This is a genomic window from Leeuwenhoekiella nanhaiensis (assembly GCF_002744755.1).
Lineage (GTDB): Bacteria > Bacteroidota > Bacteroidia > Flavobacteriales > Flavobacteriaceae > Leeuwenhoekiella > Leeuwenhoekiella nanhaiensis.
The window spans coordinates 1-115,343 of the sequence record NZ_KZ319293.1 but is presented as its reverse complement, the minus strand read 5'-3'; the positions used below and the strand labels follow the sequence as shown (position 1 = coordinate 115,343).

The 115,343-nt window shown below is 41.5% G+C and carries 97 protein-coding genes (1 of these 97 running past the window's edge); 61 read left to right on the top strand and 36 right to left on the bottom strand.

Annotation, left to right across the window (positions count from 1 at the left end; genetic code table 11):
• The 7 genes from CJ305_RS13295 to nhaC all read right to left on the bottom strand — a co-directional run.
• Nucleotides 1-638 carry the 5' portion of a DNA translocase FtsK gene (locus CJ305_RS13295; RefSeq protein WP_099646776.1) on the bottom strand. It extends 1,753 nt beyond the left edge of the window, so 638 of the gene's 2,391 nt are visible here — the first part of the coding sequence; the start codon lies at nt 636-638; its stop codon lies off the left edge, out of view.
• A 118-nt stretch (nt 639-756) separates the two neighbouring features.
• Entirely contained in the window at nt 757-1,128 is a 372-nt protein-coding gene (locus tag CJ305_RS13290) for a diacylglycerol kinase (RefSeq protein ID WP_099646775.1), read from the bottom strand.
• Nucleotides 1,128-1,628: a thiol peroxidase gene (tpx, locus tag CJ305_RS13285; protein ID WP_099646774.1), complete on the bottom strand. Its 501-nt coding sequence runs from the start codon at nt 1,626-1,628 to the stop codon at nt 1,128-1,130. Before tpx ends, CJ305_RS13290 begins: the two co-directional genes overlap by 1 nt.
• A gap of 166 nt (nt 1,629-1,794) precedes the next feature.
• Nucleotides 1,795-2,043 carry a DUF6952 family protein gene (locus tag CJ305_RS13280; RefSeq protein ID WP_099646773.1) on the bottom strand — a complete coding sequence of 83 codons (249 nt, stop codon included), beginning with the start codon at nt 2,041-2,043 and terminating at the stop codon, nt 1,795-1,797.
• Nucleotides 2,024-2,338 (bottom strand): thioredoxin family protein, encoded by a 315-nt coding sequence (locus CJ305_RS13275; RefSeq protein WP_099646772.1) that lies wholly within the window; start codon nt 2,336-2,338, stop codon nt 2,024-2,026. The genes CJ305_RS13280 and CJ305_RS13275 overlap by 20 nt, the downstream gene beginning before the upstream one ends.
• A gap of 26 nt (nt 2,339-2,364) precedes the next feature.
• Nucleotides 2,365-3,003 carry a peroxiredoxin gene (locus CJ305_RS13270; RefSeq protein ID WP_099646771.1) on the bottom strand — a complete coding sequence of 213 codons (639 nt, stop codon included), beginning with the start codon at nt 3,001-3,003 and terminating at the stop codon, nt 2,365-2,367.
• A 322-nt stretch (nt 3,004-3,325) separates the two neighbouring features.
• On the bottom strand, nt 3,326-4,807 hold the full coding sequence (gene nhaC / locus CJ305_RS13265) for a Na+/H+ antiporter NhaC (protein WP_099646770.1): 1,482 nt from the start codon (nt 4,805-4,807) through the stop codon (nt 3,326-3,328).
• A gap of 279 nt (nt 4,808-5,086) precedes the next feature.
• Between nhaC and CJ305_RS13260 the strand changes: the two genes are divergently transcribed.
• Nucleotides 5,087-6,373 carry a hypothetical protein gene (locus CJ305_RS13260; RefSeq protein WP_099646769.1) on the top strand — a complete coding sequence of 429 codons (1,287 nt, stop codon included), beginning with the start codon at nt 5,087-5,089 and terminating at the stop codon, nt 6,371-6,373.
• 495 nt (nt 6,374-6,868) lie between these two features.
• Here the strand turns inward: CJ305_RS13260 and CJ305_RS13255 are convergent, their stop codons facing one another.
• Together CJ305_RS13255 and CJ305_RS13250 are read right to left on the bottom strand one after the other, a co-directional pair.
• A complete protein-coding gene (locus tag CJ305_RS13255) occupies nt 6,869-7,456 on the bottom strand; it encodes a hypothetical protein (protein ID WP_099646768.1) in 588 nt (195 codons plus the stop codon).
• A 1,176-nt stretch (nt 7,457-8,632) separates the two neighbouring features.
• Nucleotides 8,633-9,370, bottom strand: a complete 738-nt coding sequence (locus CJ305_RS13250) for a hypothetical protein (RefSeq protein ID WP_099646767.1) — start codon at nt 9,368-9,370, stop codon at nt 8,633-8,635.
• A 708-nt stretch (nt 9,371-10,078) separates the two neighbouring features.
• On the opposite strand from CJ305_RS13250, the gene CJ305_RS13245 reads away from it, so the two are divergent.
• The 12 genes from CJ305_RS13245 (at nt 10,079) to CJ305_RS13190 (ending at nt 27,856) form a co-directional block, all read left to right on the top strand.
• Nucleotides 10,079-11,989 carry a hypothetical protein gene (locus CJ305_RS13245; protein ID WP_099646766.1) on the top strand — a complete coding sequence of 637 codons (1,911 nt, stop codon included), beginning with the start codon at nt 10,079-10,081 and terminating at the stop codon, nt 11,987-11,989.
• Nucleotides 11,990-12,392: 403 nt separating this feature from the next.
• A complete protein-coding gene (locus CJ305_RS13240) occupies nt 12,393-13,925 on the top strand; it encodes a hypothetical protein (protein WP_099646765.1) in 1,533 nt (510 codons plus the stop codon).
• 114 nt (nt 13,926-14,039) lie between these two features.
• Nucleotides 14,040-15,446, top strand: coding sequence for a dihydrolipoyl dehydrogenase (lpdA, locus tag CJ305_RS13235; protein WP_099646764.1), 1,407 nt, complete (start codon nt 14,040-14,042; stop codon nt 15,444-15,446).
• A 129-nt stretch (nt 15,447-15,575) separates the two neighbouring features.
• Nucleotides 15,576-16,547, top strand: coding sequence for an NAD(P)H-quinone oxidoreductase (locus CJ305_RS13230; RefSeq protein ID WP_099646763.1), 972 nt, complete (start codon nt 15,576-15,578; stop codon nt 16,545-16,547).
• Nucleotides 16,548-16,552: 5 nt separating this feature from the next.
• Entirely contained in the window at nt 16,553-17,791 is a 1,239-nt protein-coding gene (locus tag CJ305_RS13225; RefSeq protein ID WP_099646762.1) for an ATP-binding cassette domain-containing protein, read from the top strand.
• A gap of 113 nt (nt 17,792-17,904) precedes the next feature.
• Entirely contained in the window at nt 17,905-21,543 is a 3,639-nt protein-coding gene (locus CJ305_RS13220) for a PAS domain-containing hybrid sensor histidine kinase/response regulator (RefSeq protein WP_099646761.1), read from the top strand.
• Between the two features lie 49 nt (nt 21,544-21,592).
• On the top strand, nt 21,593-22,312 hold the full coding sequence (locus tag CJ305_RS13215; protein ID WP_189319447.1) for an Hpt domain-containing protein: 720 nt from the start codon (nt 21,593-21,595) through the stop codon (nt 22,310-22,312).
• On the top strand, nt 22,309-22,674 hold the full coding sequence (locus CJ305_RS13210; protein ID WP_099646759.1) for a response regulator transcription factor: 366 nt from the start codon (nt 22,309-22,311) through the stop codon (nt 22,672-22,674). The genes CJ305_RS13215 and CJ305_RS13210 overlap by 4 nt, the downstream gene beginning before the upstream one ends.
• An 80-nt stretch (nt 22,675-22,754) precedes the next feature.
• Nucleotides 22,755-23,852 carry a HEAT repeat domain-containing protein gene (locus CJ305_RS13205; protein WP_099646758.1) on the top strand — a complete coding sequence of 366 codons (1,098 nt, stop codon included), beginning with the start codon at nt 22,755-22,757 and terminating at the stop codon, nt 23,850-23,852.
• 146 nt (nt 23,853-23,998) lie between these two features.
• The gene (locus tag CJ305_RS13200) at nt 23,999-25,423 is read left to right on the top strand and encodes a glycosyltransferase family 2 protein (protein ID WP_099646849.1); all 1,425 of its coding nucleotides are present in this window, start codon (nt 23,999-24,001) and stop codon (nt 25,421-25,423) included.
• Between the two features lie 7 nt (nt 25,424-25,430).
• Complete coding sequence (locus CJ305_RS13195; protein WP_099646757.1) at nt 25,431-26,693, top strand: YaiO family outer membrane beta-barrel protein; 1,263 nt, start codon at nt 25,431-25,433, stop codon at nt 26,691-26,693.
• A 2-nt stretch (nt 26,694-26,695) separates the two neighbouring features.
• Complete coding sequence (locus CJ305_RS13190) at nt 26,696-27,856, top strand: hypothetical protein (RefSeq protein ID WP_099646756.1); 1,161 nt, start codon at nt 26,696-26,698, stop codon at nt 27,854-27,856.
• A 10-nt stretch (nt 27,857-27,866) separates the two neighbouring features.
• On the opposite strand, the gene CJ305_RS13185 is transcribed toward CJ305_RS13190, so the two are convergent.
• Nucleotides 27,867-29,909, bottom strand: coding sequence for an LTA synthase family protein (locus tag CJ305_RS13185; RefSeq protein ID WP_099646755.1), 2,043 nt, complete (start codon nt 29,907-29,909; stop codon nt 27,867-27,869).
• 424 nt (nt 29,910-30,333) lie between these two features.
• Here CJ305_RS13185 and CJ305_RS13180 point away from each other — a divergent pair, with 424 nt between their 5' ends.
• From CJ305_RS13180 to CJ305_RS13095, 17 genes are all read left to right on the top strand, one after another.
• Entirely contained in the window at nt 30,334-30,699 is a 366-nt protein-coding gene (locus tag CJ305_RS13180; RefSeq protein WP_099646754.1) for a response regulator, read from the top strand.
• 78 nt (nt 30,700-30,777) lie between these two features.
• Nucleotides 30,778-31,773: an NADP-dependent oxidoreductase gene (locus CJ305_RS13175; RefSeq protein ID WP_099646753.1), complete on the top strand. Its 996-nt coding sequence runs from the start codon at nt 30,778-30,780 to the stop codon at nt 31,771-31,773.
• Between the two features lie 89 nt (nt 31,774-31,862).
• A complete protein-coding gene (locus tag CJ305_RS13170; RefSeq protein WP_099646752.1) occupies nt 31,863-32,282 on the top strand; it encodes an HYC_CC_PP family protein in 420 nt (139 codons plus the stop codon).
• Nucleotides 32,283-32,398: 116 nt separating this feature from the next.
• The gene (locus CJ305_RS13165; RefSeq protein WP_099646751.1) at nt 32,399-36,169 is read left to right on the top strand and encodes an efflux RND transporter permease subunit; all 3,771 of its coding nucleotides are present in this window, start codon (nt 32,399-32,401) and stop codon (nt 36,167-36,169) included.
• Nucleotides 36,170-36,428: 259 nt separating this feature from the next.
• The gene (locus CJ305_RS13160; protein WP_099646750.1) at nt 36,429-37,673 is read left to right on the top strand and encodes a TolC family protein; all 1,245 of its coding nucleotides are present in this window, start codon (nt 36,429-36,431) and stop codon (nt 37,671-37,673) included.
• Nucleotides 37,674-37,684: 11 nt separating this feature from the next.
• Nucleotides 37,685-38,299, top strand: coding sequence for a DUF3347 domain-containing protein (locus CJ305_RS13155; protein ID WP_099646749.1), 615 nt, complete (start codon nt 37,685-37,687; stop codon nt 38,297-38,299).
• 87 nt (nt 38,300-38,386) lie between these two features.
• The gene (locus CJ305_RS13150; protein ID WP_099646748.1) at nt 38,387-39,607 is read left to right on the top strand and encodes a permease; all 1,221 of its coding nucleotides are present in this window, start codon (nt 38,387-38,389) and stop codon (nt 39,605-39,607) included.
• Between the two features lie 472 nt (nt 39,608-40,079).
• A complete protein-coding gene (locus tag CJ305_RS13140) occupies nt 40,080-42,593 on the top strand; it encodes a heavy metal translocating P-type ATPase (protein ID WP_099646747.1) in 2,514 nt (837 codons plus the stop codon).
• A 3-nt stretch (nt 42,594-42,596) separates the two neighbouring features.
• Complete coding sequence (locus CJ305_RS13135) at nt 42,597-43,298, top strand: PepSY domain-containing protein (RefSeq protein WP_099646746.1); 702 nt, start codon at nt 42,597-42,599, stop codon at nt 43,296-43,298.
• A 15-nt stretch (nt 43,299-43,313) separates the two neighbouring features.
• Entirely contained in the window at nt 43,314-43,796 is a 483-nt protein-coding gene (locus CJ305_RS13130; protein ID WP_099646745.1) for a DUF305 domain-containing protein, read from the top strand.
• 10 nt (nt 43,797-43,806) lie between these two features.
• Nucleotides 43,807-45,528, top strand: coding sequence for an efflux RND transporter periplasmic adaptor subunit (locus CJ305_RS13125; protein ID WP_099646744.1), 1,722 nt, complete (start codon nt 43,807-43,809; stop codon nt 45,526-45,528).
• A gap of 230 nt (nt 45,529-45,758) precedes the next feature.
• Nucleotides 45,759-46,841, top strand: a complete 1,083-nt coding sequence (locus CJ305_RS13120) for a 3-oxoacyl-ACP synthase III family protein (protein ID WP_099646743.1) — start codon at nt 45,759-45,761, stop codon at nt 46,839-46,841.
• A gap of 206 nt (nt 46,842-47,047) precedes the next feature.
• A complete protein-coding gene (locus tag CJ305_RS13115; protein ID WP_099646847.1) occupies nt 47,048-50,674 on the top strand; it encodes a chemotaxis protein CheB in 3,627 nt (1,208 codons plus the stop codon).
• Between the two features lie 7 nt (nt 50,675-50,681).
• Nucleotides 50,682-52,895, top strand: coding sequence for an ATP-binding protein (locus tag CJ305_RS13110; protein WP_099646742.1), 2,214 nt, complete (start codon nt 50,682-50,684; stop codon nt 52,893-52,895).
• A gap of 10 nt (nt 52,896-52,905) precedes the next feature.
• The gene (locus CJ305_RS13105; RefSeq protein ID WP_099646741.1) at nt 52,906-53,316 is read left to right on the top strand and encodes a response regulator; all 411 of its coding nucleotides are present in this window, start codon (nt 52,906-52,908) and stop codon (nt 53,314-53,316) included.
• Between the two features lies 1 nt (nt 53,317).
• Nucleotides 53,318-53,905: a response regulator gene (locus CJ305_RS13100; RefSeq protein ID WP_143469383.1), complete on the top strand. Its 588-nt coding sequence runs from the start codon at nt 53,318-53,320 to the stop codon at nt 53,903-53,905.
• Nucleotides 53,862-54,428, top strand: a complete 567-nt coding sequence (locus CJ305_RS13095) for a biliverdin-producing heme oxygenase (RefSeq protein ID WP_099646739.1) — start codon at nt 53,862-53,864, stop codon at nt 54,426-54,428. The genes CJ305_RS13100 and CJ305_RS13095 overlap by 44 nt, the downstream gene beginning before the upstream one ends.
• Here the strand turns inward: CJ305_RS13095 and CJ305_RS13090 are convergent.
• The 5 genes from CJ305_RS13090 to lysA all read right to left on the bottom strand — a co-directional run bounded on the left by CJ305_RS13090 (nt 54,425) and on the right by lysA (nt 59,293).
• Entirely contained in the window at nt 54,425-55,609 is a 1,185-nt protein-coding gene (locus tag CJ305_RS13090) for a class I SAM-dependent methyltransferase (protein WP_099646738.1), read from the bottom strand. The genes CJ305_RS13095 and CJ305_RS13090 overlap by 4 nt on opposite strands.
• Before the next feature lie 2 nt (nt 55,610-55,611).
• On the bottom strand, nt 55,612-56,709 hold the full coding sequence (locus CJ305_RS13085; protein WP_099646737.1) for an AI-2E family transporter: 1,098 nt from the start codon (nt 56,707-56,709) through the stop codon (nt 55,612-55,614).
• Complete coding sequence (locus CJ305_RS13080; RefSeq protein WP_099646736.1) at nt 56,702-57,223, bottom strand: TrmH family RNA methyltransferase; 522 nt, start codon at nt 57,221-57,223, stop codon at nt 56,702-56,704. Before CJ305_RS13080 ends, CJ305_RS13085 begins: the two co-directional genes overlap by 8 nt.
• Nucleotides 57,207-57,854: a DUF4159 domain-containing protein gene (locus tag CJ305_RS13075; protein WP_099646846.1), complete on the bottom strand. Its 648-nt coding sequence runs from the start codon at nt 57,852-57,854 to the stop codon at nt 57,207-57,209. Before CJ305_RS13075 ends, CJ305_RS13080 begins: the two co-directional genes overlap by 17 nt.
• Nucleotides 57,855-58,075: 221 nt before the next feature.
• Entirely contained in the window at nt 58,076-59,293 is a 1,218-nt protein-coding gene (gene lysA, locus CJ305_RS13070; protein WP_099646735.1) for a diaminopimelate decarboxylase, read from the bottom strand.
• Nucleotides 59,294-59,441: 148 nt separating this feature from the next.
• Between lysA and CJ305_RS13065 the strand changes: the two genes are divergently transcribed.
• From CJ305_RS13065 to CJ305_RS13050, 4 genes are all read left to right on the top strand, one after another.
• A complete protein-coding gene (locus CJ305_RS13065; RefSeq protein ID WP_099646734.1) occupies nt 59,442-60,101 on the top strand; it encodes an LON peptidase substrate-binding domain-containing protein in 660 nt (219 codons plus the stop codon).
• A 93-nt stretch (nt 60,102-60,194) separates the two neighbouring features.
• Nucleotides 60,195-61,385, top strand: a complete 1,191-nt coding sequence (gene sucC / locus CJ305_RS13060; RefSeq protein WP_099646733.1) for an ADP-forming succinate--CoA ligase subunit beta — start codon at nt 60,195-60,197, stop codon at nt 61,383-61,385.
• A 310-nt stretch (nt 61,386-61,695) separates the two neighbouring features.
• The gene (locus tag CJ305_RS13055; protein WP_099646732.1) at nt 61,696-62,049 is read left to right on the top strand and encodes a hypothetical protein; all 354 of its coding nucleotides are present in this window, start codon (nt 61,696-61,698) and stop codon (nt 62,047-62,049) included.
• Nucleotides 62,050-62,244: 195 nt separating this feature from the next.
• Nucleotides 62,245-62,688, top strand: a complete 444-nt coding sequence (locus CJ305_RS13050; protein WP_099646731.1) for an Hsp20/alpha crystallin family protein — start codon at nt 62,245-62,247, stop codon at nt 62,686-62,688.
• A gap of 89 nt (nt 62,689-62,777) precedes the next feature.
• Here the strand turns inward: CJ305_RS13050 and xerD are convergent, their stop codons facing one another.
• A complete protein-coding gene (gene xerD, locus CJ305_RS13045; RefSeq protein WP_099646730.1) occupies nt 62,778-63,674 on the bottom strand; it encodes a site-specific tyrosine recombinase XerD in 897 nt (298 codons plus the stop codon).
• Nucleotides 63,675-63,782: 108 nt separating this feature from the next.
• On the opposite strand from xerD, the gene CJ305_RS13040 reads away from it, so the two are divergent.
• The 6 genes from CJ305_RS13040 (at nt 63,783) to CJ305_RS13015 (ending at nt 67,882) form a co-directional block, all read left to right on the top strand.
• Nucleotides 63,783-64,382: a porin family protein gene (locus CJ305_RS13040; protein WP_099646729.1), complete on the top strand. Its 600-nt coding sequence runs from the start codon at nt 63,783-63,785 to the stop codon at nt 64,380-64,382.
• A gap of 329 nt (nt 64,383-64,711) precedes the next feature.
• The gene (locus CJ305_RS13035) at nt 64,712-65,314 is read left to right on the top strand and encodes a porin family protein (protein WP_099646728.1); all 603 of its coding nucleotides are present in this window, start codon (nt 64,712-64,714) and stop codon (nt 65,312-65,314) included.
• Between the two features lie 202 nt (nt 65,315-65,516).
• The gene (locus CJ305_RS13030; RefSeq protein ID WP_099646727.1) at nt 65,517-66,044 is read left to right on the top strand and encodes an outer membrane beta-barrel protein; all 528 of its coding nucleotides are present in this window, start codon (nt 65,517-65,519) and stop codon (nt 66,042-66,044) included.
• 62 nt (nt 66,045-66,106) lie between these two features.
• Nucleotides 66,107-66,676, top strand: coding sequence for an outer membrane beta-barrel protein (locus CJ305_RS13025; protein WP_189319446.1), 570 nt, complete (start codon nt 66,107-66,109; stop codon nt 66,674-66,676).
• A 42-nt stretch (nt 66,677-66,718) separates the two neighbouring features.
• On the top strand, nt 66,719-67,144 hold the full coding sequence (aroQ, locus tag CJ305_RS13020) for a type II 3-dehydroquinate dehydratase (protein ID WP_099646725.1): 426 nt from the start codon (nt 66,719-66,721) through the stop codon (nt 67,142-67,144).
• Between the two features lie 9 nt (nt 67,145-67,153).
• A complete protein-coding gene (locus tag CJ305_RS13015; protein ID WP_099646724.1) occupies nt 67,154-67,882 on the top strand; it encodes a Dph6-related ATP pyrophosphatase in 729 nt (242 codons plus the stop codon).
• A 166-nt stretch (nt 67,883-68,048) separates the two neighbouring features.
• Here CJ305_RS13015 and lpdA (CJ305_RS13010) read toward each other — a convergent pair whose 3' ends face one another.
• The 5 genes from lpdA (CJ305_RS13010) to msrB (CJ305_RS12985) all read right to left on the bottom strand — a co-directional run bounded on the left by lpdA (CJ305_RS13010) (nt 68,049) and on the right by msrB (CJ305_RS12985) (nt 71,849).
• The gene (gene lpdA, locus CJ305_RS13010) at nt 68,049-69,425 is read right to left on the bottom strand and encodes a dihydrolipoyl dehydrogenase (protein ID WP_099646723.1); all 1,377 of its coding nucleotides are present in this window, start codon (nt 69,423-69,425) and stop codon (nt 68,049-68,051) included.
• An 88-nt stretch (nt 69,426-69,513) separates the two neighbouring features.
• A complete protein-coding gene (locus tag CJ305_RS13005; protein ID WP_099646722.1) occupies nt 69,514-70,080 on the bottom strand; it encodes a uracil-DNA glycosylase family protein in 567 nt (188 codons plus the stop codon).
• Between the two features lie 24 nt (nt 70,081-70,104).
• Nucleotides 70,105-70,644, bottom strand: coding sequence for a dihydrolipoamide dehydrogenase (locus CJ305_RS13000; RefSeq protein WP_099646721.1), 540 nt, complete (start codon nt 70,642-70,644; stop codon nt 70,105-70,107).
• Between the two features lie 62 nt (nt 70,645-70,706).
• A complete protein-coding gene (gene msrB / locus CJ305_RS12995) occupies nt 70,707-71,105 on the bottom strand; it encodes a peptide-methionine (R)-S-oxide reductase MsrB (protein ID WP_099646720.1) in 399 nt (132 codons plus the stop codon).
• Between the two features lie 273 nt (nt 71,106-71,378).
• A complete protein-coding gene (gene msrB, locus CJ305_RS12985) occupies nt 71,379-71,849 on the bottom strand; it encodes a peptide-methionine (R)-S-oxide reductase MsrB (RefSeq protein ID WP_099646718.1) in 471 nt (156 codons plus the stop codon).
• 190 nt (nt 71,850-72,039) lie between these two features.
• Between msrB (CJ305_RS12985) and CJ305_RS12980 the strand changes: the two genes are divergently transcribed.
• The 6 genes from CJ305_RS12980 (at nt 72,040) to CJ305_RS12955 (ending at nt 82,572) form a co-directional block, all read left to right on the top strand.
• Nucleotides 72,040-73,974, top strand: a complete 1,935-nt coding sequence (locus CJ305_RS12980; RefSeq protein ID WP_099646717.1) for an alpha-1,4-glucan--maltose-1-phosphate maltosyltransferase — start codon at nt 72,040-72,042, stop codon at nt 73,972-73,974.
• A 42-nt stretch (nt 73,975-74,016) separates the two neighbouring features.
• Nucleotides 74,017-75,654, top strand: coding sequence for a maltokinase N-terminal cap-like domain-containing protein (locus tag CJ305_RS12975; RefSeq protein WP_099646716.1), 1,638 nt, complete (start codon nt 74,017-74,019; stop codon nt 75,652-75,654).
• The gene (gene glgB / locus CJ305_RS12970; RefSeq protein ID WP_099646715.1) at nt 75,647-77,566 is read left to right on the top strand and encodes a 1,4-alpha-glucan branching protein GlgB; all 1,920 of its coding nucleotides are present in this window, start codon (nt 75,647-75,649) and stop codon (nt 77,564-77,566) included. Before CJ305_RS12975 ends, glgB begins: the two co-directional genes overlap by 8 nt.
• 286 nt (nt 77,567-77,852) lie before the next feature.
• Nucleotides 77,853-80,246: a glycoside hydrolase family 31 protein gene (locus CJ305_RS12965; protein ID WP_099646714.1), complete on the top strand. Its 2,394-nt coding sequence runs from the start codon at nt 77,853-77,855 to the stop codon at nt 80,244-80,246.
• Nucleotides 80,247-80,337: 91 nt separating this feature from the next.
• Nucleotides 80,338-81,159, top strand: a complete 822-nt coding sequence (locus CJ305_RS12960; RefSeq protein WP_099646713.1) for a M48 family metallopeptidase — start codon at nt 80,338-80,340, stop codon at nt 81,157-81,159.
• A gap of 84 nt (nt 81,160-81,243) precedes the next feature.
• On the top strand, nt 81,244-82,572 hold the full coding sequence (locus CJ305_RS12955; RefSeq protein WP_099646712.1) for an MFS transporter: 1,329 nt from the start codon (nt 81,244-81,246) through the stop codon (nt 82,570-82,572).
• 69 nt (nt 82,573-82,641) lie between these two features.
• On the opposite strand, the gene CJ305_RS12950 is transcribed toward CJ305_RS12955, so the two are convergent.
• Genes CJ305_RS12950 through CJ305_RS12935 form a run of 4 tightly spaced genes read right to left on the bottom strand, consistent with a single transcriptional unit; the run spans nt 82,642 to nt 85,582 of the window.
• Nucleotides 82,642-83,370 (bottom strand): head GIN domain-containing protein, encoded by a 729-nt coding sequence (locus CJ305_RS12950; protein WP_099646711.1) that lies wholly within the window; start codon nt 83,368-83,370, stop codon nt 82,642-82,644.
• A gap of 19 nt (nt 83,371-83,389) precedes the next feature.
• Nucleotides 83,390-84,484 (bottom strand): hypothetical protein, encoded by a 1,095-nt coding sequence (locus CJ305_RS12945; protein ID WP_317044003.1) that lies wholly within the window; start codon nt 84,482-84,484, stop codon nt 83,390-83,392.
• Nucleotides 84,471-85,016: a hypothetical protein gene (locus CJ305_RS12940; protein ID WP_099646709.1), complete on the bottom strand. Its 546-nt coding sequence runs from the start codon at nt 85,014-85,016 to the stop codon at nt 84,471-84,473. Before CJ305_RS12940 ends, CJ305_RS12945 begins: the two co-directional genes overlap by 14 nt.
• 11 nt (nt 85,017-85,027) lie before the next feature.
• Nucleotides 85,028-85,582 carry an RNA polymerase sigma factor gene (locus CJ305_RS12935; RefSeq protein ID WP_099646708.1) on the bottom strand — a complete coding sequence of 185 codons (555 nt, stop codon included), beginning with the start codon at nt 85,580-85,582 and terminating at the stop codon, nt 85,028-85,030.
• A 215-nt stretch (nt 85,583-85,797) separates the two neighbouring features.
• Between CJ305_RS12935 and lon the strand changes: the two genes are divergently transcribed.
• The 5 genes from lon to CJ305_RS12910 all read left to right on the top strand — a co-directional run bounded on the left by lon (nt 85,798) and on the right by CJ305_RS12910 (nt 93,112).
• A complete protein-coding gene (gene lon, locus CJ305_RS12930; protein WP_099646707.1) occupies nt 85,798-88,248 on the top strand; it encodes an endopeptidase La in 2,451 nt (816 codons plus the stop codon).
• Nucleotides 88,249-88,356: 108 nt separating this feature from the next.
• The gene (gene porQ, locus CJ305_RS12925) at nt 88,357-89,379 is read left to right on the top strand and encodes a type IX secretion system protein PorQ (protein ID WP_099646706.1); all 1,023 of its coding nucleotides are present in this window, start codon (nt 88,357-88,359) and stop codon (nt 89,377-89,379) included.
• A gap of 25 nt (nt 89,380-89,404) precedes the next feature.
• Entirely contained in the window at nt 89,405-90,100 is a 696-nt protein-coding gene (cmk, locus tag CJ305_RS12920; protein ID WP_099646705.1) for a (d)CMP kinase, read from the top strand.
• Nucleotides 90,101-90,131: 31 nt separating this feature from the next.
• The gene (locus CJ305_RS12915) at nt 90,132-91,304 is read left to right on the top strand and encodes an MFS transporter (RefSeq protein WP_099646704.1); all 1,173 of its coding nucleotides are present in this window, start codon (nt 90,132-90,134) and stop codon (nt 91,302-91,304) included.
• A 377-nt stretch (nt 91,305-91,681) separates the two neighbouring features.
• A complete protein-coding gene (locus CJ305_RS12910; RefSeq protein WP_099646703.1) occupies nt 91,682-93,112 on the top strand; it encodes an NAD-dependent succinate-semialdehyde dehydrogenase in 1,431 nt (476 codons plus the stop codon).
• A 58-nt stretch (nt 93,113-93,170) separates the two neighbouring features.
• Here the strand turns inward: CJ305_RS12910 and CJ305_RS12905 are convergent, their stop codons facing one another.
• Nucleotides 93,171-94,595, bottom strand: a complete 1,425-nt coding sequence (locus CJ305_RS12905; RefSeq protein ID WP_099646702.1) for an amidohydrolase — start codon at nt 94,593-94,595, stop codon at nt 93,171-93,173.
• Between the two features lie 239 nt (nt 94,596-94,834).
• Between CJ305_RS12905 and CJ305_RS19490 the strand changes: the two genes are divergently transcribed.
• Entirely contained in the window at nt 94,835-94,981 is a 147-nt protein-coding gene (locus CJ305_RS19490; RefSeq protein ID WP_189319445.1) for a hypothetical protein, read from the top strand.
• Here the strand turns inward: CJ305_RS19490 and CJ305_RS12900 are convergent.
• Complete coding sequence (locus CJ305_RS12900; protein WP_099646701.1) at nt 94,964-95,803, bottom strand: alpha/beta hydrolase; 840 nt, start codon at nt 95,801-95,803, stop codon at nt 94,964-94,966. The two genes, CJ305_RS19490 and CJ305_RS12900, sit on opposite strands and share 18 nt — an antisense overlap.
• Before the next feature lie 196 nt (nt 95,804-95,999).
• Between CJ305_RS12900 and rpsA the strand changes: the two genes are divergently transcribed.
• Complete coding sequence (gene rpsA, locus CJ305_RS12895; protein WP_099646700.1) at nt 96,000-97,883, top strand: 30S ribosomal protein S1; 1,884 nt, start codon at nt 96,000-96,002, stop codon at nt 97,881-97,883.
• A gap of 363 nt (nt 97,884-98,246) precedes the next feature.
• Entirely contained in the window at nt 98,247-99,425 is a 1,179-nt protein-coding gene (locus tag CJ305_RS12890; RefSeq protein WP_099646699.1) for a GlmU family protein, read from the top strand.
• On the opposite strand, the gene CJ305_RS12885 is transcribed toward CJ305_RS12890, so the two are convergent.
• Both CJ305_RS12885 and CJ305_RS12880 read right to left on the bottom strand, forming a co-directional pair.
• Nucleotides 99,422-99,712, bottom strand: coding sequence for a hypothetical protein (locus tag CJ305_RS12885; RefSeq protein ID WP_099646698.1), 291 nt, complete (start codon nt 99,710-99,712; stop codon nt 99,422-99,424). The genes CJ305_RS12890 and CJ305_RS12885 overlap by 4 nt on opposite strands.
• 72 nt (nt 99,713-99,784) lie before the next feature.
• A complete protein-coding gene (locus tag CJ305_RS12880; RefSeq protein ID WP_394340051.1) occupies nt 99,785-101,416 on the bottom strand; it encodes an ABC transporter substrate-binding protein in 1,632 nt (543 codons plus the stop codon).
• A gap of 135 nt (nt 101,417-101,551) precedes the next feature.
• On the opposite strand from CJ305_RS12880, the gene mtaB reads away from it, so the two are divergent.
• Entirely contained in the window at nt 101,552-102,895 is a 1,344-nt protein-coding gene (gene mtaB, locus CJ305_RS12875) for a tRNA (N(6)-L-threonylcarbamoyladenosine(37)-C(2))-methylthiotransferase MtaB (protein ID WP_099646697.1), read from the top strand.
• Nucleotides 102,896-102,943: 48 nt separating this feature from the next.
• On the opposite strand, the gene CJ305_RS12870 is transcribed toward mtaB, so the two are convergent.
• Nucleotides 102,944-103,243: a GNAT family N-acetyltransferase gene (locus CJ305_RS12870; RefSeq protein ID WP_099646696.1), complete on the bottom strand. Its 300-nt coding sequence runs from the start codon at nt 103,241-103,243 to the stop codon at nt 102,944-102,946.
• 154 nt (nt 103,244-103,397) lie between these two features.
• Between CJ305_RS12870 and CJ305_RS12865 the strand changes: the two genes are divergently transcribed.
• Both CJ305_RS12865 and CJ305_RS12860 read left to right on the top strand, forming a co-directional pair.
• Nucleotides 103,398-104,048 (top strand): alpha/beta fold hydrolase, encoded by a 651-nt coding sequence (locus tag CJ305_RS12865; protein WP_099646844.1) that lies wholly within the window; start codon nt 103,398-103,400, stop codon nt 104,046-104,048.
• Between the two features lie 105 nt (nt 104,049-104,153).
• On the top strand, nt 104,154-105,089 hold the full coding sequence (locus CJ305_RS12860) for a lytic transglycosylase domain-containing protein (protein WP_099646695.1): 936 nt from the start codon (nt 104,154-104,156) through the stop codon (nt 105,087-105,089).
• A gap of 74 nt (nt 105,090-105,163) precedes the next feature.
• Here CJ305_RS12860 and CJ305_RS12855 read toward each other — a convergent pair whose 3' ends face one another.
• A complete protein-coding gene (locus CJ305_RS12855) occupies nt 105,164-105,871 on the bottom strand; it encodes a TlpA family protein disulfide reductase (protein WP_099646694.1) in 708 nt (235 codons plus the stop codon).
• A gap of 170 nt (nt 105,872-106,041) precedes the next feature.
• On the bottom strand, nt 106,042-106,599 hold the full coding sequence (locus CJ305_RS12850) for a hypothetical protein (RefSeq protein ID WP_099646693.1): 558 nt from the start codon (nt 106,597-106,599) through the stop codon (nt 106,042-106,044).
• A gap of 213 nt (nt 106,600-106,812) precedes the next feature.
• Between CJ305_RS12850 and rpmH the strand changes: the two genes are divergently transcribed.
• The 3 genes from rpmH (at nt 106,813) to CJ305_RS12835 (ending at nt 110,653) form a co-directional block, all read left to right on the top strand.
• A complete protein-coding gene (gene rpmH, locus CJ305_RS12845) occupies nt 106,813-106,974 on the top strand; it encodes a 50S ribosomal protein L34 (RefSeq protein WP_099646692.1) in 162 nt (53 codons plus the stop codon).
• Between the two features lie 106 nt (nt 106,975-107,080).
• Nucleotides 107,081-109,933, top strand: a complete 2,853-nt coding sequence (carB, locus tag CJ305_RS12840) for a carbamoyl-phosphate synthase large subunit (RefSeq protein WP_099646691.1) — start codon at nt 107,081-107,083, stop codon at nt 109,931-109,933.
• Nucleotides 109,934-110,059: 126 nt separating this feature from the next.
• On the top strand, nt 110,060-110,653 hold the full coding sequence (locus CJ305_RS12835) for a T9SS type A sorting domain-containing protein (RefSeq protein ID WP_099646690.1): 594 nt from the start codon (nt 110,060-110,062) through the stop codon (nt 110,651-110,653).
• A 76-nt stretch (nt 110,654-110,729) separates the two neighbouring features.
• Here CJ305_RS12835 and CJ305_RS12830 read toward each other — a convergent pair whose 3' ends face one another.
• The 3 genes from CJ305_RS12830 to CJ305_RS12820 form a co-directional block, all read right to left on the bottom strand.
• Nucleotides 110,730-111,437 (bottom strand): hypothetical protein, encoded by a 708-nt coding sequence (locus tag CJ305_RS12830; protein ID WP_099646689.1) that lies wholly within the window; start codon nt 111,435-111,437, stop codon nt 110,730-110,732.
• Between the two features lie 95 nt (nt 111,438-111,532).
• Nucleotides 111,533-112,795, bottom strand: coding sequence for a DUF819 family protein (locus CJ305_RS12825; RefSeq protein WP_099646688.1), 1,263 nt, complete (start codon nt 112,793-112,795; stop codon nt 111,533-111,535).
• 116 nt (nt 112,796-112,911) lie between these two features.
• Nucleotides 112,912-113,820, bottom strand: a complete 909-nt coding sequence (locus tag CJ305_RS12820) for a LysR family transcriptional regulator (protein WP_099646687.1) — start codon at nt 113,818-113,820, stop codon at nt 112,912-112,914.
• Between the two features lie 90 nt (nt 113,821-113,910).
• Between CJ305_RS12820 and CJ305_RS12815 the strand changes: the two genes are divergently transcribed.
• Nucleotides 113,911-114,528, top strand: a complete 618-nt coding sequence (locus CJ305_RS12815; protein ID WP_099646686.1) for an NAD(P)H-dependent oxidoreductase — start codon at nt 113,911-113,913, stop codon at nt 114,526-114,528.
• Here the strand turns inward: CJ305_RS12815 and CJ305_RS12810 are convergent.
• Complete coding sequence (locus CJ305_RS12810) at nt 114,525-115,241, bottom strand: hypothetical protein (RefSeq protein ID WP_099646685.1); 717 nt, start codon at nt 115,239-115,241, stop codon at nt 114,525-114,527. The two genes, CJ305_RS12815 and CJ305_RS12810, sit on opposite strands and share 4 nt — an antisense overlap.
• Between the last annotated feature and the right edge of the window lie 102 nt (nt 115,242-115,343).

Here is a 115,343-nt window from a genome sequence, read left to right as displayed (position 1 = left end):
GAAACCTCTTCGTCGTTATCGTTGAATTCCGTTTTAATAGCATTGCGCTTTCGCGAAAGATATTGCCCCACAAGTTCGGGAGTAAGTTTTAGCCTTACGGCGAAATAGACAATAGCCACAAAGGCGAGCACGAGAATGGTTCCGATGAGACCCAGATAATCCTGAAGGAAGTCGTTGAGTTCAAAACCTACCATTCCGCCCAGCAGCGCGTTGCGTTCTGAGAAGAAACCAAAGAATACCGAAAACCAAAGCATTACAATAATTCCCCAAAACCAATAGGCCTGTAGGCTCTTTTTAGGTCGGTCAAAGAAGTAGTAAAATCCGGTTAGGGTAACCAGAACAGCGAGTGCAAAGGCTGCGATACCAAAACCTTCATAAATAAAAAAGTTTCCAAGCGCGGCACCAAATTTATTAAGCCAGTTTTGAGCTTCTATGCTGCGATCATCAAGACTGTTTAAGGTGCTTTGATCTGCCTGCCAGCTAAAAAAGTAGGAGATAAACGAAAACATCAGCGCGATCCCTAAGAGGAATAGAAAACTCCCCAATACAATCTTTTGCTGTTTACTCAGTTTAAAACTGATTTTTACAGACTTTTTTTGAGAGGTAGTCGTTTTGGTTTTCGCTTTTTTTCGGGCCATTAGTAGTACTAAGCTTAGTAGGTCTGCTTATAAAAGCTCCTAAAGGAGCTGTAATTATATCTGTTTTTTATTCGGGCGTAAAAATACAAATATCAAACGGTACTCTGCCGATAAAATTTTAGAAGAGGTAAGGTATATAAATTATGAAGCCGATTATTCCTGCAATCACGGCGGCAAAGGTCACTGCACCTGCCGATACATCTTTGATAATACCTATTTTTTTATGGTAATCGGGGTGTACAAAATCGGCTATTTTTTCAATGGCGCTGTTGAGTCCCTCTACGGAAAGCACTAAGGCAATGGCCAACAATTGAATGCACCACTCGGTTGTGGTGATTTCAAAATAAAAACCCAGAACTGTTACCACCAAAGCACAGAACACCTGCACTTTAATACTGGCTTCTGTGCGTATGAGGTAAAATGCACCTACAAAAGCATATTTAAATGCTTTAAGGCGATTGATGATAAACGGTTCTTTGGGTTGTTGCATCAGGCGATAGCGCTAAGAGCTGCTTCATAGTCTGGTTCCTGACCTATTTCAGGTACCTGCTCGGTATAAATTACCTTGTGATCCTCGTCAAGTACAATAACCACGCGGCTGTGTAAGCCGGCAAAAGCACCGTCGTTAATTAAAAGGCCGTAGTCTTTACCAAAGCTTCCGTCTTTAAAGTCTGAAAGTACCTGAACCTGATCTAAACCTTCTGCTCCGCAAAAACGAGCCTGTGCAAACGGGAGATCGCGGGAGATACACAATACCACAGTATTGTCAAGATCTGAAGCCTGCTCATTAAACTTGCGTACCGAAGCTGCACAAACACCGGTATCTACACTCGGGAAAATATTCATCACGACTTTCTTGCCCTTAAAATCCTCAAGTGTGCTTTCCTGAAGATCGGTTCTTGAAAGTTTAAAATCTGGAGCTTGCGTTCCATTTTCAGGAAGCTCGCCACTGGTATGCGTAGGGTTTCCACCCAGAGTTATTTCTGCCATGATTTTTGGTTTTGTAAACGGTAAAAGTAGGTATATAAACAACTAACGCCAATTAAAGGAATGCCAATTTCTACATAAGCCCATACCCGCAATAAAAAAAGCTTCCGCAATTTGCGGAAGCTTTAGGATATCAACGTTTATACAAGTGTGTGTCTCGCAATCCTGCTTAACGGTCAATAGAACCCAAAACCTTTTGGGCAAAACCATTAGCCGCATCGCGCTCAGACATTCCGCTTGCGATCATCTCGTGCATTTCAACAGCGCCACAAAGATTGGTAATCAATTCGCCTACAACATCCATCTCCTCATCTTTTACAGAACGGTGTTCGGTAAACGATTCAAGTACATCAATGGTGTGCTGTAAAGCTTCTGCACTATTGTTCTTCTGTAAATGTTTAATTACTGGTAATTTCATCAACGAGTTCTTTTAGGTTATCAAACTTGTTAGTCTGTACCTGGTTTACAAAGTTTCCGTTTTTAAAAGTCGCAAAGGTTGGCAGATTGTCTACCGTTGCCAGTTTGCGGCTTTCCGGGAATTTTTCGGCATCTACCAGCAGGAATGCAGTATCCTCGTGTTCTGTAGCCAGTTTTTTAAACTTAGGCTTCATCAAGCGGCAGTTTCCACACCAGCTGGCCATATATTGAACCACCACGGTGTCGTTAGACGATACCCATTCTGCCAGATTATCCTGATCGAGTTGCTTTAACATAGCTATAGATTTTTAAGGATTATAATTTAGTTTGTAGCGAGGTAAGAAGCTACGCCATCACGGTTTGCATTCATGGCCTGTTTACCTTCTTCCCAGTTTGCCGGGCATACCTCACCGTTTTTCTGTACGTGAGCGTAGGCATCAATAAGGCGTAAAAATTCATTTACATTACGACCTACAGGCATATGGTTTACTCCTTCGTGAAATACGGTACCTTCTTCATCAATAAGATACGTTGCACGATAGGTTACATTATCGCCGTCTACAGTTAGAATTCCGGTTTCCTCATCATAACGTTCATTGGTAATGTCAAGAATGCCCAAACGATTAGCCAGATTGCGATTCGTATCGGCGAGAATAGGATAGGTTACACCTTCAATACCACCATCATCTTTTGGAGTGTTTAGCCACGCGAAGTGTACTTCGGGCGTGTCACAAGAAGCACCTATAACCATAGTATTACGCTTTTCAAATTCAGCCATTGCTGCCTGAAATGCGTGCAATTCGGTTGGGCAGACAAAGGTGAAATCTTTCGGATACCAGAATAGAACTACTTTCTTGTTATTCTTTTTGGCTTCTTCTAAAACGTTAAGTTTAAAAGTATCGCCCATTTCATTCATAGCATCTACTGCAAGATTTGGAAATTGTTTTCCTACTAATGTCATTGTTGTTTGTTTTTAAATTTGATGCAAAACTAACCAGCAATGAACGCTTAGGAAATGTTCAGAAATGTGAAGATGTTATAAAGGTATAAGCATCGTCTATAAAGAGATTATATCGAAAAATGCTTGTCATATTATTGATTGATGTCCCTAAAACATTAGAAATCGCTAGTAAATGAATGGCGATTTTAAGAGTTTCGCAAGGCGAAAGAATGAGCCTGAAAAGCCTTAAGTTATTTTTAACACTTGTAAGGACTCGCTGGTGCTGAACTATAGCGATTTCGTAGTGCACCACCGAAAACTCCAATAAAGGAATTAAAGCAAATTACTGCTTTCCGGCGTCTGCCAGCGAACGGATTTTAATACTGAACGCTGCAAAAATAAGCGTCATAAACGGACTCAGCCAGTTGAAAATCGCGAATACAAAATAGTCTGCGACGGGAACGCCCAGTACGCCGCTTTGATAGGCCCCGCAGGTATTATAAGGCACTAATACAGACGTAACGGTACCGCTGTCTTCTAGAGTTCGACTCAAATTTTCAGGGGCAAGGCCCTTATCGCGATAAGCTTTGGCATACATTTTACCGGGAACTACAATTGCCAGATATTGATCACTGGCAGTAGCATTAAGACCTATACAGGTTGCCACGGTACTGGCAAAAAGCCCGAAAACACTATCGAAAAGCCCCAGCATAAAGCGGCTGATGCGGGCTAAAGCGCCAATAGCATCCATAACGCCTCCAAAGGTCATGGCGCAAATGATAAGCCAGATCGTGCCGAGCATTCCGGCCATTCCGCTTGAAGCAAAAAGATCGTTTAGGTTTTCATTAGTAGTTTCAATCGCGGTATCAACCGTAATGGCATTCATAATCCCTTTGTAGCCGCTTTCCAGATTTAAATCAGCGCTTCCGCCTAAGCCTGCAACGATTTCCGGCTGTACGATCAACGCAGCGACACCCCCCAGGAGGGTTCCGGCCAATAAAGCGATGAGTGGTGGTGTTTTCTTAATGATTAAGAAAATAACCAGCGCCGGAACGATAAATAACCAGGGTGTGATTGTAAAGGCTTCGTCGATAGAAGCTAAAATAGCACTGCTATCTGCCGGACCCGATGTGTCGATATTCAATCCGATGATAATAAAGACAATAAGCGTGATACTGATGGAGGGCACGGTAGTATACAGCATATATTGAATGTGCGTAAACAAATCGGTACCGGCCATCGCAGGCGCAAGGTTTGTGGTATCACTTAAAGGCGAAAGTTTGTCTCCAAAATACGCACCAGATAATATGGCGCCTGCGGTCATTCCTAACGAAATGCCTAATGCATTGGCAATGCCTATCAAAGCTATTCCTACGGTTGCAGAGGTCGTCCAGCTGCTTCCGGTAGCAACCGAAATAACCGCGCAGATCACCACACAGGCAGCTAGAAATATTGACGGACTCAACAATTGCATGCCGTAATAAATCATAGTCGGAATGATTCCGCTCACAAGCCAGGTCCCTGCGAGAGCTCCTACAAGCAACAAAATGAGTATCGCACCTGCTGTTGATTTGATATTCTGCGCAACTTCCTCCATCATAAGCTCAAAAGAAGTCTTATTGAAAAAACCTACGATGGCGGCAACTGCTGCTCCAAGTAACAGGATAAACTGGTTAGAGCCGCTGAGCGCATCGTCTCCAAAGACAAAAACGTTATAGGCCAGCATACCTATCAATGCGATTATGGGGATTAAAGCTTCAAAAATGTTGAGTTCTCTGTTCTCTACAATCTGCTCGTTACGCTCTTCCGCATCCTGATTTGTCATGATCTTTTATATAGTTTGTACAAGTTTAAGGATTATGAATGAATTCCTGTAGACCTATTTATGCTTAAATCTCGTGGAAAGCAATAGTTGTAACTAATACAAGAATTTCATTAATTATGTAATTAATTTCTAAACTCTTTTTGAAGTATTTTTTGGCTAAATACTTATTATTACAATTAATTATGGAGTATTTCCCTTACATTTGTACTTGTACATTTTAATGAAAACCAGTTTAATAACTTTAAAGTCGGTCAAAATAATTAACAAAATTACTTCTAAATGAAACCCCATTTCATAATTCTTGCATTGCTGGCCTTTCTAACAGCTAATGCTCAAATAGGCATAGGTACAACAAACCCTCAAACCACGTTAGATATCAGAGGCTCTAATCATCTTGGAGCGGTTGGCGAAACTGATGGTATTCTGGTTCCTCGTGTAAACGCATTAAATACAAATGGTAACGTTGACGGTCAATTAGTTTACTTAATCGCAGATACCGGTTCTTTTTCTAAAGGATTTCATTATTGGGATTCCGACGCGACCAGTTGGTTACCAGTAAACAGTACAATCGAACCCTGGAATGAGGCAGGGACAGCAAACCCCGCAACCCTTAATACAGATAATCTCTATACTCTGGGAAAAGTGGGTATAGGAAGAACCAATCCTACGGGTATATTACATCTTCAGCATTCTTCAAATGATAATAATCTGGATGATGTGATGATAGATAGCTACTCTAATGCTACCACAAGTTTTTTTGGTTTAAGAAAAGCGCGGGGAACAATTGACACCCCACTTAATCTTCAAAATGGAGATAATATTGGCTGGATAACATTTGTGCCCAGATACAATGGTAATCTGGGTTATTTAGGATCGTCTATTGCCAGTTTTTACAGGGGCACTGGGACAGATAATGTTTCAGATTTAGTTTTTCAGACCAATGGCAATCAAGATAGAATGAGATTGACCCCGGAGGGTAATTTAGGGATCAATGTTTATAATCCTACTGCTACCCTTCAGGTTAATGGTACATTTAGATATGTAGATGCCTCGCCAGGGAATGATGCCGGTAAAGTCTTGACTTCAGATGCAGACGGCAATGCAAGCTGGCAAACCCCTAATACCATTCAGGAGGTTTATGGGGAAATGTACGCTGATATTGATGGGGGCAGCACTGCTGCCGGTGCATATACTAGAAGCTTAAATACTACCTCTGTTTTAAAAAATGTTATCCACAATAATGTGGAGTATTATCTTCAGGTTGCAGTTGCGGGTTCTTACGAAGTTTCTTTTTCTGTTACGATTCAATTGAATAATAATACCTTTAGAACAATAGAATTTTTTGTAGAGCGCGCACCAAATAATAATACGTATACAAAAATTGCTCAGAGTTCTACATTTTTAACCCCGCCAGTGGTTGGAGGAAGGTCGGATCTTAAAAAATCATTTCTGGTAACATTAAATGCGAATGATCGCATTCGTTTAAGATATAATACCGCGGTTAATGGCGATTTTACATTTCCTTCTAATACAAATGGTTTAGTGATTAAACGTATAGGTTCTTAGATAGAATAGAGTAGATGTGATTGGTTTTATAATTAGTCAATGATTCTGACGTTTTAGATCACCATATCAGCTTTGAGTATTTCGTACATTGTTGGCGCGCGATTGTATCGCGTGCAAATAGTAATTCCCATTCTACCTTAAGCACCCACTCCCGCAAGTCTTTGATTATTTACGTTTGAGTTTACGAGCTCCATAGCCAATAAGCGATATTGAACTCAATTGATTTAAGCTTTTTAAATTCAACTGATAGGAGGTTAGATTCTAATTAAATGAAAATCCTAACTCCTGATTGTATTTCTATTTTTTTGTCTGCCTTGAGTATGCTGCTTAAGGGTGGGCAATGCAAATTGACTTTAGGATATTTAAATGATCTCATAGAATAGTATAGTTGAGCTAAAAAAGAACACTGGATTACATAGAAATAAAACTCCCAAGATAGACTTTGGAGTTTCAAGAACTCCAACGAATGGATGTAGAAGCTTAGTCTTATGTGATTTAATCAGGGTTACAGCCAATGTTCATACCTCCATTTGCAATAATTCCACCTGTATATATTTCTCCTCCGAGGCCTTTTCCTTTTCGTGATATTGCTTTCAGGGTACCACTCATATCTAGACTCAGGTTTCTTAATACACAGTCTTCATTGCTAGTATATATTTTAAAATTGATCCCTATGGGGTCTCCATTGGCATCAAATGGGGGTAAATATTCATAGGTAAAACGATTTTCTTCACGATAGGAGCCGAAAAGCACCTGATAGTGCAAACCATTTTCAATTATATACTCTGTATAGTCTTCAGCTGGTTCTACGTTTTCATTTAGAAAGCGTACTGAACCAAGATAAGTTGTATTATATTCTCCAACTCCTGATAGTGTACAGTCACTAACAAACCGGCCATCAAAACCATCACTATCATAACAACTTGAACTCAAAATAGTGCCTTCTCCTTCCGGGGTAAGGGTGTACGTAACAGTAGTTATGAACAACTCTTTCGCACTTTCAGTTGGATTTTGCTCATTATTTTTTTCGCAAGAAAAAAATAATAAAACCATACCCAGTGAAATATTCCTTAGTGTGTACATGCATTTTACTTTTATAGAAATCAGGATTTTGAGATCGTTTTAAACGTGTAAGTAAACTACTTTGGGGTAAGCCTGCGAGGTATTTGACTGAACACTATAAACGAGACAAGCCTTGGAGTATTTAAATTTGGACTATCGAGTAAATAGAATATATACTATATTTTAACGTAAATATCAGTTAATATCGTATAAAAATTATGGAATGTGCAAATTTAAGACTAATTTTTTTGATAGAATTATCTTAAATGGTTTTAACTTATCCATTTTGGATACTGGAATTAAAAAAATGGGTATATAGAAAAGATCTTGTAAAATTTAGGGCTGAGCGTTTAAAAATAGTCGTGGACTATTCTACCGAAAAGCCCAGACTGCTGTGCTGGTTATTTTCTGCTGTTTGACCCGCAGGATAGTTTAGAAAATTTCGTTGCTAAATTTAGAGATGGTCTTTTAAGCTTGGCGTTTTTTTTTTTTCTTTTACCTGAACGGAGTACTTTGTCGAAGGTTGGGCAATGCAAATCGACATTAGGAGCTTCACGAGTTCAAATAAATAATCCCGCTCCAGCAAGTTTTTAACTAAGAGTACTTCTCGATACAACATTAGACTCCCAAGAGCTTCTCGACTTCACTTCGACTTCACTTCGACTGCGCTCAGTGTGACACGCTCCAAATGACATTCCCAATAAACCAGACTGCTCGACAGGCTTATATTATAAATTGAAGAGCGTTTCAGGTAACATCCATCCCCAGCCCTTCCTTCAATGGAAGGGAGTGTTTTCGCTGAACTTAAAGCCTCCCTTTGAAGGGAGGTTTGGAGGGATGTTTTTCTGCTTTCTTTTTAAGTTATGTTTAATATTTGAAGGAGGAATGCTAGAACGGCATACTTTTTACATCTGTAGTAAAACAAGCAAAAGACGCGGCGTTGGGAGTGGAGGATGGCCCAGCGCAGCGGTTTGTCATCCGCACGATAAGGGTTTTGCGTAGTTTTCAAGGATGTAAAAATAAGCCTAGACTTTTTTGGTTCTCTTTAGGGCGATGTAAAAAAGAACAGAACATTCTATAGAAGCGAATAGCTAACAACCATCTGGAGTTTATGGCCTCAAATAAAAACGATTGCTAAAGCGTGGTAATCTCAAATTACCCTGCCAGGTGAGGCAATTAAATTTAAACTTAAAAAGATTACGTCCTAAACACCTTCAGCACCTGCGTGGGATTAAAAGCTTTTGAATTCATACATACCTTCCCCATCCGAAAGTCTGCGGTATAGTACAACACTCCCGCCGTAACCAAAAGCAGGGCCTCTGCAGGCAATGCGGTTGCGGTATAATGGGTTGCAGGAATCCTTTGCGTTTTATGAGGAATGGGAATACGAAAGAATTCGTGTCGCAGCACCTGGTAGGTTTGGGATTCGTAAACGCTGATCCAGTACCCCAGTTCGGCTTCACTAGCCTTTACCGGCCAGGAGAGGTGGTTATCGGCTTTAAATTCGGGTACGCTAATTTCCAAAGTACCCGCTTTGAGGTTGAGCTGCAATCCGCGCATTTGCACGTATTGCGAATACTGATTTTTCAGGTCGGCTTCCAAACCTTCCAATACGGTGGGTTCGCCCTGCCACAGATCAAAACTGCCCTGAGGCAAGGTGTTATTCATTTTCATCCCCTGGTACACCGCTTTGCGAAAGCGGTTAAAAAACTGGGAATCGTACATATTGCCTATAAAAGGGCGAAGCCCTCCCATAAGCCTACTGGTGGTTTGAGAAGCGCGCCCAAAATCGGTAGCGGTTTCTTTGGAACGCCCGGAAGGAGGCCTTCCCGTTTTTTCGGGCTTTCCCTGTACTACGGTTTCACCGTTTACCCTTCGAAATACCAGCTGGCCTATACTGCCTACCAGCCCATTTTTAGGATCTAATTTTGCCATTGCAGGATACTGTTAAGTTAAAATTGGTTCCAGACTGCTTCCACCTTAGCTCCACACAAAGTGTGGCAAAGTGTGGGTTCAGTGTGGACTCACTGTGGGGTGAATGTGGGCCGGGTAGGGCGGGGCCGTGAATAGATCTAAAGTACATAATTTCTAAACAGGGTTATGCAAAGCGGTCTGTTTTTTAGAAAAAAAGTAGGTTGTCCCAAACAAACGTTTTTTTCAATTCGTAGCGATTTAGACAAGATCAGTCCAGATCAATGTGCATATATTCTGTTTTCAGAGTCTGGCAGAGCGCATCAGAAACGTATAGAGCTGAAATAGTGGCGGCCTAAGCCCAATCTTAGATTTATGATTTTAGGTTTATAATCTGATTTTTGGAAAAATAGTACACTATTAAAGGTGCTGAATTGGGAGGAATCCGGTATTTAACTTAAAAAAATGGGAATACTGTAATTTTTACGAAAAAATCATTTTTGGCAGGCTAAACCTGAGTTTTGTTTATTTAAATGCTGAGAATGTTAAACAAAACCTATAAACTATGCTGATTACTAGTGTTTTTTTAATTTATAACATACAATTTATGAGGGGGTTAGCTGTGTACTTTATCGATTTAGTGCTAGCATTTAACGTTTTTAATAGTATTATTGCACTTGTAAAAACATAACCTAACGTAGGAAATCTACTTAGTTCCCCAAACCAACCCCTATGAAAACGAATTTATTCGTCCTATTTTTTCTTTGCTTTTTTTTAACGAATTACGCCCAGGTGGGTATAGGTACTACTGATCCGAATCCAGCGGCTATTTTAGATATTCAGTCTGATCATGCCGGATTACTAATACCTCGAATGGCGCTCACCGGTGCCGATGATGCGGCTACGATTGCCAGTCCTGTAAAGGGTCTTATTGTTTACAATACGGCTGCTACCAGCACGATCTCTGAAGGCTTTGTATTTTACGATGGTTCAGCCTGGGTAGATTTGGGCTGGCAATTACAGGGTAATTATGCAGGAGCAAACAGCTTTATAGGAACCCTGAACGATGTACCTCTGGTATTTAAAGCCGAGAATAAAACCATTGGATTTTTAAGACCAAATGGAGCAGTAGGATTTGGTCTAAATTCAAGTGCAACTGCCATGAGTAGTTTTGCAATTGGAAATGGAGCAGCAACAAATGGTTCCAGAAGTTATGCCTTAGGTTCTGGTGCAACTACCAGCGCTGCTGATGCCTTCGCAATAGGGACAAATGCTGTTGCAGACCGCCAAAATACAGTAATTTTAAGTGGTGTAAATCAAAATGTGGGCATAGGTACCAGTAATCCTCAGGCCAAATTCCATCTTTCCGGTAGTTTTCGGTTTGAAGATGGGAATCAGGCAAGCGGTAAGGTTTTGACCTCAGATGCCAATGGTACTGTTAGCTGGCAAACACCGGCCGCAACCTCCGGTTCGGGATCGGGCTGGTTGCTAACAGGTAATAATCTAAATGGGGTCACTAATGACGGCTCTACGTTTCTGGGCTCAACTACATACAATGATTTATTTCTGAAAGTTAATAACCGACAAATTGGACGCTTTAGTCCTGAAGGAGGAATCGCTTTAGGCAGTGATTCTGATGTAATCTCAAACAATTCAGTAGCCATTGGCTATTCGAGTGAGGCTAATCAGGATGCGGTAGCCCTGGGTTATAATGCCGATGCAAATGGCAATGAATCTATTGCCATAGGTAAAAATTCCGTTTCAAACTTTCAAAATATTGCCATTGGCCTTAATGCCCAAAGCTCAGCCAATAATGCCATTGCTTTTGGTAATGGTACGACAGCAACCAGTCAAAACTCCATAGCGATCGGAAATAATGCGGGTACGCAGCAGAATGAATCGATAGCTGTTGGGGCCGATTCCGATGCCACGGGTTATCGAAGCTTAGCTATTGGGTATAATGCACAGGCTTCCGGCCAAAATTCTGCAGCTATTGGCTTTAATGCCTCTGCACCCAATGCTAATACCCTTATTTTAGGAAGTAATGCTAATGTAGGTATAGGCACCAATAACCCGCAGGCACGATTCCATTTGGAAAACAGTTTTAGATATGTTGATGGGAATCAGGATACGGGTAAAGTCTTAACTTCAGACGCCAATGGTAATGCCACCTGGCAAACTCTTGCTGGTGGTACTGGCGGTACAGATGTGTATGGGGAGATTTATGTGGGTGCGGGTTACAGATTGTCTGATATTGATACTCGAAGGCGTGTCGTTTCTTTTGGAGAGACAGGACCTAATAAGGGATTGAATAGTCTTTCAAATACTAGAATACAGACACGTGAAGTGACCGGTGTATATAAATTTACATATACAATCAATCTTTACCGACGCCGGGATAATGGATTTTTAAAATTCTATGTAGCTGAATATGGTACTGAATTAGGAAACAGTTCTTCTTTCGTTGATTTTAACAATGATTCTGAGTATGTTACAATTACAAAATCATTTCTAGTTAATATTAATAATACATATAGGGGCTTTGATTTATATATGGAAACCATTGATACAGATGATAATGATGAGTGGGATGATCTCGAAGTCTTACAGGGAACATCGTTAAGTATAGAATTAATCGATTAAGTTCTATAATTTCTGGGGTAAAACTAATAGCGTTTTAATGTGCTATATGCTCAAACTCTTTACAGTTTGAATTTGAGATCGCACCATAATTTGGCTTCAGCCGTGAAGTTTGTGTGCCAGTATTAATTAAAGGCAATTACTGAAATTGTAACTTGATATAATTCTAATGTAAATAAATTTCATTTATCTACCATAGCTCTGTATCCAACAAATTTGAGTTTGATTCAGATGATTTTTGAATATTGTAAATTATATTAAATTTTAAATAATTATTAATAATGGATTGCGCTGTTAAATAAACCTTAAATTATTTTTTTTCTAAACCAGCTCTGGGTTTACTACGTAAGTGTGTGCGAAGTGTTGAAATAACATTACTAACACAATCAATCTTAGAACCCCAGACATGATTAAAAAATTACAAAACCTAAGTTTTCTCTTAGTATTCCTGATTCCCATTTATGCATTCTCACAGGTAGGTATTGGTACCACCTCGCCCGATAATTCCAGCATTTTAGATTTATCTTCTTCAAACCGTGGATTATTAATTCCGCGCTTAAATCTGGTCGCGACAAGCAATACAGCGCCGGTAACCAGTCCAGCAGAGGGATTGCTGGTTTATAATCTCGCAACGGTAAATGATGTGACCCCGGGTTTATATTATTGGAATGGCAGCCTTTGGATTAGTGCAAAGGCAGGTTCAGGTGCCGGTAGTGCTTCAGGCTGGGCGCTCAATGGAAACAATTTAAATGACCGCGCAAATGATGGTTCTACTTTTTTGGGAACTACCAGCTATCATGATCTGTATCTCAAGCTTAATAATCAACAAATAGGGAGATTGCAACCTAATGGTGGAGTAGCTCTAGGTTTAGGTGCTTCTTCCAGTGCCAATCAGGCTTTTGCTATCGGCGAAAGCGCTTCAGCAGGTAACACCAGTAATTATGCCTTTGGAAAAGGAGCAAATGCCTCTGGAAGTAATGCATACGCCCTGGGTGAGGGTTCCGCTTCATCACAAAATAAAAGTTACGCTCTGGGACAAAGTTCTAACGCTTCAGGTACCAGCGCATATGCAATTGGTGAATCGTCAAGAGCCCAGGGAACGAATTCGTATGCTATAGGTGCTGCTGCCAGATCTGGAGCTACCGGTTCATTCGCCTTTGGAAACGGAGCTCTATCTACCTCAAATAATACCTTGGCACTAGGAAATGAAAGTCAGGCAACTAATAATAATTCAACAGCGCTGGGATATAGGGCTGTTTCCAGTCATCAAAACGCCGTTGCAATAGGTCCCGCACAAACGGCTGTTGACAATACCATTATTCTGGGTAACACGACCAATACTACGGTTGATGCGTATGCCGCTACTAAAGTAGGTATTGGTACCTCAAACCCAACCGCAAAACTTCAGGTTGACGGTACGTTAAGATATGTTGACGGAAATCAGCTTAACGGCAGGGTGCTTACTACGGATGACGATGGTAATGCAACCTGGCAGGAGGTAAAACCTGTAACGCGATATGGAGATCGGTATTTGAATTATGATTTTACGGTAGGGAATAGTAATTTGGTAAAAATTCCATTTAACGTAAATACGATTACTCCAGAAGGAATAGTATTTAATAACGCGGATGCCTTTCCGGCAGGCAATGGGATATACCGTATAACCTATTCAGTAAGCTTAATTAAATCAGGAACTTCAGGAGGAACTACTACGCCCGTGGAGATTCGCCTGTACAATGGTAACAATCTTATTCCCGCTGGCAGTATTACTCTTATTCCCACTTTTTCAGGTCAACCGGCAACTGCAACAAAATCGGTTTTGATAACCTATTCCGGTAACGCAGGGGTTGGTATATATGTAAGTAAAGACAATGGCAATCGTAATTTGATTGTGCTTGAAAATTCAAATTTTAATATCGAACTGGTACGTTCGTTATGACTTTTATTTACTCCAATTTATTAGTTTACTTGTGCAATTGAATTGGGCTTTACATTAATTGCTCAAAGCATTTCAACATCGTACCTTTGATACTCAAATTTTGAACGTAACATTATGAGTACATACGACGTTGCAGTCATTGGTTCCGGTCCCGGAGGTTATGTGGCTGCCATTCGCTGCGCGCAACTGGGTCTTAAGACCGCAATTATCGAAAAATATGCCACCATGGGAGGTACCTGTCTTAATGTAGGCTGTATTCCTTCTAAAGCCCTTTTAGATTCTTCCCATCATTACGAAGATGCCGTTAAGCATTTTGAAGAACACGGTATCGAGATTCCGGGTGAGGTAAAAATCAATCTGGAGAAAATGATGTCCCGTAAAGCTTCGGTAGTAGAGCAAACTACTAAAGGGATTGAGTTTTTGATGAATAAAAATGAAATTGACACCTATCAGGGTGTGGGTAGCTTTAAAGATAAAACGCATATTCATATCGCTGTTGCGGAAGGGGATGATGTGGAGATCGAAGCTAAGCATATCATCATAGCAACCGGGAGTAAACCTTCAAGCCTTCCCTTTATTGAGATCGATAAAGAGCGTATCATTACTTCAACCGAAGCCTTAAAACTTACCGAAATTCCAAAACACATGATCGTCATAGGCGGTGGTGTTATCGGGCTCGAGCTTGGGCAGGTATATAAGCGTCTGGGTGCGGAAGTAAGCGTGGTAGAATATATGGATCGTATTATCCCGACAATGGATAGCGCCCAGAGTAAAGAGCTTACTAAAGTGATGAAAAAACAGGGTGTTAAATTTTACCTGTCTCACAAAGTAAACGGCGTAAGCCGCAATGGGGATGAGGTAGTGGTTACCGCTACCGATAAGAAAGATCAGGAGGTTGAATTCAAAGGAGATTATGTGCTGGTTTCTGTAGGTCGAAAAGCCTACACCTACGGATTAAACCTGGAAGCCGCCGGTCTCAAAACCGACGATCGTGGCCGTGTAGCTGTGAATGATCACTTGCAAACCGAAGTTTCTAATATTTACGCTATCGGCGATGTGGTGCGCGGTGCGATGCTGGCACATAAGGCTGAAGAGGAAGGTGTTTTTGTAGCCGAAACCATTGCCGGTCAAAAGCCACATATCGATTACAATTTAATTCCCGGGGTGGTTTATACCTGGCCTGAAGTTGCATCTGTTGGTAAAACGGAAGAGCAGTTGAAGGAGGAAGGAGTAGCATACAAGTCAGGGCAGTTCCCGATGCGTGCACTGGGACGTTCCAGAGCTTCCGGTGATATTGATGGATTTGTAAAAATCCTGGCCGATAAGAAAACCGATGAGGTCTTAGGAGTTCATATGGTGGGTGCACGTGTGGCAGATTTAATTGCTGAAGCGGTAACCGCGATGGAATTCCGTGCCAGTGCCGAAGACATTTCCCGTATGTCGCATTCGCATCCTACTTATGCCGAAGCGGTAAAAGAGGCTGCTCTGGCAGCAACCGCTGATCGCGCATTACACGTTTAAGCTGTAACGAAATCTTTAAAAGCCCTTCTTCATTCCTGATTAAGGGCTTTATTTTTTAAATAGCAATAGCAATAGCAATAGCAATAGCAATAGCAATAGCAATAGCAATAGCAATAAAAATAAAACAATTTGAAAGCCGTAATTATAACAGAAGCCGGAGGGCCCGAAGTATTGCACCTAAAAGAAACCGAAACTCCGCAGCTTAAAGCGGGGCAGGTACGCATTGCCATTAATGCGGCAGGGCTAAACCGAAGCGATATTTTAACGCGTAAGAATCCCGATGCTTATGGGGGTCAGACCAAAAAGGCTACCATTCCCGGCCTTGAGGTTGCCGGTGTAATTCTCGAGACCGCTTCAGATGTATCCGGTTTCCGGAAGGGGGATGCGGTTTGTGCTCTGGTAGCCGGTGGGGGCTACGCAACAGAGATCTGTGTAGATGCGCGTTTGTGTCTTCCGGTGCCTGACGGATTTAGTTTTGTGGAAGCCGCGGCTTTGCCGGAGGTCCTTTTTACCGTGTGGTTTAATGTGTTTATACAGGCAGAAGCCAAACGCGGCGAAGGTTTGCTCATTCACGGCGGCACCAGCGGTATCGGAATTATGGGTTTGCAAATGGCCAAAGCTTTAGGATTGAACACGTTTACTACTGTGGGGTCAGACGAAAAGCTGCGTTTTATTAAGGAACACCAGTTAGCCCGGGTAATCAATTACAAGAAAGAAGATTTTCAGGAAGTTTATAAAGAGGAAAAGATCCATGTAATTCTCGATATGGTTGGGGGCGATTATACCCTTAAAAACATGAGCTTGCTTGCTCAAAAAGGGCGTTTGGTACACATAAACGGTATGAATGGATTAAAGCCTCAAATTGATTTATGGATGCTGATGAGTAAACAGTTGATCCTTACCGGAAGCCTTCTTAAACCACAGCCTGTTGCAGTTAAAGAGAAAATAGCCAAGGATTTGAAGAGTCATATTTGGCCGCTGCTTGAATCGGGCGCTATTCGGGTTTTTATAGATAAAACCTTCCCTCTGGCTGAAGCCGCCAAAGCACATGAGCTGATGGAAAGCAGTACACACATAGGTAAACTGGTTTTAGAAGTTTAGGTTAGATGGTTTCAAGAACACATTACGCATTTAACAGCACTAAAGGGAACCTCAGGAAGCCAGACCTGGTTGGGCTTCTGGAGGAGGAATGGCTGCAAGATGAAGCAGGTGAAAAGGGTTATTTGTTTTCAGAATATACCTTACAAAAATATCTGGATCTGGAATACCGTCTGGGCGAAAAAGTACTGACATCCGGTGAAGAGAGCCTGCTCACCAAGTCTACCGGGGAGCGTAAAAAGCTGCTTTTAAATTACCAACTTGCCCAGAATCCTGATTTTATAATACTCGATCATCCTTTTGATGGTTTAGATGCTGAAACCGTAGCTCACATAAAAGAGCAATTTAAAGTTCTGGCTGAAACAACCACAATCATACAGTTCTATACCCGAAGCGAAGATATTTTGGCTTTTTGCAACATGGCGCTTCATTGGAAAGACGGACGCTTCGTAAAAGGGCGAACTTTAGAAAAAGCAAAGTTCTTTCAACATAAAATATCCCAAAAACCCATCCCAAAAGCTTTGGTCACCTATTACAATCTTTCCGAGGTACTTATTGATTTTCGGGATATTTCGGTCGCTTTTGGAGAAAAACCGGTTTTGCAACATATTAACTGGCAGGTAAAAAGGGGGGAATCCTGGCAGCTTACCGGAGTAAATGGTTCGGGTAAAACGACTTTACTTTCTATGATTACCGGCGATAGTGTAAAGGGCTATGGCAAAGAGCTGTATATCTTTGGTTCCAAAAAAGGAAGTGGAGAAAGCGTCTGGGAAATTAAAAAGAAAATAGGCTATGTCACCCCAGTTCTTACCGAGCGTTTTGATGGGATGCATAGCGTTTCTGATATGATAATCGGCGGCATATACGATAGCGTGGGCTTATATAAACGTCCTACCACTCTGGAACGTAAAATAGCTGAAGAATGGATAGAGCTTATAGGGCTGCAGGATAAAGCAACAAAACGGTTTAGAGACCTTAGTGAAGTAGCTAAGCGTCTGGTGCTTATTGCCCGGGCGATGATTAAAAATCCGCCACTTCTTATTTTAGATGAACCAACCTTTGCATTAGGTGACGCTGATGCAGCTCTGGTTGTAAGTCTTATTAATACACTAAGCAGCGGTTCTGATGTGGCGATACTATTTGTGTCGCACCGCACGGAGCCTGGTCTTGAGGTGTCTAAGAAGTTTCACCTAACAAAAGGTGAAAAAGGCTCTACAGGACAGGAGAGGATATCTTTAACAGGTTAAAACGCGGTATATTTCGATTAAAAGTGTTAAAATATCGATTATATCGATGAAATACATTTTTTAATAGATTAAATGTTTTATATTCGTAAGACCCAACTTAAACGAGTTTAGCGATGTCTAAAACTACCCTTAGGAAATCATTTCAAAACCTTGTAGGTTCTAACGAAACAGTATTTCAATGGCTTAGCGATACTCCCTATCACGGCATTTACTACTGCCGTTTAGATAGCCCCCAAGATTTTTATATAACCAAAAGCCTTTTTTCCATTCTTAAATATGATGCTATTCCTGATGACGAAATAGATGAAAAATGGAATAGTGTTCTTGGTGTACCGGGTAGATATACCCTGGCTGAGATCTTAAAAACGGTAAATGAGGGCGATAATTTAAAAAAGAAGTATTTATTTTCTTTCTTACGGGCAGATGGTACACCTCTAGTGGTAAAGGCTAACGCCCTGGTTATTGAAGAGGAACATGAATCGTCTCATCTGATACTGAAATTTACACGAAAATTCAGTAAAAATGCGCAGATTGAGCTCTACGAAAGTAAAATAAAGCGTCTGCGTTCGTTTTCTGAAATTTATGAAGAAAGCAATGAGCTGGCTCGTGTAGGAGGCTGGGAAGTAGACCTTGTCAAACAAAAAATTACCTGGACGCCCTACATCAATAAAATTCACGAAGTACCCGCCGATTACCGGCCACAGCTTGATGAGGCCATTAATTTTTTTAAAGAAGGCTGGAGCCGGGAAAAGATAACGCAATGTTTTCAGAATGCTGTTGAGAAAGGAGAGCCTTATGATGATGAATTTATCCTTGTTTGTGCCGACGGTTCCGAGAAATGGGTACGCAGTGTCGCAAAGGCTGAAATGAAGGACGGTAAGTGTTTGCGGGTTTATGGTGCTTTTCAGGATATAACAGAGGCTAAGAATCAGGAATTTGCAAGACAGGACGCAGAGCTGCGTTTTAAAGAGATTTTTGATAATTCGGCCGTAGGTATTGTTTTGGTTAAAAATACCACAGAACTTTTCATGGTTAATAAAGCAGCGGTTAACATTTTTGGGTTACAGTCGCTTACCGAAGAAGAAGTGCTCAATTATACTTTTGCAGATGTTATAAAACCGGAATATTTGGAAGAGGCCAGAGAAAAGCGCAGAGCTCTTATTGCCGGAGAAATTGACAGCTATAAGATGGATGTGGAATGTTATCATTCCTCAGGTCGCGTGATATGGTGCAGCATGTCAAGCTCTATCGTAAAAGATGCGCATTTAGCAAATAATCTGGTCATCACTCAGGTTGAAGACATTACCCAGCAAAAGAAATTAGAAATTTTGGCTCAAAAAAGTGCTGCCCGATTTAAGCGTGTTTTTGAAAATTCACCTAACGGGATGGCAGTTGTAGACCTCCACGGAGATTGGGTTTTGGTTAATAATAATCTGGCCCAAATGGTTGGTTATACGCAAGAAGAGTTGTGGGAGCTGAGTTTGGCCCAAATCACCCACGAGGAAGACCGAGATAACGACATTAAATTCTTCTCAGAGATTCTCAATAAAAAGATAGATTCCTATCAGATTGAGAAGCGGTATGTACATAAAAACGGGCAACTCGTACACTGTTTTCTCACAGTCTCAGCTTTGTATGATGAAAATGGGCACATATCTTCCTTAATAGGTCAGGTGGTAGATATGACCGAAAATATCAAGGCCAAGAAAGAATTGCAGCGCAGTTTAAACGATATGCAGGTTTTGCTTGATGCCACTTCCGAAGTGATTATTATAGAGACAGACCTCAATCACGTCATTAGAAAATTCAATAAGGGGGCGGAAAATCTATTGGGATATCCCGCAGAGGATGTTGTGGGTAAACAGACTCCCAAGATTTTCCATGTTGAGGACGAAATTATAGATTATAAGAAGCGTTTGGAGCTCAAATATGATACGAAACTAAATACAGATCAGATATTTACCTACGCTTATCGTATGGGAGATCGTAACCCTACTGAATGGACCTATGTACGTAAAGACGGCAGAAAGTTTGCTGGGCAACTTATCACCTCAGGTGTTCATGATGAAAAAGGACGCTTAAAGGGATATCTGGGTATAGCTACAGACATCAGCAGTCTTAAAGAGATGGAAGAGTCGCTAAGGCGTTCAAAACTAAAAGCCGAAGCCGCAAGTAAATCAAAATCAGAGTTTTTGGCTAATATGAGCCACGAAATACGTACTCCACTCAATGGAGTAATTGGTTTTACTGATTTGCTACTTAAAACACCATTAAATGAAAATCAGGCGCAATATGCGGAGACAGCGTATTCTTCAGCGGTTTCTTTACTTGATCTAATTAATGATATCCTGGATTTTTCAAAAATTGAAGCGGGTAAGCTCGAATTGAGTCACGAGCGTATTGACATCGTAGATGTATGCGGACGCACGGTAGAAATGGTTAAGCAGGCTGCCCATAAAAAGGGACTGGAGATTCTGCTCAACCTACCCAACGAGTTTGATAATTTTGTGATGGCAGATGGGCTGCGCCTTCGTCAAATACTCATTAACCTGATTAGTAATGCGGTGAAATTTACCCATAAGGGGGAAATCGAACTTAAGGTGGAGCAGCTGGGTAAAGTAGATAAATCCGGTAAAACAAGGTATTTATTTTCGCTTCGTGATACCGGTATTGGTATAGCTCCACAAAATCTTAAGAAAATATTCAGGGCTTTTGATCAGGAAGATTCTTCCACTACACGCAAGTATGGCGGTACCGGTTTAGGACTTACGATAAGCAATAAACTGCTTGGTTTGATGAAAAGTAATCTCAAGGTAAGCAGCGAACTGGGCGTGGGAACAACCTTTTCTTTTGAAGTAGATTTTAATTCTGTTGAAAATGTAGAGGTTAAACCTGCATTTAAACGTTCGCTTAAGCGGGTTCTGGTTGTTGATGATAATAAAAATAACCGCATCATTTTAGATGAAATGCTTAAGGACCGGAATATTGAGACTACTTTGGTTTCTAACGGAATCGATGCCATCGAAATATTAGAGCGGGACACCCAATTTGACCTTGCGATTATTGATTTTCATATGCCGTATTTGAATGGTCTAGATTTGATAAGTCATTTGCGTAATGAACTTAAGATTAGTAAGTCTCAACTTGCAATGCTATTGATGCACAGCTCGGGTCACGATCAGGAAATAGCACAGAAAAGTAAGGACCTGGACATTGATCACAAAATTGTTAAGCCCGTATTACGCGATCAATTGATGGAGTATCTGGGGTCTTTAGAGCAGCCTCAGAAAACCCCATTATCTGATAAAAAAGAACAAAAAGAAGAAGTTGATCTGACCAATTTAGAGATAACCGTGCTTTTTGCTGAAGATAATCCGGTTAATAAGTTTCTAACCCGTACCATACTGGCTAAAGTTATTCCTGCTGCAAAAATAATTGAGGCAGATAATGGTCAGGAAGCTGTAGATGCATTTAAAGAAAATGCCATAGATTTTATTCTTATGGATGTTCAGATGCCGGTTATGAGCGGTTTTGAAGCGACCGAGGAAATACGCAAATTGGAGCGTGATTCCGCAAAGCGCACGCCCATAATCGCACTTACGGCACGGGCCATTAAGGGAGAACGCGAGCGCTGTCTGGAACAGGATATGGACGATTACATCGCAAAACCTATTGTGCTTGAGGATCTCAAAAAATGTCTGGTAAAAGCTGTATCAACCAAAAATGCTGAGGAACAAAAGGTTGTCTCCTAATTTTAAAATCAACGAACTTTCAAGAAAACCTAAAACAAACCCTACAAACTTGAATTCAACTTTAAAACATATTCTCTTTATTGATGCTGATCGCGATGCACAGAGCCTGTTTAATGAACATTTTGACAGGGATAATTTTCTGGTCATAAACTTTAATTCAGCGATGGGGGCCATACAGCATATTAAAGAAAGTAAACCCGTTGATGTTTTGGTAATTGATGAGTTCGCAAAACCCATGGGAGCTGCTCAAACGCTTAATTATTTAATTGACGAGTTGCATTTTAAAGGCAAGGTATTTGTATGTTCTGTTGATAAAGAGCAATTTGAAACCGACCTCGGTGTTTATGGGGTACTAAAAAAACCTTTTGATAGGGACGAATTTGAAAAAGTTGAAGCTCTTTTAACAGAAAAAAACACAGCCGTAGAATCACTGTATTCGCTAGACTATTTAAAAGAGCTTTCAGACGGAGATCTGGTTTTTATAGAACAAAGTATTCAGATTTTCATGGATACCGTTGCTCCCAGAATCGAAGAGATGAAAAAAGTATTGGCATCGAAGGATTATCAGGCAGTTGCGGAACTTGCACATAATATCAAGCCCTCTTTTGAAATGATTTTAAATACGCGGGGAGCAGAGCTTTGTAACTTTTTAGCGCATCACGCAAAACCAGCCGATTTTAAGAGTTATGTAGAAGATTTAGAAGAAGAATACGTTCAGGTTGAGAAGCAACTTAAAAACGATTTTTCACAGGAACAGAATTTATCATGAATAGAAAAATACTGGTAATTGAAGATAATCCCATGGTCGTCAAGTCACTTGAGTTTAAGCTTAAGAAAGACGGTTATGACGTAGTGGTGGCCGAAGATGGAAGAACGGCCATGAAGTTGCTGAGCGAAGGTCATTTTGATTTAATTCTTACTGATTTAATGCTTCCGTTTATCTCGGGAAATGAAATCATTGAGTTTATTAAAACAGAATACCCCAATATTCCGGTAATTGTTTTGTCAACTTCCACTCAGGAAGATATCATAACCGAGGCATTTACGCTGGGAGTAGATGATTTCATCACAAAACCATTTAGTCCTAATGAATTGTCGCTACGAGTAAAGCGTACTCTGGCTAAAGTTTAATTTTAAAATTAAAACAAATTAGATATAGAAGAATTTCATAAATAAAAACCGACTTCCCCAAGTCTCAATTTATTACAATCATGCAACTTAACTCATTAAAAGAGTTAGAGAACTGGCCCTATATTTTAAAGGTCAATCTCACGCTCAGTATTTCCTTTCTGATCCTAACGCTATTATTTATAGCGCTTGTGCTTGTTTTACGCATCGTAAAAAACCGCAGAGAGGCCTATCGTATAAAGTTTGATGTAAAACTCATTGATTTTTATAATCACTTTCTTTTTGACGAAGATTTTGAAAAGGCTTCACAACTCGGTGATTTTAAGTTTAGACACCTAAAGACCTCCTTTGATCATAAGCTGGCTATCAAACAAACTCTAATTTTTGATGAAAATCTAAAAGGTGAGTCTTCAGAAGCTATTAAAGAATTGTTTTACGGTTTGGGTTTGTATGCATTTTTACTTAAGGATCTCAAGAAAAAAGCCTGGTTTAAACAAGTTCGTGCGCTTTATGCTTTTTCCAAGTTAGGAATTAGCGTGCCTCAGGAATTGGTGGCACCACTTATAAAATCTAAAAAAGTAGAGCTGAGACAACAGGCAATGCTCTATTTTTTAAATACCTCAAAAGAAAATCCACTTGGTTTCCTGGACGATCTGGATCAGGAGTTAACCCTATGGCAGCAGGTATTTATTGAAAATAGCCTCAAAAACTTTGACCTGGAAGTACCTGATTTTGCCAGATGGTTCAATCACGAAAAAAGCAGTGTAGTTGTTTTTTGCATCAAAATGGTAGTGAGCTTTAATCAGTTCCAAAACATTCCGTTATTAATTGAAGCCTTAGATCACACAGAAGCAGCGGTGCGGGCACAAGCCATAAATTCGTTAAAGATTATGGAAGTTCCTGATGCCTTACAGCTCATGTCTGCGAATTTTCCCTTTGAAACTCCGGCAAATAAAAGAGCCATACTTTATGCTATTGAACGAATAGGCACCGCCAAAGATTTACGTACTTTAGTGGGTTGTATTAGTAAGGAAGAGGAAAATCTTCAGATTGACTATTATAAAATCGCATCTTCTTTTGAAGACGAAATACCGGTACAGAAACTTATTGATCTGGATACCATTACGGAAGATTGGGAGGAGTATAAAGACTATTCACTCAGATTGCTTCAGGGCGCCTAGTCGTAATTGAGAACCCAAAGCAAGTAACAGACCGGCCAAATAAGTCTGCTACTGTTAAATCTTATTGAGATCACAAAGCTTATTCAAAAACCCGCTTCCGTTTTAACGGAAGTTCTTTATCTTTCTTTGAAAAACACGTCTTGAGCATCGGCATTCAGGAAATAATACAGCTTTTTAGTATTCTGTTTTTAGTCTATGGACTGATCATAATCTCAGGCTATATTTTTTCGGCCTTTTTTTCAATCATAGAGATCAGAGATTACAAGCGTAAAAATAACTTTCAGGACGAAGTGGCGCTTTTACAGTCGGCCAATCTGCCTTCCATCTCAGTTCTTGCACCGGCCTACAATGAGGAGGCTAATGTGGTTGAAAACATTCGGTCTTTACTTACACTTAACTACCCTTCTTTTGAAATTGTAATTATTAATGACGGAAGTAAGGATGGATCGCTGCAGAAAATGATCGATACCTTTCAGCTCGAGCCCGAAGAATTGGTGCATTACCATCATATTCCTACTAAAAAAGTGAGGGGGATCTACAAATCAAAAATCAAGGCGTACCGAAATCTTCGGGTTATTGATAAGGAAAATGGCGGCAAGGCCGATGCGCTGAACACCGGGATCAATTGCTGCAATCATGATCTCATTTGTTGTATTGATGTAGACTGTATTCTGGAACGTAACGCGCTATTGAAATTAATCAGACCCTTTTTAAACGACACCAGACGAGTTATCGCCAGTGGTGGAATTATTCGTGTTGCTAATAACTGCGTGATTGAAGACGGGCGCATTCTTGAAGTGCGACTTCCGGGAACGTTCATTGCACGTGCTCAGATTCTGGAATATTTCAGAGCCTTTTTGATGGGCAGAATGGCCTGGTCCCGGGTTGATGGCTTGTTGCTGATTTCGGGGGCTTTTGGGATGTTTGATAAAAAAACCGTAATCGAAGCCGGGGGTTATGATCATACTACGGTAGGAGAAGACATGGAACTTCTGGTGCGCATGCGCCGCATTATGCGCGAGCAGAATATTCCCTATACCGTGGGCTTTGTGCCAGATCCCCTGTGCTGGACTGAGGTTCCTGAAAACAAACAAATTTTAATGAGACAGCGTAACCGTTGGGCACGCGGGACTATAGAAACCCTGATGAAGCATAAAAAAATGCTTTTTAATCCTAAGTATGGCGTGTTGGGATTGCTCAGTACACCGTATTGGATGTTTTTTGAGTGGTTAGCGCCTATTTTTGAATTTATAGGAATTCTGTTCTTTATCATTTTGATTTTGTTTGGGAAAGTCAATCTGACGGTGTTCTCCATTTTCTTTCTGGTGATCTATTCCTTTTCTGTTCTGTTTTCAATAACTGCGATTTACTTTGAAGAATATTCCTTTCAGCAATATAAAAAGCCGAAGTACATGTTTCAGCTTATGCGAACAGCATTGTTAGAGCCTTTGCTTTATCATCCTATTGTGATGTGGGCAGCTGTGAAAGGAAATATTGATTTATTACGCGGTAAAAAATCCTGGGGGCAGATGACCCGTACAGGACTGGGTAATTCTGCAACCAAAAAATAAGCCTCCTATGATAAAATTATTTAGACTTCTTAAAATTATTTTTTTCCTAATTTTTGTTTTGACCGGGATTGAATCTAAGGCACAGACAGACAGCCTTTCTTCAGATGAGTTATATACCCTTGCCCGTAATGCCGCTTTTGAAGAAGACAATTACCCAAAAGCAGTGAGCTTATTAAAAAGAGCCATAGATCAAAGTCCGGACTATCTGGAAATTCAGGTTTTTTTGGGTAGAATTTATACCTATTCAGACAGCTTAAGTCTTGCCAGAAATACCTTTAGGCAGGTTTTGGAGAAAGATGCTACTCGAGAAGATGCGAGTTTTGCTTACGGAAATTTGGAGTACTGGAACGACCAACCTCAGGAAGCTTTGGTGATCGTTGACAGCGGGATTGAATACAATCCAGGTTCTGAAGACCTAATTTTACTAAAGGCTAAAATCTTAAAAGATCTCAAGGAGTATGAAGCTGCTGCTCTCACGTTACAGAATCTTTTAGCTCAAAACCCTAAACTTACCCAGGCGAGAAGTCTGTTACGGGCACTCAATACCGCAGCCGCAAAAAATAGCGTTGGAGTCACCTATGAGTATGTTTACTTTGATAAACGATTTGATGCTCCCTGGCATTTGGCAGGCATAGACTATACGCGTCAAACTGCTCTTGGGTCTGTGAGCGGGAGATTGAATTATGCCAATCGTTTTAGAAACGATGCAATTCAGGCTGAAATAGAAGCCTATCCCAGAATTTCAGACTTGTTTTATACTTACGTCAATTTTGGAGTATCTAATGACAGCGGTATTTTTCCAAAATTACGCGGAGGCTTTTCGCTTTTTGCTAATCTTCCGGCAGCATTTGAGGCAGATGCTGGCTTTCGTTACCTAAGTTTTGATGATGACACGTTTATTTATACCGTAGGAGTGGGTAAATACTATAAAAATTACTGGTTTAATCTGCGTACCTATCTGACACCAACAAGCGGTGAACTTTCAAAATCACTTTCATTAACTGTGCGTTACTATTTAGGTGGTGCAGATGATTTTTTGGGCATACGCACCGGTGTGGGGATTTCTCCTGATAATAGCGCAAACAGTGTTTTATTTGACGGTACGGGACAAAACAGACTTCGGTCGAATAATATATTTCTAACCTATAGGAAGTTGTTTTCTGGTACTAATGTGTTGATTTTTGAAACCGGAATCGAAGATCAGGAATATGCAGTAGATACCCGTGGGATTCAATTTTCAGCGAGTTTAGGCTATATTAAGCGCTTTTAATCATGGGGAGAAAAATTATTTATCTGATTTTTTTAGGGGTTGTTCTGGCTCCGCTAATTTCTTTCGCGACCTGGTATTTTTGGCCCAAGAAACAGTATACTGCTGCCATTATAGATAAAACGGTAATGAGCGCTGAGGGGCAGGAGCACAGTTCCTTTCACTGGGTATTGAATCACAATCGATTTGTAAAAACAGGAAGTATAAGGTATCAGATTGACCGGGACTATTTTGGTTTTTTTCCTCAAGAAGATACACTTTATGACCTTAAAGGTTTGGAGCGATTCTCAAAAGAAGCGCTAAATGTCTTGAGTGATGATGCTGATTTGCTTTATCTCACCGATGCCTATGGAATTTATAAACAAGATTGGTTCGCACGATATACGGATGCTAAAAAAGGGTTGCTGTATGGGGGGTTAAGTGAACAGGATATGGAGTTTATAAGGCTTATGAAAAGAAAGCACAAACCCGTGATTACCGAATTTAATTGTCTTGCGAGCCCCACGCCACAGACTATTCGGGAAGAATTTGAATCTCTGTATAAAGTTTCATTTACAGGCTGGACCGGCAGGTATTTTGATTCGCTTGATGAAACCAAGAATCAGGAATTACCACAATGGATGCTTACGAATTATAAAAGTCAAAATAACGGCACGTGGAATTTTACGAGGGATGGCCTGGTACTGGTGCACGAAACGGGAACTGTAGTGATTCTTGAAAATGAAGTCGATTTAAGGGAGGTGTTGCCATTTATTACTGCATCTCAAAAGGGTCAGCAACACCTGAGCTTGCCTGAAAGGGAAACTTATCCCTTTTGGTTTGAAATTATTCAAAATGATGCTGAGGCTAACACGAATTACGCTGATTTTAATCTGGCTGTTACGGCCTCCGGTAAGCGCAAACTTGCGGCTCACAATATTCCGGAGGTGTTCCCTGCTGTGGTTGGTCATTCCGGAGCAGACTATACCTTTTTTTACATGGCCGGTGATTTTAGCGATAACCCAATAGGCTATACGACTTCATATTTTAAGGGAATAGATTTGATTAAAAGCTTTTTCTATAATACGCAGGAACCTTCAGACCGGGGTGGATTCTTCTTCAATTTTTACAAACCCATGTTGACTGAAATCTTGGAAGAAGCTTATTCAGGCGTGAGTGCTCATTAGGCTTTTAAAACTATTGAGCATATTTATTTGTTATACTATCCGGAAGCAGCTTTCGGCCCTCGGCGATTTCACGATTGCGACGTTTAAAATCGGAAAAAGCGGCCTTTAATTCCTCTTTCTTTGCATCGTTCACAATTTCTTCTTCATCAAGATTGGGATAAATCTGATATAAACGGTCGCCGTTTAAATGGTAGGTTTCCATTACAAAATCAAGCAGGTCTGTTTTGGTTTGCATTATGGGGATCTGATGCTTGTTTCTGAAGGTTTCAACCGTATCGAGACCTTTACCCAAAAAGGCATTCTGATCGGGAAGTTGGATGGCATAAGCATTATGCAAATAATTCAAAATACTGGGCGCTACATCAAGATGAGAAGAAATGGCTTCAATCTCTTTGGTGCGTTTGAGTAGGGGAGAGTACACAACAAAAGGTACATGGTAACGATCAATTTTTGTGCTTAATGGTATTTCGGGGATTCGATGGTCGCCGGTTATAAAAAAGATGGTATTCTTATAATCTGCTCTTTTTTTGTAGTTATTAAATAAATCTTTCAGGGCATCATCAGCATATAAAACGGTCCCGAGCTGCTTCGCAAATTTTTTACGTTGATCGTTTTGCCCGGGATCGAGCCCCAAAGTATTAAGGTAAGCCTCAAAGCGATTGAGATAGTGCTGCTGCTCGACCAGCATAAAGGGATTGTGGGTGGTTACAGTTAATAATACATCAAGTCTGGGGGCGTTTAAGGTGTCTGTTTGAGCATTTTGCAAAAAATGCCTGTAGAGTTCCCTATCCCCATATCCCCAGCTGTAGCCGGCAAATTCAGGAAGTTTTTTAAAACTGGAAGGGAAGGAATTTTCACCGTGAATACGTTTGACTTTATTAAGCCGAAGGTATCCATCCATATTGTCAAAAGATACATTACCGCCATAATAGAAGGAAGTCTCATATCCGTTTTTGCCCAGTATGTTAAGAAGAGACAGTTGCGTTGGCATATTTTCTTCTAATGCCAAAAAACCATTTTGCGCAAAAGGCTCAGAGCCTAAGAGCGAAGGTAACACGGCAAAAGTACGCCCTCCGTTACTGAGGAAATTTTTAAAATAAAGACTTTGCTTGCTCAGGCTATCTAAAAAGGGTGTGAAGTTCCCTAAATAGGCGCCGTCATTGGTAAAAGCTCTACCCAATCCCTCTACAATGATAAACACCAGATTGGGAGGACTGTCACGCTTTTCTAAAAAATTACCCAGTACATCAGAAGTGTCTGCATCATGTAGAAATGGATATTCCGGATATCGGTAATCAAAACTATTTTGAAGAGCGAGCCGGGTATTTAGAAGTTCTAAATAATTGGATGCGTAAATATCGGGCTTAAAGGTATCCCCAGCGTAATAATTTCTAGCTTCTTTATAAAAATGTTGAGACTTATTTGTGATCAGATTATTGGCGAAGTCTTCCGTATACCTTGGCTTAAGCCGACTTGGAAAGCTAAAAAGTACCATTACCACAGCAATTAAAAGCAGTACAAGTGAAGCACTCCAATTAAGAAGTAATTTGGGAACTAGATATACAATACCACCAATGATCAACCCTAAAACTAATAAAAAGAGGAACAGACTTTGAAAAGACAATACTCCGGAAGCACCTACCGTTTGAGCGACATCATCGAAGGTGTAGCCAAAAAAATCTGAGCCCAAAAGTAGCAGCGATTCTTTATGATAGTAAATAAAGAAGAGGTTGAAACAGAAGAACAAGACCGTGATAAAGCAAAAAAGTAGTCTTGTAAAGCGTTGATTGAGAAGGCTAAGGCTTAAAAAAAGTAAGCCCGTAAAGGGAAGAATACCGACCCAAAATAAAAGATCAATCACAAAGCTTTTAAAAAGTAAGTCAAAAAAATTCAATGGCAATCCGTGAGAAATCTGAATAAGCAGCAACTCCACAATACGGAATAGAAACAGGCCAATCAGGAAGAATAGTGCAAAACCTGAAAATTGGGATAGGGCGGTTTTAGAGATGTCTATAAAACGGGTGTTATTGTGCAGAGGCGCTGTCCTGGTCATAATTAAAGCAGTTAATATCAAATAGATCTGGAATACGATTCTAAAAATACGATAATGCAGGCTACTACCTTATCATACAGCCGTAAAACTAGCTATTAGGGCATAAACAGATTTTAACTCTAGATTGAAGGTGACACGGGTATGTTGAAATAATATTATTCAAGTGTTGATCTTTGCTGATTTACCCTAAGTGATTGTCTAAAATTCACAAGAGTGAAATCTAGAACAGAATAGTGTTTAAAAACTTTAGAAGTTCAATTTCAGATATTCAAACTCTGTTACTTTTAACTTGTATATCAACGATAAAATCAACCCTTCAAAGATATTATGTGTTGATTTCCAGAATTTAAGCCTAGCTTTATAACGTCATTCACCCCTAATGACAGGTTGATTTTTCGCCCCCGAAATTTTATGTCATTAGCGTATGAAAGAGCGTATTTTGGTTATTGAAGATAATCCTCAGGTTGCAGATTCTTTGTGCTACATTCTGGGAAAGGAGGGCTATCAGGTAACTGCCTGTTTTGACGGATTATCAGCGGTCAATCGTATGGAGCATGAAGACTACGATCTTATAATTACCGATTTGCTGGTTCCTTTTTTGTCCGGTATAAAACTCATCAGACAAATCCGTTTAAAAAAACCGGTGTTGCCCATTTTTGTGATTTCTTCAGTTATAGAAGATAAAGTGATTGAGCACATCAGATTACTCGGGGTTTATGATTTTTTACAAAAACCTTTTAATGCACAGGCCTTGTGTTCAGATATTAAGAAGCGCCTTCTCGCAGCCTGATTATTCTTTAAGAAAACCTTACCATCAAGTCCTATCCCGGTACCGGTTCTAACTCTTAATTTTGAAAAAAAAGGAGTTATGAATACTGCAATACACTTACAAAACAGACCAACCGGACGACCAGATCTTTCCGATTTTAAATTTGTGGAAGAAGAAAAACCTACTCCCGGCGAGGGAGAAATTTTACTGGAGACCAAATACATTTCGGTCGATCCCTATCTGCGCGGTCGTATGGTTGATGCAAAATCGTATATACCTCCTTTTGAACTCAACAAACCCATCACTTCCGGAATAATCGCTGAAGTCAAAGAATCAAAACATCCCGATTTTAAGGCAGGTGATTTCGTAAACGGAATGCTCGCCTGGAAGGAATTTCAGGTTTCTGATGGCAAGGGACTAACTAAGGTAGACCCTGACCAAGCTCCGCTTTCTGCTTATCTCGGAATTTTAGGAATGACCGGGCTAACCGCTTATTTCGGCCTCACCGACATAGGAAAACCCAAAGCTGGAGAAACCATTTTGGTAACGGGTGCCGCCGGCGCTGTAGGAAGCGTAGTGGGCCAATTGGGCAAAATCTTCGAATGTAAGGTTGTGGGTATCGCGGGAAGCGACGATAAGATTGACCTGATTACATCAGACTTTGGCTTTGATGCGGGGATTAATTACAAAACCACCGATGATATGAAAGCTGCCGTTGAAGAGGCCTGCCCTGATGGGATAGATGTGTTTTTTGATAATGTAGGCGGAAGTATTTTTGATGCGGTCATGGCGAACACCAACAGGGGAGCCCGGGTGGTTTTATGCGGCGCGATCGCAGACTATAACAAAACCGAAACTCCAACAGGACCGCGGGTAAATACGACCCTCATCAAAAACAGCATTCTGATGCAGGGCTTTACGGTGGGCAATTACCAAAGTGAATTCCAGAAAGGCATTCAAAAACTGGCCGGCTGGTTAAAAGACGATAAACTCAATTATGAGGAGACCATCGTCGAAGGTTTTAAGAACACGCCTCAGGCGTTTTTAGATCTGTTTGACGGTAAAAATACCGGGAAAATGGTGGTTAAAATCTAAGTGTCAGTACTCTAAAATTTTGTGAAATCTACTGTTCAGGAGTTTTACTCTTGTCAACTAAAGAGCATTTACTGTATCTTTGTCGACGTATGAACCAAATTGCGAATAAAATAGGGGCTGTTTTAATGGCGTGTGTGGTGCTGTTTACCACGATGTCCTTTACGGTCAATATGCACTATTGTGGCGATTTGCTGGTAGATTTTTCACTTACCAACCACACAAAATCCTGTGGAATGGAGCAGTCTCCGGACAATGTGGGAGATTGCGAAACTCAACTTCAGAAAAAATCCTGCTGTTCCGATAAGGAACTTTCGGCAAAAGCACAGGAAGATTTAAAACCTGCTTTTCATGATTTAGATATAAATCAGCAGCTTTTTATAACTTCTTTTTTATGTTCATACGCACTGCTTTTTGAGCCTCAGGAAGCAGACTTCAATGCATTTGAGGCCTACTCACCACCACCGCTGATACGGGACGTACAGACGCTCGATCAGGTTTTTCGTATTTGATTCTTTTTTTGAACTGAAACCAATTTTGGTTTTGGGATGTTTTTGCGTACGCGAAAGCATTAACGCACCAGTTTATGCCGTGCATTTTTCAATCTAAGTAATCAATACCGTAATTTATGCTCAATAAAAGCATCAAATTTTTTATCGAAAACAAGTTGGTCGCTTTCCTGCTTCTGGCGCTTTTTGTAGGCTGGGGAGTTGCCAATGCACCCTTTGACTGGGACACGGGCCTCATCCCACGCGATCCTGTTGCCGTAGATGCAATCCCGGATATCGGGGAAAACCAGCAAATTGTTTTCACCAAATGGCCCGGTCGCTCTCCGCAGGATATCGAAGATCAGATCAGCTATCCGCTTACTACCGCGCTTCTGGGAATTCCCGGAGTAAAAACCATACGCTCTTCATCGATGTTTGGCCTTAGCAGCATCTACATCATTTTTGAGGAGGATATTGAATTTTACTGGAGCCGTAGCCGCATTCTCGAAAAACTCAATTCTTTACCCTCGGGCCTATTGCCAGATGGCGTTAATCCTTCGCTGGGACCGGATGCTACAGGTCTGGGGCAGATTTTTTGGTACACGCTTGAAGGGCGTGATCCTCAGGGCAAGGTTACCGGTGGCTGGGATTTACAGGAATTACGCAGCATTCAGGATTATTACGTAAAATACGGTCTGGCTTCGGCAGGCGGTGTTTCTGAGGTGGCGTCTATTGGCGGCTATGTGCAGGAATATCAGATTGACGTAAATCCTGAATTGTTGCGTCAATACAACATTGGTCTGGACGCGCTGGTCATGGCGGTGAAAGAAAGCAACAAGGAAATTGGTGCTCAAACCCTTGAGATCAATAAAGCCGAATATCTGGTACGCGGACTGGGATATATCAAATCGGTTGCCGATCTGGAAAATGCTGTAGTCACCTCTTCAGACTTTACTTCGATCCGTATAAAGGATATAGCCACGGTTTCTCTGGGACCCGCACCACGCCGGGGCATTCTCGACAAGGAAGGTGCTGAGGTTGTAGGTGGAGTTGTGGTGGCGCGTTACGGCGCAAACCCGATGGAGGTGATTACTAATGTGAAGGAGAAAATCGCCGAGATTAGTGGTGGTATGCCCTCAAAAACCCTTACTGACGGCACCAAATCCCAACTGACTATTGTTCCGTTTTACGATCGTACGCAACTGATTCAGGAAACTTTGGGCACGCTCGATGAAGCCCTCACGATGGAAATTCTCATCACCATTCTGGTTATTATCGTTATGGTGTTCAACCTCAGGGCTTCGGCACTAATCTCAGGCCTGTTGCCGGTCGCTGTACTTATGGTATTTATTGCCATGAAATTATTTGAGGTAGATGCCAATATCGTAGCCTTATCGGGTATTGCGATCGCGATAGGCACCATGGTCGATGTCGGTGTTATTCTCACCGAAAATATGATAAGGCATCTGGATGAGCAGGAAAATCAGACCGAAAAACTTCCGTTAAACACCCTGATTTACAATGCTACTGCTGAGGTTTCGGGTGCTATTGTAACCGCGGTACTGACTACCATCATCAGTTTTATTCCGGTATTTACGATGATTGGTGCCGAAGGTAAACTCTTCCGGCCTCTGGCTTTTACTAAAACTGTGGCACTTGCAGCATCATTGGTTATCGCTTTGTTTCTCATCCCGCCTTTCGCGGCTTTGATTTTCCGCAGAAAACAACTGCGAACTCCCCTTGCAAATGCGTTTCAGGTACTTTTAATAGCATTGGGAGTACTGGCTATTGTATTGGGATACTGGTTAGGCTTGGTATTGATTGCTTTTGGTGTGCTCTATTTTTTACGCAAAGCGGAAAAGTTACCTTTTAAGGGTTTGCCGCAGGCGGAAGGCATTGTAGTGATTACGGCAATTGTGTTTTTGCTGGCGACCTATTGGCGTCCTCTGGGCTTCGACCGAAGCATTCTGATCAATCTTATCTTTGTCGCTTTTATCTGTGGGGTATTTTTTGGAGCCTTCTGGGTCCTGCAGCATTTTTACGAACGCATCCTCCGCTGGGCATTGTCAAATCGACTGTTATTCCTGAGCGTTCCGCTCACGGTGTTGATTTGCGGGGGTTTTATCCTAAGCAACACCGGAAAAGAATTTATGCCGGCACTCAATGAAGGCACTTTTCTGCTGATGCCAACTTCTTTACCGCACACCGGAGTTGAAGAAAACAAGCGGGTATTGCAGCAGCTCGATATGGCAGTAGCCAGTATTCCCGAAATTGAAACGGTGGTGGGTAAAGCCGGACGTACCGAGTCTGCGCTGGACCCTGCGCCCTTATCTATGTATGAAAACATCATCCAGTACAAACCTGAGTTTATGTTTAATGCAAACGGTAAGCGGCAGCGTTATCAGGTAGACGAAGACGGTTTTTTTGTACTTAAGAACGGCGGAAGGACGGCTAATCCCAATTTAGATTTATCTGACGAAAATGATGTCAGTTCGAGCGGTTCTGCTGAGCAGGGTCGAAGTACAGTCGAGAACCCTTTCCCGGTCAGTGCAGATCAGCTGGTGGAAGATGAAGACGGCGAATACTACCGCAACTGGCGTCCTGAAATTGAATCGGCCGATGATATCTGGAATGAGATCGCGCGGGTAACCAAACTTCCCGGTGTAACTTCAGCGCCCAAATTACAGCCTATTGAAACCCGTTTGATGATGCTGCAAACCGGGATGCGTGCGCCTATGGGGATTAAAGTTAAAGGTCAGGACCTGCGCCAGATTGAAGCTTTTGGTCTGAAACTGGAAACGATTCTAAAACAGGCCGAAGGCGTTAAGGAAGAGGCGGTTTTTGCAGACCGCATCGTAGGCAAACCCTATTTGCTTATCGATATCGACCGGGATCGTCTGGTACGTTACGGCATCAGCATTGAGCAGGTGCAACAGGTGCTTGAAATAGCGGTTGGGGGTATGCCTATCACCCAAACCGTAGAAGGTCGCGAGCGTTATGCTGTGCGGGTGCGTTATCCCCGCGAACTGCGTGACACGCCCGATGATTTAAAATCCATCTACGTTCCGGTGGAGAAGGGGAGTCCGGTGCCGCTTAGCGAACTCGTCACGATTAAATACGAGCAGGGGCCGCAGGTGATCAAGAGCGAAGATACTTTTCTGGTAGGCTATGTGCTTTTTGACAAACAGGACGGTTATGCCGAGGTCAATGTGGTCGAAAATGCGCAGCGCCTCATTCAGTCTAAAATTGATTCCGGCGAACTCGTCGTGCCTCAGGGAATCAGTTATCAGTTTACGGGGACTTATGAAAACCAGCTGCGGGCGGAAAAAACACTGAGTGTGGTTGTACCGCTGTGTTTGCTCATCATTTTCCTGATTTTGTATTTTCAGTTTCGTTCTGTTTCTACATCGCTAATGGTCTTTACGGGCATCGCCGTGGCTTTTGCGGGTGGCTTTATTATGATGTGGCTGTACGGGCAGGATTGGTTTTTAAACTTCAGTTTTTTTGGCGAAAATGTCCGCGATCTGTTCAATATGAAAACCATAAACCTCAGTGTGGCGGTTTGGGTCGGCTTTATCGCCCTGTTTGGAATTGCTACTGATGACGGTGTGGTAATGGCGACCTATCTGACGCAAACTTTTAAAAAGGAAAGCCCTGAAGATCGTAAAGAAATACGAGAGGCGACGCTTATCGCAGCAGGCAAGCGTATACGTCCGTGTCTGATGACCACGGTAACCACGATTTTAGCACTGTTACCGGTACTCACGTCAACCGGAAGGGGAAGTGATATTATGATCCCAATGGCCATCCCCGTTTTCGGTGGAATGATCATTGACGTAACTTCTTATTTCATCGTTCCGGTTTTATACAGCTGGTACAAGGAACGGAAGCTTGTTAGAAGTAATAAGTAAGAGGTAAGAAGTGAAAAGTTGAAAGTATAAGATAGAAAGTAAAAATTAAAAATAGATGTCAGTTCGAGCGCAGTCGAGAACCAACCGGCGGCTGAGTGCATTTGAAATAGCGTGGGCAATTTCAAATTTGTATCGAAGTCAGGGATGTTTTAAAGTAGAAAATACGAAATACGAAGTACGAAGTTGAAAGTAAAAGGTAAGAGGTAAGAAGTGAAAAATGAAAACTGCAAACCGCGAACCGAATAATAAATAATAAATAATGAACAGCATAAAACCATACAAGGGTATGCTAACCTTGATTTTGGCCCTCCTAATCGTAGGCATCAAGGACTTGAGCTCTCAGCAACTCAGTGATTATCTGGAGCAGGCGGTTGTGGCAAATCCCGAGATCAGGGCCTATGAACTGCGCTACAACGTGGCTCAGGAAAAGGCCACTGAAGTCAATACACTTCCCGATACCGAGTTTGCAGTGGGTTATTTTGTGAGTACCCCCGAGACACGCACGGGGGCGCAGCGTGCCCGTTTTTCGGTGAAGCAAATGCTGCCCTGGTTTGGTACGATTAACGCCCGTATTGCCGCTCAGGATGCCACGGCAGAGGCTGAGTATCTGGAATATGTGATCGCAAAGCGAAAGCTTCAGCTCGAGGTGACCCAAAGCTATTATGCGATGTACGGCATCAAGGCCCGGATGCTCGTTTTACAGCAAAACAAAGAACTTTTAAAAACCTATGAAGAGTTGGCCTTAACTGCGGTTGAGGTGGGAAAAGCTTCGGCGGTAGATTTTTTAAAAATTCAGATCAGGCAAAATGAACTCGAGGCACAACGCCAGGTGCTTGCCGAAGAACTTACGGCTGCACAGATTCAGTTTAATGCGTTGTTGAATGCAGAGGGATCAGCGCCGGTGCGTATTGTTGACAGTCTGGCGATTCCGGTTTCAGATCCGGAAGCTTCGCTGGAAGTTTTGGAGCAAAATCCCGAGCTGCTCAAATATGACCGAATCTACGAAAGTATCGCCAGTGCCGAAGCGCTTAACCAGCGGGAGGCTGCTCCCAAATTTGGTGTAGGTCTTGATTATATTCCGGTTTCGGAACGCACCGATATGATGATGCCAGACAATGGGAAAGATATTGTGATGCCTATGGTTTCGGTTTCGGTGCCTATTTTCAATAGCAAATACAAATCGGTTACCCGGCAAAACGAATTGAGGCAGCAGGAAGTTGAAGCTCAGCGTTCGCAACGCCTCAACAAGTTGCGAAGCCTTTTCGCGGAAGCGCAAAAGAATAGAAACACCGCCCGCATACAGTACAGTACACAGGAGCAAAACTTAAAACAGGCACGGGATGCCGAGTCTATTTTGCTGAAAAATTACGAGACCGGAACTATAGATTTTAGTGAAGTGCTCGATATACAGGAACTGCAATTAACTATTCAAACCAAACAAATCGAAGCGGTACAGCGCTATTACGAGCAGGCCGCAATACTCAATTATCTAATTCAATTTTAAAATTAAACACCATGAAAAACACAGTAAAATTTGTAATGATCGCGGCTACCGCGCTAAGCATCACCTCTTGCGGAAACGACAAAAAGAATAACAACGAGAGCGAAGACGCATTGGTAGAAGAGCGTATGGTTGATGAGCAGGAAATGGAGGGAATGGACCATATGGATGGCGCAGATATGGATCATTCGATGCACACAGATGCAGAAATGAAGACAGACGATGTCGCGCTAAGCTTTGAGGATGAGAACGTGGCCGCAGTGTGGAAAGCTTACAACAGCGTTCGTCTGGCACTTATAGCTTCAGACCCGGCTAAAGCCAAGCAGGAGGCTGCAAATCTGGCCATGATTTTTGACGAAAGCAATGCGAAATTAAAATCTGCAGCCAGTGCTATCGCTGCAAGTGAAGATTTAAAAGTGCAGCGTACCTCATTTTCACAGTTCTCTAACGCTGCCGAAGCCTATTTTAAAGGAACTTTAAACAGCGGAACCCTGTACAAGCAGCATTGTCCAATGGCTTTTGACGGTAAAGGTGGAGACTGGCTTTCTAATGAAGCCGCTATCAAAAATCCGTATTATGGAGACCAGATGCTTACCTGTGGCTCTGTGACTGCCACGATTACCAGGTAGGATTACTTCCTGCTCCTGAACTTTAAGGGCCTGGAATTTCCCTGATTCCAACCTAAGAAACAACCAAACCATAAATAGTACGTGACTATGAATGATTTTTTAAAACAATGGGGTGAGGCAGCCTATACAACAACCGGATTTTTTTGGATGGCACTCTGGGCGTTTGCCCTGGGCTATGTGATAAGCAGTATGATCCAGATTTTTGTAACCGAAAAGAAGATGCAAGAAACCATGGGAGGAGCCGAAGGCAAAGGCGTTTTGCTCGGCACCTTCTTCGGGTTTATCAGCAGTTCGTGCAGTTTTGCAGCTTTGGCATCTACCAAATCCCTGTTTAAAAAAGGAGCCAGTTTTGTATCGAGTATCGCCTTTTTGCTGGCTTCTACAAATTTGGTGATTGAATTAGGAATCATCATTTCGATATTTCTGGGATGGCAGTTTGTGGTAGGCGAGTACGTTGGCGGAATTTTGTTAATACTCATCAGCTGGCTGCTCATACGCCTCATCAATCCTAAAAAGCTCATTGAGAAAGCCCGGAAAAATTTAGAGGACAACGACAAAGACGACGACGAAAATTCCAAATCCTGGAAAGATAAAATGAAGTCTGAAGAAAGTTGGGCTAAGGTTTCCAAACAATATGGGATGGAGTGGAAGATGGTTTGGAAAGATGTCACCGTAGGCTTTACCATAGCAGGTATTGTCGCGGCCTTTGTGCCCGATGCGTGGTTTCAAACACTCTTTACCGGAACCGGTAACGGCAATACTGATTTCTCGTTTCTTGAAATTCTGGAACATATCTTAGTGGGTCCTGTGGCCGCTTTTATCACGTTTATCGGTTCTATGGGTAATATTCCGTTAGCGGCTTTGCTCTTTGGTAAAGGGGTCAGTTTTGCAGGGGTAATGGCCTTTATCTTTAGTGATCTGGTGGTGTTTCCCATTTTGCGCATCAATGCCAAATACTACGGGTGGAAGATGTCTTTGTTTATTCTCTTTCTGCTTTTTAGCGCATTGGTAGGAGCTTCGTTAATCCTGCATTATTCGTTTGACGTGTTCAGTATTCTACCGGATTCTTCACAGGTTACGATTCAGGATTCCGAGTATTTCAAAATCGATTATACCTTTTACCTCAATCTGGTCTTTTTGGCTATTTCGGGATACTTGCTCTACCTGGGCTTTTTTAAGCGAAACGATATTATGCATATGAAGGAAATGGCGCCTAAGAGTAAAACCCTGGAGAACACACTGAAGTATACAGCTTTTATTTGCTATGTATGGCTTGCCGGGGGCTTGATTGTTAAGTTTTTTGTTTGATAGCTGCTAGATCTAAGATATTAGATGTGAGACTAAAGATTTTAGAAGTAAGAGGTGAAAATTGACTAAGCAGTTTGCAGTCTCAGTTGGCAGAATTAAACGGCGGTTGAGTGAGTTTGTAGTAGCAAAAGCTATTTCAAAATTGTATAGAAGCCAATGGTGTTGAAAATAGTGAGAAGTAGAAAGTAAGTGGTGAGAAGTAGGAGGTAAGAAACGAAAATGGATGTCAGTTCGAGCGTAGCCGAGAACCAATTTTTAAAAGACTTATTCTAAAAGGAGAAGTGAAAAACAGGATCACGAAGTGCTCAAAAACGATTCAACGATTCCACTTTTTTTCAGCTTTAGAAAACCGAAAACCGAAAACCGAAAACCGAAAACCGAAAACCAAAAACCGAAAACCGAAAACTGAAAACCGAAAACAAGAAACAAGGAATAAGAAACAAATATTGTCCCAATCCTGAATATGAAAACAATGAAACATACCTATAGCATAAGCGGAATGACCTGTAACGGTTGTCGCAATCATGTAGAGCAAACGCTGGCCGGGGTTGAAGGTGTGAAAAATGTGGAGGTCAATTTAGAAAAAGCGGAAGCGGTTATAGAGATGGATCATCACATAAAACTCGATACGTTTAAGCAGGCCCTTGAAGCGGATGGCGGCAACTACAGTATTCATATGCCCGGCGATCACCGGCATCACGATAAGAATCATAAACCGAAAAAAGCAGCTTCTAAAGGTAAAGGAACAGGTGTCTTTTACTGCCCGATGCATTGTGAGGGTGATAAGACCTATGACCAACCGGGAGACTGCCCGGTTTGTGGAATGGACCTGGTAGAAGAGGTATCTGCCGTTCCAGGAAGTGCAAATGCAGGTAGTTATACCTGTCCCATGCACCCCGAAATTGTAGAGGATGAGCCCGGAAGCTGCCCCATTTGCGGGATGGATTTGGTTCCTAAAGAACCCGATCTTTCTGCCGAAGAAAAGACTTACAAAAAGCTGCTGCGCAAATTGTGGATTTCAGGGGCTTTTACCCTGCCTATTTTCATCATTGCGATGAGCGAGATGATCAGCAACAATCCGCTGTACGATCTGATGCCGCTTAAATACTGGAACTGGGTGCAGTTTGCACTTTCGCTTCCGGTGGTGTTTTACGCGACCTGGATGTTTTTTGAGCGCGCCTGGAGATCGGTTAAGACCTGGAATCTCAATATGTTTACGCTTATCGGCATCGGTGCCGGGGTAGCCTGGTTGTTCAGTTTGTTTGGGATGCTGGTGCCCGATTTCTTTCCGCCTCAATTCAAGACCGAAGCGGGTACCGTGCACGTCTACTTTGAGGCAGCGACCGTTATCCTTACGCTTGTGCTTATGGGGCAGGTCCTTGAAGCCCGTGCCCACAGCAAGACCAATTCAGCCGTTAAAGAACTGCTGAAACTGGCGCCCAACAAAGCGGTAAAAGTGATTGACGGGGAAGAAGAGGAGGTGTCTATAGATGCTATTGAAAAAGGCGATATTTTACGTGTAAAACCCGGCGACAAAATCCCGGTAGACGGTATCATTACTGAGGGAGAGACCTCCATTGACGAGTCTATGATTACCGGGGAGCCTATGCCGGTTTCTAAAGCTGAAGGCGATTCGGTGAGCAGCGGTACCATCAACGGCAGTCAGTCTTTTTTAATGAAAGCCGAAAAAATAGGCGGAGAAACCCTGCTGGCCCAAATCATTGAGATGGTTAATAAGGCCAGTCGCAGTCAGGCGCCTATTCAGAAACTGGCCGATAAGATTTCGTCCTATTTTGTGCCGGTAGTGGTGGTTATTGCGGTGCTCACCTTTGTGATCTGGGCTGTTTTTGGCCCCGAACCGGTGTACGTTTACGCACTGGTAAACGCCATTGCCGTGCTCATCATAGCCTGTCCCTGTGCTTTAGGGCTTGCCACACCGATGTCGGTTATGGTTGGCGTGGGTAAAGGTGCGCAAAACGGAGTGCTGATTAAGAATGCCGAAGCCCTCGAAAAAATGGATAAGATAGATACGCTTATCATTGATAAAACGGGTACCATAACCGAAGGGAAACCTTCGGTAGAAGCCATAGGCAGTGCTGCAGGTTTTGACGAAAGTCAAGTTCTCACCTACATCGCCGCGCTCAATAATCAGAGTGAGCATCCGCTGGCTGAGGCAACCATCCGCTATGCGAAAGAACAGGGAGTGAAACCCGGCAAAGCCGAAAACTTTAAAGCGGTAACCGGCAAGGGCGTGACAGGAAGTTTTGAAGGTAAAAACCTGGCACTGGGTAATGAGAAGATGATGCAACAGGCAGAGGCTGCCATTCCTGAAGCCTTGCAGCAGGAAGCGCTTGCCCAACAGAAGAAAGGCAAAACCGTTTCGTTTCTGGCGGTAGATCAAAAGGCGGTAGGCTATGTGGTGATTTCAGACAAAATCAAGGCAACCAGTGAACAGGCGATTAACGCCTTACGGGAGAAAGGCATTGACGTCATTATGCTTACCGGCGATAATGAAGATACGGCCCGTGCGGTAGCGCAGGAGTTGAATCTCACCAGTTTTAAGGCCGAAATGCTTCCGCAGGACAAATTAAACGAGGTAGAACGCCTGCAAAAAGAAGGACATCGCGTGGCTATGGCCGGTGACGGGATCAATGACGCTCCCGCTTTGGCACAGAGCAACGTGGGTATCGCTATGGGCACCGGTACCGATGTGGCTATTGAAAGCGCGGCTATTACGTTGGTTAAAGGCGATCTTCACGGTATCGTAAAAGCCCGAAACCTGAGCGATGCAGTGATGCGCAACATCAAGCAAAATCTGTTTTTTGCGCTTATTTACAATTCGGTGGGAGTGCCGGTCGCAGCGGGAGTTTTGTTTCCGTTTTTCGGAATTTTACTTTCGCCGATGATTGCGGCTCTGGCGATGAGTTTCAGTTCGGTATCGGTAATTGCAAACGCCCTGCGCCTGCGCAGTAAATCTTTAGAATAATCTATGGGGAAATTAAGAGCACGTAAAAAAATCAGAAAAATACACCGGTATTTGGGATTGTTTATCGGGATTCAGTTTATCATGTGGACGGTAAGCGGACTCTACTTCAGCTGGACCGACATTGATGAGATTCACGGCGATCATTTTCGGCAGGAGGTCAGTAAGACCGCCTTTGGCGAACTCATTAGTCCGGCAGCATTAGATTCGACTTTAAAAATCTCAAGTCTTGCGCTGCGCGAAATCAATAGCAAACCTTATTACTGGATTAACAATAGCTCTTTATACGATGCTCAAACAGGTTCTCTAAAAGACGGAATCACCCCTGAAGAAGCCCTCAATATTGCGGCCTTGCACATCAAACCCGAGCTGAAGGTTGCAGGAATTGAAAAAATAGAAGCGACGGATGCGCATCACGAGTATCGGGAAAAATTGCTTCCGGCTTATGTGGTGAGCTATGAAGGCGACGATGCGTTAAAGGCCTATATTTCTGTAGCTGACGGAACTTTTCAAACCGTACGCCATCGCGACTGGCGCTGGTTTGACTTTTTATGGATGACCCACACGATGGACTATGAAGGCCGCGATGACATCAATAATTTGCTGTTGCGCATCTTTTCCGTTTTGGGACTAGTAACCGTGCTGAGCGGCTTTGTGCTGTGGTACATCAGTTCGCCCACGATTAGAAAATGGAGCAGAAGAAAATAACCTAATTCAAAACCAATGAAAACGACTAACGACTCGCACACCAAACCGAAAGCCTATACCAAATTCCTGTTGATGCTGGCCTGCTCTTTCGCAGCGATGTACATCACGATGTATTTAAATACCTACGAGATAGACCACGTATACTTTAGCCTTACCCGCTTTTATATGTCCTTACTGGGTATTTGTACAATGGCAGTAATTATGCTGCTGTTTATGCTGAACATGTACACGCATAAGCTTAAAAATGCAGCGATTTTGATAGGAAGTCTGGTGGTTTTTTGCAGCGCCTTGTATTTGGTAAGAGCGCAGAAACCTATAGGAGATGTTTCGTGGATGAAAGCGATGATTCCGCATCATTCCATAGCTATATTAACCAGCAACCGGGCCGATATCAAAGATCCCGAAGTAAAGAAACTGGCAGAAGAAATTATTAAAGCTCAGGAAAAAGAGATTGCAGAGATGAAGGCGATGATTAAGCGTCTGGAAGCTGCAGAATAAAAACGTAATTATGAAAACAAAATCAATAGGAGTTATTATCCTGGCGCTTGTGCTGGGACTGGCAGGTGGGTATTTCATTTTCGGAGGTTCAGATGCTGAAGCTCCCGGCAGTGCTGCGCACGATCACAGTGAGGCTGAGGCAAACCAACTTTGGACGTGCTCTATGCATCCACAGATTTTACGGGAAGAACCGGGCGATTGCCCCATTTGCGGGATGGATTTGATCCCTGCCGAAACCAATGCCTCAGGATTGCTGGCCAATCAGTTTAAGCTTACCGAAAATGCCCTGGCACTGGCCAATATTCAGACTTTGGTTATAGGCGATCAAACCGAAGCAGATGCCGGCAGCATCCGCCTTTCGGGTAAAATCGCGACCAATGCCGAAGAAGTAGCCGTTCAGTCCAGTTATTTTGACGGGCGTTTAGAGCGTTTAAATATGAATTATGAAGGGCAGCAGGTACGTGCCGGGCAGCAACTGGCAACCATCTACGCGCCTAACCTGGTAGCGGCGCAGCAGGAATTGATCACGGCGGCCTCGTTAAAGAGTTCGCAACCCGCTCTCTACAACGCGGTTCGTAAAAAACTAAAACTCTGGAAGCTTTCTGAGGCCCAAATCAATCGAATCGAGGAGTCGGGCAAGGTACAGGAATATTTTCCGGTTTTTGCTACCGTTTCAGGAACGGTTACCGAGGTTATGGCTGCCGAAGGCGATTATGTGAAGCAGGGCCAGCCTTTGCTTAAACTGAGTAATCTTAACAGCGTGTGGGCAGAATTTGACGCCTACGAGAATCAGTTAGGTCTGTTTAAAAAAGGTCAAAAACTCAACATACAGACCAACGCCTATCCCGGTAGAAGTTTTGAAGGTGTTATTTCGTTTATAGACCCCATTCTCAATACCGGTACGCGTACGGTTACCGTACGTGCAACCTTAACCAATAAGGAAGATTTGTTTAAACCGGGTATGTTTGTGACGGCCATGGTTGAAGGTGCGTTGGGTACAGGCACAGAAGCCCTTGCCATCCCTGCGACTGCCGTGATGTGGACGGGAGAGCGCTCACTGGTTTATGTAAAACCCAATCCCACGGAGCCCATTTTTGAAATGCGCGAAGTGACCCTGGGCCCAAAACAGGGAGATACCTATGCGATTCTTGAAGGTCTTGTGCCGGGTGAAGAAATCGTCGTTAACGGTACGTTTACCGTTGATGCTGCTGCTCAGCTCAATGGTAAAAAATCGATGATGGGCGGCAAAGACGCTGCCGAAAGTGAGAAACCTATGGAGATGAACATGAGCCTTCCGGCAAAATTTGAGACCGATCTTAAAGCGGCTATTCCGGCATATTTGAAGCTTAAGGATGCTTTTGTCGCGTCTGATGCTGCGAAGGTTAACGCTTCCGCGAAAACATTCAGGGAGCAGTTACAGCAGGTTTCGTCAGGAGATTTAGGGGAAATGGAGAAAAGTCATTATTCCAAATTGCTTCAAATGCTGAATGCTTTGGTAGACAATACGCAGCTTGAAAATCAGCGGGAACATTTTGTGATCCTGAATGAGAATCTTGCAGCTTTGATGAATGCCGCTTCCACCTTTGATCAAAAATTGTTTTTACAGCGTTGTCCTATGGCTAACGAAAACAAAGGAGCGGTGTGGCTCAGTGATTCGGAACAGATTAAAAATCCGTATTATGGCGATGCGATGCTGGGATGTGGTAGTGTGATTGAAACTTTTGGTAAATAATATAAATCTTGAAAATAAAAGGGATAGGTGGTTTAGTCCTTGTTATTCAGTGGTTTAAATTCTTTATTTCTCAATTGAATGCTGTAAAATAAAACCGCATATTAAGCATATATAAAATTAAGATTGTATTTTACCCCGCAAATTTGCTTTGGTCGTTTTACGCCACAGGGTTATTGCCAAGTGAGCTTTTTCGGTCTTAGCAGTATTAACCCTATTTCAATATATTTTTTATGAGCGTAAATCGTTACAGTGTCATTACCGGTACCGGGAGTTATCTCCCTGAAAAGCGGGTTCCTAATTCAGATTTTTTAGGTTTTGAGTTCTACGAATCTAATGGTACCCCGATTGACAAGGATAACGGCTACATTATAGACAAGTTTAAAGAGATCACTACGATTGAAGAGCGACGCTATGTGACTGATGATTTGGTCACTTCAGATATCGCTTCTTTCGCTGCAGAATCAGCCGTTAAAAATGCGGGTATTGATGCGGAAACTTTAGATTATATTATTGTTGCTCATAATTTTGGGGATGTTAAGGCAGGTACCAACCGCACCGATATGGTTCCGGCTTTGGCTTCACGCGTCAAGCACAAACTCAAGATTAAAAACCCCGATTGCGTGGCCTATGACTTGCCTTTTGGCTGCCCGGGTTGGTTGCAGGGCATTATTCAGGCTGATTACTTCATCAAATCGGGTGATGCATCGCGTATTATGGTTATTGGTGCAGAGACCATTTCACGGGTGATTGATTTACACGACCGGGACAGTATGATTTATGCCGATGGTGCAGGCGCAACGATTCTTGAAGCTCGCGAAAGTGAAACACCTGTGGGTATTTTGGCGCATAAAACCCGCTCAGACACCTATCGCTATGCCGAAATGCTCACCATGGGCTGCAGCTATAATGTTACTCCTCAAAATGAGGCCGATTTATATCTAAAAATGAACGGCCGCCGTTTGTATCAATATGCGCTTGAGACGGTTCCACTTTCAATAAAGGCCTGTCTGGATAAGGCTGGCGTAGCTATAGAAAAAGTGAGTAAAGTGCTCATTCACCAGGCAAATGGTAAAATGGATGATGCTATTATTGCACGCCTTTATAAACTCTACGGCAAGGATGAGGTTCCGGAAGGGGTTATGCCCATGATTATTTCGTGGATTGGAAATTCTTCTGTGGCTACGGTACCCACTTTATTGGATTTGATTCTTCGTGGAAGTATGGAAAACCAGCAAATTAACAGCGGAGATATCGTGGTATTTGCATCGGTAGGAGCGGGCATGAATATCAATGCAGCAGTTTATCAATATTGATAAATGTATTGATTAGGTTAGACAATATACTTTTCGATAAAGTTATTATTATTAGTAATTACAGTTCTTAAGATTTTCTTAAATCTTAACATATGTTATCTATTATTCCTTGTAATAAAGTATTTTTGATTACTTGGTAAATGCGGTATTATTATTAGAAATAGTATTTGCCTGCTATCGAAAAATCAAACTTATAACTTTAGTTGGTGACGTCAAATAATAAAGTAAAGAAAGCAGTTCATGTAATTGTAGGTATTGGAGCCAGTGCCGGTGGATTGCAGGCTCTAAATGATTTTTTTGATAATGTACCCACGGCATCCCTTTACAGTTATATCGTGGTTCAACACTTGTCTCCTGATCATAAAAGCCTTATGGCGGAGCTGTTGAGCAAAAACACGAAGATTCCTATTGAAGTTATTGAAGACGGTGGAGAAATCAAGTCTAATTGTATTTATCTGATCCCTCCTACAAATAATCTGATTATAGAAGACGGGCTCTTCAAGTTACTTCCCAAGCCCAAAGACAAGACGCTAAATTTGCCCATAGATCTGTTTTTTGAATCATTGGCAAATCACGCTAAAGAGCACTGTGCAGGCATCATTTTAAGCGGTACGGGTAGTGATGGTTCCCGGGGTATACGTGCTATTAAAGAAAAAGGTGGGGTGGTTATGGTACAGCAGCCCGAGCAGGCCAAGTTTGACGGAATGCCGCGTAATGCCATTAAAACCGGGCTGGCAGATTATATTGTGCCGGTAGAGCGTATAAGCGATGAACTTTCCAATTATTTTGAAGCGCAATCCAGTATAGGTTTTGACGCAGAGCTTTTTCAGTATGACGAAGAGCTTTTAAAGAATATTCTTCTGGTACTTAAAACGCAGACTGCGCTCGATTTTAGTTTATACAAGCGTCCTACATTACTACGCAGAATAGGAAGACGGGTTCGCGTTTTGAAACTGGATTCACTAGAGGCCTACTATAAATACCTTAGCGAGAACAAGGATGAGGTACAGATTCTCTATAAGGAATTTTTAATAGGGGTTACCAAATTTTTCAGAGACTTTAAGGTTTGGGAAATTTTAGAGCAGAAAGTGATTCCGGAGATTGTCGCAGAAAAGAATTCGGGCGATACCATTAAAATCTGGGATGTAGGTTGCAGTACCGGAGAAGAACCTTATTCACTGGGCATATTATTTCTTGATGAAATTGCCAAGCAGGGAAAAGATATTACACTAAAGATTTTTGCGACAGATATTTCGCAGGATCATCTTGATATTGCAAGCAAGGGAGTGTATTCAGAAAACGTACTAAGTGATCTGTCAAAAGCGAGGATTGAAAAATACTTTAGAAAACAAACCGATAGTTTTAGCGTTAAGGAAAATCTGCGAAAGTGTGTGATTTTCTCTAATCACGACATCACAAACGACCCGCCATTTAAAAATATGGATGTGGTGATGTGTCGTAATCTGCTTATTTACCTGCAGAATGATGTGCAGGCTAAGGTGATTCACGTATTACATTATGCCTTGATAGATCAGGGTATACTCACCATGGGCTCTAGCGAATCTTTAGGAGTACACCGGGATTCTTTTGAAGAGATTGACCGAAAATGGAATATATACAGAAACATAGACCCCTCAGATCGTTTGCGCACAGAAGTTCTTAATTCAACAGCAGAACGCTATACTGCTAATCGTTCAGAAAAAGGTAATCGTAAGCTGAAATCAAAAAATAGCGAACAATCCCTTCGTTTACGTGAGGAAATTAGTAAAGCTATTATTCAGCAGTATGGTGCTGCCAGTGTATACATTGATAGTGGTTTCAATATTCTGGAAGCTATGGGCGCTTTCAAACGATACGCCCAGATGCCGGAAGAAGGCTTTACGACAAATCTTTTGGATATGTTACCTAAAGAGCTTGGTTCAGCTATTAAAAACTCGGTAACAAAGGCCAAACGCAAAAACAGTCAGATTCTTTTTAAGGATGTTGAAGTGCTGGATGATGATGACAATATTAAATCACGAATTGATGTTCTTGTCAAACCCCTTACCAATGCCACAGGCGAAGGTGAAAACAACTATATAATTACACTGCTCGAGCAGGACCGGGAATCTAACAAATCTCTGGTTGTAGAACGTTCTGACATGCATAAATCTGCTCAGGAGCGTATTGCAGATTTAGAAGAAGAACTTAAAGAGACGCAGTACGAACTCAGCAATGCTCTTGAAGAAGCAGAAACCAGCAATGAAGAATTGCAGGCTTCTAATGAGGAATTATTAGCTTCAAACGAGGAGTTGCAGAGTACCAATGAAGAATTACAGAGCGTAAACGAAGAGCTGCATACGGTGAATGCCGAGCATATTGAAAAGATGGAAGATCTCGCCATGCTTAATGCCGATATGGATAACCTTCTTGACAGCACCAAGATTGGTACGGTATTCCTGGATCGAAATCTGATTATCCGAAAATTCACTCCGGCTATTCGTGAGCATTTTCACCTGGTAAAACAGGATATTGGCCGCTCTATAGAGAATTTTGTATCCAATTTTGGTATTAAAAGGCGCGAAACGATTGTAGATAATTCGCGCAAGGTTATGAATACCGGTCAGGTCTTTGAGAAGCGTATTAAAAGTAAGAGCGGGAGGTATTTTTTACAGCGTATTTCTCCATTTATCACAACTGACGAGACCATTGACGGCGTTGTAATCACATTTATTGATATTCATAAAGTAGAACAGTCTCAGGAGCGTCTTCGCAAAAGTGAAGAAAAGTTTAAGGCTTTTTATGAAGATGACCCGGTGATGCACGTGACTATTAATTCACATACCGGTAAAATCACCGAGTGCAATAAGTTATTTGTACAGACATTAGGGTTTACCTCTAAAGAGGATGTGCTGGAGCGCTCTATATTTGAATTTTATCCAAAACGTACCAAAGTTAAGGCTATAGCTTTGCTTGACGAACTCGAAAAAAAAGGAAGTATTTCAAACGTAGAATTGGCTTTAGAGACCAATACCGGCGAGCATATTGATATTCTCTTTAACGCTGATCTGTTACCCGATCAGCAGGGTGGTAAAGGCAAGCAATGGCGTTGCACCCTGATGGGAATAACCGATCTCAAGAATGCTCAGAAAGCTTTACAGAAGCAAAAAGAAGATTTACAGCGCATCAATGCAGATTTAGAACAATTCGTTTCAATTTGTTCACATGACTTGCAGGAGCCCTTATCAACCATACGTTTTAGCAGTGATTTCTTAAGCAAGAAATTCAGTAGTGATTTGAGCGAAAAAGGAAAAGAATATTTGGGCTACATTCACGAGGCATCCGGCCGTATGGCTGAGCAAATTAAAGCGCTTTTAGAACACAGTCGCATTGGTGAAGATCTTGAGAAATCGAAGGTTGATGTAGCTGAACTCATAGAAGTGGTGAAATACGATCTCAACCGCAGCATTCGAGAGGCACAGGCTACCATAAGCGTGGGCAAAATGCCTAAGGTAATGGCCTATGAGACCGAACTGCGCTTATTATTTCAGAATCTTATCAGTAACGCGCTGAAATACCGTCAAAAAAATACAGAGCCATCTATCCGTATCTCTTCGTTTTCTGATGAAGAATTCCATACGTTCTCTATTCAGGACAATGGTATCGGGATTAAAGAAGACGATCTGGAAGCTATTTTCAAGATATTTGGTCGGGTTCCTACCGAAGAAAAATATGAAGGTACCGGTGTAGGTTTGGCGCATTGTAAAAAGATTGTAAAACTTCACGAAGGAAAAATATGGGTGGATTCCCAGTTTGGTCAGGGCAGTACCTTCTATTTTAAGATAAAGCGCTGAAAATAAAATGAGTATTTCTTCCCTATACCCCAAAGAAGTTACTTTAACCAACTGTGATAAAGAGCCTATACATATTTTAGGTAAAATACAGTCTTGCGGTTATTTACTGGCGGCAGCATTTGAGTCACAGATTATTAAGTATTGCAGTGAAAATATTGCAGAACTACTATCAAAGGATAGCACTGCTGTCTTAGGTGAGAAGCTCTCTGCTTATTTTGAAGATAATTTACTTCGTAAATACAGCGATCTCGAAGACCAGGAAAAAGCCATTCCTCAAAAGGTGGAGTTTAATGAAAAGGCATTTCTGCTCATTGCACATCATTATGCGGGCAATCTCATTTTCGAATTAGAACCGCTAGAGACCGAAGAGAATCCCTATGAACACCAAATCTACCTTTCTAAAATAGTTTCTGAACTCAATGCTGCCGAGAGTGAACAGGAAATGTGTGATCTCACAGCGAGTTTAATTAAAGAAAGCTATGACTATGATCGGGTAATGATTTACCGTTTTGATGAAAACTGGGATGGTGTAGTTGTTTCTGAAGAGAAAGAAGAACATATGGAATCCTGGCTGGGGCTTCGATATCCGGCCTCAGATATCCCACAGCAAGCCCGTAAATTGTTTTTAAAGCAAGGGGTACGCATCATCGCTGATGTAAAAAGCCAATCGGTTGCAATACACGCATTATCAGGAAATGAACAGGAAAACCCGGTAGATCTTACACAAAGTGAATTACGCGCATCTTCACCCATACATATAGAATACCTCGAAAATATGGAAGTGGGAGCAACCATGACTGCCGCCATTATTTCTAAAGGAACCTTATGGGGTTTGATTGCCTGTCATCACAATACGCCTAAGTTTATTAGTTATTACAAAAGACAATCCTGCAAGTATCTTACGCAGGTGCTGTCTAGCCGCATCATTCTGTCGACAGCAAATCAGGCCTTGCTTAAAGTGAATGAAAGCGCTGTCTTACGTAACAAATTGCTGGAAAAAATAAGTAAAGACTGGGATGTTTTGAATGGTCTCACCACTGGAGACTATACAATGCTCGAGGTTACAGATGCTCAGGGATCGGCAGTTTTACTTGATGGTCAGATAAGAATGACCGGCGAGACTCCAGATGAGGATGCGATCAGAAAATTGGTAAAGGCTTTGTCGCTGGCTGATCTTGAAGATAATTACTATTACTCCAATGCTTTGGGGAAAGACTTTGAGGAGTTTGAAGTTTTAAAGTCAAAAGCCTCAGGGGTGCTTTGTGTTTTTCTCTCATCTGCACGCAAGGATGCATTGATTTGGTTTAAAGCCGAAAAAATCAAAACTGTAAATTGGGCCGGTAAACCTGAGAAAGTTATGAGTCCGGATGATGACCAAAGGATGTCTCCGCGTAAATCCTTTGAAAAATGGTCTGTTCTTCAGGAGGCGCATTCAGAACCCTGGCAGGACTATGAGATTGCCGCTGCACAGGCGTTGAAGCAGGATATTTCAGAAATCATACTGGAGAAATATGAAGAAGTCAAATTACTTAACAGCAAACTACAAAGTGCTTACGAAGATTTGGAAACCTTCAGTTATAGTGTAGCCCACGACTTGAGAGCTCCGTTAAGAGGTATAGATGGATTCGCCCAAATTATTAAAGAAGATTACAGCGATGTTCTGGACGATTTTGGAAAATCTTCCGTAGATACCATTATTGATTCCGCAGACCGTATGAACCATCTTATTGATGACATACTCGAATTTTCGAGGGTTACTCAGGCTGATTTACATCGTACCCCATTTTCTTTAAAGGAAGTGACGGAAGAATTGCTGAAGTTCTTAAACCTTCGTAACGATTATCCAAATACCCGTATTGATATTAGTTCTGACCTGCCCGAAGTTGAGGCAGACCAGCGAATGGTAACCCAGCTCATGCAGAATCTGCTGACCAATGCTTTGAAGTATTCGGCAGCTGCCGAAAAACCACTTATTGAAATTGGAGTGGAGAACATTAAAGGCAAAGATTATTACTTTGTAAAAGATAATGGAATAGGCTTTGATGCCAAACGGCATAAGAAACGAATTTTTATATTGTTTAGCAGGCTTGTTGGAAAAGAATATCCGGGTTCTGGACTAGGTCTTACGATTGTTAAGCGCATCATAAAAAAGCATAACGGAAAAATAAAAGTGAGAAGTACACCGGGTGAGGGAAGTACCTTTTTATTTACTTTGAAGTAAAATTTCTGCTATGAAATCAAAGTACATATTGGCTATTGAGGACGATGAAAATGATATTACGCTGATGAAGCGTATTTTTCAAAAGCAAATGCCAGATTATACCATTAAGTACATATCAGACGGTGAGGAAGCTTTAAACTATTTACGAAGTACCCAGTTTAAAGAAGAGTTGCCAAGAGTTATACTTTTAGACATTAAAATACCAAAAGTCAATGGTCTTGAATTGCTAAAAAACATCAGAGGAATGAAAGATTATAAATCCATTCCTGTGGTGATGTTGAGTTCTTCAGATCGTCAGGATGAGATTCAATTATCTTATCATTTAGGAGCAAATAGTTATATTGAAAAACCGAAAACATTTACTGAGCTGTGTAAAACGCTACCGGCGATGATGGATTATTGGATTGTTTATAATAGATAAAATGGAGCAAGTAAATCTTAGAGTATTGCTGGTAGAGGATAACGCAGCAGATGTTACGCTTATTAAGCGTGAAATTTCAAAAGCTGATCCTGAGGCTGAAGTAACAGTCTGTAAAAATCTGAATGAATTTAGAATGGAAGTGGCTTCTAAAACACCAGATATTATTCTCTCAGATTATAAATTGCCTACCTGTTCAGGATTGGAAATTCTTGAGGAAGCACAGGAAATAGCTCCCTCTATTACATTCCTTTTTGTTACCGGGGCTATCAATGATGAAGAGCTCGCTGCAGATACTATTTTGAGCGGGGCGTCAGGTTTTATTCTTAAAAAGAATATCAGTAACCTGCATAAGCGTCTGGAACCTTATTTTAACGCCATAACAAATAACGGCCATTTAATGCATCCGGTACGTAAAAAGATTTTAGAAAGTAAACGTCTGGTTAAGGATATCGAGGTTTTTCTCGAAAACTTTTCTAAAGAAAATATGTCACACCGGGAAGGAATGCTTAAAATACAGGAAGATTTAAAACGACTTAAAACCGGTTATGATTTTAGACCACTTAAAGACGCAGACAACAGCGCTTCATAAAGAAACCGAACAGGATAACCTGGCCCGGTTTATACTTGATCATTCGATATCTACCTCTCAATACTTCGATTTACTCAAACAGAATTGGTATGCCTATGCAAAGGTAGATCAGCTTCTTAATCATAATGCTTCCACATTACCTGAGTATTTAAAGCCATTTGCTGATGGCGCAAAGGCGCAGGCCTTAAAACATGATTTGGCACAGCTTGATTACCAGACTGAGATTGATTCTTTGGAAACGAAAGAAATGACGGCTGCAGAACTCTTAGGGATGCTTTATGTGACCGAGGGTTCTATGCTGGGCGGATTACTGATTCGTAAAAATCTGGAGTCCTGCTCTAAGCTTGATGCTGATTTTGAGCATCACTTTTTTGGTAAAAGCCCGCCTGAGGTCATGCAGCGCTGGCAGTCTTTTAAGCAGGCTGTATCTGATAAAGAATTCTCCGTTGAAGAACAGGATAAGGCCGTAGCCGGAGCGCATTATGCCTTTATGATTTTCAAAGAATCCTATGCTTTGGTCTAAGTTTTAAGGCATTCAAGAACCACCGTTTTACCATTTTCGAGTGTGGTAAAAAATAGATAGGTATCACCACCATCCTTTATTCTGAATTTAGACCGAATTTGGGCTACACTTTCTTTAAAGTTACGGGTTGTAATGTGTGCTTTTTGATTTTTAAATTCTTTAACCAGAAGCTTTTTAGAATAGGGTAGAACCTGTTCTATCTTAAAACGTCTCCCCGGAAAATCAATTCGGGCTTCAGAGGTATATAAATGCGTGTTTGCGGCCAGTTTAGACAGGTCAAATTTTGCCGCAATCCAGTTAAAAACACCGAGTTTCATCAGCGCTGCATTGGGCTCATAGAGGTAGGTGAGGGGTTCGTCAAAGCTTGCGAGGGAGGCCTGCTCTTCCTCTGCATTTATGGAAACCGTCTCTTCGTAATCACTATTCAGATTGACTGCAACCTTTTTAGCATTCTGAAAACTGGCCTCCGGCTCCAGAATAAACAGCAGTTCTTTAACCTCATTTTTAAGGGCGACTGCGTGAACTTCTGCAACGTACTTAAGTTCATTAGCCGCAGCCTGAATATCAAGCAAAGGGCTGGTTTTAATCATCAGCCTTTTGGCTTTCTGAAATAAGAAGTCGAGGTGCAACGGGATATCAGGCTCGCAATCAGCCAGCATAAAGACTTTTCCCTTGCTTTCGTGCCGCCGTGACGGGTCGGCGTAAATTAAATCAAATTGTAAATCAGTCTCTTTCAGGAATTCTATACTGTCTCCGTTATGTACGTGTATTTGTGAGGCTTCCAGCTTACTTAAATTATGCCGGGCAATCTCTGCAAGTTCGCTATCGTGCTCACAATAATATACACCTTCAAAGGATCCGGAAAAAGCCAAATCGTCCACGCCAAAACCGCCTGTAAGGTCTGCCATGGCAGTGCCTTTAAAAATGGAAGCTTTATATGCCGCTGTTTCTTCAGAAGAAGTCTGCTCTAAATTCAATTTAGGAGGATAGTAAATTCCTGATGTATTAAACCAGCGAGGAAGCTTTTTTTGGCTTTTCTGAAAGCCTGTAAGCTGCTGGGCAAGTTCTGCGCTGCTCACTCCTTCAAAAGGGCTAGCTTTTAAAGCTAAAGTGGCTGCATCGAGATTTAAATGTTCCCTGAGATACGTTTGTACTTCAGGATTTAATATCAGGGAATTCAAGGTTACAGATTTTTAGTAAGCTTTTGTACAATTTTATATTCCGAAAGGAATTCACTGGCGATCACCTTAAGCGCAGTATAAACCGGTACGGCGATTACCATTCCAAAAATCCCGAAGATAAGACCGGCAATTACGATAACCAGAAAGATCTCAAGCGGGTGCGATTTTACACTGCTGCCAAATATAAGCGGCTGAAGAATAAAATTGTCAATGAGTTGAGCAATGATATAACCAATCAAAACATAGAGCATTTTGGGTAAAATAACTTCCTGAAAATCTGCGGTAAAATACCCGCTTATAACCAAAAGCATCATAACCAAACTTCCCACGACAGGGCCAATATAAGGTACCACGTTAAGCATTGCGCAAAACAGTGCAATGGCAAAGGGGTTGGGAATTTGAAAACTGACCAGCAGAATCGAGTAGAAGCAAAACAGAATTGAAAGTTGTAGCAAAATCCCCAGGAAATAGCGGGAAAGCAAGAGTTTTGTTTTATGAAAAACGCGTCGAAAACGGGTTTCTTCCCCATAGTTTGCAAAAACTAAAATACTATCGAGAAGTAAATGACTGTCTTTTAGTAAGAAAAATGAGATGAATATTACCGAAAGCAGTCCCACCACCATCGAACTAAAATTTCCCAGGATACCATTGATAAAGGTAGGTATCACCGAAATGTCGAAGTTTTTGATAAAATCAGATTGTTTGAAACCTTCTATTAGCGTGACCTGATCAACTCCCAGAGTACGGCTGAATTCGATATTAAGCCGGTTTACATTGTGTTTAACCTCCTCAAAGTTGATGCGGCTTATGTGGTCGCTTTGATCAATCAGAATAGGAATAAACAGCGCTAAAATCCCGGAAATTAGCAACACAACCAGAAGCAATGTGGTGATTGATGCCGCAGTAGCGCTAAATTTTAGATTGTACTTTAAGAAATTAACAATAGGTCTGCCTATTAGGGAAATGACTGCAGCGATACAGATAAACATAATCACTGCCTGTATTTGATACAAAAACCATAGAATTAGAATTATTCCACCAAGTATGCCCAGAGCTCTAAGAATTCCGTAGGCAATGGTTTTTGATTTATTTTCATCCATGATTGAGGTTGTTTATAAGTTGGTAAGCTGCAATAGCTGCCGCGTGGCTAACATTCATACTGCTATTTTGCCCGCGCATTGGGATGTGCAAAAGATGATCGGCAAAAGCTAGTAGTTCTGATGAAATCCCGTTGCGTTCACTGCCTATGAGCAATGCGATCTTTTGTAATTCAGAATTAAAATCATTTAAGGCTACGCTGTCTGTGGTGAGTTCGAGCCCAATTATGCTATACTTTTCACCTTTTAGTTGCGTAATCAGTGCTAAAGAATTCTCAACTATTGAATAAGCTACGCGTTTCTCACAGGTTCTCGATGTACGCTTTAAGCGATTGCTGTTTAGGTCAGGCGTGCCGTTTAGAAAGTAGAGATGTCTGATACCTAATGCATCTGCAAGCCTGAAAAGACTGCCGGTATTTGCGGGACTACTCAGCCCGTCGCATAGCAAAACAAACGGAAGCGTCGTCGCTTGCCGCGGAGTGTTTTCATGCGTGAGTTGCTCAGTTTTCAAATGCATACTTGATAATGTTTGCACCCATTTTTAAGGCTTTTTCACGTACTTCGGGCGGGTCATTATGCACTGCAGCGCTCTCCCAGCCGTCACCCAGATCAGATTCTAAGGTATACAGCAAAACCAGTCTACCCTCTTTATAGATGCCAAATGCCTGTGGGCGCTGCCCATCGTGTTCATGTATTTTTGGTAAACCTTCCTTAAAGGCATATGCACTGCTAAACAGCGGATGATCTGCCGGGAGTTCCTTAAGTTCTTCCTCAGGGAAGAGGCGTTTTAACTGCGGGCGCAAATAAGCGTCGATTCCATAATTATCGTCAATGTGTAAGAAGCCACCCGCCACCAGATAATCCCTTAGATTTTGCAAGGCTTCATCAGAGAAATATACATTGCCGTGACCGGTCATATGCACAAAGGGATATTTCTGTATTGCAGGATCTGTTGCTTTTACTGTGGCGGTTTTAGTATTGAGGTTGGTGTTTAGATTTGCGTTGCAAAACGCAGCCAGATTGGGCAATGAAGTGGGATTGGCATACCAGTCGCCACCACCCTCATAGTGTAATACCGCGATTTCCTGAGCACACAACGGGGTGCAAAGGGATATAAAAAGCAGTAAAATGGATGCGAAACGGGTGATCACAGCTGTTGTATTAATTTGAACGAAAATACTTATTTTTCAAGCAATACCCTATGATTTAAACAATACATTAGTATTTCTATAAAATATTATTTTAAATAATCTAAATCCTTTTGAGATTTGCTGCAACACAATTAAAAAAGCCTTCAGAACGCGTCTGAAGGCTTTTGATAATCAATGATTTTTATATTTAAAAATCCGGTGCTGACCAGATTTTCAAATTACGCTTTTACTGTCTTTTTCAAAGGAATCTGATGCTTTAATAAGTCGTCAAAGGTTTCGCGTTCGCGAATGAGCTGTGCTTCGCCATCTATAAATAAAACCTCTGCCGGGCGATAACGGGAGTTGTAATTGCTGGCCATACTGAAACAATAGGCTCCGGCATTGCTAAAAGCCAGAATATCACCTTCAGCGATCTCAGCGATACGTCTGTTGGTCGCAAAGGTATCGGTCTCACAGATATATCCTACAACCGAATAAAAGCGCTCGCGTCCTTCCGGATTGCTGATGTTTTTAATTTCGTGACGGCTTCCGTAAAACATAGGGCGTATCAAATGGTTGAAGCCACTATCAACCTGTGCGAATACTGTTGAAGTGGTTTGTTTAATGACATTTACACTAACCAAAAATTTACCGGCCTCACTAACCAGGAACTTTCCGGGCTCAAAAACAAGGGTTAACTCTTTTCCGTAGCTTTTTTGGAAATCATTGAATCGTTCTGAAAGTTTGCTCCCCAATTCTTCAATGTGAGTCTCTATGTCTCCGGGTTTGTAGGGCACTTTAAAGCCGCTTCCAAAATCGAGAAAATCCAGATTCTTAAAATTTTTAGCGGTATCAAAAAGGATTTCTGCGGCGTGAAGAAAGACGTCAATATCCAGAATATCGCTTCCGGTGTGCATATGAATACCATTGATATGCATTCCTGTATTTTCAACAATACGCAACAAATGTGGGATTTGATGTATACTAATACCAAACTTACTATCAATATGTCCTACCGAAATATTGGTGTTTCCGCCGGCCATTACGTGTGGATTTATACGCACACAGACCGGGGTTTTAGGATGACGGGTTCCAAACTGCTCTAAGATCGAAAGATTGTCAATATTGATTTGAACTCCCATTTTTGCAACAGCTTCAAGCTCATCAAGCGAAACGCCATTAGGGGTAAACATAATTTGGGAAGGGTCTACACCCGCGGCGATTCCCAGACGTACCTCCTGAATACTTACGGTATCAAGACCGGCACCAAGATCATGTATGAACTGCAATACAGCCAGATTAGATAGTGCCTTTACCGCATAATTCACGCGCAGGTGATCAACACCTTTAAAAGCATCGGTTAATCTTTGGTATTGAGATTCAATTTTAGCCGCGTCATAAACATAAACAGGGCTTCCATATTCCTGAGCAATGTCAAGGAGATTTTGATGGGTCATAATCTTAAAACTTTAAGCGTACAAAACTAATATAGATTAGTCAGTTATGCATTTAACAGCGATACAAATTATGGAAACAGCCCTAAAATTGAGAAAAAAGCACTTTTTAACCAGTATTTGAGTAAATTCACTTAAAAACAGAACAGCTATGACGATTACTTTGGCAATGTTTCCATTAGAACTCGTGGTATTTCCGGAAGAATCTTTGCCGCTTCATATTTTTGAGAACCGATACCAGCAATTAATTGCTGATTGCGAGCATACGCAGATAACTTTTGGAATACCCGCATATATCAATCGCAGCTTGAATTATGGCACTGAAGTGAGGCTTGAAGCCGTAAAGAAACGCTATCCTTCTGGAGCCAGTGACGTGATTTGCCGGGGGCTTCGGGTTTTTAAGATAGCAGAATTTTATCCCAATTATTCTGACAAATTATATGCCGGTGCGGCTGTTGAGTTTCTTGAAAATACAGACGATGCGCTGCCGGGTCAGGCACGTACGTTTTACAATCTGGTGCAGCGGTTTTATGAAGTGCTGGGTGCTGCCGGACCACAAATTGACCTCAATGCGGTAAGCAGTTACAGCTTTGCTCATAAACTGGGTTTATCTCTGGAGCAGGAACTGTATTTGCTTCAGATAACCCGGGAGTCTGATCGCTATAGTTATTTGATAGATCATCTCACGGCTACAATTCCGGTAGTGGAGCAGGTTAATCGCACCCGAAGACTCATCGAACTCAACGGTCATTTCAAGAATTTTGATCCCCTCGATTTTACCGAATACCGCCTGGGCAGCTCTGATGAATAGAAGGCTTTTAAATCAAATTCAAATTATTGGCAGGGTTAAGGCTAAATACCTATTTTTGCACAGCAAATTTCAAACAAAAAGAAACGCCTGATTATGAATCTACACGAATATCAAGGAAAAGAAATATTAAGCAGTTTTGGAGTGCGCATTCAGCGCGGTATTGTTGCTACAACACCTGCTGAAGCGGTAGCGGCTGCAAAAAAGCTTACCGAAGAAACCGGTACAGGATGGCATGTAATCAAAGCTCAGGTTCACGCCGGGGGTAGAGGAAAAGGCGGCGGTGTTAAGCTTGCTAAAAATCTTCAGGAAGTGGAGCAGATCGCAGGAGAAATCATCGGGATGAATCTGGTTACGCCTCAGACTTCAGCAGAAGGAAAAAAGGTGCATCAGGTTTTAATCGCTGAGGATGTGTATTATCCGGGAGATAGCGAGCCTAATGAGTTTTATATGTCTGTATTGCTTAACCGTGCAACCGGCCGCAATATGATTATGTATTCTACCGAAGGGGGGATGGATATCGAAGAAGTTGCTGAAAAAACACCGCACTTAATTTTTACTGAAGAAATAGATCCTGCAACAGGATTGCTTGGTTTTCAGGCGCGACGCATTGCGTTTAATCTGGGCTTGAGTGGGACTGCCTTTAAAGAAATGACAAAATTTGTCGCGGCTCTTTATAAGGCGTATTCAGAGTCTGATTCTTCACTTTTTGAAATTAATCCGGTGTTAAAGACCAGCGATGACAAGATTATGGCTGTTGATGCTAAGGTATCTTTAGATGATAATGCATTGTTTCGTCATAAAGATTATGCAGCAATGCGTGACAAGCGTGAGGAGAATCCGGTAGAGGTTGAAGCTAAAGAAGTAGGTCTTAACTACGTAGATCTTGATGGTAACGTGGGTTGTATGGTAAATGGTGCAGGTCTTGCAATGGCAACTATGGACCTGATCAAACAAGCCGGTGGTGAGCCTGCAAACTTTTTAGACGTGGGAGGTACCGCAGATGCAGAGCGTGTAGAAACCGCGTTTAACCTGATTCTTAAAGATCCTAATGTAAAAGCCATTTTGGTAAATATATTTGGAGGTATTGTACGTTGCGATCGTGTAGCGCAGGGTATTGTAGATGCTTATAAGAATATGGGAACTATAAATGTGCCTATCATTGTACGTTTACAGGGAACCAATGCTGATATCGCCAAAGAATTGATTGATAACAGTGGTCTTGATGTACAAAGTGCAATAGAATTTAAAGAAGCAGCAGATAAAGTACAGAAAGTACTCGCTTAGTATAAATAAACATAAAATCACTATTTGGTGATTGCTGAAAACTCCCGATTTAAATCGGGAGTTTTTTTGTTTGAAGTGTTATCAAGTGTTAATGGGATTGCGGTGTCAAAAATTAGTAATTCCGAAATCGTTATCGGTCTAATTGATTGATAATTAGAGTTATATATTTTAGTAAATGGATTTAGTTTTGAGTCTAACTCGCTGATTTTGAAGGATTAAAAAAGTTAATAATATGTTAAATGAATTTGTAAGGTGTAACTCAGGGCAGACTCAGACGTCTTTTTAGTACATCATTCAAAAATCAAACATTATGAAAACTTTTAAAACAATGGTACTTGCAGCAGCAATCATCTGCGGTACAGCGTTAAACGCAAACACAACTGAACCAACTTCAAAAACGACCAGCGCAGCGGTTAAAACTGCGATGAAAAAAGAACTGGCGAGTCATCTGGAGAGACACGATTTTAAATTGGACAAAAAGACTACTGTAATGGTTTCTTTTACGGTAAATGAAGACAACGAGATGGTTGTTATCTCTGTTGATTCAGAGGACACGAGCATCAAGAAATTCATCCAGGGTAGATTAAACTATCAAAAGTTTGAGACCACGCCAATAGTGGGGCAAACCTATCACGTTCCGGTAACTCTGGAAGGAAATCAGTAAATTCAGAATTAAATTTTAGTTAGTAGAAAGACCTGGGAGCTTATGGTTTCCGGGTTTTTTTAGGTTTATACTTTTGACAAAATGTCATTGATATTTCACGATAAACCGACAAAATGACGTTAAAAAATGAGTTGGTATTAGAATTGCCAATTATTAAGCAAAATAAAAAATAATAACAACTTAAAAATTTTAGATATGAGCTTAGTAAAGAGAACAAACGACAATTGGTTACCATCAATTTTTGATGATATGTTTAAAACCGATTGGTTAGGCGGAACCACGAATGTAAACAGTATTGGGGTGAGTATCCCGGCTGTAAATATTATGGAAAACGAAGAAAGTTTTGAAGTAGCTGTAGCTGCTCCCGGTAAAACGAAAGCTGATTTCAATATTGAATTGGATAACGATGTGCTTACTATTTCGGCTGAAGCAAAATCAGAGTCTGAAACTACTGAAAAATCCGGAAGATTTACCCGTAAAGAGTTTAACTACAGTACGTTTAAAAGAGCATTTAGCCTGCCGGATACCGTTGACAGCACCAAGATAAGTGCAAACTATGAAAATGGTGTCTTAACTATTTTGCTTCCTAAGAAAGAAGAGGCAAAAGTACAGGCTAAACGTATGATTGAAATCTCATAATTTGGTTTAGTTTTTTTGGTTAGTTTGTTAGAGAATCCCGGTTCAGCGATGAATCGGGATTTTTGTTTTAGATGCTGTGATAAGCATATTTACCTTCTTGGATGAAAACGATTGACCATTTCAGCAAGATGACTTCGGTCTACATGCATATAAATTTCGGTAGTGGTTATGCTTTCATGACCCAGCATTTGTTGTATGGCTCGTAAATCGGCTCCGTTTTCTAAAAGATGTGTGGCAAAGGAATGTCTAAAGGTGTGCGGACTTATTTTTTTCTTGATGCCTGCTTCACGGGTTTGATTGCGCACAATAGTAAAGATCATTGCGCGGGTAAGTGATTTTCCTCTTCGGTTCAGAAACAAAATATCGGTGTGGCCGGGTTGCGGCTTTTGATGCACTCTGATATCGTCTCTATATATAGTAATGTATTTTTGTGTACTTGCCGCAATAGGTACAAAACGTTGCTTATTCCCTTTTCCGGTAACTAATATGTAGCCTTCTTTAAAATAAAGATCCGAAAGTTTTAGGCTCAGCAATTCAGAGACACGCAGGCCGCAGGCGTAAAGTGTTTCAAGGATGGCCCGGTTACGCTCTCCCTGGGGTGTACTTAAATCAATACTGCTGATGATTCGGTCAATCTCGTCTTCAGAAAGTGTATCCGGTAACTTGCGACCAATTTTAGGCGACTCAATTAAATCGGTAGGGTTGTCTTTCCGATAATCTTCAAAAATCAAATACTCAAAAAATCCTTTCAGACCCGAAATAAGCCTGGCCTGTGAGCGTGCAGAGAGTTCTTTGGCTGAATGATAAATAAAATCCTGAAGTGTTTCCCGATCAATAGAAACCGGTGTTTGAGTCACATTATGCGCCTCAATCCATCTAATCAGTTTTTCAATATCGAGGCTGTAGCTGAGCACTGAATTTTCAGAAAGTCCTCTTTCCAGTTTTAGGTAAATACTGTAATCTGTTAATGTTTTTTGCCAAATCATTAAATACTGAAGGAAGTTTTAGAATATTTTAAATAATATTTAATTAGGCGTTGGGAAAATGACGTAGAGTGGGCACGTAGCTTTGTCTCAAATTTAAAACTTAAAACGATGAAAAAATTATTTTTAGCAGCAATACTTGTGATTAGCGGTTCATCTGCAATGATGGCACAAAGTGATCTAGCCTTTGGTATCAAAGGAGGTGTAAACTTTTCAAACTTAACCGGTGATGGTTTCGGTGAATATGATGACGACAGTGCACGTACTTCATTCAATCTGGGTGCAGTATTAGAAATTCCGGTTTCTGAAAAATTTGCAATCCAACCAGAGGTTTTTTATTCCGGGCAGGGTTTTGACCTGGTTCAGCGCGAAGATGCAGAAGATACCGAGTTTCAACTAGATTATATAAATGTCCCTGTTTTGGCAAAAATCTATTTGGTACAGGGGCTTTATTTAGAAGCAGGTCCACAGGTTGGCTTTTTAGTTGAGAGCAAAATTGATGGTCCTAACGCTACAATAGGTCTAAACGAAGACAACTTTAACGACATTGACTTTGCAGGTGCTGTGGGTGTAGGTTATAAATTTAATGGAGGTCTGTATTTAAACGCGCGTTACACGCAAGGTTTTACCGATATCTATGATGGAGAAACCGGAGATGATTCTACCAAAAATGGTGTGTTTGCCGCTTCACTAGGTTTTATCTTCAACTAAGAAAAATCTAAAGTATATAAAACTGAGCCTCGCAATGCGAGGCTTTTTTTATGACCTAGCCCCAGTCTTATTAACAAATTTTCACATTTTCAATCCTATTCTAAAAGAGACGGATTTCCTTTAAATTGTTGGGTTTTAGTATTTTCTAAATGCTATCTGAAAAGTCATTTTCAGCTTTTAATCTGTAAGTTACACAAAGTCAAATACTTTAATTTAAGAAGCGAAAATAGCTCCCAATTGTGATTTTGTTAGCGAAACATTAGGTCTTCATTAGCACCCGTGAGGCCTTGCTGTCACTAGTTTTGTTCAAAATTCTAAAAACAAAAAACATGAAAAAATTAGTTTTAATGGCGGGTTTAATCGCTTTAGGAACCACAGCAAGTTTTGCACAGAGCGCTTATAGATTTGGAGTAAAAGCCGGACTGAATGTCTCAAACATCACCGGAAGTGATTCAAGAGATCAGGACACCCGGTTAAGCTTTAATGGTGGTCTTGTAGCCGAACTTCCTATAAGCGATAAATTCTCCTTTCAACCCGAGGTGATTTATTCTGCGCAGGGATCAACCATCGCTGCGATTGATGAAGATAATTTCTTAGATATTGACGAGAATATTGAATATCAATTAGATTACATCCAGGTACCTCTTTTAGCCAAAATTTACCTTGTTGATGGTTTAAGCCTGCAGGCAGGACCTTCTATCAACTTTTTGGTTAATGAAGAGGTAGATTATCAACCGGTAAGCAATGGAGGGGATGTGAATATCGTTGATGGCGCAAACACTTTTGAATTAGGTACCGCTGCCGGTTTAGAATATCAGTTTGACAGCGGCTTCTTTATTCAGGGACGCTATACCCGTGGATTTACCCGTATTTATGACAATGTAAATGCTTACAACTACGCGGTACAGGCCGGTGTAGGTTATGTATTCTAGTAGTTTAAACAACTAATCAACCACTCAAAAGCCTCGCGATTGCGGGGCTTTTTCATTTAAACCGATTTAGTTCTAATTAGAATCAAAATAAATTGATTGGATTGAATATTGATATTCAGTCAATTACTGAAAACACATTATAAAGTAAACTAACTTAATAGTTAAACGCATTATGTTTGTTTTAAACTATTAAAATTTCATTATGAAAAAAATCACATTATTATTGCTTGTTGCTTTGTCAACTTCTTCATTGTTTGCTCAGGAAACTAAATTTGGATTAACAGCAGGTTTTTTGAACGCTGAAGCTAAAGCCTCTGCAGATGGAGCTGCTTCATTTTCCAGTTCAGATTCTGGATTTTATCTTGGAGCCTTGGTTGATATAGGGCTAACTGAATCTCTTCACATACAGCCAGAAGTACTCTATGGAAACATCAATGATAGTGGTCTTCTCTATATTCCTATTTTTCTAAAATATTATATTTCAGAATCTGGTTTTCATTTAATGGGTGGACCTCAGGCAACTTTAAATATCGATGAAGAGGCAGAAGGGATCAATAACTTGGGTATCGATGCAGCCTTTGGGTTAGGATATGATATCAATGAAAGCTTTTTTATTAATGCCAGATATGCATTCGAATTAACTAACCGAGTTAGTAGTGATCTGGAAGGAGCGGATGGTGTTACTGCGCGAATCAATTCATTACAGATAGGTGTAGGTTATAAGTTCTAATTCACTGAGATCTTTTATTTAAAGGCTTCTTCGGAAGCCTTTTTTAATTAAATCATTTTATGATGAAACACTTTATTCTTTTTTTAGTTTTAAGTATTTCCGTTTTATCTGGTTCTGCACAGGAATTTAAATGGGACGTGAATGCAGGATATTTGCACGTTACTTCCCGCTTAAGCGTCGATTATTCAGAAATAAATATTTATACACCTGATGACCCTTTCTTAATTGGGGAATTTACTTCTACTGAAACTGCTAATGGATATTATCTTGGTCTTGGTGGTCAGTATAGGTTAGAAGGTGCTATGGCGATTTCGGGAAGCCTTAATTATGCCAGATACACTGAATCTAATTTTTTACAGATTCCCTTAGCCTTGCACTATTACATTGCTGAAAGCGGCTTTAATATTCTTGCCGGCCCACAGTTTACTTACAATCTTGAGGATCTTGGGCCTTTTAATGATGATATCAATAAGCTGAATATTGGGGCAGGTGCAGGGCTGGGATACGACTTTACTAAAAGTTTATTTTTAGAAGCACGCTATACTTTTCAACTTAATAGATATTTTAAAAGCGATAATACTCCAGAGATTCGAACCAATTACTTAAACATTGGGCTGGGTTATCGTTTTTAGATTTTTGATAAACAACTATCTTTAAACTTCAAATAACAACCCATGGCTCAGGAACTCAAAATACTTATCCTTAACGGTCCCAATCTCAATCTGCTGGGCAAACGCGAACCCGGTATTTACGGCAGTCAGTCCTTTGAGGATTACTTTTCTAAATTGCAATTTCAGTTTAAGGAGACGGAGTTATCCTATTTTCAATCCAATTCTGAAGGCGATTTGATTACCAAAATTCAGGACGCTGACGGTGTTTTTGACGGTATTGTCCTCAATGCGGCTGCATATACACATACTTCGGTGGGCATTGGCGATGCCATTGCAGCGGTAAGCGTGCCCGTTGTTGAAGTGCACATCTCCAACACCTTTGCCCGTGAGGCCTTTCGGCATCAGTCTTACGTTTCTAAGCACGCCAAAGGCATCATTATAGGTTTTGGTTTGCAGAGTTATGAACTGGCGATCAAATCGTTCCTGTAAATTCATCTTTTGAAACAAGCTTATTTCAACTGGAGTAGTGGTAAAGATTCGGCTTTGGCCCTTTATCAAATACTTCAGCAATCAGAATTCGAAATCACCCAATTAGTGACGACTGTGAATGCCGATGTGAACCGGGTCTCAATGCACGGTTTACGCGAAGAATTACTCGATTTACAGGCTGAAGCTTTAGGTTTTCCGCTGGAGAAAATTTCTTTAAACGGAAATGTTTCGATGTCTGAATATTCCAGAATTTTGGGTGACGCCGCCCGAAGATTGAAAGACGCCGGAAACACGCACGCAATTTTTGGAGATATTTTTCTGGAAGATTTACGAAAGTATCGGGAAGACCAATTGAAATCAGTTGGGCTTCAGGCTGTTTTTCCGCTTTGGGAACAGGATACGAAAGCGCTTATTAACAAGTTCATCGATCTGGGTTTTAAAGCGATTACGGTTTGTGTGAATGCCAAACTACTCGACGAATCTTTTGCAGGGCGGGTAATTGACAAACAGTTTATAGCCGATTTACCGGAAGGTGTAGACCCATGTGGTGAAAACGGAGAGTTTCACACCTTTGTTTTTGACGGACCAATTTTTAAAAATCCGGTCGACTTTCGCATAGGCGAAAAAATGCTCCGCAATTATGCCCCTGCCGATAATGAGGAGGATAATTGCTTTAGCGATGACGAAAAGCTCTGGGACACCGGCTTTTGGTTTTGTGATCTGGTGCCGGGTAGTTAATTGTTAATTGTTATTGGTTAATAGTGTTGCTTTTGAGAGGTAATTAGAGGGAAGGGGGTGAGTTGAATATATGAACAATAAAAACACTAGGAATAAAAAAACCCTTGGATTGATTTATCCCAGGGTTTTTAATTTTGTCTAACGTGTAACGTGTAACGTCTAACGTCTATAAGTGAATCACTTCATCGTAAGCGGCAGCAACAGCTTCCATCACAGCCTCACTCATAGTAGGGTGTGGGTGCACAGCTTTAAGCACCTCGTGACCGGTAGTTTCCAGCTTACGGCCTAAAACAGCTTCGGCAATCATATCGGTTACACCGGCGCCAATCATATGGCAACCCAACCACTCCCCGTATTTAGCATCAAAAATTACTTTTACAAAACCATCTTTGTTTCCGGCTGCACTTGCCTTACCGGAAGCCGAGAATGGGAATTTCCCGATTTTGAGTTCGTAACCCGCTTCTTTCGCTTGTTTTTCGGTCATACCTACCGAAGCAATTTCAGGCGATGCATACGTACATCCCGGGATGTTGCCGTAGTCTAATTTCTCTACGTGCATACCCGCGATTTTTTCCACACAAATAATGCCTTCTGCTGAAGCTACGTGAGCCAGCGCAGGGCCCGGAGTGATATCACCGATAGCGTAATAACCGGGCATGTTAGTCTGGTACCAGTCGTTAACAATCACTTTATCCTTATCGGTAATAATACCCACGTCTTCAAGGCCAATGCCTTCAATATTGGTTTTAATACCTACTGCCGAAAGCACGATATCTGCTTCCAGTTTTTCTTCTCCTTTTTTAGTCTTTACGGTAGCAACCACACCTTCTCCTGAAGTATCAACAGACTCCACAGAAGCTTCGGTCATAATTTTGATGCCCGCTTTTTTTAGACTGCGTTCAAATTGCTTAGACACTTCCTCATCTTCTACAGGAACGATGTTTGGCATATATTCTACGATGGTCACTTCGGTACCCATAGAATTGTAAAAGCTACCAAACTCACAACCAATAGCTCCAGATCCTACGACGATCATGCTTTTAGGTTGCTTCTCCAGCGTCATCGCCTTACGATAGCCAATGATTTTCTTACCATCCTGTGGTAAACTGGGCAATTCGCGAGAGCGTGCTCCGGTAGCGACGATGATATGATCTGCACTGTATTCGGTACCGTCAACATCAATTTTTTTACCGGGTTTTAACTTGCCAAAACCTTCAATAACATCGATTTTATTTTTCTTCATCAGGAACTGAACGCCTTTGCTCATCCCTTCTGCCACGTTACGACTGCGCTTTACTACCGCGTCAAAATCCTTATCGGCACCTTCTACTTTAAGACCGTAGTCTTCGGCATGCTTAAGGTATTCAAATACCTGAGCACTTTTAAGCAGGGCTTTGGTAGGGATACAGCCCCAGTTTAAGCAAACCCCTCCAAGGCTTTCTTTTTCTACAATAGCGGTTTTAAAACCTAATTGTGAAGCTCTGATAGCTGTAACATAACCACCGGGTCCACTTCCTAAGACAATAATATCGTATTTACTCATAGTTTCCGTGAAATTTGAAGGCACGAATTTACGGATAAAAAGCCTAAAAAACGAACCGCTAAAGCTTCGGGATTTTTAAGAAACAGGCTTACGAAAGGCGTTTTTGGATTTCGGCTTTAAGAACCGGCAAAACATCGCTTTCAAACCACTTGTTTTTATTCAGCCAGAAATGATTAACCGGAGAAGGATGTGGGAGTACAAAATACTTGGGCAAATAAGCCTCAAAATTCTGAATACGCCGCGTTAACGTGAGCTTATCCTGAAGGTAGAATTGCTGAGAATGATTACCGATTAAGATGTAAAGTGGGTCGCATTCAAATCTGTCGGTTACCTGTTTATGCCAAAGCGGAGCACACTCCGGTCTGGGCGGGAGATCGCCGGTTTTGCCTTTGCCTGGGTAGCAAAAGCCTAAAGGCAGAATCGCAAAATTATCGGGATTGTAAAAGGTTTTGTCATCTACATCAAGCCATTCGCGCAGACGGCGCCCGCTGGGATCGTCCCATGCGACCGACTGCTCGTGGGCAATACGCCCGGGAGCCTGACTGGCCAAAACGATTTTGCTTTTTGGCGAAGCCGAAATAATAGGGTTAGGGCCTAAAGGCAAAAAAGGCTTACAAACGGAACACTGTCGTATTTCCGTAAGTAAGCCTTTCATATTTGTTGAATGATTCAAATAGAATTAGTTCAATTTTTTAACGTCAGATTCCTGAAGCTCTAAAGCATTCATGACTGCATTCAAATTAGAGAAGTCACCGTTAAAATTTTCAGCAAATTCAGTTGGTATTAACACATATCTAAAGGTCTGAGTATCCGTATAGTCTGTAGCAATATTTGAAAGATCAAAGTTACCGTCGATTATAAATTGAATATCTCCTGTAGTATGCGTAAAGACATATTGCATTGTACCTTCAGCGAGAAAAAAATTGTGAGGTAATTGCGTCCAAACATCAAGACCGTCTACAACATCTTCCAATCTGTAAGCTAGAACTGCATCACCGTCCAAAAATTCAACGTTGGAAGGGAAATCAATAAAATTAGTAAACCAAATTCCATTTGTACCATCGTAATTGAAGTCTGTAGTTACTTCAATTACCTTGGCATATTCAGCGTCCAATCCATCAACCCCATCAAATCCATCGCGTCCCGGAGGTCCCGGATCACCGGTACAAGAGGTTAATATAACGGCAAATAGGGCGAGTAGTGAGAGTAATTTTTTCATATATATGTACTTTAATAGGTTATTTAGTGAGGTAGTATCAAGAGTCGTTCCAAAAAAGGGATTTACTCTTTTTCAAAATCTATTGAAGCCGAGTTCACACAGTAGCGTTGTCCGGTTTCAGTAGGGCCGTCGTCAAAAACATGACCTAAATGACTGCCGCAATTGGCGCATAAAATTTCTGTACGTATCATTCCAAACGTGGTGTCGCGTACATATTCAACCGCCCCGGGGATTGACTCGTCAAAACTGGGCCAGCCGCAACCGCTCTCAAATTTGCTATCGGCCTCAAAAAGCTTGGCGTCACAAGCGCCGCAGTGGTAAGTGCCGTCTTTCTCAAAATGCAGGTTGTACTTTCCGGTATGTGGTCTTTCGGTACCTTTACCGCGTAAAATATGATAACGCTCGGGGCCCAATTCTTCTTTCCATTGAGCTTCCGTTTTCTGTACAGGATATTCTTTCATAAATAGTATTTTTTTTTCATTTCCGCGAAGGCGGAAATCTTATAATGTTGGTTTCGCACCTCGCCGCACTCAGCACGGGCCTCGGCGGAAATCTTATAATGTTGATTCCGCACTTCGACGCACTCAGCACAGACTTCAGCGGAAATTTTTTTCGTTTTTAAGCTTTTACATCCCTCCAACCTCCCTTCAAAGGGAAGCTCTTTTATCTCTGTGCTTCGATGTAATTTTTTTAGTGTAAAGTTATCCCCCCTTTGGGGGGCTAGGGGCTTAGATTTATTTTTCAGGAACAAAGTCTAATGCCACACCATTGATGCAATGGCGCTTTCCGGTAGGTTTTGGTCCGTCATCAAAAACGTGCCCCAGGTGTCCGCCACAGGTAGCACAATGCTCTTCGGTACGGGTGTAGCCTAATTTATTGTCTGACGAAAAGGCAACATTACCTTCTATATAATCGTAAAATGAAGGCCAGCCGGTACCGCTGTCAAATTTGGTTTCACTTTTAAAAACCGGGGTTTGGCATGCCGCACACACGTAAGTACCTTTTTGCTTGTTGTTGAGCAAATCGCTGGTAAAGGCACGTTCAGTACCTTCTTCTCTTAGAACGTAAAACTCCTGGGAAGAAAGTTCGGCTTTCCATTCGGCTTCGGTTTTGGTCACCGGAAAATTCTCTTGCTTTTCTTTTTGAGCAGTGCCTTTACACGCTGTAAAACCAACGATCAGGCTTAAAATCAGTAATCTTTTCATGTTTTTCTTTTAGTTTAAAATTAGCCAAAGTATAAGGCTCAGGGCCTGTTTGGTCGGGTTTTTAACAAAAGACTAACGCTTAAGCATTTTAACACTATTGTCAAATTTGTATTTTAAAGGCAGTTATCATTAATAATTGCTACTTTTAGAGAGCATTATTTATTCAATCTAAAATTAAAACCGACTAACCTTGACTAGAGAACGCATTGTTATAGAGAATATAGAGCCCCAACTGCAAGGTGGGGATTTTTTTATCAAACGGGTAACCGGTGAGCTGGTGCACGTAACCGCAGACGTATTAGGAGATGGGCACGATGTGCTGGAGGCCGAAGTTTGTTTTAAACGTAAAACAGATAAAACCTGGCAGACCGTACGGATGAACCCTCTTGTGAATGACGCATATGCGGCAAGTTTTAGTGTGGAGCATCAGGGTTTTTATGAATATAAAATAAGAGGATGGATTGATCATCCGCTAAACTGGCAGCACGGTATTGAGGCAAAACTAAAAGATGCGCAATATGTGAAAAGCGAGTTGCTTGACGGAATTCAGCATTTAGAAGCAGTTGCCGAAAAACTGGACGATGATGGAAAGCAGTATGTGGCTCACGTCAAAGAATTATTTGCTGATGAAAATCGTTATGACGAGGCCTGTAAATATGCCATTTCTGAAGATTTACATCGAATTTTTAAAGATCATCCAACCCGGAATCTGGCGCACGAAAGCAAAACGCTTGAGGTTTATGTAGACCGGTACAAGGCGCGTTTCAGTACCTGGTATGAATTCTTTCCGCGATCTGCGAGTGAAGAATCAGGTAAACACGGCACTTTTAAAGATTGCGAGCGCCTGTTACCGCGCGTGGCTGGAATGGGATTTGATACACTATACTTCCCACCCATACATCCAATTGGCGAAGTAAACCGAAAAGGCCGAAACAACGCAACCAATGCCGAACCCGGAGATAGCGGTGTGCCTTGGGGAATAGGCTCTAAGCACGGGGGGCATAAAGCCATACATCCGGAATTAGGAACCGAACAAGATTTTAAGAATTTAATCAATCACGCCGAAAGTTTAGGAATTGAAGTGGCTATGGATCTCGCATTTCAGGCGGCTCCAGATCATCCATATCTGACCGAGCATCCCACCTGGTTTAGAAAACGTCCTGACGGTACGATGCAATACGCAGAGAATCCACCTAAGAAATATCAGGATATTGTAAATTTTTACTGGGAGACCGAGGATTTTAAGGATCTCTGGCAAGAACTCCTTAGCGTGGCTTTACACTGGGTTGATATGGGAATCAAAATATTTAGAGTTGATAATCCACATACCAAGCCATTTTACTTCTGGAACTGGTTTATTTCTGAAATTAAGAAGAAGCACCCCGACGTGCTGTTTTTAGCTGAAGCCTTTTCGCGGCCAAAAATTATGCAGCAGCTGGCTAAGCAAGGCTACAGTCAGTCATATACCTATTTTACCTGGCGAACCAGTAAGCACGAACTCATAGAATATATGACGGAGCTTACGCAAACCAAACAAAAGGAATACTACCGTCCCAATTTCTGGCCCAATACGCCCGATATAAACCCTTGGCATCTGCAGGGAGCTAACGAGGCGCAGCACCTCATACGATATGCTCTGGCGGCAACTTTAAGTTCAAATATTGGTCTCTACGGACCGGTTTATGAATTTATGGAGAGTGATCCCGTGCCTGGTAAGGAAGAATATATGAATTCTGAAAAATACCAGATACGCCATTGGGACTGGAATAAAGATAACAAGCTCATACGCCTTATTAGTAAAATAAACGCTGCGCGTAAACAGCATATGGCGCTTCAGCAAACCAATAACATTCGATTTTGCGATATACAAAACGAAGGACTGATTGCTTTTTATAAATGGGATGAAGGCTTCAAAAATGAAATTCTGGTTGTCGTAAGCCTTGATCCCTATTACAAGCAGGCCGGTAATCTCAGGTTACCTTATGAACTTATGAGTCTCGCACCGGGTTCTGAACTCACACTTAAAGATGTAATTACAGACAGCACCTATACCTGGAACGATGAATGGAATTATGTGGAGCTACACCCTGCATTACCCTTTCACATATTTCAGATTTTCAAATAGGTCTACAGCAGAAAAAGAAAACTAACACATTAAACCAAAACCATGTCCGAGGATAATCAAATTGACGGCAGACTAGACTTTAAGTACGAGTCAAGCTGGGAAGAACTGCTCGAAAACGAGCGTTTTAACCGTGAACTTTGTAATGATATTTTACAACCCTATATCCTCAAGCAACGTTGGTATGGTGGCAAGGCCAGTGCTTTAAAATACCTTGAGATTATTGATAGTTTTCCTATTGAAGATCAAAATGACCGCTTTTATGGGGTTGTTCTTGAAGTAAATTTTCAGGAAGCTTTTGTTCAAAATTACTTTTTACCCATCGCGTTTATTACCGATCAAAGTGTTGTAGGCGATAAAATTATAGCCAGATTGAGGCTCAACGGTCAAGAGGGCTTTTTGGTAGATGCCCTGCTTTTGGAATCTTTTCGCAAGCAAATCTTCTTAAAAATTCTGGAGGGCGAAAAATACCGATATAAGGAAATTGCGTATCGCCGTGGGAGGTCAAATACGATTGCCGGTTACGAGAGCAGCAGACTTATGGGAGTTGAGCAAAGCAATACTTCAATAGTCTACAACGAAACTTGTATTCTGAAAATTTTCAGACGGGTTTATGTAGATGAGAATCCTGATTATGAGATTAGTAAGTATCTTACTATGAAAGGCTTTTTCAAGAATACGCCTAAATATTTGGGGAGCATCACACTTAAGTTTAGCGATAAAAACGTGATTACCCTGGGCTTAATGCAGGAGCTTGTTCCCAATAAAGGAGATGCCTGGGAATATTTCACACATTATTTAAAAGGTGTTTTTAAAGAATTATCAGATCAAAAGCCCAAACTGGAAACTCTGAGGCCGGTAAAATATCTGGAACAACTTGCTGTGACGGATGTTTCTTCGGCTATTTTAGCCTGGTGTCCGCTCGGTTTTTTTGAAGATGTGTCTAACCTGGCAATGCGTACTGCGCAAATGCATATTGGTCTGGGGCAGGAGCGTATAAACACCGCATTTACACCGCAGCCTTTTGGAAATGATTATTCGGTTTGGTTAAAAAACAGATTGATTTATCAGTTTGAAAATCGAATAAACCTTGTTGAAAACAACCTGCACAAACTGGATGGTCTGCAACTGGAACTTGCCAATGAATTTTTAAGCAATAAGAAGGTAATCAGAAAGCAGTTGCTTGATTTTGACGAAGACAAACTGAAAAGTGAACGCCTGCGCATTCACGGGGATTACCATTTAGGTCAGGTGTTAGTCCACGAGCGAGATTTTTACATCATTGATTTTGAGGGTGAGCCTGAAAGTACCATTCGGGATCGTAAAGTGAAACAACCACCAATTAAGGATGTTGCCGGTATGTTCAGGTCATTTAATTATGCGATTTATGCCACTATTTTCAACAATCACGAAGAGTATGATTACGAGCTCAATGAGTTGTTTGAAATAGCCGAAGTTTTATACGGTAACATCGTCGGGGTTTTTCTACGCACCTATATACAGGAAGTACAACAGGCTAATCTTAATATAGGATACATCAAAGAAATTGAATTTTTATTACAATATTGCCTGCTGGAGAAGGCGGTCTATGAATTGGGGTATGAGCTAAATGCAAGACCCCGCTGGGCTATAATCCCCTTTAAAGGAATCTCCAATATACTTAACCAACAAAAATATGAGTAACGTACACGCATACAGCTTATTTTCAGATTTTGATATTGAACTTTTTAAAGCCGGAAAGCATTTTAGACTTTACGAAAAATTGGGTTCACATCCGGTAACCGTAGATGGAAAAAAGGGAACTTACTTTGCGGTATGGGCGCCCAGCGCTAAGTCCGTTTCCGTAGTAGGTGATTTTAATTACTGGCTTGAGGGTGATCATAAACTCAACGTACGCTGGGACGGCAGTGGAATCTGGGAAGGTTTCATTCCTGAAGTCGGTCACGGTACGATCTACAAATACAAAATACAGTCGCACATAAATGATGTAAAGACTGAAAAAGCCGATCCTTTCGCCCGCAGGGCAGAGCATCCGCCCAAAACGGCTTCAGTAGTATATGATACCAACTACAAATGGAAGGATAGCAAATGGATGAAAAACCGCGCTAAACACAATGCGCTTGATACTCCTTTTTCAGTTTACGAAGTGCATTTGGGATCCTGGAAGAAAACAGGGGACGAGAACCGAAGCCTGAGTTATACCGAAATGGCTGATGATTTGGTAGATTACGTAAAAAAAATGGAATTTACTCACGTAGAGTTTATGCCCATTATGGAATACCCGTACGATCCCAGCTGGGGTTATCAATTGACCGGGTATTTTGCACCGACCTCGCGTTTTGGGTATCCCGAAGAATTTATGCTGCTGGTTGATAAATTTCATCAGGCAGGCATTGGGGTTATCTTAGACTGGGTGCCTTCGCATTTCCCTGAGGATGCACACGGACTGGGGAATTTTGATGGTTCCCATTTATACGAACACCCCGATCCGCGTAAAGGCTGGCATCCGGACTGGAAGTCTTTGATTTTCAATTATGGCCGTAATGAAGTGCGTGCGTTCTTAATAAGTAATGCCTTGTTCTGGCTTGATCAATACCATATTGACGGTCTGCGCGTAGATGCCGTGGCTTCTATGTTATACCTTGATTATTCACGTGAAGATGGGGAGTGGGAGCCTAACCAGTTTGGCGGTCGTGAAAACTTGGATGCCATTGCTTTTCTAGAAGAGCTTAATGTCACCGTATTTAAAAATTATCCCGATGTACAGACCATCGCCGAAGAATCTACCAGTTATACCGGAGTATCAAAACCGGTGTTTTTGGGCGGACTTGGTTTTGGTATGAAATGGATGATGGGTTGGATGCACGATACGCTCGAGTATTTTAAGAAAGAACCGGTTTATCGCAAATACCATCAGAATGATATAACCTTTTCAATGACCTATGCCTTTTCAGAGAATTTTATGTTACCGCTTTCGCACGATGAGGTGGTTTACGGGAAGAAATCACTTTTTGACCGTATGCCGGGAACCGAATGGCAGCGTTTTGCAAACCTAAGATTGATGTTTGGTTACATGTTCACCCATCCCGGTACCAACCTCATTTTTCAGGGTGGCGAATTTGCACAAAGCTCTGAGTGGAATTTTCAAGAAAGTCTGGATTGGCACCTGCTGCAGTATGATTTCCACAAAGGAATGCAGGCTTGTGTGACTGATTTGAATAAACTGTATAAGTCACATCCGGCCTTGTACGAGAAGCAGTTCAGTAATGAGGGCTTTGAATGGATAGAATGGTCAGACTCAGAAAACAGTGTGCTCTCCTATCTGCGAAAAGGGAATAAACCAAAAGAAACCGTACTGGTTATTTGCAATTTTACTCCGGTACCGCGTGAGAATTATAGGGTAGGAGTACCATCAGAAATCTATAAGGCAAAATCAAAACTTACCGAAATACTCAACACCAATAAAAAGGAATATGGCGGAAGTGGAGATTACCTTACAGAACAGGTAGAAGTTGAAGCCGTGCCCTGGAATTCCAGAGAAAACAGTATAAAATTGGATCTGGCACCTTTGGCAACAATGGTCTTTGCCTTATGAGAAAAATAATGAAATGATAGATTTCACGGAAAAGGAACTAATTCAGTTCCTTTTCTTGTTTTTTACAAGTGATAAACGCTAAAAACTGCAAAATACTGTTTACTAGTTCGTTGATATCTTTTTCAATCATAGAGGAGATCTTTCAGTGAAACCGGTAACTTAGAGTCCGCTTAACAAAAAGCCAAGCAGTGGTGTTTTAATTTATAAAACCATTGATAAACAGGAATTTTCCATTCGCTTAAATCCCCCAAAACCGTATTTGATTATAACGTAAATCCCTTAACGCATGATTACAAATACCGAATTAGAGCAGAAAGGAAATCAGTTTCCAAATTCTGTAAAAAATATACGTCAGGAGGTTGATACGCTGTATTTTACCACTGAAAATAATGTAATTCTTGAACTCACCGTTTTACGCGATAGCGTAGTGCGCTTTCGCTACGGTACGAGGGGAATCCTTGAAGAGGATTTTTCCTATGCAATAGACCCTGATAACCACATTGGTTACAATCATTTAGAGCTAAGCGAGAATAAGAATTTTCACATTGTAACTACTGCAAAGCTCATTATCAAGATTGAAAAGATAAGCCTACAGACCAAAATTCTCGATACCGAGGGTAACCTGATTAATGAAGATGAACTGGGTTTTCATTATGAAGAAAGTTTTACTCTGGGCGGAAATATCGTAAAGATGAGCAAACGCTCACATCCAGGAGAGGCATTTTATGGTCTGGGAGATAAACCGGTACATCTTAATCTGAGAGGAAGGCGGTTTTCAAACTGGGCGACAGACTCCTATGCATTTGGTAAAGAAACAGATCCTATTTACAAATCGGTACCATTTTACATCGGGTTGAAAGACAAAAGAGCCTACGGAATCTTTTTTGACAACACGTTTAAGTCAACCTTTGATTTTTGTCAGGAACGACTTGATGTAACCAGTTTCTGGGCACCGGGAGGTGAGATGAATTATTATTTTATTTACGGTCCAGAGATGAGTGAAGTGGTACAAAACTACACACACCTTACGGGCAAACCCGAGTTGCCTCCGCTTTGGACATTAGGTTTTCAGCAGTGTAAATGGAGTTACTATCCGGAGTCTACGGTAAAAGGCATTGCTAAAAAATTCCGGGATCTGAAAATTCCCTGCGATGGGATTTATCTCGACATCGATTATATGGAAGGCTTCAGGTGTTTTACGTGGAATAAGGAATACTTCCCCGATCCTAAGCGCATGGTTAAAGAACTGCTGAATGACGGTTTTAAAACCATTGTCATTATAGATCCGGGTATTAAGATTGATCCTGATTATTGGGTTTATAAGGAAGCTTTAGAGAATGGTTATTTCTGCAAGCGGGCAGATGGTCCTGATATGATAGGGAAAGTATGGCCGGGAGAATGTGCTTTTCCTGATTATACCAATCCTGAAGTACGGGAATGGTGGGCAGGACTTTTTAAAGAATTGGTAGGTGAAATTGGCGTTCGCGGGGTATGGAACGATATGAACGAGCCCGCGGTAATGGAAGTCCCCGGCAAGACCTTCCCCGATGATGTGCGTCACGATTTTGACGGGCATCCCTGCAGCCATCGCAAAGCGCATAATGTCTATGGGACTCAGATGGCACGCGCGACCTATGAAGGGGTTAAGAAATATGTGTATCCTAAGAGACCGCTGGTAATTACACGAAGCGCATATAGCGGGGCTCAGCGATTTACTTCTTCCTGGACGGGAGATAATGTCGCTACCTGGGAACATTTGTGGATAGCCAACAATCAGGTGCAGCGTATGTGCCTGAGCGGTATGTCTTTTACGGGCACTGATATAGGTGGTTTTGCGGAGCAACCTACCGGAGAATTGTTTGCAAGATGGATTCAGCTTGGGGTGTTTCATCCGTTTTGCAGGGTGCATTCATCAGGCCACCACGGGGATCAGGAACCCTGGTCTTTTGACGATGAGGTGACTGATATTGCCCGAAAATTTATCGAATTACGATACACTTTCTTACCCTACCTCTATACCATGTTTTACGAATATGCCACAGAGGGTATTCCTATGCTTAAACCACTGGTTTATTTTGATCAGGAAGATCCGCATACGCATTACCGTACTGATGAGTTTATATTTGGTAACAACATTCTGGTTTGCCCTATTATAGAGCCTAACTCTAAAGGACGCAGAATGTATTTGGCGAGAGGTCGCTGGTACAATTTCTGGACCGAAGAGTATCTGGAAGGTGGCCGCGAGCTGTGGGTAGATGCAGATATAGATAGTATCCCCATGTTTGTACAGGAAGGCGCTATTATTCCGCGATATCCGGTTCAGCAATACGTGGGCGAGTTAAGCATTGAAGAATTGAAGCTCGATGTGTATTACGCCGAAGACACTATTGATTCACAGGTGTATGAAGACGCGAATGACGGCTACGATTATAAAAAAGGCAGGTACAGTTTGCGCAATTTTAAGCTGAGAGGAAAAGCTACAGATCTTACCATACAGCAGCACAAAGGCGGAAATTTTGAAACCGAATACGACACCATAAAACTCCATTTAATCGGGTTACCGTTTCGTATTAAGAAGATTAAAGTTGATAACGTGGCATATGATTTGAATAATCTGGATAAAGAGGACAAATTTCTAAAGCTGCCTGAAGATTTTTCTGTAGTTCAGATTATAGGATAATTTTCACAAGTAGTATTAAAGTTAAGCTAATTGTTAAAAAACAGGTAGTTAGAATTTGTAATTTCAGCCTACTAAATTTTAATACTATACCATGAAACTCAAACAACTTATACTCGTTTTAATGACGTTTACGCTGGTTTTAAGCTGTAAAACCAGTCCGTTTACGGGTAAGAAAACGTTCAATGCTTACAGCAATGAGCAAATTTTCCCGGCGTCTTTTCAGCAATACAATCAATTTTTAGCAGAAAATAATGTGGTACGCGGTACTGCCGAGGCTGCCGAAGTTAAACGTGTAGGTGACCGTATTGCGGTTGCTGCAGAGCGTTACATGACTGCTTTGGGATACCCTAATTACCTGGACGATTACCAGTGGGAATACAATCTTATTCGAGATGATGCTGTCAACGCATTCTGTATGCCCGGCGGTAAAATTGTTGTGTTTACCGGTTTGCTTCCGATTGCTGAAACCGAAGCCGGCCTTGCAATGGTAATGGGGCACGAACTCGCTCACGCGATGGCAAATCACGGTGCTCAGCGTATGACTGCTGCTCAGGCACAAGGTTTAGGTGCCGTTGCGGGTTCAATACTTATAGGTAATGATCCTCAAAAACAACAAATTTTTAATCAGGCGTATGGTCTGGGTACTACTGTAGGTGGTATGTTACCCTTTAGCCGTAGCCACGAAAATCAGGCAGATGAGATTGGTACCATAATCGCTGCCATCGCAGGTTACGATCCTTATGCTGCAATTAGTCTGTGGGAACGTATGCGTGCTGCATCAGGCGGACAGGCTCCACCGGAGTTTTTCAGTACTCACCCTTCAGCAGATACCCGTATCGCACGCTTGAAAGAAATTGCTCCAAGAGCAGTAGCCGAAGCTAAAAAGTTTGGAGTTAATCCCACACAGGACTAATCCTTTTTAAAAAGTAATTGAAAAGCCGCTTCCATTGAAGCGGCTTTCTTATTTTAGTCCCTTCTTAAACTGAACCATCTGCTTATGGAAGCTTTGCCAAAAGGAAGTAAAAAACTCTTGAATGCCTGGGCCTTTTACGACTGGGCCAATTCGGTTTACAGTCTGGTGATTGCCTCAGCTATTTTCCCCATTTTTTATGGGGCTATAACCATCGTTAAAGATGCTGACGGAAATAAGTTAGATGACACCGTAAACTTTTTAGGCAGGGATTTTAATAATGACACGCTTATCAGCTACGTCACTGCAGCCGCGTTTTTGATGGTTTCCTTTTTGAGTCCGTTGTTGAGCGGGATTGCAGATTATGTGGGGAATAAGAAGTTCTTTATGAAGTTTTTCTGTTATCTCGGTGCCGTTTCCTGTATTGGATTATACTGGTTTGATACCGATTTTTTGTGGTTTGGTCTCTTGTGTTACTTTCTGGCTTTGATCGGTTTTTGGGGAAGTCTGGTGTTTTACAATTCCTATTTACCCGATATCGCATTCCCTGATCAACAGGATCACATCAGTGCCAAAGGTTATTCACTGGGGTATATAGGCAGCGTGATTTTACTATGTGTGTGTCTGGCCATGATTTTGATGCACAAGACTTTTGGTTTTGAAGACAAAGACTTCCCAACCCGTTTTTCATTTGTACTTACCGGTTTATGGTGGATAGGCTTCAGTCAATACACCTATTATTACCTTCCGAAAGGCAATAAAAAGGAAAAACTTACCAATGATGTGCTCTTTAATGGCTTTAAAGAATTGAAGAAAATCTGGAAGAAGCTTAAATACGATAAGCCGATGCGCACTTATCTGACCGCCTTCTTTGTGTACAGTATGGCGGTTCAAACCATTATGCTTATCGCGACCTATTTTGGGATTGAAGAATTAAACTGGGGTGAAACAGACAGCACCACGGGACTCATCGTGAGTATCCTGCTCATTCAGCTGGTTGCCGTTTTAGGCGCCTGGCTAACTTCTAAAGCCTCTGCGAAGTTTGGGAATATCCCAACGCTTATCGTGATCAATATGATTTGGATAGGGATTTGTGTGTACGCTTATACGATCACAACTCCTTTTCAATTCTATTTCACCGCGGCATTTGTTGGTCTCGTTATGGGTGGAATTCAGTCTTTGTCAAGATCTACCTATTCTAAATTAATTCCGGAGGGGGAGAAGGACACCGCCTCGTATTTCAGCTTCTACGATGTTTCTGAAAAGATTGGGATCGTAATTGGGATGTCTACTTACGGGTATATCGCTGAAGAAACCAGTATACGTGTTGCTATTCTATTTTTTATTGCATTTTTCGTTCTGGGCGTGATTTTACTTTTTTTCGTTCCGCGGAAGCGAATTATCGAACAAGCCTAAATTAAACCTAAAAAATAAAAGGCTGTCCCTAACGAGACAGCCTTTTCAGTTGATTGATGAATAGTTGTTTTAGTTGCTCACACTGCCTGAGCCTATAACATTAGAGTTGATTTTATCAGGATTTCCGGTGTATCGAATATCACCACTACCGGCAACATTGGCTTTTAAGGTACCACCATCACAGTTGAGGTTGATATCTCCGGAGCCCGAAACACGTGCCGTAGCATCTTTGCTTTTAAGATCTGAAGCATCCAGGTCACCGCTGCCTGCTACCTCAAGTTCAACTTCCTGAGCACTTCCCTTAACTACCAGATCGCCAGATCCCGCTAGTGAGGCTCTTACATCCTGAGCATTAACTTCAAGCATCATATCACCGCTTCCGGCAAGAGCGCATCTGAAGCTTTGCGTGTTAATGGCGTCTTTGGTCATCACATCGCCCGAACCTGCGAGACTTACTTTGTCAATGTCTTTAAAAGGTACTGTGATGATGATGTCCTTGTTACGCGAGCTACGCAGGCTGTATCCGTCTTTGGTATGTATTTTCAACTTATCGCCTTTAACTTCGGTAATGATGTATTCCTGAAGATTTTCTTCGGCCTCTACCGTAACGGTGCCTTCTGAACCGGCTACCAAATACACATCAAAGCTGCCTGCAACGTCAATTTCGTCGTAACTGCCTACCTGACGTTCACGGGTAACTTCATTGCCGTTACCTTCTACTTTGTTTCCTCCCCACCATTGCGCCTGCATAAGGCTTGTGGTAAGTACTAATGCTATTAATGCTACTTGTTTTTTCATGCTTTTGATTGATTTAGTATTAATTGATTTTATAGAGGGAAACACCTCCGTATTCTGAAGTAATGCTTACGTTGTTGGCTGCAGATTTTGAGCCGTGATACCCTTCGTAATATTTGCTAAACGATTCTATCTGTCTGCGCGAGAACTCCAAATCATCCTCACCTTTAAGCCCTGCATAACTGAGCTTGATGGTAAAGTTGAAGTTATAGGCGTTGCTGTAACCCATCTTGACACTGGCATAGTCGGTGTTGATGCGCACGTTTCCTGCTTTGGCGGTAACCTCGTCTATGCGAACGGAACCGTAATCGAGATTGAGTGAAAGATTACCCATTACTTTTCCGATTTCTACGCTCAAATAATCAGAGCTGCCTTCAATATTGCCGGCGTTTCCAATGTCGATGCTTCCATAATCGCAGTTGTACAGTAATTTGCTCACATCTTCAAAATTAGACTTGGTGTAATCGGCATTCAGAACTACATTTTGGGCTTTTTCCAAAGTGAAACTGCTGTAGTCTGCGCTGATCTTTCCGCTTTTCATGTAGGCGATTCGGGTGTTGTTGGTGTAGTCAAAACGCAGTTCGTTATTGTCTGCGAGCAATTCGCCCAAATCCATGTGTCCATAATCGCAGGAGATTTTGGCAACGCCTTTCAGCTTATCTAAAGAAATACCGCCATAATCGTTGCTGATGTCAATGGTGTTAGAGATAGGAACCCGTACTTTATAGTTGATTTCCATCTTGACGTTGTCGTTGCCATTGATCCAGCTGCTCCACCAGGAGCTGTTGCTTTCCTTGATTTTGGTACGTGCGGAGACCATACTGGCATCCGCTTCAAAGTTCACATCAATCTCTTCGAGCTTTTTGATCACCTTTTCTTCGTCATTACCATTGGTGCGTACAATTACCTCAATAGTAATACGGTTTTGATCCCAGGCAATGAGATCAACATTACCGTAGCTGTTGTTTATTTTCAAAAGGGCATCTGCCTTTACATTATAGTCTTTAGTGATCTTTTTTTCTTTGGTATACCGGCCGTTAAAACGATCAGGATCGGTATGCGCTGTCGCTAGTATAGGCATCAGCAGGAAAAACAGGATTAGTTTAGAGTAAAGCATCTTCATAATTTTTTAGGGTGTTAAGTTTTTTGATTGATTCAATTTTTTCAAGAACGGTATTCAGCAAATCAATGCGCGCCTGAAAATTGGCGATCATAGCGTAAATCACCCGTTTGTCTTCTCCGCTTGTACTCAGGTCGTCTGCCAGTTTCTGATAATCCTTTTCCAGGATTTCCAGTTGTTTCAGGGCATCGTCTACCAGCTTTTGAGTTTCGGGAGTGCGTGCTTCATTGATGTTATACAGTTCTTCTTCGATGGTTTTTGTAAAAAAGTCTTTGGTTTTTGCCATTTCGGGCGAAACGGCTGCGAGATCAGTAGGCTTCTCTTTTGCAGTACCCAGATACCCCATAAAAATCAGGAGCACCACGGCTGCGGCAGAAAGTAATGGCTTCCACCAATCTAAGTTTTTCTCTTTTTTAGGTTCCTGCTTTTGCAGTTTCTCTAAAAAGCGAAGCTGATGATCTTCTGCAGGCTCAGCGATATCAAAGCAATCACGCTGTTCTTTAAACCAGTCTTCTAAATTCGTTTTCATAGTGTTTTTCTTTAAGCAAAGCTTTCGCTCAATTTTTTACGTAAACTTTCTTTCGCCCGGGAAACCGTGGTTCTGCAATTGGCATAACTGATTCCCAGTATTTCGCTCATTTCGTCATAATCATAGCCTTCAATAAGGTTTAAAGAGAGCGCAATTCTATAGCTTTCTTTTAGCTCATCCATAGTTTTAAGAACACGCTTGATCTCTAAGCTATCTGCATCACATTCGGTGATCCCGTCTTCATCCTCCAGTTTGTAGAGGGTGTCTTCCAGATCGTCTTCTTTACGCCTTAAGCGCTTATTATAACTACTTATACTTTTGTTGACAACAATGCGTTTCAGCCAGCTGCCAAAGGTCGCATCGCCGCTGTAGCTGTCGAGCTTGGTAAATGCGCTGAGGAATGACTCCTGCATCACATCTTCTGCTTCGGCAGTGTCCTTGACAATGCGCAGGGCCGTATTGTACATAGCTTTATAATAGCGTTTGTACACCTCAAGCTGCGCTTTTTGATTGCCGTCTTTGCAAAGCGAAAGCAATAATTCTATTTCCTGGTTAGTTGTATTCAACGGGTTAGTGCTTCGTTATAAAGATACGTGCATCCATACATTGTTACAGTTTTGCGATATTTTTTCTGAAGACGCTGGCACAACAATTGAAATATAGTTAGTGAAAAGAGCCCTAAACCCCTGTTATTATTGATTTTTAGGGCCTTAACAGGAATTATAAAAAAAAGCACGAAATCACAAGGCTTCTTTTTTGTGACAAAGTGTCAAACTATGCTATGGCTAATACAAAATTTACAAATCTTGACAATCTGTCATTACAGGACTTTGAAGGCGATGCCGAATTAATCCCGTTAATGACCCCCGAAGATGAAGATGAGATAAACCGCGAGGAGCTACCCCAGACCCTGCCTATTTTACCCTTGCGCAATACAGTCCTTTTTCCCGGTGTGGTAATACCCATCACCGCAGGGCGTGATATGTCTATTGATCTTATTAATGAATCGAATAAAGGTTCTAAAATCATTGGTGTTGTTTCTCAGAAAGACGAAAAGGTCGAAAATCCGGGTGCTGATGATATCAATACAATGGGTGTGGTAGCGCGTATTTTGCGGGTTTTAAAAATGCCTGACGGAAACGTTACCGTAATCATTCAGGGTAAAAAGCGCTTTAATGTGGCTGAGGTAATTACCGAAAAACCTTATCTGGTCGCCACCGTACGTGAAGTGCCTGAGACGCGACCTGAACCGGATAGTGCCGAGTTTAAAGCGATTATAGACTCCATCAAAGAGAAAGCGCTACAAATCATCAAGCAGTCGCCAAATATCCCCAGCGAGGCCGGTTTTGCGATTAAGAATATCGAAAGCGATTCGTTTTTGATCAACTTCGTGAGTTCTAATATGAACCTTACGGTTGAAGAGAAGCAAAATCTATTAGAGATAAATGACCTGCAGGAGCGTGCGCTGCAAACCTTGCGGCACATGAATACTGAAATGCAAAAACTGGAGCTGAAAAACGATATTCAGAGTCGGGTGCATAACGATATGAGCCAGCAGCAGCGCGAATATTTCCTGCATCAGCAAATGAAAACCATTCAGGAAGAACTGGGTGGGGTTTCTCAGGAAGACGAACTGGAGGAAATGCGCCAGCGCGCCAAAAAGAAAAAATGGGATGAGAAGGTAGGCAAGCATTTTGACAAGGAATTGTCTAAAATGCAGCGTATGAATCCGCAGGTGGCGGAATACAGCATACAGCGCAATTACCTCGATCTGTTTCTGGATCTGCCCTGGAATAAATTCAGCAAGGATAAATTTGACCTGAAACGGGCTAAGCGCATTCTGGACCGCGATCATTATGGTCTTGATGATGTTAAAAAACGAATCATCGAATACCTGGCGGTTCTGAAGCTGCGTAACGATATGAAGTCGCCAATCCTGTGTCTGTATGGACCTCCCGGTGTGGGTAAAACTTCCCTGGGTAAATCAGTTGCTGAAGCTCTGGGCCGCGAATACGTGCGTATGAGTTTAGGTGGTTTGCGTGATGAAGCAGAGATACGCGGGCACCGTAAAACCTACATAGGTGCGATGCCGGGTAGAATTCTTCAGAATTTGAAGAAAGCCGGTACCAGCAATCCGGTATTTGTGTTGGATGAGATAGATAAACTGAGCAACAGCAATCAGGGAGATCCTTCTTCCGCTTTGCTTGAAGTTTTAGATCCCGAGCAAAACGCTGAGTTTCACGATAACTTCCTGGAGTTAGGTTTTGACCTTTCAAAAGTGATGTTTATCGCGACCGCAAACAATTTGGGTAACATTCAGCCTGCATTGCGCGACCGAATGGAAATCATTAATGTAACCGGTTATACCATTGAAGAGAAAGTCGAAATAGGTAAGCGCCATTTGCTTCCGAAGCAATTAAAAGAGCATGGTGTAAAACCCGATCAGCTGAAAATCGCCAAACCGCAACTCGAAAAAATTGTGGAAGGCTATACGCGCGAATCGGGTGTGCGAGGTCTGGAAAAACAAATCGCTAAAATGGTGCGCTACGCGGCCAAAAATATTGCGATGGAAGAGGAGTATAAAGTGAAAGTCGATACCGAAACGGTTATTGAAGTTCTGGGATCTCCCAAACTGGAGCGTAATAAATACGAAAACAACGAGGTTGCCGGTGTAGTAACCGGACTAGCCTGGACGCAGGTAGGTGGTGATATTCTTTTTATAGAATCTATACTTTCTAAAGGAAAAGGAAACCTTACCGTTACCGGAAACCTGGGGAAAGTAATGAAAGAAAGTGCTACCCTGGCGATGGAGTACATCAAGTCTAACGCCGATGCCCTCGAACTAAATCCAGGGGTGTTTGAAAATTATAATGTACACATTCACGTGCCGGAAGGGGCAACGCCTAAAGACGGACCGAGTGCAGGAATCACTATGCTAACCTCTTTGGTATCCTTATTTACCCAGCGTAAAGTGAAGAAAAACATAGCGATGACAGGTGAGATTACGCTGCGTGGTAAAGTGCTTCCGGTGGGCGGGATCAAAGAAAAGATTCTGGCTGCAAAACGTGCGCACATCAAGGAAATCATTATGTGTGCAGAAAACGAGCGCGACATTAAAGAGATCAATGAGGAGTACCTAAAAGGACTTACCTTTCATTATGTAAATGATATGAGCGAAGTTCTTGAACTGGCACTTACTAAAGAACAGGTAAAAAACGCCAAGATTCTGTAATACTCAAAACGAGTTATAAAACCCGCATTCTTTGGGATGCGGGTTTTTTTGTGCTCTGAAAATAAAGTATCATTGTAAACCGTTTAACCGGGAAGCCATCCCTTTACTATGCTGAGAACGCTTATACTTCTTGTGTTTCTTGTATGTTGTGCCAAAAGTCTACAGGCGCAGTTGGGAGGGCGCGATACCTATCAGTTTTTAAACCTGGTTTCTTCACCCAAGCAGGCCGCACTGGGAGGTAAGCTGCTTACCGATTACAGCTACGACCCTGCATTGGCGCTTTTCAACCCGGCGGTGATTAATGCGGAAATGGACAATCAATTTGCTATTAATTATGTGAATTACCTGGCAGACGTGAATTATGGTACGGCGAGTTATGCTTATCTAATCGACCGGCGCAGGCAGGTTATTCAGGCTGGAGTTACTTACATCAACTACGGAAACTTTTCGGGATTCGACGAGCAGGGTAATGAAACCGGAGATTTTAGTGGGGGAGAAGTGGCATTTTCGGTGGGTTACGCGTACAACATTCCGCGAACCGATTTTTTTGTGGGCGCAAACCTAAAACTAATCTCTTCAAAACTGGAGCAGTACACTTCGTTTGGAGGTACGGTTGACCTGGGATTTATCTATGTAAATGAAGACCTGCGGCTTAACGTAGCCGGGGTCGTGCGCAATTTGGGAACCCAATTTACCCCTTATGATGTGACGTATGAATCGCTTCCCCTTGAGGTAGATTTGGGCATTTCTCAGAAATTAGAACATGTACCGCTGCGTTGGCATTTCACTTTAGAAAACGTTCAAAACTGGAACCTGGCTTTTGAAAATCCGGCAAGGGCAACCAGCGATTTAAATGGAAACACTACTCCTGAAAAAATCAACTTTTTTGATGAAGCGCTTCGGCATATGATTTTTGGGGCGGAATTATTTCCGGATAAGGGATTCAACATCAGGCTGGGTTACAGTGTGCGGAGAGGCGAAGAATTGCGTATTGCAGACCAGCGTAGTTTTGCGGGTTTGAGTGCCGGTTTTTCTGTGAAGTTTAATAAATTGCGGCTTAGCTACAGCTATGCCCGCTATAACAGCGCGGCGAGTTCGGGATTTTTCGGTTTAAACCTCGATTTACAGTAAGCTAGAACTTTAAAAATCAGTCTTCTTGAAAAAAATAACCATTGCTATTGACGGGTATTCTTCCACAGGTAAAAGCACCGTGGCAAAAATGCTGGCCAAAGAACTGAACTACATTTATGTGGATACCGGTGCGATGTACCGCGCAGTCACGTTATATGCAATGCGCAAATTGTTTATCAAAGAAGGTTATTTTGATAAGGAAGCCCTCGTACGTCATCTCTTTATGGTTAATGTCAAGTTTGCCTTAAATGCCGATACGGGTCTGGGTGAAGTATTGCTGAATAGCGAAAATGTGGAGCGCGAGATACGCACCTTAGAAGTTTCAAATTTCGTAAGTCAGGTTGCGGCGGTGCCCGAAGTACGTAAACTTCTGGTTATGCAGCAGCACGAGATGGGGAAAGACAAGGGTATTGTGATGGATGGCCGCGATATAGGTACCGTGGTTTTTCCAGATGCCGAACTCAAGGTGTTTATGACGGCTACGGCCGAAGAGCGGGCACGAAGACGCTTTGAAGAACTTCAGCAGAAAGGTGAGGACGTGACGTATGAGGCTGTGCTCGAAAATGTACAAAAGCGCGATGAGCTTGATACCACCCGTAAAGATTCTCCACTGAAACAGGCAGAAGACGCGATCCTGCTTGATAATACCCATACCAATATTGAAGATCAGTTTCATATTTTACTGCAACTTGCAAAAGACCGTATTTACGGCAGGTGCTAATCTGGCGCTTTAGTTTTTCTGATCTCTTAATATGAAAGCCACTCAGCTTAGCAATTCCCTGCTTTACCTTATGGCCGTTGGTGCCGGTCTGGTGGTGGCTAACAATTACTACAATCAGCCGCTGCTTAATCTTATGGCTCAAACCTTTCAGGTTACCGAAGCTCAGGTAAGCAAGATTCCGCTTGCCACACAGTTGGGCTATGCTTTTGGATTGCTCTTCATCATTCCCCTTGGAGATAAATTTTCAAGACGAAAAATCATTCTGTTTGATTTTATTGCCATCGTTGCGGCCCTTATTTGTACTGCACTGGCTCCCAGCTTGTGGATGCTTACCCTTTCCAGTTTTTGTGTGGGTTTTGCTTCTGTGGTTCCACAGCTGTTTGTTCCTATGGCTGCACAACTCGCGCGTGAAGAAAACCGGGGTAAAGCGATTGGGATTGTGATGAGCGGTCTGCTCATTGGTATTCTAGGTAGCCGTTTTATAAGCGGAATGATTGGCGATTATTTTGGCTGGCGTTTTATGTACTATCTGGCGGCAGGCTTCATGATTGTGTATGCAGTCATTTTGTATTTTAAATTACCTGATGTTGAGACAGATTTTAAAGGCAGCTATGCCCAACTGATGCGCTCGTTGATTGATATTGTAAAAACCAAGCCAGAGGTGCGCATTGCCGCCTTGCGCGGAGGTTTTGGTTTTGCAGGTTTTAGTGCGTTCTGGACCACGCTCGTTTTTCTGATGGAACAAAATTTCGGTTATGGCAGTGGTGCTGCGGGATTGTTTGGGGTTCTGGGAATCATTGGAGCTTTGGGAGCTACACTTTCAGGTAAACTCAATGATACATACGATTCCAAAAAACTGATTTATGCCTTTACAGGCGTACTGATTTTATCGTGGATTGTTTTTGAATTTTCGGCCCATTCCATTATCGGGTTGGTAATAGGAATTTTGCTGGTTGATTTCGGTTTGCAAAGTCTGCACGTAACCAATCAAAATATCATTTTCACTAAAAACCCCGATGCCCGCAACCGGGTTAATACGATTTATATGGTAGGCTACTTTATAGGAGGAGCGTTAGGTACGGTCGCGGGCGCCTATGCGTGGCAACATTTTAAATGGGAGGGTGTAGCAACCACCGGACTTGTCTTTTCTGTTTTAATTCTCGCTTTTCAGGCCTTTTCAAGCACCTCTAGACCTAAGGAATAATCATGTTTAAAGCCCGGAATTTTTGAATAGTTCGCAAAATTCACTTAAAGAAAGGCTAAAATATACTTGTACAATACTGTGTGTAGTAATTTTGGTGCGTTGGGTATTGAGCTGGATTTCAGCTGCAGGGCATTTTTTTACAAAACCAATTTAAAACGATGTGATGATCAAGACTATTTGATTCTAAAAGCCTAATGATTTGTGCGGAGCTTCCTGAAAAGGGAGCTCTTTTTTTATGTCTATCCTAAATTAAGTATAAGATGCACTTAAGGCTTTCCCAATTGAGTCCATTAATCAGGACCTCTTTTTTAACTTTAATAAAAATCAAGGGAGAAACTTTAGTAATCCCTCAATTTAAAGCTAAAAAAAGAAAAATTATGAGTACAGCAACAGCAGAAAAACCAATCGCTAAGCCAACGGCTTCAGACGATTCCGTATTAAAAACGATTAATCCTGCAACCGGAAAAGAACTAAAACGCTATAAATTAATGACCGATGCAGAAGCGAAAGATGCTGTAAAGGCATCTCACGAAGCATTTTCTAAATGGAAGCACTTTTCACAGGAAGAACGCGCAAAACACATTAAAAATATTGGAAAGAGTTTATCTAAGCATAAAGATAAACTGGTGAAGCTTATGACCGAAGAAATGGGGAAAAAGCTTAGTCAGGGAGAACAGGAAGTTGACCTCTGTGTAGCAATTTGTGATTATACATCGGAAAATGGACCAAAGGAACTGGGAAATATAGAACGAACGCTTCCTGATGGAGGAAAAGGTATCATTACCTACGCACCGCTCGGAGTGATTTATGGTATTCAACCGTGGAATTTTCCAACCTATCAGGTAATGCGTTATACTATTGCTAACCTGATGGCAGGAAATAGTATTCTATTAAAGCATGCCGAGAATGTTACCGGTTGCGCCCTTTTAATTCAGGAAATTATTGAAGATGCCGGATTACCAGATAACCTATTTACCGTATTACGTATTTCACACGACCAGTCAGATTCAATTATTGAAAATGACCTTGTACGGGGTGTGACCTTAACGGGTAGCGGCGATGCCGGAAGAATTATTGGTGAGAAAGCCGGGAAGGCACTTAAGAAAACTGTTTTGGAATTGGGATCGAATGATGCCTATTTGGTACTTGAAGATGCCGATGTAGATCTAGCGGTTGAATGGAGTATCAAAGGTAGAACCTATAATAATGGAGAAACCTGTGTGGCTGCCAAACGATTTGTGGTTACTGAAAAAGTATATGACGAATTCAAGAAAAAATTCGTTGCCGGAATGAGTAAGTTGAAAGTGGGAGATCCTACCGATAATGCTAGCGATTTAGGACCAATGGCACGTGAAGACTTGCGCGATCAACTGCACGAGCAGGTTGAAGAAAGTGTAAAGAATGGTGCTGAAATTCTATGTGGAGGTAAAATGCCGGAAGGAGACGGGTTTTTCTATCCCGCAACCATTTTGGGTAACGTTAAACCGGGGCAGCCGGCTTACGATGATGAACTTTTTGGCCCTGTAGCTTCACTAATTAAGGCTAAAGATGATGAAGATGCGATGCGTATTGCCAACGATAGTCGTTTTGGCCTGGGTGGAGGAATCTTCTCAAAAGATGAAGATAAAGCCTTTGAGTTAGCTCAGAAGCATTTTGATACCGGTATGGTATTCATCAACAGTTTTGGCGTCGCGCAGCCTAATATGCCTTTTGGAGGTGTAAAAGATTCCGGTTACGGGCGTGAACACGGAGGTTTCGGTCTTAAAGAATTTGTAAATGAAAAAGCGATAATGAGACTCAATAGCTAGTTGCAGATGTCACTTTAAAAAGAAAAACCCCGTTCAGTGATGAGCGGGGTTTTTCTTTTTAGTTACCTATAGGAGGCGGTCCGTCAGGGATCATCGCTTTATAGACGTCGTCACCTTTTCGTTCTTTAAATTCGGCTTTTATTTCTTCAACAAGTTTTGCATTCTCAAAAAGATCATACATCGTCATCGACATTGCTTTTGAAGCCATTATCATTCCTTTGTGGCCTATAGACATTCCGCCACAGGCGACAACAGCCCAAGAATGCCAGGGCGTATCTTTAGGCGCAACAGTTACCCCAAGATTAATATTAGGCACATTCCAGCTCACATCTCGAACATCTGTAGAGCCGCCGCCGGGATTATCCTTGGTTTCTTCAAAAGGATAAATCTTACTGTCCATTCCTACCTGAGGTTTATCAGTCATTTCTTGAATTTTCTTGCCAAAAGCGATTTCTTCTTCTGTGTAGGTTAAAGGTCCTAAAAGCTCCAGATTCTTTTGCATCACCGCTCCACCTGTTCTGTTTACCAGAGTTTCGCGTATACCGGAAACCAGCGAATATTTGTAATCTACATTTGCCATAATCGCAGCACCTTCTGCCATTTTCTTTACCTGCTCAAAAACAGGAAGCATTCCCTTGGTATCGGTGTTGCGCACGCGTACCCAAAGTTTACTGTAATCAGGTACCACGTTAACCACTTGCCCACCGTCTTGAATATGATAATGAATACGTACGGTAGGTTTGATATGCTCACGGAAATAATTGATTCCGGTTGTATACAATTCTAGCGCATCAGAGGCGCTACGCCCATTCCAAGGGTCAGCCGCGGCGTGAGCTGCTTGCCCATGAAATTCAACGATAAAGTCAACCATTGCCAGCGAACTTTGCACATCTGCCTTAGTATCTTCAGAAGGATGCCAGCTAACATTAACATCGACATCATCCCAAACTCCTGCTTCTAGCATCCATAGTTTTCCAAAGAATTTTTCTTCGGCGGGAGTTCCTATGAATTTTACAGTGCCTTTTATTTCACCAGCCTCTATTTTTTCTTTTACAGCAATTGCTGCGCCCAGACTTGCAGTGCCAAAAAGGTTATGACCGCAACCGTGACCTGCAGCACCTGCTTCAAGGGGTTCTTTAGTAGGTTGCGCCTTTTGAGAAATTCCGGGTAATGCATCAAACTCACCTAAAACGCTTATTACAGGTTTTCCTGAGCCATAGGTCGCAATAAATGCAGTCGGTATATTTGCTACACCACGTTCTACGGTAAAACCGTTTGCTTCGGCATAGTCGGCAAGAAGTTTTGAAGACTCAGATTCTTGAAAAGCGATTTCGGCATTTGCCCAGATTTTGTCGCTAATTGAAATGAGATCTTCTTTGTGATTTTCAACAGAAGCAATAAGCTCCTTTTTATCCTTAGGGATTTTTTGCCCAAAAGCAAAGATTCCTAAAAGGAGGGAGAGGAATGTAACTTTTGTATTCATATATCAACATTTTAGTTAGTACTTCTAAAGTTAATAAAATCAGACCTAGTCTGTGGCTTTAAAAGAATTTATGTCGAATTCTAAAATAGCAATCTATAAATGAGGGAATCTCTAAAAATGAGATTTGATATTGACAATGTTTTCAATTTCTTGTTGAAGTTCAATTTATTGTAGAAACAATATATTTTAACCGCTGTTTTTATATTACTTCCTGTATTTGTAAAAAATTCGTTGCCGGGATGAGTAAGTTGAAAGTGGGTGATCCTACCCGTGATGCTAGCGATTTAGGACCAATGTCGCGTGAAGACTTGCGCGATCAACTGCACGAGCAGGTTTTTTTAGTTAAGCTATTTTCAGGCGTATGCCACTCAATTTACCTGATCTAAAATCCACTGTGTATAAACCTGAAGCACTTCGTGTTTGTTCAGTTCGTTGTGTGTCTCGTGTCTTAGACCTGGCCAGGATTTAAACTGTATTTGTGCTTTATGTTTTTCAGCTAGTTTTGCCGAAGCATCGTATTGCGTGATCTGGTCTGCGGTTCCGTGTGCCAGTAAAATAGGTGTTCTAAAGTCAAACTCTTTATGCATCAAATGCGTCCCGTTGTCACTTAAATCGAAATACAGACGCAGACAAGCCTGATGATGCACCAGTTCATCTGCTTCATAAGCCTTACCTGTTTCTAAATCCCGAGACAGCTCTTTCGGGTCAAGTTTCGTTTCGCGTACCGGATTAAAACCAAAATTCAAAGCGATTCGCCCCAAAACAATTGCTATAGCGTTCGGATTTTTGACGAGTCTGAGCCAGGGGGAAGTGACAAGCGCTCCTGCCGGGGGGATGGAAGTAAGCAATAGATACCTAAGGACAATGCCACCACCCATACTGTGACCATACAAAAATACCGGTGTGTTAGGGTTATCTTTCAAAGCCTTTTCATAAACATAATCTACCGCGAGAATAACATCCTGAAAAGAGCGAATCACTCCGCGTTTTCCGGAAGATTTACCGTGACCCGGTAGATCTATAGCATAACAACCGATGCCGTTTTGTACTAAAAAATCAACTACGTGAGCGTATCTGCCTATATGCTCTCCAAAACCGTGAATAATACACACTACAGCCTTTTGTTTTGAAGCTTTCCAGCTGCGGCCAAACAATTTATAATGAGGTATTTCGCCCGTAAAACGGGTGCTCTTTAATTCTTGTGACATATTTTTAATTAGATGGATAGAAAATAAGAAAACTTTCCGTAATTTTGCACTCCTTTTGACAATGTAAGAAAGCACAAAAGGCGCTATTTGGGTTTTAAAGCCTTAATAGTTTGAAAAACAGATATTTTAAACCTCTTTTATGGTTTGGTGTTGTGAAGCTTTCGCCAGGACATAAAATACAAATTAGTTATCAGCAATGGCTGAAGAAAACAAAAAACCGGAAGTTCAGGAAGAAGTTGAACTTAAAACCAACGTTGCAGCTGCAGAAGAGCTTGCTACTCCAGATTCTATTGAGGAGCCAAAAGGTTACGCAAGTCCTGCACAGGCAAATCCTGAAAAATTCCTAAAAGAATTTAACTGGCACAACTACGAAGAAGGTATTGACCCTATCGATGATGACAAGCTGGATGAGTTTGAGAAATTAGTTGCAGAGAACTTCGTAGACACGCTAGACGATGAAGTAGTTGAAGGTACCGTAATCAACATCACAGATCGTGATGCTATTATTGATATCAACGCGAAGTCTGAAGGGGTTATCTCTTTAAATGAGTTCCGTTACAATCCTGATCTTAAAGTAGGAGATAAGGTAGAAGTATTAATCGACGTGCGTGAAGACGCTACCGGTCAGTTGATTCTTTCTCACCGTAAAGCTCGTGTGATCAAAGCTTGGGATCGCGTAAACAAAGCACACGAAGACGGTACTATCGTTACCGGTTTTGTTAAGGCACGTACTAAAGGAGGTATGATCGTTGACGTATTTGGAATCGAGGCGTTCTTGCCAGGTTCACAAATCGACGTGAAGCCAATCCGTGATTACGATGCATATGTAAACAAAACTATGGAATTCAAAGTTGTGAAAATCAACCAGGAATTTAAGAACGTAGTAGTTTCTCACAAAGCGCTTATCGAGGCAGATATCGAAGAGCAGAAAAAAGAAATCATCGGGCAGCTTGAAAAAGGTCAGGTACTTGAAGGTACCGTTAAAAACATTACTTCTTATGGGGTATTTGTTGACCTTGGAGGTGTTGATGGATTGGTACACATTACAGATCTTTCTTGGTCTCGTATCAACCACCCGAATGAGATCGTTGATCTTGATCAAAAACTTAACGTGGTTATCCTTGATTTTGATGAGGATAAAACACGTATCCAACTTGGTCTTAAGCAGCTTAAGAAGCATCCATGGGATGCACTTAGCGAAAACTTAAGCGTTGGTGATAAAGTAAAAGGTAAAGTTGTAGTAATCGCAGATTACGGTGCTTTCGTTGAAGTAGAAGAAGGAGTAGAAGGTCTTATCCACGTTAGTGAAATGTCTTGGTCTACGCACTTGCGCAGCGCTCAGGATTTCGTAAATGTAGGTGATGAGGTAGAAGCTCAGATTCTTACTATGGATCGCGAAGATCGTAAGATGTCACTTGGTATCAAGCAACTAAGCCAGGATCCTTGGACAGATATTACCACTAAATATCCTGTAGGTTCACGTCACACCGGTATCGTTCGTAATTTCACCAACTTTGGTGTGTTTGTAGAACTTGAAGAAGGTATTGATGGTTTGATCTACATCTCAGACCTTAGCTGGACTAAGAAAGTGAAGCACCCATCAGAATTTACGAATATTGGCGATAAGCTGGAAGTAGTAGTTCTAGAGCTTGACGTAGAAGGTCGTAAGCTAAGCTTAGGTCACAAGCAAATCGAAGACAATCCTTGGGATAAATACGAAGAGGAATTTGCTGTGGGAACCAAGCACACCGGTACTATCGATGAGGTAGTAGATAAGGGAGCTGTAGTTAAATTCAACGAAGACATCGAGGCGTTTATCCCCGGTCGTCATATGGAGAAGGAAGACGGCAGCAAACTTTCTAAAGGTGAGGAAGCTGAATTCCAGATCATTGAATTTAACAAAGACTTCAAGCGCGTTGTAGCTTCACACACTTCTTTATTCAAAGAAGAAGAGGCTAAAATCGTTAAGCAGGCTGCCAAAAAAGCGGCAGACTCAGCAGCAGCTAGTGCACCTACTTTAGGTGATGCTAACGATGCTCTTGCAGCATTGAAGAAGAAAATGGAAAAAGGCGGTAACTAAGCCCTATTCATTTTAGAATACTCAAAAACCCTTTAGCGTTTATGTTAAAGGGTTTTTTTATGGCGTTACTTTGCCTCAGGGCAAAGTCCGGGCTTTGCGTTACAATTCCTCGTTGCCTGCACTGGAGTTCCGGCAACTGCGGGATTTTCACTCCAATCCCTAACGCTTTTTCCTGGTTTGTGTGTAATCAGTAATCAGAAATGAGAAATCAGAAACTTTTATATTTTATGATTCAACGATTCAACGATTCAACGATTCAACGATTCAACGATTCCACAACATAAAAAGAGAGTTTTCAATCGGTATAGTAGTTTGGTCAGGCTTTATTAATTAGTTTTGACCTGCTTCAAAATCTGGAATATTATGAACTACATCCTCTTTGACGGTTCGGTACGCAGACAACTGCTTCCCTTTACTTACACCAGGCCGGTAGCCGATTTGCGCATTGGTATACTTACTATTCGGGAAAAGTGGGAAAAGCATTTGGGCAATACCACGTCAACCGTGACCGAAGAATATCTTTCTGAAAAATATCCGATGGTGGAGTTTGAAGAAAATGTGATGATCAACGCTTCCTATCTGCCTACGGAAGTTCTCGTTGAACTCGTGCAAAATCTGGAGACCAACCAGGCGCTTTTTGACGGGGAAGAAGTAGTTGCTTTTTATACGGTAGAAGGTCAGGAAGATATCGACTTTTCAGATTATGAGCAGATAGAGCTTCCGGAAGAAGCCATTTTCAAGATTGCGCATACCTGGGATTTGTTCAGTAAAAATCACGAAGCCATTCAGCTCGACTTCGATTTGATCACGGAAGATCGCAAATCAGCGCCCATCCCCTCAGGCGTACAAACACTCAATTCTGAGAATATCTTTATCGAGCCAGGAGCAAAGCTTAATTTTTGCACGTTAAATGCTTCCGAAGGCCCTATATACATTGGTAAAGATGCAGAAATCATGGAAGGAGCGCTGATTCGCGGGCCTTTCGCCCTGTGCGACCATGCAACCGTAAAAATGGGAGCAAAAATTTATACGGGTACCACTATTGGGCCATACTGCAAAGTTGGAGGAGAGGTGACCAATTCGGTATTGATGGCCTATTCGAATAAAGGACACGATGGTTATTTAGGAAATTCAGTATTGGGCGAGTGGTGCAATATTGGCGCTGATTCTAACAACAGCAACCTTAAAAATAATTATGAGGAAGTGCGCTTATGGGATTACGAGACCGAAGGTTTCGCGAGAACCGGCCTGCAGTTTTGTGGCCTGATGATGGGCGATCACAGCAAATGCGGAATCAATACCATGTTCAATACCGGTACGGTAATAGGCGTAAGTGTAAATATTTTTGGTACCGGTTTTCCGCGTAATTTTGTGCCATCCTTCAGTTGGGGCGGTGCAGCTGGCTTTACAACTTATAAAACGGATAAGGCTTTTCAAACCGCGAAACTGGTTATGGAACGCCGCAATATTCCCTTTGATGCTCAGGAAGCTGCGATACTCGAGCATGTTTTTGAGGAGACTGCAAAGTACAGGAGGTATTAAACCAATGGTCTTCCGGAATCTACAAACAGTAACCAGATAAGTACTGCCAGTACAACTAGTGCAATAGCGGTATAGCCTATTACTTTCCTGTTATGGTTTCTAGAGTCTTTACGTATTTGATTTTTTAACTTCAGCTCTTCCGAAGCAGCGAGTTTCTTAAAATCAATAAAAGGTTTATGCTTAGCTGTTTTGATATCGAGCCCTTTTTTGTCGAATCGTGATTTACGCTCGCGCTTGTTAGTTTTAAGCGTAGCCAGCATTGCCGAAACTGAACCTCCAAATCCCATAGTAGTAGCTTTCTATATAAGTAGTACTCAGGCAATTTTCGTTACAGGAATTTAAGATTTAAAGCCTGTAAACTAGGGTTTTCTGTCTTTTCGAACCCGTTTCAGAACCAAAAAATCCTGCGGATTGGCTTTTAAACCGTATACATCTTTATGCACAAACTTGATGACCTGATCATAGTATAGCGTGACGAAAGGTGCTTTAGCTATAAGAATCGAATCCATTTTTTGATACAGAACTTTGCGTTCTTCAAGATCGGTAAGTTTAAAACTGGCTTCGTAAAGACGGTCAAACGCGTCATTCTTAAAATGCGTGTAGTTGGGGCCGTTTGGCGTAAAGTTTTTGCTGTAGTACAGCGAGAGGTAGTTTTCGGCATCGGGATAATCGGCAATCCAGCTGGCTCGGAAGGCATCGAGCTTTCCGGTAGATTTTAATTGGCGAAGTGTAGAAGGTGGCATTACATCAATATTGATGGTTAACCCAAGTTTGCCTATTTCCCGCTGAATGTACTCACAGATATCGAGGTACTGACTGTTAGTGCCTATGGTTATCACCGGATTTTGGTTTCCGGTGGTTTCCTTGTATTCTTCAATTAGTTTTCGGGCCCTGGCCGGATTATATTCAAAACCGGCAGTGCCATAACCCGGAAGTCCTTTAGGTATAAAGCCCGCCTGTGCAGGTTCGCCAATCCCATTACGCAGGTATTTTATCATTTTCACCCGGTCAAACCCGTAGTTTACAGCTTTCCTCAAAAGCTCTGAACGTATTTCATCCTGCGGGCTATCTAGAAAAAATCCCAAATATTCGGTATTTAAAAAGGGACCGGTAATGGTTTTTACCTCGTCTTTGTATTTTTCTTTTAGTTTTCCGGTAGCAGTTAATAATTCATCTTTATAGGAAGGATCCAGGCTGTTGAGCATATCAAGGTTACCCTGGGCAAACTGTAAAAATTCACTTTGTTTATCGGGTAAAAAGGTAATCGCTACCGCTTCCAGATAGGGAAGTTGTACACCATTTTCGTCGGTTTCAAAATACAATTCGTTTTTACGCAAAACCAGTTTTACGCCTTCTTCCCAACGCTTAAACTTGAAAGGTCCGGTACCTACAGGATGAGACCGGAATTCATTACCATAATATTCTACAATTTCACGGGGCACAGCAGAGCAGTAGCGCATCGTAAGCAAGCCCAAAAAAGCGGGGAATTGCCGGTTGAGCGTGATGGTAAAGGTAGAGTCGTTGACAGCTTCGTAAGCGGCCACGTTGCTAAGCACCCAGCTTCCGGGAGAAGCTACGGCGGGGTCTTTCAAACGATCAAAACTGTAAACAAAGTCTGAAGCTACAAGTCTTCGGGTGCTGTCTGAAGTTTTAAACTGTGGGTGTTTGTGAAAGTAAACATCATCTCTTAAGGTAAACGTATAGCGGGTGGCAGAGGAGTCTACCGTCCAGCGTTTAGCCAGATCGGGAACAATATTTAAGGAGTCATCCTGCTGTACCAATCCATTAAATATTTGATTTGTAGGCCAGATTATAGGTGGGTTACGGGCAAAAGCAGGATCAAGCGTAGCCACATTGTAATGCTCGTTGTATCTGAAAACCTCAGACTCTCTTGATTCTGAACTCCCATTGGTACAGGAAGAACTAAGATAAGACAGGCTGCCTACAAGCAGTAAGGGAAATAAGCGCTTAAAAATTTGGGTTTTGATCAACAAGTGGTGCTGTTTTTAAAGCAAAAGCGATTTTGACTTATAGCATGATAAGGTTAACTTTGCATTTTTCTGATTTTGGCTATTGTTTTCAAGGCCAAACGGAAACAAAAATAGGTAATTGCGAAGAAGAATGATATGACTGAAGCTACTAAAAAAGTTGCATTTTATACGCTGGGCTGTAAACTGAATTTCTCGGAAACAGCGACAATTTCCCGAAGTTTTAAGAATGAAGGTTTTAAACGGGTCGATTTTAGCGAACCCGCAGATGTTTATGTAATCAATACGTGCAGTGTTACCGAAAACGCCGATAAGCGTTTTAAAACCATTGTAAAGAAAGCGCAAAGTGTAAATCCCGATGCTTTTGTAACGGCAGTAGGCTGTTATGCTCAGTTGAAGCCCGAAGAATTAGCTGATGTAGATGGGGTAGACCTGGTGCTCGGCGCTACCGAAAAATTCAAAATCACCGATTACCTGAACGACCTGACCAAAAATGATATGGGTGAGGTGCACAGTTGTGAGATTGAAGAGGCTAATTTTTATGTAGGTTCGTATTCGCTGGGTGGCCGTACCCGTGCTTTTTTGAAAGTTCAGGATGGGTGTGACTATAAGTGTACCTATTGTACCATTCCTTTAGCCAGAGGGATTTCGCGTAGCGATACCCTAAATAATGTCTTGAAAAATGCCCGTGATATTGCAGATCAGGGGATTAAAGAGATTGTGCTTACCGGTGTTAACATCGGGGATTATGGAAAGGGTGAGTTTGGTAATAAGAAGCATGAGCATACCTTTTTAGATTTGGTTAAGGCGCTTGATGATGTAGATGGTATCGAACGATTACGCATTTCAAGTATTGAGCCTAACCTTTTGAAAAATGATACCATTGAGCTGGTTGCCGATTCTCAAACTTTTGTACCGCATTTCCACATTCCCCTGCAAAGTGGTAATAACGAGTTGCTGGGTAAAATGAGCAGGCGCTATAAGCGTGAACTCTATGCAGATCGTGTAGCTGAAATCAAGCGTTTGATGCCCGATGCCTGTATAGGGGTTGATGTAATCGTTGGTTTTCCGGGAGAAACCGATGCACATTTTCTGGATACCTATAATTTTCTAACGGAACTGGATATCTCGTATTTGCATGTTTTTACCTATTCGGAACGCGACAATACCAAGGCTGCATCTATGCCGGACGTTGTGCCTTTGCGCAAGCGAAAAAAACGCAGTAAAATGTTGCGCGGACTTTCAGCAAAGAAACGCAGAGCCTTTTACGAATCGCAATTGGGAACACAACATACCGTGCTCTTTGAGGGCGAAAATAAAAAAGGATACATTCATGGGTTTACCGAGAATTATGTGAAAGTAAAGGCCCCATGGGACCCTGCTTTAGTAAATACCCTGCATGAGATTTGTCTGACCGAAATTGATGAGGATGGTCTGGTGCGTTTTGAATACGCCGAAGATGCTGTTGCTATAACCGCATAAAAAAACCTGTATTAAAACAGGTTTTATAAAGTTCGTTTAAAGCTTAAGCTAGATATTTATACCTACCGGTAATAAATCCTTATACTTTCTGCGATTGGCTCGCATAAATTTAGCAATCTCAGGACTTGTAGGTACAAGTCTGATGTTGCGGTCTTCGACTTCTTTAAAAACAGCAACGATAAAATCATTCATTTTATCCTCGGTACCTTCGGGCATGTGTAATTTGGTAAGAAAGATTTTACGATCCTGAAGGGAGTATTCAATTTTTGCCAATTTACCATCAATTGTGGTCTCAAATTGTCTTAGAAATTCGTTGTCTGTCAATTCAATCGCTGTCATTACATCCATATAAAATTTGATTTAAGAAAAAAATAGTGCTTTCTGGAAGGTTTTGGCTATTACATTTGCATTCTTTTGGCAAGAATTTTAATGTATTGGTAAAGATACAAAAAAATAAAGGTTTTTGGGCCGGGCGATTGTTAAAGCCTTAATTTTAAGTGTTATGATACACGTTTATTTGATGCCGGGAATGGCGGCTAACCCAAGTATTTTTGATCATCTAAAATTGCCCGCAGAGCTTTATACGCTACACCCGCTTACCTGGAAAATTCCTGACCCCGGTGAATCTTTAGCTTCCTACGCTAAAAAAATGCTACTTGAGGTAAAGCACGAAAACCCTGTACTTATTGGGGTCAGCTTTGGTGGAGTTCTGGTACAGGAAATGGCAAAATACGTCAGGTACAAAAAGCTTATCATCATCAGTAGTGTGAAAACCAAAGCCGAACTGCCCCGACGTATGCGGTTTTCAAAGGCTTTGGGTCTTTACCGCATAGCTCCGGTAGGGCTGGTGCGTCACGTAAACCTGTTGTCAGAATATGCAGTTACCGACACGCTGAAACATAAAGCAGAATTGTATCAGAAATACCTTTCCATAACAGATCCTGTCTACCTGCACTGGGCTTTAGAGCAAATGCTGTGTTGGGAGCAGAGTACGTACGCCGAGGATCTGATTCACATTCACGGGACCGCCGATCCTGTTTTTCCCTTTAAATACATTAAAAATTGTATTCCTGTAAAAGGAGGAACCCATGCGATGATCATAAGCCGTTGTAAATGGTTTTCTAAACATCTGCCGAAACTGATAGGGGATTAAAAACTGATTTTTTGCAACTTAAAATTTAAGAATTCAATCACGGTATTGTTCTTGGTATCATGTAGATGATTTGCTAATTTGCAGTACAACTTCAATAAACAAGCTATGATACCAATTAAAAATATTCTGGCCGGTGTGGGCCTTATCGCTACAACTGCTGTCTGTGTTCAGGCGGTGCAACAGGAAACAAAAGATCCTGAAGTAACAAAAAAAGAAAAACTGGTTAACGACTATAATGTCTATGCTATTCCTTTACCGGATGCGATGGACTTTGCCGGTGAGCGTGTGCCTCTGGAAGATCCGGATGTGCGTGAGCGCATGGATCGTGAATTATTGGTAAATACCTATTGGCAGTCTAATGGTTTGCTAATCATTAAGCGTGCTGCGAAATATTTCCCAATCATAGAACCCATTCTTAAAGAAGAGGGTTTGCCTGATGATTTTAAGTATTTGGCCGTAATAGAAAGTGGTTTAACGCAGGCGGTTTCACCGGCTCGAGCTACGGGATTTTGGCAAATACTTGGAGGTACCGGTAAGGAACTGGGACTTGAAGTTAATGATAATGTAGATGAGCGCTATAATGTGGAGCTTGCAACCCGTGCCGCCTGTAAATATTTAAAAAAGTCTAAAAACTATTTAGGAAGCTGGACGCTTGCCGCTGCAGGCTACAATGCCGGGAATGCCGGAATCAACAGAAGACTGGAAGCTCAGGATGTTTCAGATTATTACGATTTACTCCTAGGTGAAGAAACGGGAAGGTATGTGTTTCGCATTTTGGCTTTAAAAGAAATATTGAAAGAGCCACAGAAGTATGGTTTTAATTATACCGAAGATGACCTGTATAAAACCGTTCCTACCTATAAGGTTAAGGTAGATACGGCAGTAACTGATTTTGTGAAGTTTGCGCAGGGATTTGGGATCAATTATAAAATTCTAAAAATCCACAATCCGTGGTTACGCGAAGATCATTTGAACAACGCTTCGCGAAAAGTGTATCAGATTGAGATCCCGGAAAAAGGAGTTTATACGGTTGGTCAGTAAATCAATTAAATTGAAATTAAAAAAGGAGCCTGAATAAAGGCTCCTTTTTTTTGGGTGTTATGCTAGATGCAAAATTAAAATGTTGCCAGTGATTCCGGCAGATCATTGATGTTGATATTAAGATCCAGATTGATAGCAGCGATCTGACGACTTAGAAACGTAAGGTTTTGGTTAATCACTTCTGTTGTTGAAATACCCAACTGATTAGGTGGTCTTCTGTTGATGTCTAAAATCTGTCCATCTGTAGCTATAACATACGAAAGAGAAATGCCCAAAGCGTGTTTCAGGAGATTTACAGTTTTCATGTGCTTGTTTTGCACTTCGTCCACGTAAGCTATCTGTATATTTTTATTAAATTTCTTAGCTTCTTTTTTCACGGTGTTTTTATCATCCCAGAATAAAACAATAAAGTCAACCAAACCCGCGTAGCGCTCGGCAAGTTTGTTAAGAACAGGAATTTCCCCGTCGCTGGGAATACACCAGGAAGAATAGGTAAGAATTATGGTGGGGCGCTCAAAATCTTCGGTAGAAGTTATAAAAGTATTATTAAGCGTTTCAAACTCGAGTTTATCAATATATGTGCCTTGAAGATTATTTTTTACCAGGCTGTCAAATAAAGATTTGGCAAAATCAAATTCACCGTACCTGAGGGCTTCATCAACCCGGGCGGTGTACTTATCCATACTTGCAGCTAAAGCGTCAGAAAAAAGCACTTTTTGCTCTTCCTGCGCCTGTAGATTGAATACCGATAAGAATAAAAGTATAAGTAGAGTTCTTGCCATATAAATACTTGAACCACAAAGATATCTAGCGGTTCATCGGCAATAAAAACTTATCGATAAAAGGAAATGTAAAATCGTTATAAAACACAATCTTAATTAAGGATTGTGGGGCTTTCAGATAAAACCTATTATAATAACGGAATTTTACAGTTTAAAGAGTGCTGGTCAAATTACCGGCGTGCACCTCTGCCGTATTGCTGACGAGGCATATTTGCAGCCTGCTTCATTTGTTGCTTCATCATTTTAATCTGCTCGGTAAGCATATTGTGCTTATCCAGCTTTTTGGCTTCCGCTAACAACTTATCAGCCTCGCGACGTCTGTTTTTGGTCATTGCAATACCGGCAAGGTTTATTTTGGCCATTGCCAAATCAGCATCCATACTGAGACCCAACTGAACTGCTTTCTTGAAATATTTTTCCGCCTGTATCATATTGGTTTGAGAAACCATCAGCCCGTTGAGATAATTGTAATACCCCTGTTGTTTGCGAACCAAAGCGCCTTCCGGATTTTTAATTTTATCAAGCCATTTTTTAGCACCGTCAAAATCCTGCTTTCGTAGTCTTAAAAAGGCGAGAATAAGAATTTCGTTTTTAAAATATAAGAGTACAAAAATACCTGCCAGAAGAATTAAAAGAATGCCGTTACCTATAGAACGATCTGCAAATTGCCAAACGGCTAATGCAACTACCAGGACAGCTAAAACGAGTTTTATATTTTTGTTGAACATTGTTAGGATTCTTAAAGTGTTAAATCAAAGCACCTATTCATACCTGTAAGTGCCTGTTTTATTGAGCCTGCAAATGTAATAAAAACAATCTGAAATATTTTAAACTTTACGCTTGTTGAATTAGAAACTGTTTGTATATTTGCGCCCAGCTTTTGAGAATGCCATTCTCAGAATTATATAGAAAAGTTTAAGGAAGATTAAAGAAGATACACAATGAGCAAAAGAACGTTTCAACCTTCAAAAAGGAAAAGAAGAAATAAGCACGGTTTCCGCGAGCGTATGGCTACTGCTAACGGTCGTAAAGTCCTTGCACGTAGAAGAGCAAAGGGTAGAAAGAGATTATCTGTATCTTCTGAGCTAAGACATAAAAAGTAAATGATTTTATCGTTTAAAAATATTAAGGTGTTACTTTTTTAAGTAACACCTTTTTTTTGTAAATACTCCAGACTAAATTTAACCACACATCTTAATCTGAGCACTAATGCCTAAAAACGAAAAACTTAAATCAATTTTAATTATCGGTTCTGGTCCAATCATCATAGGTCAGGCTTGTGAATTTGACTACTCAGGATCACAGGCTTTAAGATCGTTGCGTGAAGATGGTATAGAGACAATTCTTATCAATTCGAACCCGGCGACCATTATGACAGACCCGGTAATGGCAGATCATATTTACCTGTTACCGCTTACAACCAAATCAATTGTAAAAATCCTTGAAGAGCATCCGCAAATTGATGCGGTATTGCCTACAATGGGTGGTCAGACAGCACTTAACCTATGTATTGAAGCTGATGAGAAGGGCATTTGGAAAGATTATGGGGTTGAATTGATTGGTGTTGATATTGATGCGATTAACATTACCGAAGACCGGGAGAAGTTTAGAGAGCTTATGCTTAAAATAGGCATTGGTATGGCTCCGCAGGCAACTGCAACTTCGTTTTTAAAGGGAAAAGAAATCGCTCAGGAATTTGGTTTTCCGTTGGTAATTCGTGCTTCGTATACCTTGGGTGGAGCGGGAGCTTCAATTGTATACAAGCCTGAAGATTTTGACGCTTTGTTGAGCCATGGTCTTGAAATATCGCCTATTCACGAAGTGATGATTGATAAAGCCCTGATGGGGTGGAAGGAATATGAGCTTGAGCTGCTTCGGGATAAGAATAACAATGTGGTTATAATCTGTACCATCGAAAATATGGACCCGATGGGGATCCACACCGGAGACTCAATTACCGTTGCACCAGCAATGACGTTAAGCGATCGTACGTTTCAGCGTATGCGCGATATGGCCATTCATATGATGCGCTCTATTGGTGATTTTGCCGGAGGTTGTAACGTACAATTCGCCGTAAGTCCTGACGAAAAAGAAGATATTATCGCGATTGAAATCAACCCACGGGTATCGCGTTCTTCTGCTTTGGCTTCTAAAGCAACCGGTTATCCTATTGCAAAAATCGCTTCTAAACTGGCTATTGGTTATACCCTTGACGAACTTGATAACCAGATTACCAAATCGACTTCGGCTTTATTTGAGCCAACTCTCGATTATGTCATTGTGAAAATCCCACGCTGGAATTTTGACAAGTTTGAAGGCAGCGACCGTACTTTAGGTCTGCAGATGAAATCAGTAGGAGAGGTGATGGGTATCGGCCGCTCGTTCCAGGAAGCTTTGCATAAGGCAACCCAATCGCTAGAGATTAAGCGTAACGGTCTGGGAGCAGACGGTAAAGGTTATACCAACTACGATAAGATTATTGAAAAACTGACTAACCCAAGTTGGGATCGTGTTTTTACGATTTACGATGCCATACAAATGGGAATTCCATTGAGCCGTATTCACGAGATTACCAAGATTGATATGTGGTTCCTCAAGCAATTTGAGGAAATGGATGCGCTTGAGAAGGAGATATCTAAATATAATATAGACACTCTACCGCGCGACTTACTTCTTGAAGCCAAACAAAAAGGCTTTGCAGACCGTCAGATCGCGCACATGCTCGACTGTCTGGAAAGCAATGTATACGACAAGCGTGACGAGTATAAAATCAACCGCGTCTACAAACTGGTTGATACCTGTGCCGCAGAGTTTGTAGCGCAAACACCCTATTTCTATTCTACATTTGAAAACGAAATGCAGTTGCCATCGGGCGAGCGTTTCGCAGAAAATGAAAGTAAAGTAACCGAAAAGAAAAAGGTTGTTGTACTGGGTTCAGGTCCTAACCGTATCGGTCAGGGGATCGAGTTTGACTACTGCTGCGTACACGGTGTAATGGCTGCTGCTGAATGCGGGTACGAAACCATTATGATCAACTGTAACCCGGAGACGGTTTCTACCGACTTTGATATTGCAGACAAGCTGTATTTTGAGCCGGTATTCTGGGAGCATATTTACGACATCATCCGCCACGAGAAGCCCGAGGGTGTAATTGTGCAGTTGGGTGGGCAAACCGCTCTTAAACTGGCTGAAAAATTAGACCGCTATGGTATCAAAATCATTGGGACCAGCTACAAAGCGCTCGATCTTGCTGAAGATCGTGGTAGTTTCTCAAGACTGCTTAAAGAAAATAATATTCCCTATCCTGAATTTGATGTGGCCGAGACTGCAGAAGAGGCACTTGCCGTTGCAGATCGTCTGGACTTCCCTATTCTGGTAAGACCTTCTTATGTATTGGGAGGTCAGGGGATGAAAATTGTGATCAATAAAGATGAACTTGAGGAGACGGTTGTAGACCTGCTGCGTAAGATTCCAAATAACAAACTGCTTTTAGACCATTACCTGGATGGAGCGATTGAAGCTGAAGCCGATGCGATTTGCGATGGTGAGAACGTTCAGATCATTGGTATTATGGAGCATATTGAGCCTTGCGGAATTCACTCCGGGGACTCCAACGCTACCCTGCCTCCTTTTAACCTGGGTGATTTGGTCATTCAGCAGATAAAAGATCATACCCACAAAATTGCTTTGGCACTTAATACTGTTGGATTGATTAATATTCAGTTTGCGATCAAAGACGATAAGGTGTATATCATTGAGGCTAACCCTCGTGCTTCGCGTACCGTTCCTTTTATAGCAAAAGCTTATGGTGAGCCGTATGTTAACTACGCAACCAAGGTGATGCTGGGCGAAAAGAAAGTTACTGATTTTGAGTTTAATCCGAAGCTTGAAGGCTATGCGATTAAGCAACCCGTGTTTTCGTTTAATAAGTTTCCAAATGTGAATAAGCAGTTGGGCCCTGAGATGAAAAGTACCGGTGAAAGCATTCTGTTTATCGATAGTTTAAAGGATGATGCTTTTTACGATCTGTACGCAAGAAGAAAAATGTATCTAAGCCGATAATTTTTTGCAACATATAATTTGTGGTAACGTCTTTAGAATAACTTTAGTATAATATTGCTTTTTATTTGGCAAGCTATTTGAAAAGTTATTCTATCTTTACAAAGCATTGAAACACAGTTGTATGGTATGAAATTTACTTGGTTCTACATCTTCCTTTTGGGTTTTGCGTTTACTATAAGCGCTCAAAAAACACACGTAATTGATTGGAGATCAGGTTCCAGGGATCTTTCTGCGACGCTTGAAGTTAAGGTAGGAGATACCGTACAATGGGTTTTTGGTGAATATCTGCCGCAGAATATTGTCAATACTTCTTTTGGTGCTCCCAGCGATTTTGGAATTACTCAAAGGCTGGCTAAAGGTTCGGTTTATGAGTATGTTTTTAACAAAAAAGGGATTTATACTTTTGAGAGTAGTGCCAAGAAAAGTTTGAAGGGAAGCATCAAGGTTTCCGATTCCAAATCGGTTGTATCCCAAACGGCAGACGGTTATAAAATTTATCCCAACCCGGTAAAGGATCGGTTGTTTTTTGAGAGTCCGTCACTTAGCAATTCTTTAGACATCACGTTTTACGATGTCTTAGGTAAAAAGGTTAAGCAGGATAAAGTTTCCTCAGCTCTAGCTTCGAGTGGTCTGGATGTAAGCACTCTAAAACGCGGTGTTTATCTCATTCAGATTGATAACGGTAGTCGTTCTTTTACGCAGAAATTGATTAAAGATTAAATAGTATAAAATCCCAATCAAAAAATCCCTTCTGAATCTCAGAAGGGATTTTTTGATGCTCTAAAAAAACTCAACTTTATAAGTTATATTCTCTCGGTTTTAATTCGTCTTGGTCAAAATCAACAAAAAAGTAGTGCACCTTATCCTTCTGGTCAAATGTGCCGTTTTTGTCCACATCTTCCAGAGTTCGGTAGTACAGTCTATTTTGAATTTTGATCATTTTCCAATCTATTAATTCGTGAAGTTCGGGTGTTATTTTTTTAAACCCCGATCCATCAATTTTGCTTAAGTAAAGACTTATTAAATCTTCAGGATTCAATTTACGATCTCCGTTTGTATCCTGATCAAAAACAGAATAGAGCAAATATTGTTTTTTATTGACCTTAAAGACATCCCGTAAAAAACTAATTGAACTAATACGCAGTGTACGCTGCGTAAGCTGCGTTATATCGTCTGACTCAAGTTTTTGAAATTTCAGATTGTGAATATTACCCGAAATATCAGAACCATATGAATTGAGTATAGAAAAACTTTCACCACTTCCTGAACCGCTATTTAGGCCGCTGTAAATCTTACCGTAATGTAGATTTACCGGTTCGCCAATGATATAGATCACATAATCTGTACTGTCAATTTCTATGGGCAGCTCCTCAAGTATTATTGTCGTAGAGTCGCGTTTGACTTCAGTCCTACTTTTTAGATTATCGTAGTTAACAGCTGTTTTTGTTTTTTCCTTACAAGCTACCAGAAGTATTAGGCTTAGGATCATAAAAAGTTTAGGCATAAAAGAAAATTTAGAGATTGAAAATGAGACTAAATCTGGTATTTAATAATGTAGGAGCAGATGAATATTAACAGATGCTTTTAAAATTACGACTTTTAAAGTTTCGATGCCACTTCCATAAGCAGCGCACACAAATAGGCTCCGGCAGTTCCCGTAACATAACCAAAAACTGCCAGCAGTATGCCTACCGAGGTTAGCGAGGGATGAAACTCTGCGGCTACGACGGGTGCAGAGGCAGCCCCGCCCACATTTGCCTGACTCCCCACGGCGAGGAAGAAATAGGGCGCTTTGATGAGTTTGGCAACACCAATGAGCAAGCCTGCGTGAATGCTGATCCAGATTAAACCAATGGCAATCAAACCCGGGTTTTCAAGCACTTTGGTCAAATCCATTTTCATACCTATAGTTGCGACGAGGATGTAGATAAAGAGTCCGCCTACTTTACTGGCACCGGCACCCTCGTAATTTTTTGCTTTGGTAAACGAAAGCATAATTCCAAAAGCTGTTGCGAAAACCACCATCCATAAAAAGTCTGAACTCAGGGAAGACAGGATTTTTTCTTTGTTGCGCACCACTTCAAAGTTGTTTTCTAGAAAAGAAGCAAAGTTGGTTCCCAGAAAATGCGCCAGGCCTACCCCTACAAAAGCAAAAAACAGAAACATCACCAAATCCTGAAGGGTCGTGTTACGGGCAATACTCTCGGTATGGGTGGTTACCTTTGCTTTGAGTTTTTCTATAGAAGAGGTGTCTGCCTTCAGCCAGCGGTCTATGCGCTCGCGTTTTCCAATCCCAAAAAGCAACAGTGCCATCCAGATATTGGCGACTACGATATCAATAAGCACCATTCCGCCGTATTTCTCAGGGTTGTATTTAAAAACCTCAAGCATCGCGGCCTGATTGGCACCACCACCTATCCAGCTGCCTGCAATAGTTGATAGTCCCCGCCATACGGCGTCAAAACCACTCCCGCCCACCGTATCGGGTGAAAAGATGGAAACGATTAAAATTGCTAAAGGTCCGCCAATGATGATACCTATAGTTCCCGTAAAAAACATAATTAGGGCTTTTGGGCCTAAATTAACGATGGCCTTAAGGTCGATGCTCAGTGTCATTAAAATAAGCGCTGCAGGAAGTAGATACCGGCTGGCCACAAAGTACAGATTGCTGGCTTCTTCTGAAACGATGCCGGTGCTGGCGAGGATTGCGGGTAACAGATAGCATAGCAGCACCGTGGGAACGACGGTATAGAATTTTTGCCAAAACCGGGTTTGCAGGGAAGAGGTATAAAATACCAAACCCAGACAAAGCGCCAGGAGTCCAAAAATTACCGTATCGTCTGTTAAAGGCAGTTGATCCATCAATCTTAAAATAAAAGGTTAGGCTTTAAAAATAGGCTATTTGGAAAGAAATGTGAAGTTTCAAATTTCAGACTCAATTTTGATACGCATCAAAGCCCTTTTTGTGTTTCTTTTAATTAGGCGATTGGATTCATTTTTTGTTTAAAAATAGCTTTGATCAACTCAACTTCTTCTTTGAACTGTAAATCAGATCGCGTAGCGAAATAGAGCGTGTTTGCAACCTCCTTTTTACCACTCCAGACCAATTTGACTTTTTGACTCTTTAAGGATTCAGTAACCAAAAAATCAGGAACTACTGCAAAACCTTCGGCATTTTCGATGCATCTGATTATGGATCCAATGTTTGGTAGTATGTAATTGGGCTTAAAATCTACCCTGTTTCTGAAATTCTCAAACCAAAATCTCCTAAAATGCTCCATTTCGTTAGAAGCACTATACCAGACCCGGCTTTTAAGTTCCTGTTCCAATCCTGTAAAATTTTGGTCTTCAATCAACGCTACAATCGATTCCAGGTTAGATTGACTGCCTGCTACCAAAACGATCTTCTCCTGAGTGAAGGCCTCGTAGTTTACTAACGAATGTTTATCCTTAGGTTTCGGCGTTATGACTAAATCTAAAATCCCGTTATTCAATTCTTTAATCAGGTTTTGATGATTGCCAAAACGAGCAATAAGATTGAATTTAAAGGTAGGTACTTCTGCCTCCAGAATGGTTTGAAAGGTTTCTGTGCACATCCCTATATTGATGGAAGGAATAACGGCATTTGAAGTTTTTTTAAAATGCTGTTCCGCTTTTTCCAGTTTTTCTACAGCATCAATGATGTAATGGTATAATTGTTTGCCTTCTTCGGTGGGAATCATTTTTCGCGAAGTACGTTCAAACAATTTTTTGCCCACATAAGCTTCGAGCGCATTGAGGTGAACACTCACCCCGGGCTGCGAACTGTACAAAGACTCGGCTGCTTTCGTCAGGGTATTTTTTTCAAAAATCGCTACGAAAGTCCGATACCATTCCAGATTAACCATCTATTATAATTTTAATACAAATGTATAAATCATATTATTTTTATGATAGAGATGTGCTCTTTAATTTTGTGATAACAAAAAAATAGAGATATGATGAATGTATTTATAATTAATGGAGGTCACGCATTTGCGCACTCTCCCGGGGGTTTTAATAAGACCCTTCTTGAAAGAACCCAATCTTTTTTTGAAGCTCAAAAGGGGTATCAGGTAAAAACCACACAGATAGGAAGTGATTTTGACCTGACAGAAGAGGTTGAAAAGTACAAATGGGCAGATTTGATCATTTACCACACGCCTATTTGGTGGTTTCAGGTTCCGTTTAAGTTTAAAGAGTATATAGACAAGGTGTTTACCGCAGGTCACAATACGGGTATTTACACCAGCGATGGCCGAAGCCGAACCAACCCCGCAATTAACTACGGTACCGGTGGAAGTCTTCACGGTAAAAAATATATGGTTACTTCGAGCTGGAATGCCCCAAAAGAAGCCTTTACCCTGGCAGGAGAGTTTTTTGATCAAAAAAGTGTGGATGAAGGTGTGCTCTTTGGGTTTCATAAAATGAACCAGTTTATTGGCCTTGATTTACTGGGCAGCACCCATTTCCATGATATGGAGAAAAACGCTGATGTAGAACGGGAGCTTGCTAAGTATGATAATTTTTTAAATGAAATTTTCAAAAATAAGAACAGTCAGGCGTTGGCCTCTTAAGTTCTTATGCGCCAACTGTACTTGCGATTTAGCGCATCCCGAAGTGTTTCAATATATACTTTGTGCTGCGTTAAGTCGCTTATTTGCGCCTCAAAAGTTTTAGTATTATTCAGCTTTGGAAAGCTCAGTTTGTTTTTGGCTATGGAGTTTGAAAGCAAAATGTTGAAGTAGTTATAGATCAAAATGAGCTTTTGGACACCATTCGTATCACCGATTTTAAAACCCAGTTTTTTTGCCGTACGTTCGTTAATGATATAGCTGGTACCCTGCACCCGTAGTTGCGGCTGATCTTTATAAGCTTCTATCAGGGCAAGCAGTCCATTAAGGTATTCATACATTATATAGGCGGTGCGTTCGCGTCCGTTCAGGTTTCTGTCTATCGCAAAGTAATAGTCAAACAGGGTACCTCCGTGAATTTTAATGAGGCCGTCATTGGGTTTTTCGGTGATGAAAAGCGGAGCGTAGTAGATCATTTTCCCGTGCTTTTTAAGGGAAGGCACATCATAAAACGGAGCAATCAGAGACAGGATGATCGCAAAGCCGAGGATCGCGATAAAATAGATCCTGGTATAGATCGAAAGTACAACCAAAACCAATAGGACAGCAAAAGCAAGCAAACCCAAAGCGAGCAGGAATTTGTTTTGCGCTTTGGGGGTTTTGGTATAGAATTTATGATTTCTAAGAAAGGGTTCGGCCCTGGAATTAGAATTCAAAAGAAATGGTTTTGAGATTTGGAATGTGATTAAAGATATACGGTTAGGCTTTAATGGTAGCGTATTAAAGAGAGCACTATCTCATAAAGTGTGTAACTAAAA

What these genes read in the sequence shown, in the direction of transcription:
- CJ305_RS13290 (WP_099646775.1), bottom strand. Translation starts at nt 1,128, where the DNA reads ATGCAACAACCCAAAGAACCGTTTATCATCAATCGCCTTAAAGCATTT.
- tpx (WP_099646774.1), bottom strand. Translation starts at nt 1,628, where the DNA reads ATGGCAGAAATAACTCTGGGTGGAAACCCTACGCATACCAGTGGCGAG.
- CJ305_RS13280 (WP_099646773.1), bottom strand. Translation starts at nt 2,043, where the DNA reads ATGAAATTACCAGTAATTAAACATTTACAGAAGAACAATAGTGCAGAA.
- CJ305_RS13275 (WP_099646772.1), bottom strand. Translation starts at nt 2,338, where the DNA reads ATGTTAAAGCAACTCGATCAGGATAATCTGGCAGAATGGGTATCGTCT.
- CJ305_RS13270 (WP_099646771.1), bottom strand. Translation starts at nt 3,003, where the DNA reads ATGACATTAGTAGGAAAACAATTTCCAAATCTTGCAGTAGATGCTATG.
- nhaC (WP_099646770.1), bottom strand. Translation starts at nt 4,807, where the DNA reads ATGACAAATCAGGATGCGGAAGAGCGTAACGAGCAGATTGTAGAGAAC.
- CJ305_RS13260 (WP_099646769.1), top strand. Translation starts at nt 5,087, where the DNA reads ATGAAACCCCATTTCATAATTCTTGCATTGCTGGCCTTTCTAACAGCT.
- CJ305_RS13255 (WP_099646768.1), bottom strand. Translation starts at nt 7,456, where the DNA reads ATGTACACACTAAGGAATATTTCACTGGGTATGGTTTTATTATTTTTT.
- CJ305_RS13250 (WP_099646767.1), bottom strand. Translation starts at nt 9,370, where the DNA reads ATGGCAAAATTAGATCCTAAAAATGGGCTGGTAGGCAGTATAGGCCAG.
- CJ305_RS13245 (WP_099646766.1), top strand. Translation starts at nt 10,079, where the DNA reads ATGAAAACGAATTTATTCGTCCTATTTTTTCTTTGCTTTTTTTTAACG.
- CJ305_RS13240 (WP_099646765.1), top strand. Translation starts at nt 12,393, where the DNA reads ATGATTAAAAAATTACAAAACCTAAGTTTTCTCTTAGTATTCCTGATT.
- lpdA (WP_099646764.1), top strand. Translation starts at nt 14,040, where the DNA reads ATGAGTACATACGACGTTGCAGTCATTGGTTCCGGTCCCGGAGGTTAT.
- CJ305_RS13225 (WP_099646762.1), top strand. Translation starts at nt 16,553, where the DNA reads ATGGTTTCAAGAACACATTACGCATTTAACAGCACTAAAGGGAACCTC.
- CJ305_RS13220 (WP_099646761.1), top strand. Translation starts at nt 17,905, where the DNA reads ATGTCTAAAACTACCCTTAGGAAATCATTTCAAAACCTTGTAGGTTCT.
- CJ305_RS13210 (WP_099646759.1), top strand. Translation starts at nt 22,309, where the DNA reads ATGAATAGAAAAATACTGGTAATTGAAGATAATCCCATGGTCGTCAAG.
- CJ305_RS13205 (WP_099646758.1), top strand. Translation starts at nt 22,755, where the DNA reads ATGCAACTTAACTCATTAAAAGAGTTAGAGAACTGGCCCTATATTTTA.
- CJ305_RS13195 (WP_099646757.1), top strand. Translation starts at nt 25,431, where the DNA reads ATGATAAAATTATTTAGACTTCTTAAAATTATTTTTTTCCTAATTTTT.
- CJ305_RS13190 (WP_099646756.1), top strand. Translation starts at nt 26,696, where the DNA reads ATGGGGAGAAAAATTATTTATCTGATTTTTTTAGGGGTTGTTCTGGCT.
- CJ305_RS13185 (WP_099646755.1), bottom strand. Translation starts at nt 29,909, where the DNA reads ATGACCAGGACAGCGCCTCTGCACAATAACACCCGTTTTATAGACATC.
- CJ305_RS13180 (WP_099646754.1), top strand. Translation starts at nt 30,334, where the DNA reads ATGAAAGAGCGTATTTTGGTTATTGAAGATAATCCTCAGGTTGCAGAT.
- CJ305_RS13175 (WP_099646753.1), top strand. Translation starts at nt 30,778, where the DNA reads ATGAATACTGCAATACACTTACAAAACAGACCAACCGGACGACCAGAT.
- CJ305_RS13170 (WP_099646752.1), top strand. Translation starts at nt 31,863, where the DNA reads ATGAACCAAATTGCGAATAAAATAGGGGCTGTTTTAATGGCGTGTGTG.
- CJ305_RS13165 (WP_099646751.1), top strand. Translation starts at nt 32,399, where the DNA reads ATGCTCAATAAAAGCATCAAATTTTTTATCGAAAACAAGTTGGTCGCT.
- CJ305_RS13160 (WP_099646750.1), top strand. Translation starts at nt 36,429, where the DNA reads ATGAACAGCATAAAACCATACAAGGGTATGCTAACCTTGATTTTGGCC.
- CJ305_RS13155 (WP_099646749.1), top strand. Translation starts at nt 37,685, where the DNA reads ATGAAAAACACAGTAAAATTTGTAATGATCGCGGCTACCGCGCTAAGC.
- CJ305_RS13150 (WP_099646748.1), top strand. Translation starts at nt 38,387, where the DNA reads ATGAATGATTTTTTAAAACAATGGGGTGAGGCAGCCTATACAACAACC.
- CJ305_RS13140 (WP_099646747.1), top strand. Translation starts at nt 40,080, where the DNA reads ATGAAACATACCTATAGCATAAGCGGAATGACCTGTAACGGTTGTCGC.
- CJ305_RS13135 (WP_099646746.1), top strand. Translation starts at nt 42,597, where the DNA reads ATGGGGAAATTAAGAGCACGTAAAAAAATCAGAAAAATACACCGGTAT.
- CJ305_RS13130 (WP_099646745.1), top strand. Translation starts at nt 43,314, where the DNA reads ATGAAAACGACTAACGACTCGCACACCAAACCGAAAGCCTATACCAAA.
- CJ305_RS13125 (WP_099646744.1), top strand. Translation starts at nt 43,807, where the DNA reads ATGAAAACAAAATCAATAGGAGTTATTATCCTGGCGCTTGTGCTGGGA.
- CJ305_RS13120 (WP_099646743.1), top strand. Translation starts at nt 45,759, where the DNA reads ATGAGCGTAAATCGTTACAGTGTCATTACCGGTACCGGGAGTTATCTC.
- CJ305_RS13110 (WP_099646742.1), top strand. Translation starts at nt 50,682, where the DNA reads ATGAGTATTTCTTCCCTATACCCCAAAGAAGTTACTTTAACCAACTGT.
- CJ305_RS13105 (WP_099646741.1), top strand. Translation starts at nt 52,906, where the DNA reads ATGAAATCAAAGTACATATTGGCTATTGAGGACGATGAAAATGATATT.
- CJ305_RS13100 (WP_143469383.1), top strand. Translation starts at nt 53,318, where the DNA reads ATGGAGCAAGTAAATCTTAGAGTATTGCTGGTAGAGGATAACGCAGCA.
- CJ305_RS13095 (WP_099646739.1), top strand. Translation starts at nt 53,862, where the DNA reads ATGATTTTAGACCACTTAAAGACGCAGACAACAGCGCTTCATAAAGAA.
- CJ305_RS13085 (WP_099646737.1), bottom strand. Translation starts at nt 56,709, where the DNA reads ATGGATGAAAATAAATCAAAAACCATTGCCTACGGAATTCTTAGAGCT.
- CJ305_RS13080 (WP_099646736.1), bottom strand. Translation starts at nt 57,223, where the DNA reads ATGCATTTGAAAACTGAGCAACTCACGCATGAAAACACTCCGCGGCAA.
- lysA (WP_099646735.1), bottom strand. Translation starts at nt 59,293, where the DNA reads ATGACCCATCAAAATCTCCTTGACATTGCTCAGGAATATGGAAGCCCT.
- CJ305_RS13065 (WP_099646734.1), top strand. Translation starts at nt 59,442, where the DNA reads ATGACGATTACTTTGGCAATGTTTCCATTAGAACTCGTGGTATTTCCG.
- sucC (WP_099646733.1), top strand. Translation starts at nt 60,195, where the DNA reads ATGAATCTACACGAATATCAAGGAAAAGAAATATTAAGCAGTTTTGGA.
- CJ305_RS13055 (WP_099646732.1), top strand. Translation starts at nt 61,696, where the DNA reads ATGAAAACTTTTAAAACAATGGTACTTGCAGCAGCAATCATCTGCGGT.
- CJ305_RS13050 (WP_099646731.1), top strand. Translation starts at nt 62,245, where the DNA reads ATGAGCTTAGTAAAGAGAACAAACGACAATTGGTTACCATCAATTTTT.
- xerD (WP_099646730.1), bottom strand. Translation starts at nt 63,674, where the DNA reads ATGATTTGGCAAAAAACATTAACAGATTACAGTATTTACCTAAAACTG.
- CJ305_RS13040 (WP_099646729.1), top strand. Translation starts at nt 63,783, where the DNA reads ATGAAAAAATTATTTTTAGCAGCAATACTTGTGATTAGCGGTTCATCT.
- CJ305_RS13035 (WP_099646728.1), top strand. Translation starts at nt 64,712, where the DNA reads ATGAAAAAATTAGTTTTAATGGCGGGTTTAATCGCTTTAGGAACCACA.
- CJ305_RS13030 (WP_099646727.1), top strand. Translation starts at nt 65,517, where the DNA reads ATGAAAAAAATCACATTATTATTGCTTGTTGCTTTGTCAACTTCTTCA.
- CJ305_RS13025 (WP_189319446.1), top strand. Translation starts at nt 66,107, where the DNA reads ATGAAACACTTTATTCTTTTTTTAGTTTTAAGTATTTCCGTTTTATCT.
- aroQ (WP_099646725.1), top strand. Translation starts at nt 66,719, where the DNA reads ATGGCTCAGGAACTCAAAATACTTATCCTTAACGGTCCCAATCTCAAT.
- lpdA (WP_099646723.1), bottom strand. Translation starts at nt 69,425, where the DNA reads ATGAGTAAATACGATATTATTGTCTTAGGAAGTGGACCCGGTGGTTAT.
- CJ305_RS13005 (WP_099646722.1), bottom strand. Translation starts at nt 70,080, where the DNA reads ATGAAAGGCTTACTTACGGAAATACGACAGTGTTCCGTTTGTAAGCCT.
- CJ305_RS13000 (WP_099646721.1), bottom strand. Translation starts at nt 70,644, where the DNA reads ATGAAAAAATTACTCTCACTACTCGCCCTATTTGCCGTTATATTAACC.
- msrB (WP_099646720.1), bottom strand. Translation starts at nt 71,105, where the DNA reads ATGAAAGAATATCCTGTACAGAAAACGGAAGCTCAATGGAAAGAAGAA.
- msrB (WP_099646718.1), bottom strand. Translation starts at nt 71,849, where the DNA reads ATGAAAAGATTACTGATTTTAAGCCTGATCGTTGGTTTTACAGCGTGT.
- CJ305_RS12975 (WP_099646716.1), top strand. Translation starts at nt 74,017, where the DNA reads ATGTCCGAGGATAATCAAATTGACGGCAGACTAGACTTTAAGTACGAG.
- glgB (WP_099646715.1), top strand. Translation starts at nt 75,647, where the DNA reads ATGAGTAACGTACACGCATACAGCTTATTTTCAGATTTTGATATTGAA.
- CJ305_RS12965 (WP_099646714.1), top strand. Translation starts at nt 77,853, where the DNA reads ATGATTACAAATACCGAATTAGAGCAGAAAGGAAATCAGTTTCCAAAT.
- CJ305_RS12960 (WP_099646713.1), top strand. Translation starts at nt 80,338, where the DNA reads ATGAAACTCAAACAACTTATACTCGTTTTAATGACGTTTACGCTGGTT.
- CJ305_RS12955 (WP_099646712.1), top strand. Translation starts at nt 81,244, where the DNA reads ATGGAAGCTTTGCCAAAAGGAAGTAAAAAACTCTTGAATGCCTGGGCC.
- CJ305_RS12950 (WP_099646711.1), bottom strand. Translation starts at nt 83,370, where the DNA reads ATGAAAAAACAAGTAGCATTAATAGCATTAGTACTTACCACAAGCCTT.
- CJ305_RS12945 (WP_317044003.1), bottom strand. Translation starts at nt 84,484, where the DNA reads ATGCTTTACTCTAAACTAATCCTGTTTTTCCTGCTGATGCCTATACTA.
- CJ305_RS12940 (WP_099646709.1), bottom strand. Translation starts at nt 85,016, where the DNA reads ATGAAAACGAATTTAGAAGACTGGTTTAAAGAACAGCGTGATTGCTTT.
- lon (WP_099646707.1), top strand. Translation starts at nt 85,798, where the DNA reads ATGGCTAATACAAAATTTACAAATCTTGACAATCTGTCATTACAGGAC.
- porQ (WP_099646706.1), top strand. Translation starts at nt 88,357, where the DNA reads ATGCTGAGAACGCTTATACTTCTTGTGTTTCTTGTATGTTGTGCCAAA.
- CJ305_RS12915 (WP_099646704.1), top strand. Translation starts at nt 90,132, where the DNA reads ATGAAAGCCACTCAGCTTAGCAATTCCCTGCTTTACCTTATGGCCGTT.
- CJ305_RS12910 (WP_099646703.1), top strand. Translation starts at nt 91,682, where the DNA reads ATGAGTACAGCAACAGCAGAAAAACCAATCGCTAAGCCAACGGCTTCA.
- CJ305_RS12905 (WP_099646702.1), bottom strand. Translation starts at nt 94,595, where the DNA reads ATGAATACAAAAGTTACATTCCTCTCCCTCCTTTTAGGAATCTTTGCT.
- CJ305_RS19490 (WP_189319445.1), top strand. Translation starts at nt 94,835, where the DNA reads ATGAGTAAGTTGAAAGTGGGTGATCCTACCCGTGATGCTAGCGATTTA.
- CJ305_RS12900 (WP_099646701.1), bottom strand. Translation starts at nt 95,803, where the DNA reads ATGTCACAAGAATTAAAGAGCACCCGTTTTACGGGCGAAATACCTCAT.
- rpsA (WP_099646700.1), top strand. Translation starts at nt 96,000, where the DNA reads ATGGCTGAAGAAAACAAAAAACCGGAAGTTCAGGAAGAAGTTGAACTT.
- CJ305_RS12890 (WP_099646699.1), top strand. Translation starts at nt 98,247, where the DNA reads ATGAACTACATCCTCTTTGACGGTTCGGTACGCAGACAACTGCTTCCC.
- CJ305_RS12885 (WP_099646698.1), bottom strand. Translation starts at nt 99,712, where the DNA reads ATGGGATTTGGAGGTTCAGTTTCGGCAATGCTGGCTACGCTTAAAACT.
- mtaB (WP_099646697.1), top strand. Translation starts at nt 101,552, where the DNA reads ATGACTGAAGCTACTAAAAAAGTTGCATTTTATACGCTGGGCTGTAAA.
- CJ305_RS12870 (WP_099646696.1), bottom strand. Translation starts at nt 103,243, where the DNA reads ATGGATGTAATGACAGCGATTGAATTGACAGACAACGAATTTCTAAGA.
- CJ305_RS12865 (WP_099646844.1), top strand. Translation starts at nt 103,398, where the DNA reads ATGATACACGTTTATTTGATGCCGGGAATGGCGGCTAACCCAAGTATT.
- CJ305_RS12860 (WP_099646695.1), top strand. Translation starts at nt 104,154, where the DNA reads ATGATACCAATTAAAAATATTCTGGCCGGTGTGGGCCTTATCGCTACA.
- CJ305_RS12855 (WP_099646694.1), bottom strand. Translation starts at nt 105,871, where the DNA reads ATGGCAAGAACTCTACTTATACTTTTATTCTTATCGGTATTCAATCTA.
- CJ305_RS12850 (WP_099646693.1), bottom strand. Translation starts at nt 106,599, where the DNA reads ATGTTCAACAAAAATATAAAACTCGTTTTAGCTGTCCTGGTAGTTGCA.
- rpmH (WP_099646692.1), top strand. Translation starts at nt 106,813, where the DNA reads ATGAGCAAAAGAACGTTTCAACCTTCAAAAAGGAAAAGAAGAAATAAG.
- carB (WP_099646691.1), top strand. Translation starts at nt 107,081, where the DNA reads ATGCCTAAAAACGAAAAACTTAAATCAATTTTAATTATCGGTTCTGGT.
- CJ305_RS12835 (WP_099646690.1), top strand. Translation starts at nt 110,060, where the DNA reads ATGAAATTTACTTGGTTCTACATCTTCCTTTTGGGTTTTGCGTTTACT.
- CJ305_RS12830 (WP_099646689.1), bottom strand. Translation starts at nt 111,437, where the DNA reads ATGCCTAAACTTTTTATGATCCTAAGCCTAATACTTCTGGTAGCTTGT.
- CJ305_RS12825 (WP_099646688.1), bottom strand. Translation starts at nt 112,795, where the DNA reads ATGGATCAACTGCCTTTAACAGACGATACGGTAATTTTTGGACTCCTG.
- CJ305_RS12820 (WP_099646687.1), bottom strand. Translation starts at nt 113,820, where the DNA reads ATGGTTAATCTGGAATGGTATCGGACTTTCGTAGCGATTTTTGAAAAA.
- CJ305_RS12815 (WP_099646686.1), top strand. Translation starts at nt 113,911, where the DNA reads ATGATGAATGTATTTATAATTAATGGAGGTCACGCATTTGCGCACTCT.